Genomic DNA, 112,562 nt, shown 5'->3' with positions numbered 1-112,562 from the left:
CAAGACCTCGACGCGCACGTTCGCGACGCCCTGGCTGGTCGGGGCGATGCGCGTGAAGGCGCCGCGCGCGAGATCGATGCAGCGGCCGCCGGCGTACGGGCCGCGATCGTTGATCCGAACGTCGACGCTCGCGCCCGTGGCGGTGTTCGTGACGCGGACCTTCGTGTTGAAGGGGAGCGTCTTGTGCGCCGCGGTCAGGCCGTTGGGATCGAAGCGCTCGCCGTTCGCAGTCCGCGAGCCCGACGCGTAGTACGAAGCCTTGCATGTCTCGACGCGTCCCGTCGGCTTCGGCTCGGGCTCCGCCGGCACCTCGCTCTCCGGCACCGCCGTCGACGACTGGACGTAGTTGCCGTGGACCCAGCCCTCCTCGCCGTCGACACGCACGCGATAAAACCCGTTGTCGGGCGCGCTCTCGATCACGGTCACGAGCGTGCCGATCGGGAGCGTGCGGATGATCCGCGCGTCGGTCGAAGGTCCCTCACGGAAGTTGAGGCGCGCGGTCGTACGCAGCGTCGTTCCGACGGGGAGGCTCCCTTCTTCGTCTTCGGCCTGCGGCTCGCTCGCGCCGGCGTCGTCGGCAGCGGCCGGCGTCTCGCCGCCGGACTCGTCGACCACGCCGTCGCTCGTCGCCGCCGGATCGTCACCACAGGCGGAGACGAGCGGCACGAGCGCGAGGGCAAGCACGGCGGCGAGGCGGACGGACGACGAGCGGCTCACTGTACTTTGCGTAGCAGCTTCCGCCGCCGCAGCCCATCGTCCGCAGGCGGTCAGAACATGAAGCCGACGCGGAGGAGGTCGATGGTCGGCGTCGTCTTGTTGCCGAGGACGTTCGCCACCGTCGCGAGCGCCTTGTCCGCGCCCGTGTCGACGCCGTAGCTCGAGCCGGAGATCTGACGCTCGTAGCTCGGGCCGATCGGGATCTGCACGCCGGCGTCGATGCCCACCGTGATGCCGTTGTCCCACGTCTTGAGGTAGCCGACGCGCGGATTCACGAACCACGTGCTCGCGGCCGCACCTTCGGTGTAGGTGCCGAGCGCGCCGCGGTTGATCGTGAGCGTCGTCTTCGCCTCGAGCCACTGCTTGCCGCCGCGGACGCCGACGAAGAAGCCGCCCTTGAAAGGGAAGAGGCGGAGATCGGCCGCCACACCGCGGAACTTCACGTCGGTGCCCATGATCGTGGCGTCGGGCATGAAACTGTATTCTGCACCCACCCCGACAACCCGCTTGTACTTCGCGAACGCCTCGACCGCGAACGGACGCGGGAAGCCGACGCCCATCATGCCTCCGATGCGGAGCGTCTCGCTCTTCGGCGCGTCCGACGACGGCGCCGCAGAGGCGCGATCCTTCTGCGGCGCGAGCCCGAGCGACGGCACCTCGAACCCCGCCATCGCCGCGAACGCCGACGTCGCGGGCGCGGGTGCGGGTGCGGGTGCCTGCGCCGGCGCGACCGCCGATTCGACCGGCGACGCGACCTGCTCGAGCGTCGAACCAGACGTCACCGGAGCAGGCGCCACCGGAGGCTCGACCGGCGACGCAGCATCAGCCTGCTCGAGCGTCGGAGCCTCGACCGGAGCGGGCGGGCTATTCGACGCGGCGGCAGGGGCTTCGACGGGGGTGCTCGGGGTCTCGTCGGCGAGGGCGTGGGTCGTGAGGCAGAACGCGGTCGCGGCGGCCGCGAGGGAGAGCACCTGTCGCATCCCGAGAGAGAACGGACGGTTCGAGGGAGTCTTCATGGCAGCCACGGTTGCGTGGGTCGTGCCAGCCACCTCATCCATCACATCTCGCTGAAATCACATCAAAACATCGTACGCCCCGCGGAGGTGTATCGGCGATACGGCGATACACCAAAGGCCGGCCGTTCAACGCAGCGGCGTCAATGGTGCGACGGCGGAGATCAGCGCGAGCCGCCGGCGCACGGCAAGGTCGGCATCGAGCTAGACCCAGAGCTGTTCGTGCGACGGCGGCGATCAGCGCGAGCCGCCGGCGCGGGGGCGGGGAGCGGCGGCGCGGGGGGCCTCCGCCTTGGCGGGCTCGGGCTTCGGGGCGGGGGCGGGGAGCATGCTCGGCGACGGCATGCCTCCGAACGGGTCCTCCTCGATGAGGTCGTCCGTGTCGATCTCCAGCGCTTGCTCCTTCTCCTCGTCTTCGAGGCGCATCGCCTCGAGCACGAGCGCGCCGATCGACGCGCGCGCGGCCGGGAGCGCGCCGCTCTCCTTCGTCGCGAACGAGAAGCGGCCCGCGCGCCACGAGAGGACCTCGCGCAGCGTCTCGAGCGCCGGGCGCTGCTGGCCGCCGATCTCCGTGCTCGCGAAGAGGCCACCGTTCATCGTGATCGTCGCGCGCTTGCCGTTCTGCGCGGTGACCTCGATCTGGCCGCTCCGCCGCTCCATCTCGAACATCATGAGCATGCTCGCGAGCGGGAAGGCCGAGAGGTCGCCGCGGATCGCGGCCGCGGTCGACGGCGCCTGGCCCTCCGCTTCGCCGCCGCCGCCGCCGTGGCGCCGCGCCATCGCGAGGAGCGCGCCGACCTGCGCGATCACCTCGTCGTTCGAGATCGGACGGGAGAGGAAGACGTCCGCGCCGACGTTGAGCGTCTGGGTGCGGAGCGTCGGCTCCGTGAGCTCACCCACGAAGAGGATGGGCACCCGCGAGATGGGGCCCGACTCCGTGCGCACCCGGCGCGCGACCCACGCGCCGTCGATGTCCGGAAGCTCAGGCGCGAGGACGATGCAGTCCGGGATCGTCTCGCACGCCTTCCGGAAGCCCGGCATGGCTTCGGTGCACGAGTCGACGGTGTAGCCCTTCTCGCGTAAACCGCGCACGAGAAGTTGGCTGGTCCACTCGTCTCCGTCGATGACGAGGACGCGCCCAGAGATCACGAAAACGACATTAGCATGTGGGGCCTTCAGCCGCGAAAACCTGGACAAAAGTCCGGGGCGCTCGCTTCCGGCGCCGGCACGCTGTGCGTCCGTCCATGTAGCAGACCGAGAGGGCTCGCCGCGGGTGTCCCGGCGTCGTCCGGCCCGATCGATGCCAGACATGATTGTGGATGAGGAGGACCTCGCCGGCCTCGGTCGGGATCGGCAACGCCTTGTATTCTGCACCAAATGCGTCGAGCTTCTCGGCCGGGACCACCCCGCCGAGCGGCGTCGCGAGACCCGCGAGGTGGCTCCGCGGCGCGACCTCGACGCAGCCTCCCCCCTCCGGCGCGTCGTCGAGGCCGGTCCATATCTGCAGCGTTGGATCGCGGTCGAGGCCCCAGAACGAGCCGCCGTCCTGATGCCACGGGAGGTTCGAGCCGCCGCCCGCGTGCTTGTTCATGAGGAAGGCGCGGTAGAGCGAGACGTCCTGCCCGGGGTACACCCGTGCCGCAACGCGTCGAAACTCGTCGTTCCGGATCCACGCCCAGAACAGCGGATCGAGCTCGAGCTTCTCCACCTTCCGATACGCGAGGGACGGACCCTTCCAGCCCTTGCCGTACTCGAGGTCCTCGTAGCGGCCGCTCTCGGAGTCGTGCTGGAAGAAGAGGCCCGGATACGTGACCTCGCCGAGCATGATCGCGTCGGCGCGCGCGCGGAGCTGCGTGAGGCGCTCCCCGTCGACGAGCTTCCCGAGGCGCGCCCAACCATGCTCGCGGTAGTGCGCCACCGCGGCGTCGATCGCGTCGTCGGTGAGCGCGAGGGTCATCGAACGTAGTGCGCGTCGGTGCCCATCCAGGCGCGATGGAGCGCGTCGACGATGCCGCGCACCTCCGGCGAGAGCCCGCGCCGGCACGCCTGGAGGCCCTCGTCGAGCTGCTGCACCGAGCCGGGGCCGAGCAGGATCGAGTCGACGCCGGGCGCGCCCGCGAGCCACGCGTACGAGAGCTCGAGCACGCTCATGCCCTCCGCCTTCGCGACGTCGGCGAGCGCGTCGACGCGATCGAACATCGCGTCGGTGAAGTAGCGCCCTTGGTAGAGCTTGTTCTTGTCGAAGCGCGAGCCCTTCTGCGTGGAGCCGTCGCGAAGGTGCTTGCCCGCGAGGAGACCGCCCGCGAGCGGGTTGTACACCGTGGTGTGGACCTCGTACTTGCGCGCGAACGAGAACCACTCGACGTCGAGCTCGCGAATGAGGACGTTGTAGAGGTGCTGCGCGATCGCGGGCTTGGGGAGGCCCGCGCGCGCGGGCCGGATCATCTCGAGCACCTGCCACGCGGCGTAGTTCGAGATCCCCCACGCGAGGATCTTCTTCTTGTCGATCAGCTCAAGGACCGCGTCGAGCGTCTCCTCGATCGGCGTCGCGTGATCGGGGACGTGCAGGTAGTAGACGTCGACGTAGTCGGTCCCGAGCCGCTTCAAGCTCTCGTCGATCGCGGCGAAGAGCCGCTCGCGCGAGAGGCCCTCCGGCTTGCCGTCGACGCGGCCGAAGCCGCACTTCGTCGCGAGCACGACCTCCTCGCGCTTGCCGGCGAGCGCCTCGCCGACGATGCGCTCGGAGGCGCCGTCGACGTACGCGTTCGCGGTGTCGAAGTGACGGACGCCGAGCTCGAGCGCGCGCGCGATGATGCGCTTCGACTCCGCCTCGTCGGTGCGGCGTCCGAAGTTCATCGCGCCGAGACACGCCGGCGCGTTCTTCCCAGCCTCACGTCGCTTCGACACCTCTTCGAGCACCGTCTTCACGGCGCGGAACGGTAGCCATGGAGCCATGCCTAGTCACGCGTTACGATGGCGCCCGCTCATGACAGACGACAAGCTCGCCATCCTCGTCGGGGGTGGTCCCGCGCCCGGCATCAACAGCGTGATCGGCGCCGCGACGATCCGCGCCGTCCTCTCCGGCGTCGAGGTCCTCGGGATCATGGACGGCTACAAGTGGCTCATGGAAGGCGACACCTCGCGCGTGGTCCCGCTGTCGATCGCGGACACGAGCCGGATCCACTTCCGCGGCGGCTCGATGCTCGGCATCGCGCGCGCGAACCCGACCAAGAACCCGAAGAACATGCAGAACGCGCTCGACGCGCTCGATCGACTCGGCGTCGGCATGCTCGTCTCGATCGGCGGCGACGACACCTGCTTCAGCGCGTCCCAGCTCGCGAAGGCGTCGAAGGGCAAGCTCCGCGTCGTCCACGTCCCGAAGACGATCGACAACGACCTCGATCTGCCGCAGGACGTCTACACCTTCGGGTTCCAGACCGCGCGCCACATCGGCGCCGAGATCGTGAAGAACCTGATGGTCGACGCGAAGACGACCTCGCGCTGGTACTTCGTCATCGCGATGGGCCGGAAGGCGGGCCACCTCGCGCTCGGCATCGGCAAGGCCGCCGGCGCGACGCTCTCGCTCGTGCCGGAGGAGTTCACCCCCCACGCGGGAAAGAACGGGGTGCGGCTCTCCGAGGTCGTCGACACGCTGTGCGGCGCCATCATCAAGCGCATCTCGCACGGCCGCCCCGACGGCGTCGCGGTCCTCGCGGAGGGCCTCGTCGAGGTCATCGATCCGGCCGACCTCGAGGGCATGGAGGGAGTCGAGCGCGACGAGCACGGGCACATCCGCATCGCGGAGGTCGACTTCGGCAACATCGTGAAGCTCGCGGTGCAGAAGGAGCTCAAGAAGCTCGCGATCAAGACCACGATCGTGCCGAAGAACATCGGCTACGAGCTCCGCTGCGCGGACCCCATCCCATTCGATGCAGAATACACGCGTGACCTCGGCTACTGCGCCGCGCGCTACGTGATCGAAGGCGGCGACCGCGCCCTCATCAGCATGCAGCGCGGCCGCTTCGTGCCGGTGCCGTTCGATCAGATCATGGACCCGACCACGGGCCGCATGCGCGTCCGCATGGTCGACATCGAGTCCGACCGCTACAAGATCGCGCGGAGCTACATGCTGCGCCTGAAGGAGGCGGACTTCGCCGACACGGTGGAGCTCTCGCGCCTCGCGCAGGCGGCGAACATGAAGCCGGTGGACTTCACCGCGCGCTTCGGCCACCTCGGCGCGGCGGAGGTGCAGAAGCCGAGCCTCTCGCCGATGCGCGCGGCGCGCCCTACTTCTTGAACAGCTTGCCGAGGAAGCCGCCGATCTTCTCGGCCGGCGCGGCGGCGGGCGCGGCGCTGGGACGGCCGGGGCCGGACACGGCGCCTTTGTTCTGACCGCCGCGCATGTTGTGGAGGCGGACCTCGCGCATCGCGTCGAGGTTGCGCGGGTTGAGCTCCGCCGCCTTCTTGAAGTCCTTGAGCGCCTTGCTGAACTCCTCGGCGCGCTTGTAGAGCATGCCGCGGTAGAAGTAGGCGCGCTCGCAGTTCGGGTTCTTCTGGATGCAGCGATCGAGGATGATCGCCTTCTCGAGCGTCTTCTCGCGGCTGAGCCACTCCGGCTTCTGCGCGTCGAGCCACGCGAGCGTCGCGAGGTAGTCGACCTGCTCGTCGTCGAGCTGGACGCAGCGGCGCACGAGCTCGTGCGCCTGCGGATCGGTGGGGTTTCGCTTGAGGAGGAACTCGACCTTCTGGAACTCCTGCGCCGCCTCGAGGATCGCCTGGATCTTCTGCTGGTCCTCCGGCGTCGCGCCGCCCTCCTTGAGGAGCTTCAGGTAGTCCTGGCGCTTGCCAGGATCGCTCAGGGTCTGGTTCGCCTCGGTGAGGTGGGTGAAGACCTTGCTGCACGCGTCCTTCACGTCGATGAGCGCGGGCGGGAGACGATCGGGGTGCCACACCTTCGCGAGGCCGAAGAAGGCCTTCTGGATCTGCTCCGTCGACGCGTCGCGATCGACGCCGAGCATCTGGAAGTAGTCCTGCCCCGTGATCGTCGCCGCGCGGTCGAGGATCTTCTGCTTGAGCGATCGCTGCTCGGCGGTGAGGTTCTTGTCGTTCGCGGACGTGTCGGCGACGGGCTCCACGGCCGGCATCTCGACGCTCGGCACCTTTGCGGCGGCGGGGACCGCCGGGGCGGAGGCCGGCGCCGGCGCGGCGCTGGGCATCGCCGGCGGCGCGTTCGACTGCTGGATCGTCTGGACGATCATCGATCCGATGTCGAGCGGACCCGCCGGCACGGCCGGCGCGGAGATGACGGGGGCCGGCGCCGGGCTCATCGCCTGCGGGGGCGTGGGCGGCCTGAACGCGCCGCCGCCGCTGCTCGGTGGTGCTGCGCCGAACGCGCTCGCGCCGAACGCGCCGCTCGTCGGTGGCGCGCCGCTCGGTGGGGCGGCGCGATCGTCACGCGCCGACGGCGTCGCGACCTCTTCGACGACCATCGGCCCGCGGCCGGGCGCGGCCTGACGCTGGAGCTGGACGCGCGCGATCTGCTGCTGGGGCGGCGCCGCGGCGGCGGGGGCGGCGGCGGCGATCTGGCGCGCGCTGCCGGGCGCCGAAGGCGGCGGACCCGCGGGGGCCGGAGCGGGGGCGGCCTGAGCGGGCGCCATCGGCTGCGTCCCGTCGATCAGATCGACCTGCTTCATGATCATCAGGAAGTAGACGAGGGTCTGACCGAGGCGCGGGCCGAGCATGCCCGCGACGTCCACCGCGCGCGCGGGGCGGTGGCGCAGCATCTCGACCGCCTCGCGCTCTTGCGGCGTGAAGGCGAACCGCTCGATCTGCGCGGTCGGCGCGACGCGGAGGAGCGCGGCGCCGGCGCGGCGATACGTGGCGTCGACGTGCTCGAACGCAGGCTGCTCGCGGCAGCCGCGCCACAGGACGGGGAACGGATCGATCGGGGTCGGCGGGCCGCCGTACTGCTGGAGCAGATCGACGTTGTCGTAATAGGCGAACGTCGTGTCGGTCGAGAGGCCGAAGAGGTGCTCGACCTTGCGCTCGACCTGCGAGCGGAGGCCCGCGTCGAGGCGCGCCGCGTCGATCGCGTTCATCTGGAGGAGGACCTGGCCCTGGAGCCTCCCCTGCATCTGCGCGAGGGACGCCTGGAGGTGGGCCGGCGTGATCATCCCGAGCTCGAGGAGCACGTTCCCGAGGAAGTGCACCGGATCGCTCGTGCGGATCTTCGCGGGGCAGCCGCCCATCACGAGGATCGTCGCCATCGAGATCGCGCCGCGCGACAGCTCGAAGGTCCCCGTCAGCCTCCGTTCGAGGGCGTAGACCATCAGATGGGGGAACGGGGTCTTGACGAACGACCCCGTTGCCGTCGGTGCGGGCAGCGGACCTTGCATCGCGCTCGACCCCGAAGTCTACACGGCCTCTCCCAGGCGAATGCGAACTTTCCTGACGAATCCTCTCTACAATGGGACGACGTGGGGAGGCCGACACGAGTAACCGTGACCGTGCACGTGGCGGCGTCGCTGGACGGTCGCATTGCCATCGACCGCGCGCCGACATCGCTGAGCACGCCCGAAGGTCGGAGATCGGCCCACTCGGCCCGCGCGGAGCACGACGCGGTCCTCGTCGGGAGCGACACCGTGCGGATCGACGATCCGCGCCTCACGCTGCGGACCGCCGACGACGCGCCCGCGCCGACCCAGCCGCTCCGCGTCGTCCTCGCGTCGGCGCTCGAGGTCCCCGCGCGCGCGCGGCTCTTCGACGAGCGAGGGCCCGTGCTCGTGTTCGGCGCCGAAGGTCGGGCGTCGAGCGGCGCCGAGCAGGCGCTCCGCGCGCGCGGCGCCGAGGTCGCGCTCGTCCCCGCCGACGAGAGCGGCATGGTCGCGCTCGCGCCGGTCCTCGATCGCCTCGCCGCGCGCGGCGTGCGGCGGCTCCTCGTCGAAGGAGGCTCGCGCGTGCTCACGTCCTTCTTCCGCGCGCGCCTCGTCGACGTGCTCGAGGTCGAGCTCGCGATGTCGCTCCTCGGCGCGCCGGGCGTCCCGCTCGTCGGCGCGCTCGAACGACCGCCGCGCCTCACCGACGTCGAGGTCGTCCGCCTCGGCGCGAACGTCCTCGTCCGCGGGCGCGTGGTGAACGAATGAAGACGCGGGCGCTCTTCTTCGAAGGAGCAAGGGCGGTCACCGTGCGCGAGATCGAGCTCCCGGAGCCGGGCCCCGGCGAGGTGCGCGTGCGGGGCCTCGCGTCCGCGATCAGCCAGGGCACCGAGCTCCTCCTCTACCTCGACGAGGGGCCGGCCGTGTTCGATCCGTCGCTCGGCGCCGCGAGCTATCCGAGCCGCTACGGCTACGCGTGGATCGGCGAGCGCGAGGACACCGGCGCCCGCGTGTTCGGGCTCCTCCCGCACGGCGACGCGCACGTCGTCGCGCTCGATCGTCTTCGCGCGATGCGCGCGGACGTCCCCGCGACGCGCGCCGCGCTCGCGGCGAACCTCGAGACCGCGATCACGTGCGTGTGGGACGCGGAGCCGGTGCTCGGCGAGCGCGCGGTCGTGCTCGGCGGCGGCGTCGTCGGGGCGCTCACGGCGTGGCTCCTCGCGCGGAGCGGGGTCGACGTCGAGCTCGTGGAGCCTCGCGCGGGGCGGCGCGCGGCGGCGGCGGCGCTCGTGCGGGCGGTCGCGTCCAGATCGGACGCGGCGGACCTCGTCGTGGAGGCGACCGGCGATCCGGCGGCGCTCGACGCCGCGATCGCGATCGCGGCGCCCGAGGCGCGCGTCGTCGTGGCGTCGTTCTACGGACGGCGCCGCGCGGCGATCGACCTCGGCGACGCGTTCCATCGCCGCCGCCTGCGGCTCGTCGCGAGCCAGGTGTCTTCGATCCCGCCGCGGCTCCGCGCAGGCTGGACGTTCGACCGCCGCTTCGATCTCGTGTCCTCGCTCCTGGGCGATCCCGCGCTCGACGCGCTCGTCGCGCCGCCGGTTCGGTTCGGGACGGAGGAGGCGAGCGCGGTCTACGCGGAGCTCGCGGCGGGCGCGGACGACGCACCGCCGTGCCGCGTCTTCGAGTATTGAGGAGCGATGTTCACCGTCGGCGTCTCGGACCACGTGATGATCGCGCACAGCTTCGCGGACCCGACCTTCGGCCCGGCGCAGCGGCTCCACGGCGCGACGTACGCGGTCGAGGCGGAGGTCCACGCGCCCGCGCTGAACGAGCATCACGTCGTGATGGACATCGGCGCGCTCCGCACGATCCTCCGCGCGGTGCTCGCGTCGTTCGACTACACGAACCTCGACGATCATCCCGCGTTCCCGGGTCGAACGTCGACGACGGAGCGCGTGGCGGAGCACGTGGCGAGCGAGCTCGCGAAGGAGATCGGGAAGCTCCCCGCTGACGGCAAACCGGCCGGCGCCGCGCGCCTCCGCGTGCTCTTGCGCGAGTCGCCGGTCGCGTGGGCGAGCTTCGAGCGCGCGCTGTGACGCGCATCGCGTGGATCGTCTACGGCGGCCTCGACGCGCGCACCGGCGGGACGATCTACGACGCGATCGTCGCCCGTGGACTGGACTGCGTCGACGTCGTCGCGATCGCGCCGGGCGAGTCGATCGACGCGCTCGCGGCGCGCGTCGCGGGCGCGGACGTGCTCGTCGGCGACGAGCTCTGCTTCCGCGAGCTCGCGGTGGTCTTTCTTCAACGTCGGGGGCTTTGCCCCCGACACCCCCACCCCAGACACGGCCCTCGCGCTTCGCGCTCGGGGCGCTTCGCGCCCGCTTGCGCGGCCGCTTCTGGGGCCGGTTGTCAACGTCGGGGCTTTGCCCCGACACCCCACCCCAGACACGGCCCTCGCGCTTCGCGCTCGGGGCGCTTCGCGCCCGCTTGCGCGGCCGCTTCTGGGGCCGCTTGTCAACGTCGGGGCTTTGCCCCGACACCCCACCCCAGACACGGCCCTCGCGCTTCGCGCTCGGGGCGCTTCGCGCCCGCTTTCGCGGCCGCTTCTGGGGCCCTTTTTCTACGTTGGGGGTTCGCGCTGACGGGTCAACCCAGATATGGCCCTCGTGCGGGGCGCTCGGGGGGGTTCGCGTCCGCTTGCGCGGCCGCTTCTGGGGGCCCTTTTTCGCGGCTGGGGGGGCGCGCGCGAAACGGGGGGCGGCGGGTGTTGGTCGTGCATCATTTGTCGTGTTGGGAGGAGGAGCTGCCTGCGGTGGAGCGGGCGCGGGTGCGGGTGATCGAGCTCGCGGCGGTGCGGGCGGCGGATGTGGTGGTGACGACGAGCGTGACGACGGCGGAGCGACTGCGCGGCGAGGGCATCGAAGCGGCGATCGACGTGATCGTGCCCGGCAGCGATCGGCTCCCGCGGCTTCCGCGTGCGCCGGCCGAGCGGGTCACCTTCCTCTTCGTCGGCTCCGTCGTCCCGCGCAAGCGCGTGCTCGAGTTGGTGCATGCATTCTGCATGCTTCCTCCGGGCGCTGCGCTGCGTGTCGCCGGAAGCCGCGCGCGCGACGTGGAGTATGCGGCGGCCGTCACCGCAGCCGCGTCCGGCGACGTGACGTTCCTCGACGAGATCGACGACGCGACGCTCGCGCGCGAGCTCGCGTCTGCGCACGCGCTGGTGATGCCTTCCTCCCTCGAGGGCTACGGCATCGCCGCGACCGAGGCGATCGCGGCCGGCCTCCCCGTCGTCGCCGCGCGATCGCCCGGCCTGACCGAAGCGCTCGCGCCGTGCGCCGACGCGGTGCTCTTCGTGGCCAGCTCCGGCACCGACGACCTGACGAACGCGCTCGCCGGCGCGCTCGCGCAGCTCGCCTCCGATCCGCCCCTCCGCGCGCGGCTCGCGACGGCCGCCGCGTCCGCGCGGATGCCTCGCTGGTCGACGACGATCGCCGCCTTCCGCCGCCTGTGCGAGGGTTGACATGGACGGCGCTCACCCCGCTATCGTGTCCGCTCCGGGGATGAAACAGCACAATCAGGGGAGTAGCTCTATTCGTGTCGCCGCCGTCGCGCTCATCCTCGTGATGTCCGGGACCGCCGTCGTCGTGGCGTGCGGGGACGACGACTGCGAACGGACCGCGACGTGCGGGTCCGCGCCGGCGGGCCCCGACGGCTCGAGCGGCTCGAACGACTTGGATGGCTCGGACGACGTCACGAGCCCCGGCGACGCGACTCAGGATGCCCCCACCAAGCCGTTCCTCCGGATCCAGGCGCCGAGCGAGCGCACCTTCGTCATCCAGGGTGAAAAGACGGAGATCCCGGTGCAGATCGAGCGCGTCGGCGTCGCCGGCGAGGTGGTCCTTCGCTTCGACGGCGTCCCCGCGAAGACGACCATCGCGCCGGTCATCATCCCGGCCGATCGAACGAACGGGACGATCGTCGTCGACGTCACGGCCGACGCGCCGCAAGGCAAGGTCGACACGATCACGATCGGCGCCGGCGAGCTCGTGACCGAGCCCGTCCGCCTTCCCGTCTAGGTGCGTGGACCCTCCGGCTCGATCGACATGTCCTTCGGCGGCGGCGTCGTCAAGGGGGCGGTGAACGCCGCGTTCGACACCGCGATCGCGCAGCCGGACCGCAAGGTCCTCGCGGTGGCGACCGCGGCGGACGGCGCGTGCCGCCTCGCCCGCTTCGACGAGGACGGAACGCTCGAGCCGGCGTTCGGCGTGAACGGGATCGTCACCTTCGTCGACTGCACGGCCACGCCGCATCTCCTCGTCGACACTTCGGGCCGGATCCTCTTCCAGGGGACCTCGATCGTCCGGCTCCTGGCCGACGGCAAGCACGATCCGTCGTGGGCTGGAGACGCCGGCGTGCTCCCCAGCGCCGGCGGTGGAAGCGCCGACGGCCGCTTCGCCGAGATCGCAGCGGGACCGTCGAACACCTTCTTCGCGGCGTACACCTGCGCCAGCGCCGCGTGCACGCGCGAGATCCGGCTCTTGCGTCTGACGTCGGAGGGCACGCTCGACAGCACGTACAACGCGCCGAACGGCGTCCGCTCCATAGCGCAGAACCCAACCGGCGCGGCGTTCTCGATCGGATCCCGCCTCGTCGTCGCGCCCGACGGCAGGGTCGGGTACGCGTACCGCCGGGTCGGTGGAACCGATCAGCCGATCGCGATCGCCGTCGTCGCGCCCGACGGCACGTTGCATACGAACAGCGGCGACCTCAACGCAACGACGGGGCCGAGCTCGCTCGCGATGAACGACGGCGTCGACGGGGGCTTCATCCTCGGCTTCGATTCGACCCCGCTCGGCGTCGTCGAGCGCATCGACTCCGCGCTCGCCCGCGACCCGGCGTACGGGAGCGACGGCGGCTCGTCGGTGGCGTCGTTCCGCGGCAAAGTCACGACCGTCCACACGCGCGCCGACGGAACGGTCATCGCGGCGGGCGCGTCCGAGGACCGAAGCAGCGGCGTCGTCATGCGGCTCATGCCCAGCGGCGCGCGCGACGTGACGTTTGGGACCGGCGGCCTCCTTACGGTGGACATCGCCGCCGCCGACGAGGTCGCCACCGTGACGGGCTCCTTCGTTCAACGCGATGAGAGCGTCATCATCGTCGGCTCGCTCCGCCCCAGCGCCGGCGGGGACGCGAAGAGCTTCGTCGTTCGCCTCTGGCAGTGAGCAGTGAGCAGTGAGCTCCGCTCAACGAGCGACCGGCGCGAGCGCGTGGACGCGGGCGTGGAGGAGGGCGGTGCGGGCCTCGTGCGCGCCGCGCGCGGGAGGGACGTCGAGCGTGAGCGGCGCGCCGAAGTGGAGCGTGACCTCGACGTCGCGGAAGCCGGGCACCGTCGCCTGAATGAGAGGACCGATCGTGCTGATGCCGCGCGCCTCCGCCCAGCGCACGATCGCGAGGCGCTTCGCCCGCGGAGAGTGGACGCCCGCGACGAACGCCGGGATCACCGCCGCGCCCGCGCGCCCCGCGCGCTCCGCGAGGAGGCCGCTCCCCGGCGGCCACGACGCCGACGCCGCGGCGCGCTCGAAGCGCGCGTCCGGCTCGATCGCCCCCGCGCCGAGCTGCACGACGACGCCGCCGCGCGCGAAAGAGCGCACGGCGGCCTTCAGTCCGGCCGCGCCGCCGACGAACGCGAGGTGGGCGCGCAGGTTCGGGAGCGCGCGGAGGAACGGCCGCTCCTTCGCGAGGAAGACGACGTCGTCGCGCCCGAGCGCCGCCATCGTCGCGAGCGCGTCGTACGCGCCGGGGTGGTTCATCACGACGAGCGCCGCGCCGCGCGGCGGAGCGCCGAGCACCGTGACGCGCGCGCCCATCGCGTCGAGGAACGATCGCGCCGCCGCGGCGAGGCCGCGCGCGGCGATCGCGGCGTCGAACGCGCGCAAGCGCCGCGCGAGCCGCGCGCTCGCGGGGGCGGCGCCGAGGGCGATCGCGCGGCGGAGCCACCACGGCGCGTCGGTCGCCGCGAGCGCCGCGACGATCTCCTTCGTGGAGTGGCGCGCGATCTCCCCCGCCGGCACGTTTACTTCGCGGCGGGGACGGCGACGAGCTCGTCGATGTTCGGCTGGAGCGTGATCTCGATCCGGCGGTTCTTCTGGCGCGAAGCGTCGTCCGTGTTCGGGCTCACCGCGTCGAACTCGCCGTAGCCGGCGGCGGAGAGCACCTCCGCCCGCATCCCCTCCTTCACGAGGAGGTGGACGACCTCGACCGCGCGCGCGGTCGACAGCTCCCAGTTCGACGGGAAGCGCGGCGTCTTGATCGGCACGTTGTCGGTGTGGCCGGCGATCTGGAAGCGCCGATCGTTCAGCGTCTTGAGCACGCCCGCGATCTGCTTGAGCGCGCCGGCGCCGGCGGGCTTGATGTCCGTCTTCGCGGTGTCGAAGAGGACGTCGTTCGCGAGGCGGATCACCATCCGTCCGTCGCGGAGGACGATCTGGAGCTGCCCCGCGTCGATCATCTTCTGCAGCTTGAGCGCGAGATCGTGGAAGAGCGCCGCGCGCGCGTCGGCCGCGGCCTGCGCCTTCCGCAGCTCTTCGAGCCGCGCCTTCGCCTCGTTGAGCGCGCTCGAGAGGGTGCCCTTCTCCTGGAGGAGCTTGTCGGCGTTCTTCCCGAGACGCTCGAGCTCTTTGCGGAGCTGCGCGTTCTCGGCGGTGGAGGCGTCGAGCTGACGCTGGAGCGCCTGCGCGCCCTGCTTCTCGTCCGCGAGCTGCTTCTCCTGCGCGTCGAAGCGCGCCTGGAGCGCCTTCACGTCCGCGTCGAGCTGCGCGATCGCGGCGTCGCGCGCGGCGATCGTGCGCGCGGCCTCGGCCGCCTGCTTCTCGTGCGTCACGCGGGCCTGCTCCGCGCGGCTCAGCGCGTCGTCGTACTTCCCTTTCGGGACGCAGGCGCCGAGCGCAGCAAGGATCACGAAGAGGGACAGCGCGTTCGTGGTTCGCATGACCGCCCTCTCTACTACGAGACGTCGAGGTTGGTACATGGTGGTATCCTGAGGCCCGTGACCGTCGCGCGGAGCCAGCCATACGTGCCGCTCGAGGACTTCCTCGAGATGGAGCCCGAGCCGGGAACGTGGCGCGAGTGGTGCGCCGGGATCGTCTACTCGATGGGCGGCGGCGGCCCCGAGCACTCGCGTCTCGGCGCGCGGCTCGGCTCGCTGCTCATGCTCCGGCTCGGCGCGGACGTCTTCGGCTCGAACGCCGACATCTGGGTCGATGCGGCTCAGTTCTATGGCCAGGCCGACGCGAGCGTCGTCTGCGGGGCGCTTCGCACGTACACAGTGAAGCGGAGGAACAAGATCCTCGGTGAGGCGATCACGAACCCCGAGATCATCGTCGAGGTGCTCTCGCCTTCGACGGCGACGCGCGACCTGGGCGTGAAGTTCGAGGCCTACAAGCAGCTCACGTCGCTTCGAGAGTACGTCCTCGTCTCGCAAGACGAGCGCCGCATCGAGATCCGACGGCGCGACAAGCGCGGGTGGAGCATCGAGACCGCGGGCCCGGGCGAGACGATCGTCCTCCACGGTATCGAGCTCGCGGTCGACGAGATCTACGGCTGACCCTTCCGAATGCCCAGCGCCGCGCCGATCCCTCATCAGATCGCCCAGTACGAGATCGTGCGCCGGCTCGGATCCGGCGGGATGGCGGAGGTGTTCCTCGCGAAGAAGCGCGGCGCCGAGGGCACGTACAAGATCGTCGTCGTCAAGCGGATCCTCCCCGGATACACGACGTCGCGGCGCTTCCGCTCGATGTTCATCGACGAGGCGCAGCTCGCGACGCGGCTCAACCATCCCAACGTCGTCCAGGTCTACGAGTTCTCGAACGAGGGCGACGAAGGCCACATCCTCGCGATGGAGTACGTCGAGGGCTGCGACCTCGGCCACCTCATGAGCGCGGCGAAGCAGGCCGCGACGCGCCTCCCGCCGTGGGACGCGGCGTGGATCATCGCCGAGGCCGCGAAGGGCCTCCACTACGCGCACGAGAAGCGCGACGAGGGCGGGACCCCGCTCGAGATCGTCCACCGCGACGTCTCTCCCCAGAACGTCCTCCTCTCGTTCGAGGGCGTCGTGAAGATCGCCGACTTCGGCATCGCGAGCGCGCGGCTCGTCGACGACGAGGCCGGCGTGCTCAAGGGCAAGTTCGGGTACATGTCGCCCGAGCAGGCGCGCGCGGAGAAGGTCGATCGCCGGAGCGATCTCTACTCGCTCGGCGTGATCCTGTGGGAGTGCCTCGCGGGGCGCCCGCTCCACGGCGGGCTCGGCGGCGAGGCGCTGCTCGACATCGTGCGATCGGGGGAGGTCGAGGCGCCGAGCGTCTACCGCACCGACATCCCGCCCGAGCTCGAGACGATCGTGATGAAGCTCCTCGCGCCGAAGCCCGAGGACCGCTTCACGACCGGACGCGACGTCGCGGCCGCGATCATGCGCGCGATGCTCGTGCGGCAGGTCCTCGTCGACGCGTCCGCGCTCGAGCACACGATCGCCGAGCTCGTCCCGCGCCAGACGCGCCACTTCGACACGATCGAGAGCTTCGCCCCCGCGCCGCTCAACGAGCACCACACCCAGGCGGCCGCGCCGGCCGCGCTCTCGCAAGGCGACGGCGCGCGCGACTCGAACCGGCCCGGCAGCCGCTCGTCGCCGCCGAGCGGCGGCACGTCGAAGAGCTCGCCGCCGGGGCCGCTCTCGCGCAAGACCGAGGCGCGCGAGGTGCGCCACGTCGCGATCGTGACGCTGCGGCTCGTGCCCGGCGCCAACCGCGAGGTCCTCGACGAGACGGAGAAGCGCGCGCTCGGTCGCGCGCTCGAGCGGTCGCGCTCGATGCTCGGCGACATGGCCTACAAGCGCGGGATGCGCTGGGTCTGGTCCGGCGACTTCGAGGCGCGCGCGATCGCCGGCCTCGGCGCGAAGCCCGCGAAGGCCGCGTCCGACGCGGCGTGGCTCGCGGTCGAAACGCACGAGGCGCTCCAAGGCATCGCCGACGACCTCCCCTCCCCCGTCGGCGCGTCGCTCTCGATCGTCCGCGGCATCGCGTCGGGCACGCGCGATCCGGAGGGGAACCTCGTCCGCTACGTGCTGCACGATCCGGTGACGTACCTCGCCGACGTGCTCGCGCGCGCGACGCCGATCGACACGACCTGGGTCGCGGGCGGCGTCTACCGGCAGGTGCGCCGCGGCTTCCGCTGGCGCGACGCGCCGACCCTCGACCTTCACCGCGGCGACGCGGCGCCGGTGCAGAACCTGCCGCCGACGATGCGGATCTACATGCTCGAGCGCTCGCTCTCGCGCGAGGAGAAGGCGCAAGAGCAGGCCGCGGCGCAGAACGACCTCATCGGCCGCGACGCGGAGAAGGCCGAGCTCCACGCCGCGTACCACCACGCGGTGCGTAAGCGCTCGGTACCTCGAGCGCGTCAAGAACAGCGCGGCGTCGTCACCGCGCGCGCGGTCGTCGGCGAGCTCGGGATCGGCAAGACCGCGCTCGTCGCGACGTTCCTCGCGGAGCTGCCGCCGAACGCGCGGCTCGTGCGCACCGAGTGCTCCCCCGTCCGGATCGAGGTCCCCTACAGCACCGTCGCCGATCTCGTGCGCGACGCGGTCGGGGCGAGCGGCGACGAGTCGTTCGACGACATGGCGTACCTCATCGCGCGCGCGGGCGGCAACGCCGACGCCGACGCGTCGAACCCGATGATCACGCGCCTCGCCGAGATCGCGTCGAACCAGGAGCGCGCCGGCGGCGAGGACGAGGACGCGCACTACCGGAAGAAGCTCCTCTTGAGCGGCGTGCGCCACCTCGTCGGCGCGGTCGCACTGCAAGAGCCGCTCGTCATCGTCATCGAGGGCCTGCAGTGGGCCGACAAACCGTCGCTCGATCTCCTCGTCGAGCTGCTCAAGCAGGGCGATCCCGTCCCCGTCCTCGTCGTCCTCGTCACGCGCAACGACGAGCGCGTGCTCCACCTCCTCGAGGGAAAGGTCCGCATCGAGCTGCAGGGGCTCTCGAGCGAAGAGCAGATCCGCCTCGTCGAGGCGCGCCTCAACGTGAAGACGGGCGTGCGTCAGATCTGCGCGGAGCTGATGCCGCGCGTCGGCGGCAATCCGTTCTACCTCCTCGAGATGATCGACGCGCTGCTCGAGCGCGGCGTGCTCGAGATCAAGGACGACGCGCTCGTGCGCGAGGGCGTCGGCGATCTCGACGCGATGGGCCTGCCGTCGACGCTCGAGCAGCTCCTCGCCGACCGCATCGCGGAGCTCCCCGGCTCCGAGCGCGTCATCGTCGACTGGCTCGCGATCGCGGGCGGCCCGCTCGGGCTCGCCGATCTCGCGAAGCTCAACACGCGCTCGTCGCTCCGCGCGAGCGAGGACGCGATCATGCGGCTCTGCGCGCGCGGCCTCTGCGATCGCAAGGGCGACGTCCTCGACTTCCGCCACCCGCTCACGCGCGACGTCGCCTACGCGAACCTCGACTCCACCACCCGCGCGCGGATGCACCGCGCGCTCGGACAGCACCTCGCCGAGACGTCGCTCGCGCGCGGCGTGTCGGCCGCGATCGTCGCGCGCCACCTCGTGAAGGGCGAGGCGCCGGAGCGCGCGGCGGTGTTCTACCTCGAGGCCGCGAACGCCGCGCGGAACGCCTACCAGACCCAGCTCGCGATCCGTTACTACCTCCGCGCCGCGCAGTTCTTGCCCGAGAACGGGCTCCAGAAGCTCGGCGTCTACGAGGCGCTCGAGGGCACGTTCCGCATGCTCGGCCGCAAGGCGGACCGCGTCCGGCACCTCGACTCGCTGCGGCGCGCGGCGAAGGCGATCGGCCACCCGCGCGCGGCCGTGCTCGCGCTCCTGCGCACCGCGCGCTTCGACCTCGACGAGGGCCGCCTCGCGCACGGGCTCCCGGTCGCGAAGCAGGCGGCGAGCCTCGCCCACGGCGCCGGGATCCCGACCTTCGAGATCGAGGCGGAGCTCTTCGTGAGCGAGCTCTCGCGCGAGATCGGCGACGTGCAGGGCGCGCTCGCCGCGTCCGATCGCGCGCTCGCGGCGTGCAACCCGACCGTGAACCCCGGCGTCCCCGCGCGGACGCGCGCCGAGGTCCTGCGCACGCGCGGCGTCCTCCTCCGCCGCGTCGGTCGCGTGCGCGAGGCGGTCGACGCGTACGTCGAGGCGATCGCGGTGTTCCGCAAGGTGGGGGCGCGCCGGCAGGAGGCGCGCGCCAAGAACGCGCTCGCGTACGCGATGTTCGTGCAAGGCCGCTACGAAGACGCGATCGCGCTCGCGCTCGAGTCGATCCGGATCGACCTCTCGATCGGCGGCCGCTTCCAGCTCGCGAAGACGCTCACGAACATCGGCCACTCCTACGCCCGCCTCGGCGACATGCCGCGCGCGCTCGCGTACCTCAAGCGCGCGCGCGAGGCGCACGAGCGCTACGGCGATCAGGACGGCCGCGCCGACACGCTCCTCGTCTCGGCCGAGGTGCTGCTCGAGCTCGGCGACGTCGACGGCGCGGAGGCGTGGATCAAAGAGGCCGCCGCGCTCACGGAGTCGACCGGCAACGCGTACGACGTCACCCACGCCGCGGTGGTGGGCGCCGCGCTCGCGCGCTACCGCCGCGACGCGCCGATGGCGATCCACAACGCGCTCGTCGCGCGCCGCTCCGCGGAGCACCAGGCCCTCGTCGCGTACCACTTCTACGCGATGGCCTGCGAGGCGGCGGCGCGCGTCGACGCGGGCGAGGTCCACGCCGCGACGCTCCTCGCGACGACGGCGCTCGGCGCGGTCGAGGCGCTCCAGGGCTGCGAGTACGGCCTCGAGATCCGCGTCCTCTGCGCCGACGCGCTGAAGCGCGCGGCGTCTCCGCAGGCGCCGCAAGCGCGCCAGCGCGCGGTCGACTACGCGGCCGCGCTCGTCGGCACGATCCGCGACACGCGCCTCAAGCGCCGCTTCGCCGAGCGCCCGCTCGTCGCGACGCTCTTCGACGACACGCCGATGCCCGAGCGCGCGCGCGACGAATCGACCGCATCTCTTAGCAGCCGCAAGTAAAAGCCGGTTATCATCTCGACTGGCTCGGGGGCGCGCGAGACCCTCCCGATTTCCATGACTCAGCAGGCAACGACTCGGCCGAGCCGCCGCACAGCGATGATCCTCTCCGGAGGTGGTGCGCGCGGCGCCTACGAGGTCGGGGTCCTCTGGTACATCTTCGACGACCTCTCGCGCATCCGGCGCTCGCCGCCGCGGGTCGACATCCTCTGCGGGACGAGCGTCGGCGCGATCAACGCGTGTTACCTCGCGGCGCACCTCACCGATCCCGTCCTCGGCATGCGCCGCCTCGTGCACCTCTGGAGCGAGCTCCAGATCACGCGCGTGCTCGGGTTCGGTGTGCGGCAGTTCGCGGGGATCCCGCGCCTCCTCCTCGGCGGCGGCGAGGCGGGGACCGGGCTCTTCGACGTCACGCCGATGGCGGAGCTCGTGCAGCGCGAGATCAGCTGGCGCGCCCTCGCCCGCGCGCTCCGGCGGAAGCAGCTCCGCGCGCTCACCGTCTCCACGACCGAGGTCTCGAACGGCCGCACGGTGGTCTTCATGCAGACCGCGCCCGACGTCGACATCCCGAAGACGTCGCCGCCGCGCACGCTCTTCCGCGCCGACCACATCGGCCCGCACCACGCGCTCGCGAGCGCCGCGATCCCGCTCCTCTTCCCGCCGGTGAAGATCGACGACGAGCTCTACCTCGACGGCGGTCTCCGCCAGAACACGCCGATCTCGCCGGCGCTGCGCCTCGGCGCGACGCACATCTTCGCGATCGGCAGCTCGCGCGAGTTCAAGGGCGTCGGCGCGCACGAGGCGGGGCGGGACGTGAAGGCGCCCGGCGCGGCCTTCCTCCTCGGCAAGGTCCTCAACGCGTTCCTCCTCGATCACGTCGACGTCGACCTCGAGCTCCTCGAGCGCATGAACAACGTGCTCGAAGACGGGACCTACCAGTTCGGTCCCGGGTTCACGGAGGCGATGTCGCGCGAGGCCGAGAAGCGGAACCAGCCAGCCTATCGCAAGGTGGTCCCGTTCACGCTGCGCCCGAGCGAGGACATGGGCAAGCTCGCGAGCGAGCACGTCCGGAGCGGCAAGCTGATCGGCAACCCGTTCCTCACGCGGCGCCTCCTCAACGCGCTCGACATGGGCGTCGGCGACGAGGCGGACCTCGCGAGCTACCTCCTCTTCGACGGGCACTTCTGCCGCCAGCTCATCGAGATGGGCCGCGCCGACGCGCACGCGCGCCGCGACGAGATCCTCACCTTCTTCGAGGACGCCGGCGACGAGAGCGGCGGCATGCACGAGCCGGACGACTCCGGCATCTGGGACAAGCCGTCTCTTACCCTACCGATCGGTACGTAATGCGAATCCTCTTTGCGATCGCGCTCTTGGCCGCCTGCGAGAAGGACAAGCCGCCCGCGCCCGCGCCTGCTCCGGCGCCCTCCGCGGCGGCGTCGCTCGCGGTCGCCGCCGACGCCGGACCGGCGAAGCTCGAGAAGCTCGAGATGGAGGAGATCCGCGTCCAGCCCGACGTCGTGACGCAGGTGAAGCTGAAGTGGCTCGCGCCGAAGGGCACGGAGATCAACGACGAGGCGCCGTTCCGCGTGCGCTGGAACCGGAGCGACGGCCTCGCGGAGGCGCCGGCGGACGCGAAGACGACGGGCAGCGCGGTGAAGCAAGGGTACACGATGAAGGTGCAGCCGCTGCCGAAGACGCCGAACGCGACGCTCACCGGCGAGATCGACATCGTCGTGTGCGACGCGGTCAATCACTCGGTGTGTCTGCCCGTGCGCCGCCACCTCGACCTCGGCTTCATCATCGTGAAGGACGCGCCGAGCGAGGTCTCGCTCGAGGTCCCGCTCCCGAGCGCGAAGTGACCCCTCGGCGCCGGCGGCGGTCATGAGAGCCGGAGGGCGAGCGCCCTCCGCGACGACGTGCTCGTCTTGCGAAGGAGGTGCGCGACCTGGTTCGCGATCGTCCGGACCGATCGCCGGCGGATCCGCGCGATGTCGCGGTTCGAGAGGCCCTGCGCGAGCAAGGCGAGGACGTCGCGCTCCGCCGTCGTGAGCGCCATCCGTTCGAACCGCGCGCGCGGGTCCCGCGTGAGCATCGCCGCGAGGCGCACGAGCTCGATGCGCGTCGCGAGGCCCACCTTCGCGGCGGCGCTCGCCAGGCGCGAGGAGACGGTCGGCTCCGAGACGCCGAGCGAGTATCCGATGAGCTTCGAGGAGAGCCCCCGCGCCGCGAACGAGAGCGCGTCGAGCTCCCCGTGCGTGAGCGCGCGAAGCGGCTGCGTCGCCGGCGCGTTGTCGACGACGAGGTAGTGACGACGGGAGCCCTCACTCCGCGGCACGAGCGTCGCGCGCCCGTCCACGAGCGCGCTCCAGAGGTCGAGCGCCTCGGTGGTCCGCCGGCGGCTCCTCGTCCGCGCGCGCTCGATCCGAGCGACGTGCGCCGACATCGACGACGCCCGCGGCGCGTCGTCTCCGCGGTGGAGCAGCCGTCCGTCGGCGCCGATCACGGCCGTGACGACGTCGGGGCGGCGCCGGAGACGACAGCTCGTCTCGACGTGCAGCGCGAGCTGCGTGAGGAGCCGCCGCTCGCGCGCCGAGAGAGACAGCTCGCGGTCGAAGCCGGCGTAGAACACGAGCGCGAGGCCGGGGTCCGGGTGAACGCACAGGCCGAGACCGTCCACGCATCCCCAGCTCGCGCGGAGCGCCGCGGCTCGCTCGCGCGCTTCCCGCTGCATCCGCACCCCCACCTCGAGGTGGGTCGTGACGAGGGACGGCGGATAGAAATGCTCGCGGACGAAGGCCATGCCGAGCTGACGCGTCGCCGCGAGGACGTCACGCGAGATCGCGGGTGGTCCGAGCCCGAGCACGATCTCGGCGGACGAGCAGGACGCGTCGTGCGCCAGCATCGTCACCCCGAGGAGCTGCGCGTCGCGGAAGACGCGGGCTCCGACGTCGAGCAGGCGCCTGCCCCACGCCGTGTCGTCCTCCGCGGCGTCGTACGCGGCGTCCAGCACCTCCACCCAATCCGCCTTCGAACGAACCGTCCTCACCGCCACCCCCTGTCGTAAAGAGAGAATAACCGCTCGCCTCGTGAGCTCCTCTCTCATGACGCCGAACGAGTTGCTCAATTGACGCCGCCGCGGCAAAGAAATGACCAAAGCGACGACGGCGGGTCGCACGGTATGAAGACGAATCATGCGTATCGCACAGCGCGTGGCCGCTGCCGTCGGTGCCATCGGCATCCTCCTCGTGGCGTGCTCGTCCGGCTCTTCGGGCACGAGCGCGCCGGCCGCGAAGATCTACTGCGCGAAGTCCTCGCTCGGCTGCCGCTGCTCGACCGAGACGTTCTCGCTCGGACAGGACGAGTCGCCCGTCGACTCCTGCGGCGCGGGCGATTGGCAGTGCTGCTTCGATCTCGACGCCGCCGGCGAGTCGACGACGTGCGAGTGCTCGACGTACGTGTGCGCGCACATCGACAGCAGCGACGAGTGCAACTGCGATTTCGTCCCGGGCGCGTCGCAGCTCGAGAGCGCGGACGTCCGCCGGAGCAACTGCGTCAAGACGGAGAAGGACAGCCTGTGCTGCGAGTCGACGAGCCCGGTCACCGGCCACCCGTGCTCGTGCAACGGCCACTACGGCACGTGCGAAGGACGCCCGGGCTACGGCGAGCACACCGAGGTGAGCGCGTGCATGTCGTCCGCGCGCGTGAAGCGAGCGTGCTCGGAGAAGGGCCCGGCGTCGTCGTGCGCGGGGCTGAAGTGGAAGGCGCCTGCGTCGCCGTCGAGCAGCGGCGGCGGAGGCTCGTCGGGCAGCAGCAGCGAGTGCACCTCGGACAGCAGCTGCAGCTCGAAGTGCTCGTCGGACTGCTACAGCTGTCGCTCGGGAAGCTGCAAGTGCGGCCGCCGCGGCGTCTCGGGAGGGTGCCTCTACTGAAGTGACCCGTTGGGAACGCAGGACGAGTAGATTCACGCGGTGAGCGCGCGTGTCGTTGCGGTCTTGCTCGTCGGCACCTCGTTCGGCGTTGCGTGTGGAGCACCTTCGCCGCCGCCGGCAGCGGCGCCGGCGCCCGCGGCGGTGGAGCCTGTCGAGGTCGAAGCGGGCGCGCCGGCCCTCGCGTCCTCCACGCTCCCTGCGGTGAGCGCTCCGGACGCCGAGCCGCCACCGCCGCCGCCGCCGCGAACGGACCTGCCGCGATGCAGAGACGACGTCAGGAACGAGCCATGCTTCATCTTCGACGGCCCAGCACGACGGTGCTTCCTCCACGAGAGCGCGACGTCCGGCGATACGCCGATCGACTGCCCGCCCAACGCCGGCGCGACGCTGCCTCCGAACGCGTGCGGGCGCGCCGTCGACTGCGTGGGCGTCAGCGACGAAGGCTGCTGCGTCGGGTGCACCAATCCCTTCCGCACCCGCATCTCACCGGCCTGCGCGAAGGAGATCGAGGCGGCGAAGGACTGCAACGCCGTGAAGAAGGCGATGGAGAGGCCCGGCTGCCGCAAGTGATCATCGACCGCGCGAGGGGCCCGCTTCCAAGCGCGAGAGGAGCCGCTCCACGCGGAGCATGCCGTGCATGTCCGACGTGCGATGGGCGTGGTCCATCGCGGCGAAGAGGTGCGTCTGCTCGGCGTCGATCCGCTCCGGCTCGTTTTCCAGCAAATCCATGTAATACACGAATGTCCGCGCCGCGTCGGCGGTCGTGCGCTTCTGCAGCGCGTAGCGGACGACGGCGTGGAGCGCGAAGCGGCGCGGCATCGACTCCTGCACGAGGTGCCAGCGCTCGAGCGGCGCGATCGCGTCCTCGTCGCAGTCGGCGAGCGTCGCGAGCGAGCGCGCGTCGACGTGGTCGCCGAACGCGTGCGCGAGGACGGCGAGCACGCGCCGGCTCGCAGCAGGCAGCCGCTCCCACGCCCAGTCGACGAGGAGCGAGACCTCGGGCAGGTCGTCCTCGTGATCGATGACGCGCACGCGGCCGATGCCCTGCGCGTCGAGGAAGCGCGCGAGCGCGGCGACGCTCACCGCGCGCGAGCCGACGATCGCGTCGGCGATGTCGAGCGCGAGCGGGTTCCAGCGCAACGTGCGCGTGAGCGCGGCGACGCGAGGGAACGCGGTCTTGCCCGCGGTGACGAGCGGCGCGGTGACGGGGAAAATGAGGACGCCGGCGAGGAGGCAGCGGCGCGCGGTGACGAGGAACGTCGCCTTCGTCCCGGCGAGGGTGTCGAGCAGGCGCGCGGTCGCGGCGTCGTCCTCGTGGTTGTCGAGCACGACGAGCCGCTCTTCACGCGCGAGGAAGCGCCGGAGCGCGCCTTCGATCGCGCGGCGGTCGCGCGTCGTGCCCCAGCGCAGCGCGAGCATCTCGAGGAGCGTGCGGTAGTCCCACGCGCCGATGCGGAACCAGTCGCGCGGCATCGGGAGCCGGTACGCGAGCGCGGCGGCGAGCATGGACTTGCCGCTCCCGCCCGCGCCGACGAGCGCGAGGCGCGCGGGCTTCGTCTGCTCGATCGTGCGCGCGAGGACGGTGAGCTCGGTCGCGCGCCCTTTCAATCCGCGCGGACGCGGCGGGAAGAGGAGGGTAGCGGCGCTCAACGCGCTCGCAGGCAGAGCGCGTTGCCGTCGGCGTCCGCGAAGCGGCCGTCCTCGTCGAAGACGACGCCGCGGTTCTCGTAGATCGCGATCGCCTCCGCGAGCGGGACCTTCGGGTAGAAGGTGACGAGCGGCACCGGCGCTTCGCCGCGGGGAGATGGTGTTCCGTCTTCGGAGCGCGTCTTGGCCAGCGCGCCGTTCTGGAGCTCGACGAGGAAGCCGTCGCCGGCGTCGAGCGTCGCCGCGCCGTCGCGCTCGGCGACGAGCTTCATGCCGAGCGTCTCGACGTAGAAGCGGACGGCGACCTTCGCGTCACGCACGAACAGCGTGACCATGCCGCCGGCGATCATCTACGACGCCTGACCGTGACCGAGCTTCTTCTTCCCTTCCTGGAAGAGGATCTCGACCCGCGACGTGTCGGCGTCGACGACGACGCCTTTGCCGAACTTGGTGTGCAGCAAGAGCTGCCCCTTGGTGTACTTGTCCGCGAGGCGGTAGGGGACGAAGCTCTCGTCCTCCTTGCCTTCGACTTGCTCCTCCCAGCTCTTCTCGGGTTGGGTGGGTTTGGCCCAGAAGTCGGTCTCGATGTCCTTCTCGCGACCGCCCGTCCGCTGCTTGGCACGCTTCATCGACATGCGATTTGTCACCCTTCTAGCAGACGGCGCGCGGCGCTGCATCCTGTAGCATCGAGTCCATGGCCGTACTGCTCGTCATCGGCGGGATCCTGTTCCTCATCGGCGCCATCGTCACGGTGGTGAACATCAAGAACTTCCAGCGGCGCCAGCGCATCATCGCGACGCCGACGTCGCCGATCGCGCAGGCACCGGGCAACAACGTCGTCGAGATCAAGGGGCGTATCCAGCCGAGCGAGCAGGGGGTGCTCCAGACGCCGTTCAGCGGGCGCCACGCGGTATGGTGCCGGGTCACGGTGCAGGAGCTTCGGTCGTCCGGCCGAAATACCTACTGGCACACCATCCTCACGGAGATCGACCAGCGGCCGTTCATGGTCGACGACGGCTCCGGTCAGATGGCGCGCATCCTCCCGAACGGCGCGAACGTGATGCTCGACAAGCAGAACATCGCGTCGAGCGGCACGTTCAACGACGCCGCCCCCCACCTCGAGGGGTTCCTCCAGTCGCGCGGGCTGAAGAGCACGTCGTGGCTCGGCTTCAACAAGAGCATGCGCTACGAGGAGGAGGTCCTCTCGCCGAACGATCCGCTCTACGCGCTCGGTCCGTCACGCCGCGACGCGGGCCCGCCGGTGCACGACGGGTACCGCATGGTGCCGGGCAGCCAGCTCGTGATGTTCCACGGCATGGGCACGCACGGCGAGCTCATCCTCACGAACAAGACGGAGGAGCAGCTCACGAGCAAGCTCCTCACCGGCTTCATCGTCGGCGTGGTAATGGCCGGCCTCGGGATCCTCGGCGGCCTCGTCGGCGCCGTCGGCGCCGTGCTCGGGATGTAGCTCCTCGGGGTTCGCTTTCGCTCAGCGGCGGCGGCGGCGATCGAGCTCGGGCAGCACGCCTTTGCCCGCCTGGACCGTCTCCTCCGGGTTGAACGGCGGCTCCTGCCGCCGCGACGACGCGGGGCGGTCCGGGATCGTGGTCGGCATCTCGTCGAAGTAGGGGCCGCTCGTCTCGACGATCGGCGGCGGCGGCGGCTCGCGGTCGCGATCGCGCGGGCGGCTCGAACGCGCGGGGGCGGTCGGCGCGGTGGGCGCGGTGGGCGCGGACGGCGCGGTCGGCGCGGTGAGGTGCGTCTGCGGCTCGGTCCAGCGCGGGGTCGTGCGCGGGCGCGAAGGCGCGGGCGGCGGCGCGTGGCGCGGCTGATAGATCTCGGTGTTGTCCTCCTCGTCGACGACGATCGGGATGTCGATCGAGTCGCTGTGCGGGCGCGACGGCGCGGCGGGACGCGAGGGCGGCGGCTCGGGGACGCGCCGAGATCGGGGCGGCTCGAAGATCGGGCCCGTCTCGCGGCGGGACCGCGGCGCGCTCGCCTGGCCGCCGAGGACGGGCGCGCGACGGCGCTCTTCCGGGGTGGGCGGCGGCGGGAGGCGGCTCGCGCTCGGCTCCGCGGCCGGCACCGGCGAGAGGTCGCGCAGGAACGCCTTCGCCGACTCGTAGCGATCGGCGCGGCTCTTCGCCATCGCGCGCGCGATGATGATCTCGAGCTCGGGCGGGATGTTCGGCCGGTAGTCGCGCAGCGGGCGCGGTGAGTTGTTGATGATCGCGAGGAGGAGCGCGTTGTAGTTCGGCGCGAGGAAGGGCCGCTTGCCGGCGATCGCCTCGTAGAGGACGACGCCGCACGCGTAGACGTCGACGCGGCCGTCGAGGTTGCGCTCGCCGCGCGCTTGCTCGGGCGACATGTAATAGGGCGTGCCCATCACCATGCCGGTGCGCGTGAGGTCGAGCGCGTCCTCGCTCGTCTGGAACTCGGGCAGCATCTTCGAGACGCCGAAGTCGAGCAGCTTGATGATCGGCTGCGCCCCCACGCGCCGCGCGAGGAAGATGTTCTCGGGCTTGATGTCGCGATGGATGATGCCCTTCTCGTGCGCGGCGACGAGGCCGGAGAGCACCTGCGACATGATCTCGACGACGTCGCCGTACGGAAGCCCGCCTTCCTTGCCGATGCGATCGGCGAGGGTCTGCCCGCCGAGGCGCTCCATCACGAGGAAGGGGCTGCCGTCCTCGAGCTGGCCGAGGTCGTAGACCTCGCAGATGTTGGGGTGACCGATGCCGCCCGCCGCGCGCGCCTCCTGTTGGAAGCGCTTCACCGCGACGCGCTTCTTCGCCTGCGACGGGCTCAGCACCTTCACCGCGACCTGCCGGCTGAGGCCGAGGTGCTCGGCGTCGTAGACGGTGCCCATCCCGCCTTCGCCGAGGATGCCCTTGATCTGGTAGCGACCGTTGATCGTCTTGCCGATCAGCTCTTCTTGCTCGCGGGTGGGCTCGCGGCCGGGAGACGGGGCGTCGGCGACGCGGGGCTTCGACGCGGCGGGCGGGGGCACGACGGGAGGGGCGCCGGCGCGGGCGGAGGCGTCCCGCGACTCGCGCGCTTCACGCGGATCGGCGGTCTGCCGGCGCGGCTCGAGGCGGAGCCCGGTGTTCGGGCACAACCGCTCCGACGCTGCATGCGGCATGCGGCAGTGTGGGCACCGGTAAAAACGCTGACTCATGAACGACGCGGCCGTCTCACAGGGTATCGACAGACCCGCCTTCGCCGCAACGCTCTCCAACTGGCCCCTGGCCTGGCCCCGGCCGGCCCGGGCCATATGGTCACGCACGCCAACCACCGAGAACGACTCGAGCGCGACGTTGGCGCGCTCGCTGCAACCGGCGCACGCGTGAAGGACGCCGTGCTCTGGCTCGGGCTCGCGCTGTGTGGAGGGGCGCTCGGCCTGGTCGCGCCGCTCGAGACGGCGTGCGCGGCGCTCGCGATCGCGATCCTGCTGCGGCGACGGAGGTGGCTCGTCGCGCTCGCCGCCGTCGCGCTCGCGATCGGCTACGGCCGCGCGGCGCTCACGCTACGCCGCTTCGAAGCCGCGCGCGCCGACGTCGTCGCGGAGGGCGGCTGGCCGACGCGCTGCACCTTCGCAGGCCACGTCGCGCGCTCCCCCGCCCTCATCGGCGGCGGCTACCGCATCATCGTCGACGCCGACCGCCTCGACTGCCACGGCGAGAAGCGCCCCGCCGCCAGCGCCCCCGAGCGCCCCGCCCGCCGGCTCGCGCCTCACGACGCTGGCGCGACGGGAGACGGTGCCGAACTCCAGCTCGCGCCTCACGACGCCGCCGCGGCGGGCGACGGTGCCGGGCGACGCGATACGCGGCTTGCGCTTCATGTCGATGCGGACGCGATGGTCGTGCCTGGACGTGGCGATCGGGTCGAGGGGATCGCGTCGCTTGCGCCGCCGTATCGGTTCTGGAACGACGGGGTCGGCGATCCGCGGCCTGCGTCGGCGCGGCGGGGTGTGTTGCTCTCCGGCGGCGCGGAGGACCTCGTCGTCGCGACGCGAGGCTTCGGCGCCGGCGCGCTGGTCGATCGCGCCCGCGTGCGGCTTCGCGCACGCATCGTCGCGACGTTCCCCGCCGACACCGCGCCGATGGCGCGCGCGCTCGTGCTCGGGGAGGACGACCTCGCCGACGTCGACGCGCGCGCGTTTCGCCGGAGCGGGCTCGCGCATCTGCTCGCGGTGTCGGGGATGCACCTCGTGCTCGTCGTCATGGGGTTCGTCGCGTTGCTGCGCGCGGCGCTCTTGCGCGTGCCGGCGATCGCGGAGCGCGGCGACGTCATGCGCGTCGCCGCGGCGGTGGGGATCCCCTGCGCCTGGCTCTACGCCGACCTCGCCGGCGGCAGCGGCTCCGCCATCCGCGCCGCGTGGATGTGCACCGTCGTGCTCCTCGCGCGCGCGCTCGGCCGGCGCACCGAGCCATGGCGCGCGCTCGGCCTCTCCCTCGTCGCGATGAGCATCGCCGATCCCCTCGCCGCCTTCGACGTCTCGTTCGTCCTCTCCGCCCTCGCCACCGGAGGCCTCCTCGCCCTCGCACGCCCGATCGAAGCGTGTATTGCTCAACGTCGGGGGCTTTGCCCCCGACACCCCCACCCCAGACACGGCCCTCGCGCGGAGCGCGAGGGTCGCTTCGCGACCGCTTTCGCGGCCGCTTCTGGGGCCCGGCTTGGGGAGGGAACCGGGGATGGGGGCGCCAGGGGCGGCGACACATGGGGCGACACATGGGGCGGCGACGCACGGGGCGACACATGGGGCGGCGACGCACGGAGCGGCGACGCACGGAGCGGCGACGCACGGGGCGACACATGGGGCGGCGACGCACGGAGCGGCGACGCACGGGGCGACACATGGGGCGGCGATGCGTCGGAGCGTGGGGCGTGGGGGGCGCGCGTTCTTGGGCGCGTTCTTGGGATCGTCGCGAAGCCGTTGGCGGCGACGGTGGGGGCGACCGTTGCGTGTGCGCCGGTGCTTGCGACGATTGCGCCGGAGTTGGCGCTTGGGGGGCTCGTCGCGAACCTCGTCGCGGTGCCGATCGGGGAGGCCGCGGCGCTGCCGCTCTGCCTCCTCCATGCGCTGCTCGGTGGCTGGGCGGACGCGGAGCGTGGATGCGCGCTCGCGGCGTCCGGCGCGCTCGTGCTCGTCCGTCTCGTCGCGCATTGCTTCACGTGGGCCACGGTCCCGATCCCCGCCCCGACCGCAGCGCAGCTCGCGGTGTGCGCCGTCGCCGCCGCCGCCGCCGCGCTCGCCGCTCGCCCGCGGCGCTGGCTCGGCGCCGCCGCCGTCTCCCTCGTCGCGCTCGAGCTGCTCGTCCGCGCGCGCGGCGCGCCGATCGGCGTATTGCGTGCAACTTACATCGACGTGGGGCAGGGCGACGCCGCGCTCGTCGACCTGCCCGACGGCTCCGCGCTGCTCATCGACGGCGGCGGCTTGGTGGGGAGCCCGATCGACGTGGGCGAGCGCGCGGTCGGGGCGCTCCTCGAAGCGCGGCGGCGGCGACGGCTCGCGGCCGTGATCCTCTCCCATCCCCATCCCGACCACTTCCTCGGCCTCACCGCCGCCCTCGCGCACGCGACGCCGGAGACGTTCTGGGACACGGGGCAGGGCGAGGACGAAGGGACCGGCGGCGCGTACGCCGAGCTGCTCCGCGAGCTCCGCGCGCGCGGCGTGCCCGTGCTCGGACCACGCGCGCTCTGCGGCGTGCGGCGGCTCGGCGGAGCGGTCGTCGAGGTGCTCGCGCCGTGCCCGTCCCTGGCGCCGGACCGCGGCGCGAACGACAACTCGTTCGTCGTGCGCATCCGCTACGGCGAGCGGGCGCTGCTCTTCGCCGGCGACGCGGAGCACACGGAAGAAGAGGAGCTCGTCCGCGGCGGCGTCGATCTCCGCGCCGACGTGCTGAAGGTCGGGCATCACGGCTCGCGCACGTCGTCGACGCCCGCGTTCCTCGCCCGCGTCGCGCCGGAGGTCGCGATCGTGTCGTGCGGCGTGCGGAACCGCTTCGGCCACCCCCACGGAGAGGCCCTCACGAACCTCGACGCCGCGCGGATACGTGTATTACGCACGGACCAGGAAGGCTCCGTCGTCGTGACGACCGACGGGCGCTCGCTCGACGTGCGCGCTCAGTTCCGCTCGACGACGCCGATGAACGGGAGGTTGCGATAGCGCTCCGCGAAGTCGAGCCCGTAGCCGACGACGAACTTGTCTTCGATCGTGAAGCCCAGGTAGTCGATCTGGACCTGCACCCGCGCGCGCGCGGGCTTGTGGAGGAGCGCGCAGACCTTCACGCTCCGCGGCTGGCGCGTGCGGAACAGGTCCATCAGGTGCGCGATCGTGAGGCCCGTGTCGACGATGTCCTCGACGATGAGGACGTCCTCGTCCGCGATCGGCTTCGAGAGGTCCTGCGTGATCTGCACGACGCCGCTCGACTCCGTGCCCTCGCCGTAGGACCGGACGCCGAGGAAATCGATCCGCACGTTGTGCATGTCGATCGCGCGGCAGAGGTCGGCGGCGAAGAGGAAGCTGCCCTTCAGGACGACCACGAGGACGAGGCTCCGGTCCTTGTAGTCCTTCGTGATCGTCGCGCCGAGCTCCTTCACCCGCGCGGCGATCTCCTGGTCGGACAGCATCGTGACGATACGTTCGCTCATGCTGCTGCCCCTTTCGGACAGGTGCGCGCGGAAGTAAAGAGGCAGACGCCATGATCGCTGCGAACAACGCGAGCAAACGCCTCGCCTTCCTCGAGAAGACCACCGCCGAGGGGTCGACCGATCCGCTCGCCTGGTACGGCCTCGCGATGGAGTACCGCAAGCTCGAACGCTGGGACGAGGCGCTCCAGACGTTCACCCAGCTCCGCGCGATGAAGCCCGACTACGTCGCGATGTACCTGATGTGCGGGCAGATGCTGGAGGGCATCGCGCGCGCGGACGAGGCGCGATCGTGGCTCGAGGCCGGGATCGAAGAGGCGAAGAAGAAGGGCGACAGCCACGCGCTCGGCGAGCTAGAGGCGGCGCTCGACCTGCTCGAGTGAAGCCCGGGAGCGGAGCGCGCGGCTCAGTTGCAGTACTGCGTGCACTTCAGCGTGCGGCCCGGGGGCCCCGACATCACGAGCTTCGTCTTGAGGGACGTCAGACACTCGGCCGCCGGCCCCCCGCGCGAGGGAGTCGTGCCGGCGACGCCGTCGAGCGCCCCGCGTCCGTCGAACGTCAGCGTGAGCTGGAGCTGGTTCGCCGCGGAGCCGCTCGAGGGACACCGCGCCGCCTCGTCGAGGAGCGGCATGAGACCATTTTCGATCTGACGCTGGTCCGCTGCCGAGAGGTTGGTCGCTCCGCTGTCCGTGACCTGCATGCAGACGAGCGAGCACCGGACCGCATGCTCTCCGCCGCCACGCGAGCGCGGCGCGATAGGCGCCGCGGACGCGCTCGGAGCGACGGGCGCGGCCGGCGCGGGCAGCGGCGTGACCGATGCCGCCGGCGTGGCGGACGCCGCCGGCGTGACGGACGCGGGCGCGGACGCGGCAGGCGCGGTCTCCGCCGCGCTCCCGACGGTGACGGAGCACACCTTGGCGAAGTGGCCCAGCACGCCGACCTCGGAGCGGTCCACGACGGCCACGCGCTTCAGGCGCGTCTGCTGCGCTGCCTTGTACGCCGACCCGTCACCGAACGAGAAGGAGACCGGATAGAACAACGCGAAACCGGCCGCGCAGCTCTCCGCGCTCCGCGTCTCGGGCTCATCGAGCGCGTTCTCGGTGACGGACTGGCTCGACTTCGTCGTGTTGATGAGCGTCCCGTTCAGCGGAGCGCGGTATGGATAAAGCCGGCCACATCCGGACGCGACGAACGCGATGGCCGCCATCTTCGCCATCGTGAGAAGCCGGCGTTGAAGCGCGTGATCGGAGGATCTCATCGCGCGCCCTTACTCGCCGTGGACGACCGTGCAGTGGCTGCCGTAGATGCCGAGGATCCCCATCATGTCGCTGTCGACGAGGCCGATCTTCGTGATGCCGCCGTTCTTCGCGGCCGTCGCCGCGCTGGCGTCGCCGATCGCGATGATCCCGAGGATGGAGAACGCGCAGGCCTCGCCGCGCTTTCCGCCGACGGGATTCGACGTCGCCGACTGATGTCCCTCGACACCGGTGTAGATGAGCCCTTGCACCGGCGCCTGGGTGGGCATGGCGCAACCAACCAACAGCGCAAACAACGGCGCGACGATGAGACCCCGCATGGTGAATGCAGGTATCATGTTCCTATCGTCGCGAGCAAGGGACCCCCGTCTGCTAAAGGAAGGGGCCGTGCGCGCCCTCGCCCCGTCTGCACGATGGCCCACGCGAAGCGCCTGCGTCTTCGCGCTCGGCCTCGCGAGCTCCGCGAGCGTCGCGCGCGCGGCGGAGGGCGAGCCTCCCGCGCCGCTCCGCTTCGCTCATCATGCGCGTGAGACGCGCGTCAGCGCCGGGTTGACGGCTTCGCGGAGCAACGACACACGCGACGTCTCGCGAACCGGCCTCCAGCTCGGGTTGGTGTTCGGCGCGTTTCCGCAGCTCCGCTGGTGGCGCGCGGGTGGCGCGTCCGGCGCCATGCTGCGCGCGGACGACAAGAGCCTCCTGCTGACGCTGCCGTACGTGGAGCTGACCGGCGGGGTGAGGCTCTCGGTCCTCGAGGCGTATGCATTCGTCGGCGTCTCGTGGCTCACGGCCGGCGTCGCGCGCGCCCGGTTCGCGATCGGCGGCGCCGCGCCGCGAGCCGGCGTCGCGTGCGGTGTGCAGACGAGCGCCGTCGCCGTGCACGCCTTCGCGGCGACCGAGTATCACCCTTTCGTGCTCGGGTCGGACGACGTCCGCTCGCTCGTCTTCGGCCTGTCGGCGGCGCTGATCGAGCGCCCCAGCCTCAGACCACGCTCGAGGTGATCGCGTTGACGAGCTCCTCGAAGTCGACGGGCTTGTAGAGGTAGCGCGCGAACCCCGCCGCGAGCGCGCGGTCGCGATCGGACTTCGCGACGTAGGCCGAGAGCGCGATGACGGGCTTCGCCCCGCCGAGCGAAGCCGGCAGCGCGCGGATGCGCTTCAGCAACCCGAAGCCGTCCTCCTCCGGCATCGCGATGTCGGAGATGACGACGTCGGGCTTCACGTCCTCGAAGAGCTCGAGCGCGAGCGCGACCGAGTCCGCCGTATGGACGGCGGCGCCACGCTGCTCGAGAACAGCTTGCATCAGCTCTCGAGCATCAGGGTCGTCTTCGACGACGAGGATGACGAAACGTGCCAGTTCCATCGCGGAGTACCGCGTCGCTGGGACAGTGTTGCAGGATCCCCGCCACGAAGCCCATGGACTGTAACCCTTCTGTTTGTCACGACAAACAAGCTGAAGGGATGAACCTCGTTGCCGCACGAGGCAGAGTGCCCCGATGTTCACGAGCCGGCGTGGTGCGACAGCCAGCGCGCAGCGTCGCGCACCATTTCCGCGAGGCGGCTCCGGCTGATGTGTCGCGTCATGTCGACGAGCCGTTCACGCACGCTCCGCTTCGGGAAGGTCAAGAGATCGAGCGCCTTCACGCCGAGCCCGTCGGCGATCTGCTTCAGTGTGTGGATGTTCGGGCGAACGAGGCCACGCTCGATGTTGGAGAGGTGGCCCTTGGAGCCCGTGTTGCTCTCCGCCGCGAGCTGCTCGATCGTCATTCCTTCTTCGAGCCGAAGTTTCCTGATCCGCTCACCCACGGCGAGAGACAGGCTGTCGGGCGCTTCCCTTCGAGGCATGATGCTGAGTTACGGAGCAACGCCCACGCCACCATGAGCGCGCCGTAGCGTCCCGGAACCGCGCGCGCGGTGCGCCAAGCGTGTCTCACGGTTGCCCCGCCGTGACAGGTTGACCCAACGCCGGCGCGGAGCCTCAGTCGCGCTTGCGGAGCGCGGCGAGGCGGGCGCGGATGCGCGCTTCCTCGCCGTGCTCGGTCGGCTCGTAGAGCGGGCCCTCTCCCGCGAGCTCGTCAGGGAGGTACGTCTCGCCGGGGACGACGCCTTCGTCGTAGTCGTGCGCGTACTTGTAGCCGGCGCCGTAGCCCTCTTGTTTCATCAGCTTCGTCACCGCGTTCCGGAGCTTCCGCGGGACCGGCAGCGCGCCGTGCTGCTCGATCAACGCGCGCGCCCGCTGCCACGCGTTCTTCACCGCGTTCGATTTGGGCGTGCACGCGAGGTAGATCGCGGCGTGCGTCAGCGGGTACATGCCCTCCGGCATGCCCATCCGCCGGAACGCCTCGTCCGCCGCGGTCACGACCATGAGCGCGCGCGGATCGGCGTTGCCGACGTCCTCGCTCGCGAAGATGAGCATCCGCCGGAGCACGAAGAGCGGGTCGTCGCCGGCGTCGAGCATCCGCATCATCCAGTACACCGCGGCGTCGGGATCGGAGCCGCGCATCGACTTGATGAACGCGCTGACGACGTTGTAGTGCTCCTCGCCCGCCTTGTCGTAGAGGAGCGGCGCCTTCTCCTCCGAGGCGGCGAGCGTCTCCACCGTCAGCGCGGTCTCTCCACGCGCGGCCGCGAAGGCCGCCGCCGACTCGAGGACGGTGAGCGCACGCCGGGCGTCTCCGCGCGCGAGCCGCGCGATCGCGCGGAGCGTCTCGTCCGCGACCGCGAGCGTCTGCGCGCCGAGCCCGTTCTCCGCGTCGCCGAGCGCGCGCCGCAGGATCGCGACGAGGTCGTCCTCGCGCAGCGACTCCAACCGGAAGACCTTGCACCGCGACAGGAGCGCGGCGTTCACCGCGAAGGAGGGGTTCTCCGTCGTCGCGCCGATGAGCGTGATCGTGCCCGCCTCGACGTGGGGGAGGAACGCGTCCTGCTGCGCTTTGTTGAAGCGGTGGATCTCGTCGACGAAGACGATCGTGCGCTCGCCCTTGAAGTCGCGCCGCTCCTTCGCCGCGGCGACGATCTCGCGGAGCTCCGCGATGCTGCCGAGCACGGCCGAGAACATGACGAACACGGACCTCGTCCGCTCCGCGATCACGCGGCCGAGCGTCGTCTTCCCGACCCCGGGCGGCCCCCAGAGGACGAGCGACGGGACGCGGTCCTTCTCGATCGCGCTCGCGAGGAGCTTGCCCGCCCCGACCACGTGCGCCTGGCCGACGTAGTCGTCCATCCGCGCGGGCCGCATGCGCTCGGCGAGCGGGACCGCGCCGCTCGCCGCCGCCTCCCGGCGCGCCGCCGCCGCGAACAAAGTCGGTGATTGTACCGCGGAGGGCGTGCGCGGACGTGCCACGCGCGAGAACGTAGCCAATGCGCGGCAGCGCCGCGAGGGGATGGTATTCTGGAGCGCTTTGCGTTCGTGCGTCCTCATGCTCCTCGCGATCGGCTGCGGCGCCGGCGCCTCGACCAACGAGGCGATGGAGCCCGCGACACCGCTCGCTGCCGATCTGCCCGAGCTCGAGATCCGAGCGGAGGGCGTCGATCGCTTCATGACCTGCCCGCCGCCGGGTGAGCTCGGCCAGCACTGGATCCCGCCCATCCCCCCGTGGTCCCCCCCGCCCGTCCCGGCCGACGCGGGCACGCGCCCCGTCGATCCCGACGTCCTGGCGCGGACGAGGGACCGCACGATGACGGAGATCGCGGTCGAGGCGACGTACAAGGACTTCCGCAGCTGCTACCGGAAAGGCCTCATTCGCCACCCGACGCAGGACGGCCGCGTCGCGATCGTCCTGCGCATCGACGGCGCCGGCAACGTCGCGAAGGTGGAGTCGTACGGCGCGTGCGAGCTCGCGCCCGAGTCGCTCACCTGCATGGTCGACGTCGCGCGGCGCCTCCGCCTCCCGCCTCCCGCGACCGGCTCCGAGACGGTGACGGTCCCGGCGACCTTCACCTCGCGCGACGGCGTGCGCCGCACGGTGCCGACCGCGAACGACGCGTACACCGCCGACGCGTACGTCGTGCTCGACTCCGCGCGCGCGAAGCTCCACGCCTGCGACGAGAGCGCGCGGCGCGCGGGCCGCGCCGTGGAAGCGACGGGGACGTTCTCGATGGACGTCGCGGTGGACGGACGCGTGACGAAGGCGCACGTCGATCCATGGACGGGAGACCAGTCGCTCCTCCAGTGCGCCGCGCGCGTGCTCGAAGGTCTGAAGTTCCGTCCCGCGACCGGTCAGAACGCAGGGCAGACGACGAAAGTGATCGCGAGACTCAATTTCAACCCTCGTCAAGGAAGTCGTTGAATTAAGACGACTGGTCACTCTGCTCCCAGATGACTGTCGTCCGCACGCGATCGCCCAGCTTGTGATCTCGAGCGAGAGCGGGCAGAACCAAAGGGCATGGCGAGCCCGAGAGCCGTCGTAATTCCTTTCGGAGTCCCCGACGACGGTCGCGGTCTCGGGTTGGGTCTCGCCGCGCTCGTGCACTGCTTCGCGTCGATCGACGGCGAGAGCGTCGCGCTCGCGCAGCTCCTCGCGCGGAAGCGCCGCGACTCCCTCACCGACGACGACGGCGACGACCGCGACGACACGAAGAGCGAGACCGCGCCGGTCGAGGCCTTCGTCCCGCCGCACGCGTGGAAGGACCTCACCGGCTCCTCCGCCGCGCCGCCGGGCGTGAGCTTCGTCGTCACCGGCGCGTTCGAGCCGCCGATCGACGGACGCGGCCTCATCCAGCTCCTCGTGTTCGACACGAAGGACGGCAAGACGCGCGCGAAGGTCGAGGCGCCGGTCGACGGCGAGAGCGCGGGCAAGACGCTCGCGGCCGCGTTCGAAGAGGCGTTCGCGCAGCTCGGCGGCGAGCTCGGCACCGTGCGCGACATCGACGATCTCTCGTGGGAGGCGCTCGAGAGCGTGCTCCGCGCGGAGCGTTGCGCGCTCCACGATCCGCTCCGCGGCGGTCCGCACGATCGGCTCGCGGCGATGGTCCACCTCGGCCGCGCGATCGGCGACGCGCCCGACGGCCGCTTCCCCGCGACGCGCCTCGCCGCGCTCGCCCTCGACGTCGCGGTCGGCGGGCCGACCGACACGAAGCTCGCGCAGGCCGCGCGCCGCGCGCTCGACCGCGCGCGCGAAGACGCGCCGAAGAACGCCGACCTCGTCGAGGCGCTCGCGGCGTTGAGCCTCCGCCTCGGCGACGCGGAGGAGGCCGAGAGCTACGCCCGCGACGCGCTCGCGATCGCGCCGGGGCGCCCGCGCATCTACGCGCTCCTCAGCGAGGCGCGCCGTTCGCGCGGCGATCTCGAAGGCGCGCTCGCCGCGATCGAGGACGGCCTCCTCCACGGCGCGAACGATCCGCTCTTGAACACGGAGCGCGGCATCGTCCTCGCCGAGCGCGGCAACGTCGAGCCGGCCGAGCGCGCGTGGCGCATGGTCCTCGACGAGCGCCCGCTCTATCCGCCCGCGTACACGAACCTCGCCGGCAGCCTCACCGAGCGGAAGGACGTCGTCGCCGCGACCGGCCTCGTCGACGACGCGCTCCGTCACGTCGCGGGCGCGCACCCCGACGTGCTGCGCCGCGCGATCCAGGTCTCGCTCGCGGTCGAGCCCGACGGCATCGCGCGCGCGGCCCGCGTCGCGACGCTCGCGAAGGTGCTCGTCGATCGCGCGCCGAACGATCCGTGGGCGCGGCTCACGCTCGGCCGCGCGCTCGCGCTCGGCGGCGACAAGGCCGGCGCGGTGCAGCGGCTCGGCGAGGTCGAGGCGCTCGCGGAGAACACGTCGCTCTCGGCGGAGGCGCAGCGCGGTCGCCTCGCGCTCGAGGACCCGCAGGTCTCGCTCGAGATCGACGCCGTCCTCCGCGCGGCCTACGCGGCCGCGAGCGAGGACCTCGAGACGATCGCGGCCCGCGCGCGCGGCCTCGCGATGCGGAGCAACGCGTGGCACGCGTGGTTCGCGGTCGGCATCGCGGAGCGCCGCCGCGAGCGCTGGCGCCCCGCGCGCGACGCGTTCCTCGAGGCGCTCAAGGTCGCGCCGGGCTGCACGCCGGCGCACATGGAGATCGTCGCCGCGCACGTCGCGCTCGGCGAGGCGGACGCGGCGCTCGAGCACGCGCGGCGCGCCTGCGAGCTCGAGGGCGAGTCGGCGCGCACGCTCGCCGTCCTCGCGACCGCGCTCCTCGCCGCCGGCAAGCGCGACGAAGCCGCGACCGCGATCGACCGCGCCCTCGCGCTCGACGCGACCGACGAAGCCAACCGCGCCCTCGCCGAACGCATCCGCACCCGCGGCCCGCGCGAGAGCTCGCTCCCCCGCCTCCGCGACATCTTCACCCGCTTCCGCCGGAAGTAGCGCCCACCTCACCGCGCGCCGAAGATCGCGGTGCCCACCCGCACGATCGTCGCGCCGCACGCGATCGCGACCTCGAGGTCGTCGCTCATGCCCATCGAGAGCTCGGGCAGCCGCGCGGCGCCGCCGTGGCGATCGCGCAGCGCGACGAGGGCCTCGAAGGCGCGGCGCGCGGCGTCGAGGTCGTGCGGCGGCATCGTCATGAGGCCGCCGAGGACGAGGCTCGGCTCCGCCGCGATCGCGTCGAGGAGCGCGCCCGCGTCCGCCGGCGCGACGCCGTGCTTCTCCGCTTCGCCGCCGGTGTTCACCTCGACGAGGACGCGAAGCGGCGGCGCGCCGGGAGGGACGCGCTTCGCGAGGGCGTGCGCGAGCGCGGCGGAGTCCACCGCGTGCACGAGGTGCGCGACCGGCGCGACGAGCTTCGCCTTGTTCGACTGGAGGTGCCCGATGAAGTGCCACCGAACGTCGGGCAGCTCTTCGCAGAGCTCGGCCGCCTTCTCCGCCAGCTCCTGCGCGTAGTTCTCCCCGAAGTCGCGCTGCCCCGCCGCGTACGCTTCGCGGATCGCCGCCGCAGGTTTGGTCTTCGACACCGCGACGAGCCGCACGCTCGCCGGATCGCGCCCCACCGCCCGCGCGGCGCGCTCGATCCGCGCGCGGACGTCGGCGAGCTGGGACGCGATGCTCATGCGAGCTCGTTGTCGCACGCTGCCGAGCGCGGGGCTAGGCTGTCCGTATGCGATCGGCGGCGAAGCAGCTGATTGTGGACCCGACGTTCTACCCAGAGACGGACGACATGGGTGTGGGCGAGCTCCAGCAGCTGATGAGGGAAATGCTTCGCCCGATGCTCGCGCGGTTCCTCGCCGAGCGCGGGATCGTCGCGCACGTCGGATCGAACCAGTTCATCTACTGGCAGCAGTTTGCTCCCACGCGCTCGATCGCGCCCGATATCTACGTCCTGCCGGGCGTTCCGCAGTCGCGTGTCGAGAAGATCTGGAAGCTCTGGGAGGAGTCCGTGGTCCCGAGCTTCTGCCTCGAGATCGCCTCGAACGACTTCCATACGGACTACGTCGCGATCCCGAACGCCTGCGACGAGATCGGCGTGAGCGAGCTCATCGTCTACGACCCCGAGCCCGGCGGCGACGACGAACGCATCACGTGGCAGGTCTTCCGCCGCGGCTCGAAGCGCGCCCGCCTCGAGCAGGTCCTCCGGACCGACGCCGCGAGCGTTCGCTCGACCCAGCTCGGTTGCTGGTTGACGGTCGTGGGCAAGGGAGACGAGCGCCGACTCCGCGTCGCCCGCGACGCCGCGGGCAGGGACCTCTACCCGACCGCAGCGGAGGTGGCCGCTGCCGCGCGCGACGCGGAGAACGCCGCGCGCGATGCTCTCCGGCGCGAGACGGCCACGCGCGAGTCCCTCGAAGTCGAGGTGGAGCGACTGCGGGCCGAGCTCGCGGTCGCGCAGGGTCGGAAGCGCAAGCCGACACGGCGCTGAGGCGTCAGCGCGAGTGTCGCGCGCGCGGGCGGGCGTGGAAGACCATCACGTCGGAGCGCTGCGTGAGCGGGCCGTGGGTGAAGTCGCCGTGGAGGGCGGTGACGTCGAAGCCGTTGTAGTGGAGGAGCGCCTCCATCTCGCGGGGGAAGAACTGGCGATGCGCGAGGGGCGTCATGCGCTCTTCACCTCGCTTCGGCTCGAACACCATCGAGACGAAGAGGACCTGACGGACGCGGTCGTAGTCGAAGTGCTCGCGGTAGCGGACGTGGCCGAGCGTGGGGTGCTCGAACGGCGGGATGCGGTACGGCGCGGCCGGGTCGCGCGCGAGGTCCTCCGGCATCGGCATCGCGACGTCGAAGACGAGCTCGCCGCGCGGCGCGAGGTGCTCCCTCACGCGCGCGAGCCACTGCTCGACGTCGGCGCGATCGTAGAGATGGAGCGCGGTGTTGAACGGGCAGATGACGAGCGGGAAGCGACGGCCGAGCTTCACCTTCCGGAGGTCGCCGTGCTTCGCCGTCACGCGCCGCCGCACCGCGACGGGCTCGCGCCGGAGCCGCGCGCGCAGGTCCGCGAGCATCGGGCGCGACGCGTCGACGCCGACGACCTCCACCCCCGCCTGCGCGATCGGGATCGCGATGCGGCCGTTGCCGATGCCGTGCTCGAGCACCGCGCCGTGCTCCTCCGCGAGCGCGCGGTAGTACACGACGTCGTCACGACGACGCGCGTAGGCCTGCGCGTAGTACGCGGGATCCTCGAAGTGCGCCGCGGCGCCGGCTTCGAGCTCGCGGTCTCTCACTCTCTATTAATAGAGGCCGGACTTCGCCATCGTCTCGATCCAATCCTCGACCGCCGAGTTGCTCGTGCGATCGAAGTGGACCTTGCCCGCGGCGATCTCGCGGAGGGCGGTGACGGCGGCCTTGTTCTTGGAGTGAACGAGCGCGCCCGAGCCCTTCATGAGCTGGCGGGTCCGGCGGGCGGCCAGAATCACGAGCGCGAAACGGTTCTCTTCACGCTCCAGGCAATCTTCGACGGTGACGCGCGCCATGGTTCTTCTCCGGGGGAGGACGGAAACTAGTCGTCCCGGCCGAAGGTCGCAAGCTTTTCCAAAGCGGCTAACCTCCCGGAATGGCTCTGCTCATTCAGCTGGCCCGCCACGGCGAGACCGCGGACAACGCGCGGCGGGTCTTCCAGGGCCAGGGCGGCAGCGGCCTCAACCGCCTCGGACGCGCGCAGGCGCAGCGCCTCGCGGAGCGCCTCCGGCACGCGCCGCCGGAGGCGATCTACGCGAGCGACCTCGAGCGCGCGGCCGACACCGCGCGCTATGTCGCCGAGGCGTGCGGGATGACGGTCACGCTCGACGAGGACCTCCGCGAGGTCGACGTCGGCCTCTGGACCGGAAAGGGCTACGACGAGATCGCGCGCCTCTACCCCGAGGAGTGGGCGGCGTGGGAGCACGGCCTCGACGTGCGCCGCGGCGGCGGCGAGACCTACGCGGAGCTCGCGGCGCGGGTGGAGCGCGCGGTCTCGCGCATCGCCGCGCGGCACGCCGACGGCTCACGCGTCCTGCTCGTCTCGCACGGCGGCTCGATCAAGAGCTGGGTCGCGCGCCTCCTCGGCGTGAACGCCGAGGGCCTCCGCGCCCTCGCCGGCGTCGCGAACACGGGGCTCACGCTCGTGGAGCGCGACGGCCGCGGTCGCCACCGCCTCCACTCCTGGAACGACGTCGCCCACCTCGACGGCCTCGTCGCCGCCGAGCACTCCGATTGAGCGCGCCGGGCGCTCCGCTACGGATCCAGGACGAGGCGGCCGAACGCGCTCGGGACGTGGAAGTTCGGCTTCGGCGTGCGCGTCGGGCTCCACGCGAGGTACCTCCGCGGCGCCTTGCCTTCCATGCGGTAGAGCGCGAGCGGCAAGGTCGCGCCCGCCGAGAGCGCGCCCACGATCTCGGGCGCGCGCAGCGTCGCCTCGATCGTCGCCGTGCGGGCCGCCTCGTCGACCTTCGTCGTGATGGTGGGCTTGCTCGACCACGCGATCTGCTGCTCGACGGAGAGCTTCTTCCCGCGGTCGATCTCGAGATCGAAGAAGTGCCCGCGCGGTCCGAGCTCGATCTCGAAGTAGCGATCGAGGTTGGTCGCGTCCGGCCCGACGAAGAGCTCGACGCAGTCCTCCTCGTAGAGCTTCGTCCGCTCCGTCTCGATCGGGCGCGTCGTGTCCACGTCGAGGCCGGCGCCCTCGAGCTTCCATTGCGTGTAGAGCGCATCTTTGTTCCACGCGAACCGCACCTCCGTGCGGATGCCCGCCTCCGCGCCGGACCAGTCCGTCGTGAACGCGACCGGCGGCGCCGTCTTCCACGCCTCCTCCACCGCGCCGGTCACGTGGACGGCGTGCGCGACCGGACGCGGGCTCGGGTCGGAGTGCAGCTCGAAGCCGTTCATCGAGACGAAGTGGACGGGCCGCTTCTTGCCCGCGTCGAGCAGCGCCGCGCCGTCGCCCTCGATCTTCACCGCCTCGAGATCGACCTCGAACCGCTTCGCCGCGGCGGTGATGAGCGGCGACGTGCGGTGCCCGCCGAGCTTCGCGGCGAGGTCGGCGTTGTCCCAGAGGCCGAGGAGCTGCGCGCCGACGCGATCGACGAGGATCGGGTTCGTCCCGCCGATCGCGACGTTCTCGGCGGAGGGCCAGCGCTTGCCGAAGCCGTCGCCGCCCATCGCCGGCGCGCCCTCGGCGAGCACGACGTCGGGGGCCTCGATCTCGAGGACGTCGACCATCCGCTCGGCGAACACCTCGAGCGACGAGAGGTAGGCCTTCTGGCCTTCGACGCGATCGGTGGCGAGGAGCTGGAGCGCGGCGGAGATCTCCTTGTGCATCACCTTCTTCTGATGCATCGCCGGCCTGCCGTCGGAGGTCATGACCGTTCCTTGCATCCCCTTGATCGCGAGCGAGACGACGCCGAAGCGATGCGCCTTCACCTTCGGCGCGGAGATGAAGAGGCCGCCGCGGAGGTGCTCCGCGACGACGCGCGGGACGAGGAGGGTCGGGACGTTCGTGCCCTCCATGCCGCCGATCCGCATCGGCTCGGCGGGCTTGTCGCCCTGCTTGTCGAAGACGCCGTCGTCGTCGAGCGCGACGAGCGGCACCTTCTCCTCCTCCGCCATCTTCGCGTAGCCGGACACCTTCGCGAGCTTGTTCCAGTTGGCGTTCGTGCCGTCCCAACCCTCCGCGATCGTGATCTTCGTGTGACCGCGCTCCTTCAAGCAGCGGACGATCCCGCGCACGAACTCGGGATCGGTCGTGCGCCCGCGCACGCCGTCGTCGCCGTCGTGCGTGGCGGGGTCCTTGAACCAGTCGAAGCCGCCGAGGTTCGGCTTGATCAGGACCGGCGTCTCCTTCGGACGCGCGGGGACGACCTTCGCGCAGAGGCGCTGCCCGAGCTCGCGCGGCGCCCCTCCTTCGAGGAGGACCACCGCGCTCGTGTCCGCTTTGATCCGAGCGCGATGCGCCGCCCGCAGCGCCGCGCCGTCGACGACGTCGGCCGCGACCGCAGGCGCGCCCGCCTCCGCCGCGCTCTCCATCCCGCCCGGCGACGCGCTCGACACGACGTCGACGACGGCGGACGGAAGCGCGGGAGCGGCGTCGACGGGCGTCGCCTTGGGCCGCTCACGACAGCCGGCGACGGCGAGGGCGAGGAGGAGGAGCGAGTGGACGCCGTGACCACGACGAATCCGCAGCAAACGCATGCGCGTGGGGACTATACTGCCGGCACATTGGGGAGTCGCGTCGGACAGGTCCTCGCCTCCAAGTATCGCCTCGACGAGCTCTTGGGCAGCGGAGGGATGGGGCACGTCTACCGCGCGCTGAACGTCCGCGCGGGGCGCACCGTCGCGATCAAGATCCTGCGCACCGAGCACGCGACGAACACGCCGATCGTCGACCGCTTCCTCCGCGAGGCGCTCGCGGCGAACCTCGTGCGCCACCCGAACGTCGTCGACGTGCTCGACGTCGACAAGGACGAGGACGGCGCGCCGTTCATCGTGCAGGAGCTCCTCGACGGCGAGGACCTCGCGAAGTACGTCGACCGCCGCGGCGGCCGGCTCAACCTCGAAGAGATCGAGATGTACCTCGTGCCCGTGATCGACGCGGTCGCGGAGGCGCACGCGCGCGGGGTCGTGCATCGCGACATCAAGCCGGAGAACGTCTTCCTCGCCACGCAGGGGACGAAGAAGATCCCGAAGCTCCTCGACTTCGGGATCTCGAAGGTGCGCTTGCCCGACATCAAGGCGACCGAGGTCGGGGTGATGATGGGCACGCCCGCGTACATGGCGCCGGAGCAGGTGCAGGGCTCACGCGACGCCGACCCGCGCACCGACGTCTGGGCGCTCGGCATCATGCTGTTCGAGCTGCTCGCCGGCCGCTTGCCCTACGACGCGGTCGACGCGCCGGCGCTGTTCGTCGCGATCGCGACGAAGGACGCGGAGCGCCTGCGCGACGTCGATCCCACGATCGATCCCAACGTCGCGCGCGTCGTCGAGCGCTGTCTGCGGCGCGCGCCCGACCAGCGCTACCCGAGCGCGAGCGAGCTCGCGCGCGACATGCGCCACGTCCTCGCGGGCGTCGAGCCGGAGCCCACCCTCCGGCGCTCGATCCCGCCCGCGGCGCTCCGCGGAACGGCCCCCTTCGAGGTGCCCGACCTCGCGCTGCCGGTGAAGGCGACAGCCGAGCCGTTCGAGCTCAAACGCAAGGCCGCCGAGACGATCCGCGACGCGCCCGCGCATTACGAGGACACCGAGTACCAATCCCCGCGCCAGCACACGGCGCCGCTGCTTTCATCGTCAGGGGCTTCGCCCCCGACACCCCCACCCCGGGACACGGCCCTCGAGGACTCGGGGCGCTTCGCGCCCGCTGTGGCGGCCGCATCCCGGGGGCCCGGTTCGGCCTCGGCGGGGCCGGTGGTGGCGGCGGGCTCGGCTTCGGTGTCGGCGGCGTCGTCGAGCCGGATGGCAGTGGATCAGGTGCTTCCTGGTGTCATGTTGGCGGGGTCGTCGACGTCGACGCAGCGGCGCGGGCCCTATGCGCCGGCGCAGCCGCCGGTGCGCGAGTCGCAGGACATGTCGTTCGTCGTCGGGCTCGCGGTCGTCGGGCTCGTCGGGCTCGGCACGACCGCGGTGCTGAGCGGAGTCTTTCCTCAACCTGGCGGCTTCGCCGTCTTGCCGCTCGTGATGAAGCCCGTCCCGTCGCAGGCGAACCTCGTCGTCCAGGCCGCGCTCGCGATCGGCGGCCTGTTCGTCGCGGGGAAGATCGCCCGCGGCGGAATGAGGCGCTGGAGCGACGAGCTCCCCGGCGGCCGCGGCGGCGCGGTCTTCTTCGCCGTCCTCGCGGGCGCGTTCCTGTTCGCCGCGGTGCAGCTCGGCCGCGCCGCCTGGTAGTCGCCCGCGATCACAGCGATCACCGCAAGGCGGCGATCAGCGCGCTGCAGTCCGAGTCGCTCGAGTTCTGAGCGCAATACGGCAGGAGGCACTCCGTCAACGTGCGCTCGGGGCCGTTGCAGCTCGCCTGGCACGCCGACGGGCGGCTGTTCAAGCAGCTCTGGTAGGCGTTCCGCTGCGCCGTGCAGTTCGCCTTCGGGCCCGCGCTGTCGAGGGCGGAGCAGAACGCGCCGCAGTCGCCTTTGATCGACGTGCAGCTCCCGGCCTGCGCCTCGGAGCAGAGCGTCGTGCAGCTCGCGTTTCGGTCGTTGCCCGCGGTGGCGGCGTCGTCGTCGTCACCGCAGGCGAGCCAAAAGGCGGCGACGAGAATGCAGGAAAAGACGCGTTTCGGCGTGGTCATCGCGCGAGCATACCGTACGCCGATCGATCAGCGCACCCTCGCGATCCGCGTCGCGTGACCGCAGGCACACGCACGCGCGCCGGATGCTCGAGGCGTCACGCGCCGTACATGATGTAGAGGTACATCACGCTCATCGAAGCGCCGGCCCACAGCGCGAACGCGAGCAGCGTCGTGAGACCGGTGCGAACGAACCCGGTCCACCCCTCGAGCTGGAAGAACTGCCGGTAGGCGATCGTGACGTAGACGAGCTGGAACGCGATCCGCGTGAGGTTGAACGCGAGCGGGTTCGGGAACACGTGCGCGAACGGCGTGAGGACGAGCGCCTCCACCGCGTGCACGAAGCCGACGAAGAAGATCTGAGCGGTCAGCATCTCCGCGAAGCGCACGTTGCGACGGCGGAAGAAGAGCCAGAAGACCGTCGTGAAGATGGGGAGCGCCGCGAACGTGACGACGTTCTGGTAGCGCTCGATGAGCAGGTTCAAGCGATCCTGGCGCACGAAGATCGCGCGGAGCGCCGGGTCGGCGTCGCTCGGCAACAGGTGCGCCTGCGCCGTGTACGGGTGGACGAGCGCATTCATCGTGATGCACACGCCGAGGACGAGGACGAGGAACGCGAACGGGTTGAAGTAGCGCTTCCGCTTGCCCTCGAGCGCGTACTCGCGCGCGACCACGCCGGGGCGAAGCGCGAGCGCCTTCATGAGCGAGAGCACGCTCTTGTCGGCGTGGACGAGCGCGTGAAAGGCGTCGGGGACGATGTCGTGGAGCGCGAGCCGGCCGACGGCGGCTCTCTGGCCGCAGCCGGCGCAGAACCTGAAGTCCTCCTCCACCGGGCGATCGCAGTTGGGGCACGCGCTCCCGCGCACCACGACCGTGCGATCGAGCTCCGTCTGCTCGACGACCCGAAACTGAAAGCGAAGCGGTAAGCGATGGGTGTTCATGCCCGGCGCGTGTTCTTACGAGCCCAGCAGGATTTGTCGCCTGAAATTGGCCCGCGTAGAGGTGCGGCGCCGGGAACGGCCGAGCTCAGGCGGCCCAAGCTTTTCCGGGCTCGCGCGTATATGCTCGAAGGGTGCGCGGACATCGTCGTCTCTTCGCTCTGATCGGGCTCTCGCTCGCGCTCGTCGCGCCGGTCGCGCACGGCCAGGACTTCGATCCGCGCGGCCGCCACAAGCCGAAGCCGGGACCCGCCAAGCCCGGCCCCGGCAAACCCGGCCCCGCGAAGCCGGGGCCCGCGAAGCCCGGCCCCACCAACCCGGACGTCGGGCAGTCGCAGACCGTCCTCATCGAGCGCTACACGAAGATCGTCCTCTCGCAGCCCGGCTCGCCGTTCCCGCTCCAGCGCCTCGCGCAGCTCTATCGCGACAAGGACGGCAACCTCAACAACCTCGTGAAGGACCTCGAGACGAGGGCGGCGCAGGCCGGCGCCGAGCAGTACGCGGCGACGGTGTCGCTCGCCGGCGTCTACAAGATCGACGGGCGCGCCGACGACGCGGTGAAGACGTACGAGAAGGCGATCGGCCTCAAGAACACCGATCCCGTCGCGCTCCTCGCCTTCGCGCGCCTCTTGCAAGACCGCGGCGACGTCGCCGCCGCGCGCAAGCGCTACGAAGAGGCGCTCGCGCTGCAGACGGTGCCCGCCGACAAGGAGCAGACCGTCCGCACGCTGATGACGCTCGCGCTCGACGCGAAGGACTGGGCGGCGGCGAAGGGCTTCCACGCGCAGCTCGTGAAGATGCAGCCGACGAGCCTCTTCGTGAAAGGTGAGCTCGCGCGCGAGCTGTACCAGCGCGCGGAGTACGACCGCTCGGAGGCGGAGTTCAAGGAGCTCGTCGCCGCCTCGCAGGGCGACAACCGCGCGCTCGCGCCGGCGCTGAAGGACCTCGGCAAGGCGCAGGCGAAGGCGCACAAGAACCAGGAGGCGCTCGCCACCCTGAAGAAGGCGCTCCAGAGCGCGGGCCAGGAAGCGGCCGTGCGCGCCGAGATCTACGAGACGATCAGCGAGATCTACCGCGCCGATCAGCAGCTCCCGATCCTCATCAAGCAACTCGAGGACGAGCACCCGACCGACTTCCAGCGCCTCGCGCTCCTCGGCGCGCTCTACGAGGAGACCGGCGACAGCGCGAAGGCGCTCCAGACCTACGCGAAGGCGCTCGCGGTGAACCCGCGCCAGATCGATCTCCGCCTCAAGATGATCCGCGTCCTGCAATCGCAGGGCGAGCTCGACAAGGCGATCACTGAGTACGAGGCGCTCATCCGCGCCGCCCCGAACAACCCGCAGTTCGTGTTCGATCAGTGCGAGGCGCTCATGCAGCGCGGCGATCGCACGCGCGCGATGAAGCTCCTCGTCGAGCTCGAGGCGCGCGGCCAGAACGACGAGGAGGTGCTCTCGCGCCTCGCCGACTTCTACGGCCGCATCGGCGAGAACGAGCGCTCGCTCAAGGTGCTCACCCGAATCGTAGGCATCAACACGAACGACCCCGGCCACCTCGTCGACCTCGGCGATCGCTACTTCCAGGACGGCAACCAGCAGCTCGCGGTCCAGACCTGGAAGCGCATCCTCACCACGATCACGCCGCGCGCGCGCGCGCTCTCCGCGCTCGGTGAGGTCTACATGGAGCACGACATGCTCGCCGACGCGCTCCAGTCGTTCCGCGAGGCGACGCAGCTCGAGCCGAGCAACGTCGGCTACAAGAAGCAGCTCGCCTCCGCGCTCGAGCGCTCCAAGAGCTACAAGGAGGCGCGCGTGCTCTGGCAGGAGCTCGCGGAGAAGGCGAAGGCGACGAACGACAAGCTGCTCGCGCGCGAGTCGCGATCGCGCATCGTCACGCTCTGGGGCTTCGAGCACGTCCTCGACAGCCAGATCGCCCCGCTCAAGGCGAAGTTCGAGGGCAAGCCGCCCGACGTCGAGGCGGGGCGCATGCTCGCCGAGGTGCAGCTCCATCTCCGCACCCACCTCGCCGAGAGCGAGCAGACCTTGCGCCGCGTGATCGAGCTCGCGCCCGGCGACACCGAGAGCTACCTCGCGCTCGAGCGCGTCCTCGTCCAGGAGAACAAGATCGCGGACGCGATCGTGGTGCTCGAGAAGCTCATCGCCGTCGACCCGAAGAGCGCGCGCCAGCTCTACCAGCGCATGGCCGACTACGCGATCAGCCTCTACCGCGACGAGGACGCGATCAAGTACGCCGCGCGCGCGGTGGAGCTGAACCCCGACGACGCCGAGGGCCACCACAAGCTCGGGATGCGCTACCGCCAGCGCGGCGACATCGAGCACGCGATCCTCGAGTTCCGCGCCGCGATCGCGAAGAACGACCGCCTCTTCCCGGTATACCTTGAATTGGCCGATCTGCTGCTTTCCAAGGGTCAGACGGATGAAGCGGATCGCCTCTTTCGCCGCGTCCTCCGCGGCGCGCCCGACGAGGAGCTGGTCTCGCGCGCGGCGCGGCTCTCGATGCAGATCAACCTCGGCAAGGGCACGCTCGAGTCGCTCGAGCAGGAGCTCTTGCCGCTCGCGATCGGCAACCCGCAGAAGAAGATCTACCGGCGGCTCCTCGTCGAGATCTACGGCAACCTCACCTTCGCGCTCGTCCAGCGCGTGCGGCACGGCAGCGGCAAGGACGCGGAGGACGCGAAGGCGGCGCTCGCGCGCATCGGCGGCCGCGCGGTGAAGCCGCTCCTCGACGCGCTCGCCGACGGCGACGCGGGCCAGCAGCGCATCGCGATCGACGTCCTCGGCTACGTACAGAACAAGAACGCGTCGACCGCGCTCTTCACGTTCGCGACCGGCCAGGGCGAAGGTCCGCTCCGCACCCGCGCGATGCTCGCGTGCGGCGCGCTCAAGGACCCGGCCCTCCTCCCGAAATACGAGGGCCTCCTCTTCCCGCGCGAGGGCGGCGGCGACGCGATGGCGTCGGACACGGTCGCGCGCGCGGCGTCCTGGGCCGTCGCCCGCCTCGGCGACCGGCGCGCGATCCCGCTCCTGAAGCGCGTCGCGCAGAAGGGCTCCCCCGACATGCGCGCGTTCGCGGTGCTCGGCCTCGGCGCGCTGAAGGACAAGCCGTCGGTGCCGATCGTCGCGCAGACCGCGAAGTCGCTCGAGGCCGGAGGAGCGGCGCGCGCGGCGGCGGCCTACGCGCTCGGCGAGATGGACGCGACGAGCGAGGTGACGTCCCTCGTCACGATCGCGGAGGACTCCGATCCGCTCCCGCGCCAGATGGCGCTCCTCGCGATCGGGCGGATGAGCGCGCGCGCCGGCAAGGCCGAAGCGCTCGGCGGCAAGGCGAGCCTCCACGCGATGACGGACGCCGTGTTCGCGGGCGAAGGAGAGAGCGCGCGGGCGCGGCGCTCGTCCGACTCGCTGCGCCAGGCCGCGACCGCGGCGCTCGTGATGGTCGCGACGAAGACGGCGGGCGACGGCCTCTCCGCCGGCGTCCCCGCTCCCGACGACGACGTGGAGGCGGAGACGACGCTCGATCAGCTCGTCCCCAAGAACCTCCCCGCGAAGGACCGCGCCGCCGCGCTCGTCGCGTTCTCGGAGTCGCTCGAGCGCTCCGCGACCGGCGCGCTCGCGACCTCGACCGAGCGCGCGCGCGCCGTGCTCGACGCGATGGGCACGCGCGAGGGCACGCTCGAGCCGTTCCTCTTCGCCGCGGAGGACACGCCCGACCTCGCCGCCGCGCGCGCGAAGGTGAAGGCGATCAGCGCCGCGATCGAGCCGAGCGTGGTCGCGCTCTCCCGCCACCCCGACCCCAGCGTGCGGATGAAGGCGATCGTGCTCCTCGCGCGATCGAAGTCGGAGGCCGCGAGCTCCGCCATCGCGCGCGCTGTCACGGACTCGAGCGACGCGGTGCAACGCGTCGCGCTCTCGTCGATCGGCACGAGTGCGGAGCGGCGGCCGGACACCGCCGCCGTCGCCGCCGCCTCGAAGGTCATGCGCTCGCACGAGAGCTGGGCGATGCGCGTCCTCGCCGCGCAGGCGCTCGGACGCCTCGGCGGCGCGGAGGCGACGAAGGCGCTGAAGGAGGCGGCGACGAAGGAGCCCTACGCGCTCGTCCGCGAGGCTGCCCTCGTCGCGCTCTCGAGCTACGACAAGAACGAAGCCGCGGCCCTCGCCACGCAGATGGCGACCCACGACGCGGAGCCCCGCGTCCGCGAGACCGCCACCCGCATCCGCAGCCGCTGATGCGGTCCGCCACGCCGGAACATGTGGATAAATAAGGCATAGCTGGAGCGTCTCGTCGGGGTCTCCGGGTGCAGATTCCGGGCGGATCGGGCTCGCCCCAGGCGGAAGGTCTGCTAAGAAACTGGCCCCCGATGGCGGCGCTCGCGAAGTTCGGCTACGTCGATCTCGATCTCGAGGTCGATCATGAGGCTCGCACCCTCGTGCCTCCGTCCATGCCGGGCGAGGAGCCGCGCGAGAGCGATCGTCCGACGATGATGCCGGCGTCCGGCTTCGGCGATCGGCCCGACTCGTACGCGCCCTCGGAGTCGGGCGTGTCACCGAAGGACGATCGCGTCGGCGCGATGCGCGAGCTCTACGAACGCGGCGACATCGAGGCGGCGCTCGCGCTCGGGGCGTCGCTCGCGTCGCTCTTCGAACCGGAGAACGGCGAAGAGATCGTGCGCGAGGAGCGCATCGGCGTGGAAGACGACGAGGAGGAGTTCTCTCCGTTCGCCGGCCTCCGCGAGCTCCAGGCGCCGCTCTCCGCCGCCCTCGCGGCCGATGAAGAAGACGCCGAGACCTGACCGCGCGCCCGATCTCGCGCCTGGTCTCGCGCCCGATCTCACGATCGTGGTCGCGACGCTCGCCGCGAGCGCGCTCCTCCTCGGCGCGTGCCGCGACGTCTCGAAGTTCTCGACGCACGACGGCCGCTTCGAGGGTCGCGTCGTCGCGGGCAACCTCGTCCGCGCGGGCATCGGCGACGACACGCGCATGTGCGTCACGCTCGACACCGAGCGCCTCCAGGACACGCCCGGCACGGTGACGACGTCGGACGGGCGTTTCCGCGCCGCTCCGCTGCGGCCGATCCCGCAGCTCTGGCACGATCCGCTCTCCACGCTCACGTTCGGCGACGGGCGCATCCAGAACCTCCTCTACGCCGCGTCGCCCACGCCGCTCGACGGCGGCCAGCCCGAGGACTCGCAGGACGTGTTCGTGATCCTCTCGCTCATGCAGTCGAAGCAGATCGAGGCGCGGCTCCTCCGCGGCGCGCCGCAGACGGACGCGGGTGTGTCGCCGCCCGGCGTCGCGACGCCGATGTTCGCCGTCTTCCAGCTGCAAGAAGAGCCCGGGCCGTGCTCGTTCTAGGGATCGAGTCGTCGTGCGACGAGACCGGCGTGGCGATCGTCGACGAGACCGGCCGGGTCCTCGCCGACGTCGTGCAGAGCCAGGTCGATCTCCACGCGCCGTACGGCGGCGTCATCCCCGAGCTCGCGTCGCGCGATCACCTGAAGAACCTCGGCCCCGTCCTCCACGACGCGCTCGCGAAGGCGGGCGTCGGGCTCGATCGCATCGACGGGCTCGCGGTGACGAACCGCCCCGGCCTCGTCGGCGCGCTCCTCGTCGGCGTGCAAGCGGCGAAGGGCCTCGCGTGGGCGACCGGCATCCCGCTCGTCGGCGTCGATCACCTCGTCGGTCACCTCGGCGCGGTGTTCTTGAGGCGGGGCGCCGAGAGCGACGGCGCCGGCGCGAGCGCGGAGGAGCCGCCCGCGTTCCCGTTCGTCGCGCTCCTCGCGTCGGGCGGGCACACCGCGATCTACCGCGTCGACGGGCCGCTCGCGAAGGACGTGCGCGAGCTCGGCGCGACGCGCGACGACGCCGCGGGCGAGGCCTTCGACAAGGTCGCGAAGCTCCTCGGCCTCGGCTATCCGGGCGGGCCGGTCATCGATCGCCTCGCGAAGAAGGGGAACGCGAGCGCGGTCCCGCTCTCGCTCCCGATGGGCCACACGCGGACGCTCGAGATGAGCTTCTCCGGGATCAAGACGCAGGTCGCGGCGATCGTGCGCGAGAAGCCGCCCCGCTCGGAGCAGGAGCTCGCGGACCTCTGCGCGTCGTTCCAGAGCGCGGTGACGTCCGTGCTCGCGAAGAAGCTCCTCGCCGCCGCGCGCGCGGAGCGCCTGCGGCCCGAGAGCCCCGACGTGCGCACGGTCGTCATCGGCGGTGGGGTCGCGGCGAACAGCGAGCTCCGCGCGCGCGTCGCGGCGCTCGCGGCGGAGCACGGCATGCGCGCGGTGCTGCCGGAGCTCGCGAGCTGCACCGACAACGCGGCGATGATCGCGTGGGCGGGGATCGCGCGCCTCCGCGCCGGCGAGCGCGACGGCCTCGACCTCGTCGCGACGAGCCAAACCGCGCTGCCGCGGACGACGCGGAAGGGTCGCGGCGCGCGCTAGGTCCCGCTAGGTCAGCGGCACGCCATCATGAAGCCAGCGACGAAGGCGACGCCCCAGAGGGGGAGCAGAAGCTTGAGAAGCTGGTCGCGGTCCATGGCGGCGCCCTCTGGTAGAGCAAGTCCCGCGCCGCGGCCAACTTTTTCGCTCCTCGCCATTTTCCGCGGGAATTCAGAGGTGATCGTGTCCGATCGACGACAGTCGTTCGGCCGAACATGATCGAAATGTCAGGCCTGATCGGAGCGCGCAGGCTGGGCGCCTGCCTCCTCGCGTTCGAGGACGAGGATCGGGATCTCGGCCGGGCAGCCGAGGCGGAACCCGAACCAGTGGCCGAAGCCGGAGGTGGTGTAGAGGCGGCTCGTCCGCCCTCGCTTCCCGGGCTTCGCGTAGGCGCCCCACCAGCCGACCGTCGCGTCGAGGAGCTCGAAGAAGCTCTTCCCGAGGAACCCGAGCTGCCCGCCGTGCGTGTGACCTGCGAGCGTGAGGTCGAAGCCCTCCTCCGCCGCGGGCCCATGCCCCTCGGGGCGATGCGACAGGAGGAGCCGGAAGTCGGCGTGGGCCGGCGCGCCCTTCGCCGCGGCGCGGACGGTGGGGCGAAGCCGCGACGCGAGGTCGCCGCGCATGTGCACCGGATCGTCGGCGCCGCCGACGTACAGCGTCGCGCGGCCGACGCGCACGCTGCGGCCGCTGCCGACGAGGAGCGGCACGTCGCTCTGCTCGTAGGCCGGCCGAGACTCGGTGATATGGTGATATTCATGGTTTCCTAGGCAGGCGTAGGCGCCGTAGCGCGCGTTCGCCTCCGTCACCATGCGGAGCGCGGCGGGGATGAGCGAAGGGTCGTCGGCGAGATCGCCGGTGAGCACGATGAGGTCGGGGCGCGCGGTGATCATCGCGTCCGCGAGCGCGCGCCGGAGCTCGACGAGGCCGCGGCCCGCGCCGAGGTGGACGTCGCTGAGCTGGAGGATGCGGAGGCCCTCGAGATCGGGATGCAGGCCCGCGAAGCGGAGCGGGATGTGGCGCACGATCGGCGCCGCCTCGGCGGACGCGAAGCCGCTCGCGCTCGTCGCGGCGGTGAGGGCGGGCAGCGCGAACAGCGCACGACGCGAGAGCGCGTTCGGCGGAGCGCCGCGCCGCGCGACGAGGCGATCGGCCGCCGCGACGACGGGCATCGTCAGCGACGCGGGGAAGAACGTGAGCACGCCGACGTACGCGACGCCGGCCCCGACCCACACGATCGACTCGAGGCCCGCCGCGCGACCGCCGACCCACACGAGCACGCCCGCGACGAGCGCCCCGAGGAGCCCGAGCGCGAGCCGCCGCGCACGCGTCGACCGCCACCACGCCGGCTGCACGACGCGCATCGCGAAGAAGAGCGGCACAGCGAGCACCACGATGACCAGCAGCGTGAGCGACGCAGGAAAGAAGGTGGGCATCCTCGCTCAGACCAGCCGCTTCGCCGGCTCCGGAAACCCAGGCCCCACCGCCGACACGCTCACGGCCGAGGCAGACAGCGACGCCGCGCGCTCAGGCACCGCGACCGACGGCGACGCCGCGCGCGCCGGCGGCGTCGCGCGTTCCGAAGCGAGCTGAATCTCTTGGACCAAGAGGGCGTCGGCGCGTTCGAGGGTGGCGGCGCGGCGGAGCTTCTTCGCGGCGGCGACGAGGGCGGCGACGACCGCGACGAACGCGAGCGCGACGCCGATCACGGTGCCGCGCTCGCGTGCGCGTGAGCCGATGCGGCCTTCGAGGCCGCCGGCGGCGTGGACGTCGGCGCCGCGCACGTACACCGCGGTGCGGCTCACGATCGGCGGCGCGTTCGTCAGGCGGCGCGCCTCCTCGCGCGCGTCGTGGCCGATGCCGCGCGCGGCGAGGAAGCCGACGTGCGGCTCGAGCGTGCCGCCGCGCATCGCGTCGAGACGGAGGTCCTCCTTCGCGTGAGCGTCGATGATCTGAACGGTGATGCCCGCCGCGATCGGCGCGCCGAGCGGGACGGTCCGGCCCGGACCGAGGGCGGCGGGTTGCATGAAAGATACACGTATCGTGCGCCCTTCGAGCGCGAGCGGCTCGACGCAGAGCGCGGTGACGCGATCGTCCTCCGTGATCGCGGTGACGCCGGGCGTCGCGCGGAGGAGCTCGCCGGGAGGGAGCGGCACCGCGAGCGGGATGCGGCCTCCCTGGAAGTCGGCGACGGCGTCCACGTTCACGACGTAACGCGCGTCCCAGGCGATCCCTTCCTCCGTTCGGTGCGCGGTCGCGATCGCGCCGGCGAGCGGCACCTCGAGCTGGCAGGCGGCGGCGAGGAGGAGGGCGCTCATTGGACGATGTGATCGATCCCGCCGCTGAGCGGCGTGTGCTCGGGGAAGATCGGTGCCGCGATCGCGGCGAGCTGCACGAGCGTGAGGAGCTGCATGCCGAGCGTGACGAGGACCGGGAGCAGCGTCGCCGCCTTCGAGGCGCCCTCCGGCACGCGCTTGATCGTGCCGCGGACGAACATGATCGTCCCCGTCGCGAGCGCGAGGACGGCGGAGCCGAGGCCCAGCATCGGGCCGCCCCACGCGCTCGAGTGGTAGTAGAGCGCGACGATCGGCGCGAGCACCGCGAGGACGAGCGTGCCGCCGAAGACACCGCCGGAGAAGCCGAGCGCGAGGTCGCTCCCGCGCACCGGCGCGCCGCTGAGGCGCCACGCGAGGAGGCCCGCCGGCGCGGCGAACGCCGACGAGAGCAGGATCACCATCGGGACCTTGTAGAGGTTCGCGATCGCGATCCCCGCGGTCGCGCTGCCGGCGGCGGCGCCCCACGCGCCCGCGAACACGCACGCGGCGAGGAACGCGAGGACGACGAGCTGGAGACGGCGCGCCGGGCCGGCGTCTTCTCTCGGGATCGGACGGCCGCACGCGATGTCGAGGAGGGTGACGAGCGTTGTCATGCGCTCATCGTGACCGGCCGAGATGGATGGGCTTCGCGCGCGGCGTGAAACGTGGATGAAAGGCGCGCTCGCCGTTCGCGCGGCTTCGCGGGTAGGGCGACGCGCTCGCTATTCGCGTGGCTTCGCGGGCAGGGCGACGCGGAACGTCGCGCCCTCCGAGCGCGCCTCGACCGAGCCGCCGTGCGCCTCCGCGATCGCCTTCACGAGCGCGAGGCCGAGGCCGGTGCCGCGCCCTTGCTTGCGCGCGCTGAAGAAGCGGTCGAACACGCGCGGCAGATCGGCGGGCGGGATGCCGGGACCGGAGTCGGAGACCTCGAGGATCACGCTCGGGCCCGCGCCGTCCGCGCGCGCGTCCTCGCGCTCCACGCGCACGCGCACGCGCACCTCGCCGTCCTTGCCCGCGAACGAGGCCGCGTTGTCGACGAGGTTCCGCACGAGCGAGTCGAGGCGCGTCGCGACGCCGACCACGATCGCGTCCTCGACCACCTCGACCTCGTAGCGCGCGTCCTCGCGCGCGGAGGTGATCCCCTTCGCGAGCGCGCCGAGGTCGACGTCGCCGCGGTCCTCGTTCGGCATCCCCGCCTCGGCGCGCGCGAGCTCGAGGAACTGCGAGACGAGCGCGTCGAGCTGCGCGCTCGAGTCGGCGAGGATCTTCGCGATGCGGGCGGCGCGCTGGGCGTCGGCCCCGCCGCTCGCCGCGAGCGACTCCGCCGCGGAGCGGATCGCGGCGACGGGGTTCTTGAACTCGTGGACGAGGTCGGCGGCGAAGGCCTCGTTCGCGCGCCGCCTCTCGTCGAGCGCGCCGAGGAGGTCGTTGAACGCGACGGCGAGGTCGCGCACCTCCTCGCCGCCGCGAAGGTCGATGTCCGCACGCGGGTTCGCCGCGCGCGCCTTCTCGAGGACGCGATCGCGCAGCCACTCGATCGGGCGCGCCATCCGCCGCCCCATCCACCACGCGAAGAGCAACGTGAACGGCAACATCATGATCGACAGCCGCGCGAGGTGATAGCGAAGGTCGTAGAGCGCGCGCACCGCCCGGCGCGACGACTCCTGCGCGTAGACGACGTGCGGCTCGCCGCCGATCGTCGCCGCCTCCGCGGCGTGACACAAAAGGAGCTTCCCCGCGGGCGACGTCCGGCACCCGGTCCGGATGTTCGCCTCCACCGTCGGCACGCTGAGCACGCTCGCGCGATGGGCGGTCCCCTCCGGCAGCGGCGGCGGCGCGGGCGGCTCTGCCTCCGCCCACCCCGTGACCGCGACCACCTCCTCGCGCTTCACGACGGGGCCGAGCGTCTCGTCGAGCTCGCGGAGGGTGGGCGCGCCGTCGGGTCCGAAGAAGAGCGTGCCGACCTGGTGAACGACGTCGGTGCCGCGGTCGGCGTCGGCGTCGACGACGACGGTGCCGTCCTTCTTCACCACGCGGATGCGCGTGCCCCACCGCGCTGCGACGGCGGTGACCGCCTCGCTCACGCCCGGCGCGTCCGGATCGGAGCCGAGGACGGCGATCGTCTCGTCGACCGCCATCCGCGTCTCCCACTGGAGCTTCCCGCCGATGTCGCGCTCCATCAGGCTCCACCCGATCACGATCGCCTGCGGGAGCACGAGCATCGCGAGCGCGATGAGCAGCGCGTTCGTGCGGAGCGAAGCGGGCCGGAGCCGCGTGGGGAGGCGCGGAGCTCCGTCCACTCAGTCCTTCCAGCGGTACCCGGCGCCGATGACGGTCTCGATCCGATCGAACGACGCGTCCACCACCTCGAGCTTGCGCCGCAGGCGCCGCACGTACGTGTCGATGATGCGCTCCGCGACGACGGAGTCATCGCCGCGCACGAGCTCGAGGAGGCGGTCGCGGCTGAGGACGGTGCCCGCGCGCGTCGCGAGCGCCTCGAGGAGGCGGAACTCGGTCACGGTGACGACGATCGGCGTCCGCGCGTAGAACACCTCGAGCCGGCCGGGGTAGAGCTCCAGCGCGCCCTTCGCGATCGGCCGCTCGCTCTGGGCGGAGGAGCGGAGCGCCTCGCGGCGCAGGAGCGACGCGACGCGCGCGAGGAGCACGCGCGTCGAGAACGGCTTCGCGACGTAGTCGTCGGCGCCGAGCTCGAAGCCGAGCGTCTCGTCGATCTCGTCGTCGCGCGACGTCAGGAGCACGAACGGGACGCCGTCCCCGCTCGCGCGGAGCTTCCGGCACAGCGAGAAGCCGTCGAGCCCCGGCATGTTCACGTCGCTCACGACCGCGTCGGGCCGATCGGCGAGCACGCGGTCCATGCCGCGCGTGCCGTCCGTCGCGGTCAACACCTCGTGCCCTGCGTCCTCGAACGCGAGCGACAGAGCGTCGAGGAGCGATGCGTCGTCGTCGATGAGCAAGATGCGCGGCACGGGCTCTCCGGAAGATACGGCCGCGCTCGCGCCCGCGCCGGTGAAACGCGTGTGAAAGTCAGAATGCTCCCGAGCCTCGGCGGCTCCGGGTGGGTAGCGCCGTTCGCAGCGTGCGCCGGAACAGCCGGAGCTCGGCGCGGGCGTGCCACATCGGACTCCGCCACGGGCGCGTCGCGTTCCGCTCGAAGAGGCGGTGCGAGAGCTGAGCGATCGCGTGGTCCGCGAGCGGCGCGGCGACGAAGAGGAGCGGCTGCCGGAGCAAGACCCCGGCCGTCGCGAGCCCGAGGAACGAGGCCGTCGCGACCGCGTGCCCGATGCGCGTCGCGCGCCGCGAGTGCATCTCCTCGTACCGAGGCCAGAACTCCTCGAAGGTGGAGACGGCGTAGGGATCGGTGCTCACGCCGCCTCCGCGAGCGCGCGCTCGACCGCGTGGACGGCGTCGGCGTTGCCGGTGCCGAGGCGCACGTCGTGGGCGGCGGGGAAGCGATCGAGGTGATCGACGAAGGAGCGGACGACCTCCTCGTCGATCCGCCGCGCGCGCATCCCGAGCCCGAGCGCGGCGAGGTAGGCGGCGTTGAGCTCCTGCTCGCCTTGGTGGCGGAGCGGCACCGAGAGCACGGGCTTGCCGAGGTAGAGCGCCTCCGCGATCGTGGTGAAGCCGCCGTTCGCGATCACGCCGCGCGCGCTCGCGAGGTCGGCGACGAAGCGCGCCTCGTCGAACGCGCGGAGCTCGACGTTGCGGACGCGACCGACCGCGCCGGCGCCGTACACGACGAAGGGGACGTGCGCGTTCGCGAGGAGCGCGGGGACGAGGCGCCGATCGCCGTTCGCGCTCTGATAGACGACGACGTGCTCACCGCGCGTGGGCCGCGCTGCGGCGACCTCGGGACGGACGACGGGCCCGACCAGCGTCGTCTTCGCGCTCCGCGGCGGCGGGAAGAAGAACGACGTCACGACGAAGTGCGCGCAGCGCGGGGTCTTCACGCGGACGAACGCGCGCGCGGCGCGGAAGTCGGGCGAGAGCCGCTCCGCGATCGCGCGCGGGTGGCGACAGCGATCGAGCACGTGTTGGTGATCGAACGACACGATCGGGAGGCCCCACGTGCGGCCCACCGCGTACGCGAACGAGTCGAAGTCGGTGACGACCGCGTCGGGCCGGAGGTCGCGGACCTCACCCAGCGCGGCGCGCACGTTGCGCCGCAGCGCGTGCGGAGCCGCCCGAGCCACCGTCGCGACGCTGCGCGCCCGCAGCACCGCGCCGTCGCGGTACGCGAGCGCGAGCCCGTCGATCGCGATCGTCTCGATCCCGTGCCCGCGCAAGATCGGCACCGCCCGGCTCGACGTCGCGACGCACACGCGATGCCCGCGCGCCTCGAGCCCGCGCACGAGCGCCCGCGCCCGCATCGTGTGCCCCAACCCTTCGCCCATCACGCCGTAGAGGATCTTCATCCCCTCCACTCTGCGCGACCACCTTGAAGCGGCGCGGTACCCGGCGTGAAACGGAGATGAAATCGCCTCCCTCGCGCGCGGGCGTCAGGGCTGCGCGAGCTGGTTGTACTTTGCCTGCATCAGGGCGCCGAGCTCGAGGCCGGTGCCGGTGAGGAAGGTGTAGTCGGCGGGGAAGTTCTCGCGGTGGCGCGCGCGCGAGCCGTCCGGGAACGCGCCCTCGCCTTCGAGGATCGTCGTCGTCGTGTGGCGCGTGCCGGCGTGCTGGTGGCAGCCGATGCAGTTCGTCTTCGCGTTGTGGACGCCGTCCTCGAGGTACGGGTTCGAGCACCACGTGCGGGGGCCGAACTTGCGCGTCGCGTCGATCGCGGCGGCGAGGGTGTCGTCGGAGAAGGAGCTCTTGCGCGGCTGCGTGCCGTCGTCCTCTTCGTCGAAGTCGACCGTCGCGCACATCTTGTAGCTCGCGAACGGGCCGGTGAAGTCCTCGCTCGGGCGGTCGGCGCCGAAGTCGGCGTCCGGCCGATCGGACCAGAAGAGCGAGACCCACGCCCAGTCGCGGAGCTCCTTCGACATGATGTGGAGCGCGGCGAGGCGCATGCGCGCGCCAGAGGGGAGCGTCATCGTGTAGATGGCGTCGGCGGCGGGCGCGACCGTGCGCGGGGCGGTCCCCCACTCGCCGGCGGTGAGCTTCTCCTCGAGCGTCGTCGCGTCGGTGTCCCACGCGTCGAGCGGGAGCGACTCCGGGACCCAGCGCGCCTTCACGACGACCGCGCCGGGCGGCATCTCCTCGCCGACGCACGGCGCGAAGTTCGTGTCGCTCGGCGGCGGCGCGTCGGCGGCGGGGACGTTCCCGATGCAGCCGAGGACGCTGTCGTAGTGGGCATAAAGATGCCCCACGAGCTCGGGGCTCATGAGCACGCGCTCGGGGCCGCCGAGCGCGGCGTCGCCGTTCGCGTCGAGGTGCGCGCGGCGATCGGCGAGGCGCTCCGGCGTGCCGTCGGGCATCGTCATCGCGCGCTCCGCCTCCCACGCGAACGCCTCGTCGATCTGCTCGGCGGTGGGTCGCTTCTTCGCGAGGAGGTCCTCCTTCGCGGTCCGCCGCAGGATGCGGTCGAACATCGGGAGGAACTCCTCCTTCGCGTACCAGGTCTGGAAGCGCGGGATCGTGCGCGTGCCGCCGTCGACCTTCACCGGCTCGAGGACGCGCTTCGCGATCTGCCACGCCGCCGCGCGACGCTCGCTCTGCGAGGAGCGGAGCGCGGGGAGGCGATCGCGGAGCTCGAGGTCGGCGGGATAAGGGGCGCCGCGTCCGACGAGGAGGCGGTCGGTCGGGTTCATCTCTTGCTCCGCCGTGCCGGCGCTCTCGTTCGAGAGGCTCGTGCACGCGCCGAGGCCGACGGCCCCGGCCAGCGCGAGAAGAAGACCGACCGAGCGGATCAAGCGCCCTCGGTCCTCACTCCGCCGAGAGGCGGAGGGCCACGTCGCTCGCGACGAGCGACTCCTTGCCGGTGTTGTCCTTCACGAGGAAGTAGAGCCAGCCGTCCGCGCGCCAGTGCGGGAAGAGCGCCTTCTGGCCGGCGCGGAGCTTCGTGAGCTGCACCTGACGGCCGGTCTTGAGGTCGTGGACGAAGATGTTCGCGGTGCCGATCGGGAGGCCGGCCGGGTTCGCGTTCGGGTCGACGTACTGGTGCACCGCGATGAAGCGCTCGTCGAACGAGAGCTGGGGCTTGCCGCCCTGGAGGCAGATCGTGCCGAGGACCTTCGTCTCGACCCGCACGCTCGGGAGCGCGCTCGCGCCCGCGTCGCCGGTCGGCGCGCCGAAGCGCGGGGTGACGCTGCGAATGCGGAAGCCGGCCCGGCCCGCCTTCTGGCCGAAGCGCGTGATGAGGAGCGTGTTCGTCGGCGACATCTGCTGGTCGCCTTCCTGCGGGATCTTCACCTGGACGTTCTGGCCCGGCACGTACTTCGTGCCGTCGTTGAACATCGGCGTGAGCGTCGTCGTCGCGTTCGCGCCGAAGGAGGCGCCGAGCGGGCCCGAGCTCGAGCCCGAGTCGTTCGTGTGCGCGCCCGTGGCCATGAAGTAGAGCGACCCGTCCACCGACGCGCCGATCGACTGGTAGACCGTGTCGATGATCCTCGTGCAGGACGGCTCGTTGAACGTGATCCTCTGACCCGACGCGAAGGCGTCGTGGATGACGCTCGAGCGACACACGCGAATGCCGCCGCCGCCCGCGCCGGCGTACGTGAAGCCGTCGTTGTTCGGGAAGAAGCCCGGATCGTAGGGCGCCTGCACCGAGACGTACGCCGCGGTCGCGGGCGCGTCGAGGTCGATGATCTTCGACGGCGAGCCGCCGACCGCGGCGAAGCGGCCGTCGGGCGAGCTGCGAACCCAGAAGCTCGTGCGGAACTCGAGCTTGCGGAGCTCGCGGAGCGTCTGCGTCGTGCCCTCGACGCCCATCTGTTGCGTGAGGTCGGGGAGCGACGTCAGGCAGTCGACCGGGTTCTCGGCCGCGCCGCAGAGGGCCATCGGCGTGCTCGCGGCGGCGAGGCGCGCGCCCCAACCCTCCGTCTTCATCCGCTCGATGTGCGCCTGGAGCTCGGGCGTCGTGCTCGGCACGCACTCGGCTTCGCCCGGCGGCGCCATGACCTCGTTGATCTTCGGGAGGCCGCGGTCGGCCCACTTCGCGACGAGCGCGTACTCGTCGGCGGTGAAGCCGGGGCGGTTGAACGCGGGCATGCCGGCGGCGGTCTTGAACTCCTTGAAGCGGAGCTCCCACTCGTCCTCGGGGTACGCGGCCTTGAAGAGCGCCTCGAACTCCGCGAGGTGCGCCCCGCCCGAGTAGAGACCGAGCTTCTCGGCGGTGAACCACGACGTCGCGTCGGTCTTGTCCTGACGGAGGCAGTCGATGCGCTCGAGCGCGGTGAGCGGGAGCGCCGGAGCGAGGCACTCGTCCTTCACGGCTTTGTAAGCGGCGCCCCAGCGGAGGATGTCCTCCTTGCCCGCGGTGTGGCACGTCGAGCACTTCGAGCCTTCCGCGCTCAGGAGCTGCGAGGCCTTCGACGCGAGCTCGAGATCGGACAGCTCCGGCGAGACGCGGACCTCGGAGGCCGAGTCGGCGCCCTCGTCGTTCGCGGTGCAACCAACTGCGGCGATCGCGGCGAATGCCGGCGCAGCGAAGAGAACGAGCCCAAGACCAACGCGCATGGAGCCTCCGGAGGCGACGAAATGGGGGCCGAGTGACCGACCCTTGGCGAGGTGGTGGGCGTAGCGCATTGTGCGCACTGGTCAAACATGATCCGACATGTGGCCGTTGCGTTTCGAAACGCATCGCCTCTAGCAATTTCCATGGGTTAGCGCTGGGGGCGAGTCCAACCCCACGCATCCACTGCGCAAATTGCGCAAGCTTCTTCAGAATTTCGACCTGGCTGTCAGCCCGCGACCGCGTGGGAGCGGACGGCGCCGGGCGACGGAAGCCGCGCGCGGGCGAAGGCGTGACAGAGCGCGGCGGGCGAGCCGTAGCCGACCGCGCGCGCGACGGCCCCGCCGGCGACTCGATGTGCCGCGCGCGCGGCTGCGGCAAGTGCTCGTTCGGCGCGTGCCTGATGTTCTGACGTTCGGCGCGCCGTCTCAGCTCAGCGAACGGCGCCGGCGGCGCGGAGCGCGGCGATCTCGTCGTCGGCGAGGCCGCCGTCGCGCAGCACGTCGTCGGTGTGCTCGCCGGAGCGCGGGGGCGCGGTGTGCGTCCGGTCGGGCGCGGTGAGCGGCGTGCGCATCTGCGCGATCGGACCCCACGGCGAGGCGAGGTCGAAGAACATCTTCCGCGCGGCGAGGTGCGGATCCTTCATCGCCTCCTCCGGCGAGAGGATCGGCTCGAGGCAGCAGTCGCGTTCACTTGCAAACTGCACCCACTCGGCCTGCGTCTTCGCCGCGAACACGGCGGCGAGCTGCTCCTTGAGCGCGGCCTGGTGCTCGCCCGGCATCAGATCGCTCATGTCGACCTCGCGCCCGATGCCGGCGCAGAACTGCAGCCAGAACTTCGGCTCGAGCGACGCGAGCGCCATCGCGCGCCCGTCCTTCGTCGCGTACGTCTGGTACGGCGCGATCCCGCCCGTGAGCGCCTCGTTCCCGCGCTGCGGCGGCTGCTGTCCGAAGAGGAGGCCGAAGCCCGCGATCGCGAACGGCATCGCCGTCTCGATCATCGCGACGTCGACGACACGGCCCGCGTTCGTGCGCGTGCGCTCGAGCAGCGCGCCGAGGACGCCGACGACGGCGTAGAGCGCGCCCGAGATGTCGGCGAGCTGGAAGCCCGGGAGCGCGGGCGGGCGATCGGCGGGGCCCTGCTGGCCGAGGACGCCGGCGCGCGAGACGTAGTTCAGGTCGTGCCCCGCGCGCTGCGCGAGCGGGCCGGTCTGGCCGTAGCCGCTGATCGCGCAGACGACGAGGCGCGGGTTCGCCTCGAGGAGGGCGGCGTGCGAGAGGCCCAGGCGATCGAGCACGCCGGGGCGGAACGTCTCGAGCACGACGTCGTAGCTCTTCACGAGGCGGAGGAACGCGGCCTTCGCCTCGGGCTTCTTCAGGTCGATCACCGCGCTCCGCTTGTTGCGGTTCAGCGCGAGGAAGATGCTCGACGTCGCCTCGGTGCCCTCGCCGCCGGTGACGTGCGGCGGCATCACGCGGAGGTAGTCACCGCCCGCCATGTCCTCGATCTTGTCGACCTCTGCGCCGAGGTCCGCGAGGACCAGCGTGGCGTACGGCCCGGGGAGGAGCCGCGACAGATCGAGGACACGAATACCGGCGAGCGGCGTCACCGCGTCAGCTCACTTGTAGCCGAAGAGCTTCTGCAGCTTCATCGCGAGCATCTGGTTGCCCGCGACCTTCAGCTTGCCCGCGAAGAACAGCTGCATGCCGTTCGCCTGCGGGTTCTCGATCAGCTTCTGGAAGTCCTCCGCCGCGATCGTGATCGTGCAGTCGGCCGCCGCGTCCGTGCCCGGCTTGCAGCTCGGGCCCGACGACGTGACGTCGATCGTCCACTCACCCTCGCCGGTCACGTTCATCTGGTACTTCGCGCCGATCGTCTTCGCGTCCTCCGCGTTCTTCTCGAGCGCAGCGGGAAGTTCCTCGTTGAACAGCTTCTTGATATCGACCGCCATCGGCGTCTCCTTCGAGATGAGTGGGACCAAACTGAATGACGGTTCAGCGAGTATCAAGCGTGCCCCACACCGTCAAGGGACGCCGCGCCGCACGGCGGTCCTCCGGTGCTGGACGCGCGGCCCGCGCGGTGGTTTCGTCCCGCGCGATGCGGCGCGGTCTGGTCTTCCTCGTCCTCACGTCGGCGGTCCTTGCCGCCGTCGTCGCGTGCAGCGAGTCGTCGCCGAGCGCCGGGCCCGGCGGCACGAGCGCGGTCCCGCGCTTGCCCGACGGCGCGGCGATCCTGCCCGACGGCGCGCCGAACGAGAGCGTCGCGTGCCCGCTCGCCCGCGCCGCGGCCTCGTGCAAGGTGCCCGCGGACCTCACCGGCGTGCAGCTCGGCTCCGCGTGGGCCACCACCGACGAGGACTGCAAGACGACGCTCTACATCGCGAAGATCGCGGACGAGGTCACGTACACGCTCGCGCGTTACACCGCGACGTCGATCGTGCCGACGTGCGAGCTCGTCCGCGACGAGGCGTTCACCGCCGGCGAGCCGGGCGACTACCTCGCCGCGGACGACGACGGGAACGTCTACACGTCGTCGCCGACCGGCGTCGTGTCGCGCATCGCGCCGCTGCCCGCGGTGCCGTGCGAGAGCGACCTCGACACCGCCGCGAGCGATCTGCGGCCGACCGCGATCACGATGCTGCGCGACGGAACGCGCGGCTACGTCGCGTTCGCGAAGCTCGTCGACGGCGCCCCGGTCGAACGACGGATCGCGAAGCTCGAGCCGACGCCGGCGGGCTGCAAGGTGACCGCGATCGCGCTCGGCCAGCCGGCGAAGGGCAGCATCGACGGGCTCGCGATCGACACGAAGGGCCGCCTGCACGTCGTCGATCACGGCGAAAAGGACAAAAACGAAGACCGCGTCGCGATCTACCTCCCGACCGGCGAGTACGTGACGGAGTACCGGACCGGCGGCGGAGGCAAGCCCCTCGTCGCGGTGAAGGGGATCACGCCGTGCCGCGGCGGCCTCTGCGTCGAGGACGACGGCATCGCGGTCGCGGTCGACGAGAACGGCGCCTACCGCGCGGAGGCGCCGTGGATGCCGACGGAGGCGACGAGCGCGCACGTGTTCACCGGCACGGTGCGGGGGCCCTTCTTCTCGGTGTCGGGCGCGAGCGGCGGCGAGAAGATCCTCGTCGACCTGCTCGCCGAGCACGAATAGACAGAGAGCATGGGTCTCCTCGACGACAAGGTCGTGATCATCACCGGCGCGGGCAACGGCATCGGCCGGTCGCACGCGCTCGCCTTCGCGGCGGAGGGCGCGAGCGTCGTCGTGAACGACGTCGGCACCGCGCGCGACGGCGCCGGCGACGCCTCGGAGGCCGCCGCCGACGCGGTGGTGAAGGAGATCGAGTCCGCCGGCGGGCGCGCGGTCGCGAGCTACGAGTCGGTCGCGACCGCGGGCGGCGCGCAGGCGATCGTCGCGCTCGGGGTCGAGACGTTCGGCAAGGTCGACGTCCTCGTGAACAACGCGGGCATCCTCCGCGACAAGACGTTCCTCAAGATGGACGAGGAGATGTGGGACGCGGTCATCGCGGTCCACCTCAAGGGCACGTTCCTCTGCTCGCAGGCCTTCGCCGCGCACGCGGTGAAGCGGGGGGGCGGAGGGCGGATCGTGAACACGACGAGCGTGAGCGGCATGCTCGGCAACTTCGGGCAGGCGAACTACGCCGCGGCGAAGGCGGGCATCTACGGGCTCACGCGCACGATCGCGATCGAGCTCCAGAAGCATCGCATCACCGTGAACGCCCTCGCGCCGATCGCGAAGACGCGGATGACGGAGGACCTCCCCACGTTCCAGAACGTCGACACGATGACGCCGGAGCACATCACGCCGGCGGCGCTCTTCCTCGCGAGCGATCTCTGCGGCGACAAGACGGGTCACGTCCTCGCCGTCGCCGGCGCGCGCATGTACGCTTTCAAGGTTGTCGAGTCGGCGGGGAAGTTCAAGGACGGCGCGAGCACGGTGTGGACCGCCCAGGAGATCGCCGACAACTGGGCGTCGATCATGAAGGTGTGATGAGCGAGACGCAGTCGCAGGTCATCCCCGCGGTCGGGATGCCGCCGGAGGAGCAGAAGGCGATCCTCGAGCTCTACGATCGGCTCGAGCGCATCGATCACTACGCGCTCCTCGGGGTCGCGGCGACGGACGACATCAAGACGATCAAGCGCGCGTACTTCCAGAAGGCGAAGGAGCACCACCCCGATCGCTGGTTCCGAAAGGACGTCGGCGCGCTGAAGCCGAAGATCGACGCGATCTTCGCGGCGCTCGCGAAGGCGGAGGCGACGCTCGGCAACGCGACGGAGCGCGCGGCGTACGACGCGTACTTGAGCGCGCGCCTCAAGACGCGCATGCATCGCCGCCAGGCGAGCGCGCTCGAAGCGGCGAAGGAGTGGAAGCAGGCGGCGGAGATCTGGGGCCGCGTCGTCGAACAGCTCCCGACCGACGCGTACGTGCAACATCGCTACGCGTACACGCTCCTCCGCGCCGGCATCGAGCACCCCCTCGCGATCGCGGCAGCGCAGCGCGCGATCGAGCTCGACTCGACGCGCGCCGACTACCGCATCACCGCCGCGAGCCTCCACCTCGCCGAAGGCCACGACCGCACCGCCCTCGCCCAACTCGCCCTCGCCTGCGAGCTCGCGCCGGATCGCCCCGACCTCGCCGGCCTCCACGCCGCCCTCACCGAACGCGTCGCGCGCCTGCGCGAATGAGCGGGCCAAGCTGCGCCGGCGGGCGCGAGGTCGTCGCGGATCACGGCGCGCCGCGGGCTGAGCTACCGAAGGAAGAGAGTGTCGAACCACGCGAGGAACGCGGCCGCTGGGTCGGGCAGTACCTCGAGATTCCGCACCAGGTGACCGTACCCGCCCGCCGCGGTCGCGTCGCGCCACACGCTGCGAACTTTCAGCGCGGCCTTCGGCAGGTCCCGTTCTCTGAACTCAGCCCCGTGGCTCTCGCGCGCGGTGCGCGATACGTCGTGAGCAAACTCGTACGTCGGTGACGGTGAGAGCACGGCGGCGACGAAGGTCTCCAGCGTCCCGTGGGTCACGTTGTCTGGCCACATCCAGATGCCATAACGTCCGTCCACGACGGCGCCCTCCGACGCTGGCGCCGGAGCGCTGAGACCGAGCGCTTTCAAGCGTCCTTGAACGGATGGCCACTTGTCGTTGTCCGGGAGGTCCCGGTCGAGCACGAGACCGACGCGTACGTCGGGTCTCCCCTTGGTCTCGTTGACGTAGTCGTCGAACGCCTTCAGCGCCCAAGCGTCTCCCGCGTCCGGAAGTGTCCTCACGAGTCTCGAGTCCGCGATCTTGAGACCGCGCATCTTCGCGACCAGCGCGTTGATGAACGCTCCGTCGTCCGGACCTTCGACGAAGAGTGCGTCGAGCTTGGTCAAGCCCCGCGTCATCAGCGGGGCTCCAGCGCGAGATCCGCGTACTCGCCGATGCGGCGAGCTGAAAAGCGAACGCTCTCTTGGCGACCTGCTTCGAGTCGGTGAACGCTGACGTCTTCGGCGAGGACGGGCGCGGACCGATGCACCTCGCCCAGACCTTCGAGGCAGTCCTTCGAATGCGTGGTCGCGAAGACCTGCACGTCGAGCGCACGCGCGGTCTCGATGAGGAAGCGCCAGAGCCGTGGCATCACCGACCAGTGCAGTCCAATCTCGATCTCGTCGAGCAGGAGGAAGCCGCCTTCCGCGAGCGCAAGATTGAGCGCCAGCGTGAGGATACGAGAGACGCCTTCGCCCAATGTGCCCAGCGGGACGGGAGTCGTCGCACCGCGAAGGAGGACCTTCGCATTGGCCATACCTCCGCTCTCGGAGATCGCGATGCGCTCGACGCGCGGATCGACCATCCGGAGCGCCTCGACGATACGCTCCTCGCGCGGCGTGAGGACGACGCCCGACCAGAGCCGCGCGAGCTCGCGCGGGAAGAGGCGGTCCGTGGTACCGAAGACGACCGGAGGCTTGAGTCGCAAGCCGTGGCCGACGAACTTCGCGGGATCACCAGCTCCAAGGGTGCCGTCCGCCGAGATGGGCAGCGGTGGCATCATTCCGTTGGATAGGCGTCCTCCGGTACGCTCCATTTCGAGCAGCAGCCCCCCCGGAACGAAGGGCGCTCCGAGCTCCGTCGGCACCTTCCTCAGGACCCGACGAAGCTCCCAACGGCGATCGCCCTCCGCGCGTAGAGTGAACGCGGCCCCGTCTTCGAGACGATGACCGTGGAACCAGTGCGCGACGTCTATCTCGACGACCCGCTCGCCCGCTCGCTCGCGTCGCTGATACTCGCCACGCTCGTACGACGCACGGTACAGGACGTAGGGGCTCTCCTCCGAGAGGGTGGCCTCAATGGCTTCGAGCAGCGCGCTCTTCCCCGAGTTGTTGGCGCCGACGATGAGGTTGACGCGCGTCAGGCCCTCGACGCGAAGCTGATCGAAGCAGCGGAAGCCTTCTACCTGGACCACGCGAACCGCCGGCATCGAGCGGATCTTACCTGGCTGGGGGCTGGGTTGTGGACGCGGGGATGGAGGAGAGGCTGGGGAGCGGGCGTGAGGCGGAGCGAAAGGCTGATCCTCGCGACGCCGCATACCGAAGGCGTTGCGGCGGGCTGGAGTGTCGTGCGCGCCTAAAATAAGAAAGCGAAATCATGGTGTTGGGGTTTGGGGGCCGGGGAGCGGGACGCGGGGCTTCGCGGGTCTTGCGGTCGGGGCGTGGCAGCGCAATGAAGGGGCAGCATGACTCTCCGCTTCGAAGGCACGTTCACCGCGCTCGTCACTCCGTTCAAGGACGACCAGTCGATCGACTGGGATGCGTTCGACAAGCTCGTCGATGGGCAGATCCAGGCGGGGATCACCGGCATCGTGCCGTGTGGCACCACCGGCGAGAGCCCCGCGCTCGATCACGAAGAGCAGCTCGAGCTGATCAAGCGATGCGTGAAGCTCGCGAAGGGCAAGTGCATCGTCCTCGCCGGGACCGGCACGAACTCGACGAAGAGCACGATCGCGAACAGCCAGGCCGCGGCGAAGGCCGGCGCCGACGCGGTGATGGTCGTCACGCCGTACTACAACAAGCCGACGCAGGAAGGGCTCTACCAGCACTTCGTCGCGACCGCGGCGTCGATGGAGCTGCCGCTCGTCGTCTACAACATCCCCGGGCGCAGCGTGATCGACCTCACGACCGACACGCTCGCGCGCATCTGCGACACGGCGAAGAACGTCGTCGCGGTGAAGGAGGCGACCGGGAACGTCCTCCGCGCGCAGGAGAACGTGCGCCGCCTCGGGTCGCGCATCAACGTGCTCTCGGGCGACGACACGCTCACCCTCCCGATGATCGCCGTCGGCGCGAAGGGGGTCATCAGCGTCACCTCGAACGTGCTCCCCGCCGAGGTCGTGCGCGCGACCAAGCTCGCGCTCGAGGGCCGCATGGAAGAGGCGCGGCGCGAGCACCTCGCCCTCTGCAACGTCCACGAGGCGATGTTCATCGAGGCGAACCCGGCTTGCCCGAAGGCCGCCCTCGCGCACATGGGCAAGATGAAGGACGTCGTCCGCGGGCCGCTCGCGCGGTGCAGCGACGCGGCGCGCGCGAAGGTCGTCGCCGTGCTCCAGGCCTACGAGTCGCGGAGCAAGGGCGGCTGACGCGTGGCGACCGAACGCATCGCCGTCCTCGGCGCGAACGGGAAGATGGGGCGCGCGGTGGTGCGGCTCGCCCACGCGGCCAAGCTCGAGGTCGTCGCCGCGATCGGCGCGGGGGACGACGTCGGCAAGGACGCCGGCGAGCTCGCGGGCGTCGGCGCGATCGGCGTGAAGGTCACCGCCGACCTCGACGCCCTCGCGTCCTCGAAGGCGCAGGCGCTCGTCGACTTCTCGACGCCCGCGGTCGTCGCGCGCGCGGCCGAGGTCTGCGCCGCGAACGGGATCGCGATCGCGAGCGGCACGACCGGGCTCGACGACGCCGGCAACCGCGCGCTCGACGCCGCGGCGGCGAAGGTGCCGGTGCTGTGGGAGCCGAACATGAGCGTCGGCGTCTTCGTGCTCTCGGACCTCGTGAAGAAGGCGATCGCCGCGCTCGGCCCCGACTTCGACATCGAGATCGTGGAGGCGCATCACCGCCTCAAGGTCGACGCCCCGAGCGGCACCGCGCTCCGCCTCGCCGAGGTCGCGAAGGCCGCGCGCGACGAGTCGGCGAAGGACCGCGAGAAGTCACGCTTCGTGACGGGACGCGAAGGCAAGCCCGGCGCGCGCGTGGCGAGCGAGATCGGCGTCCTCGCGATGCGCGGCGGCGACGTCATCGGCGATCACCAGGTGCACCTCCTCGGCGACGGGGAGCGCATCGAGCTCACGCACCGCGCTTCGAGCCGCGACCTCTTCGCCCGCGGCGCCCTCCGCGCGGGGCGCTGGCTGATCGGCAAGCCGGCCGGGCGCTATCGCCTCGGCGACGTGCTGGCGTAGCGAGAGCGGCACTCAGAACGCGTCGGCGCCCCCTCTCGCGGGGCCCGGGGCGCCGGAGCGCGCCCCCTCTCGCGGGGCCCGGGGCCGCGGAGCGCCCCCCTCTCGCGGGGCCCGGGGCGCCGGAGCGCGCCCCCTCTCGCGGGGCCCGGGGCGCCGGAGCGCGCCCCGCGCGCGGAGAGGCCCCGGCGGGAGAGCTCGAGAGGGCAGAGCCCTCTCGAACAAGACAGATCTCAGAACGCGCCGGAGAGCGAGAGGCCGCCGCCGCCGAGGCCGAACGTCGGGGTCGCGCGCACGTTCTTGAGCGGCTTGTTCGACGCCGCCGCCTTCGCGTCGCCGCCGAAGAACAGGAAGTAGGCGCCCGCGCCGAGGAGCACCGCGCCGAGGCCGCCCGTCACCCACGCGACGGTGGAGAAGGTCTTCGAGTCGGAGTCGAGCTGGCAGACCTGGCTCTCGTTGCCGCGGCTCCCGCAGAACGACTTGATGTCCTGCCCCTCCGGGATCAGGTGACGCAAGCTCTCGCCCTCGTCCTGCGCGCTCTTGTACTTGAACGCGAAGACGACGGAGATGACCGCCGCGCCGACGCCGAGCGCGGCGAGGCTCCCGCCGATCACGGTGTGGGTCGGGAAGGGCTTCTCCCCTTTCGCCGGCTCGCCCGGCGTGACGGCGCTGCCCTCGAGCGCGAGATCGACGACCTGCTCCTTGCCGGCGGTGACCTGGACGTTGCGCTTCTGCGTGGCGGCGCCGCCCGCGGTCGCGACCTCGACCGAGTGCGTGCCGGGCGCGAGCTCGATCCGCGCGCTGCCGTTCGTGAGCGGGACGCGCTTGTCGCCGTCGACGACGACCTCGCCGTTCTCGTTGCCCATCTTCACGACGATCGTGCCGACCGCGCTGCCGCCGAGGCGCTCGAGGATCGTCTGCGCGCGCGCGCGGAGCGTGTCGTCGTTGCCGTCCTTCAGGTTCTCCGAGTACGTCTCGCGGACGACGGTGTCGGGCTTGCTCTTCTGATAGAGGTGCACCTCGGCGGTGACCTCGCCCTTCTGCGGGCCCTTCGTGACGTAGCCGAAGATGAAGCGCTCCGTCTTCAGGTGCTCGGAGATGCGCTGCTCGCAGTCGGCGGGGATCGGCTTGGTCGGGCAGCGCAGCGCGGCGGTGAGCATGCCGAGCGACTGCGTCGTGTCGGTCAGCGACCAGCCCTGCGAGTTGCGGATGCGCGACTTCAGCGCGTTCGTGAGCGCGTCGGCTTGCTCCTCCGCGTCGTCGGAGTCGAGCGCGAGGACGGCGACCGACACCGTGTGGGCCGTCGACTGGTCCGCGCGCGCGACGCGCGGCGAGACGACGACGGCGAAGAGACCGAGCGCCACGAGCGCGACCCATCGACGAAACATCCGCCCAGAGTATCTTGGTTTCGCGACCGCGATCAAAACCGTAGGCTCGGACCTACATGCGCATCACGGGTGGTGTCCTCCGATCGCGCGCGCTCGTCGCGCCTCGCGGCCAAGAGACCCGCCCGACGTCGGATCGCGTGCGGGAGGCGCTGTTCTCGATGCTCGTGTCGGACGGGGTCTTCGACGTCGAGCCGGGCCCGCGCGTCCTCGACCTCTACGCCGGCTCCGGCGCGCTCGCGTTCGAAGCGCTCTCGCGCGGCGCGCGCGAGGCCGTCCTCGTCGAGTCGGCGCGACCGGCGGCCCTCGCGATCCGCGACAACGCCGCTGCGCTCGATCTCGTCGCGCAGGTCACCGTCCTGACCAGACCGTGCGAGCGCGCGATCGACGAGGTGCGCGGCCCGTTCGATCTCGTGCTGGTCGATCCACCGTACGCCGGCGTGCGCGCGAAGGGATTCTCCGATCTCCTCGCGCGTGCGGCGAAGCACCTCGTCCCCGGCGGCGTCCTCGTCCTCGAGCACGACGCGAAAGACGAGCCCGCTCCGCCGGAGGGCCTCTCCCTCGATCGCCGCCGCCGCCACGGCGACACCGTTCTCTCGTTGTTCCGCCGAACGTAAATCATCCGTATACTTCGCGTCCTTCGGTTCCCATGGCTTCCAAGGCTCCCCCCCCTTCGTCTCCGGCTGGCGTCCCGAGCGGCAACGGCAAGTACATCGGCATCGCTGTCGTGCTCGTCGCGATCATCGGCGGCGTGAGCGTCTGGAAGCTCACCCAGAAGCCGCCGGAGCCGGTGACGACGATCATCGACGCGGGGCCGCCCGCACCTTCGGTCACGTACACGGGGCGCAACCCGGAGGACGACATCGGGCTGCCGCCGCCGGTGGTCGACGCGGGACCGGCGAAGGTCACGAACAGCAGCGGCGGCGCGCAGCACGGCGCGAGCCAGTGCGACGTGAAGCAGTGCAACGGCAAGTCGACCTCGGAGCTCGAGACCGCGCTGAACTTCCGCGTGCGCCAGGCGCACCGCTGCTACGACAACGCGCTCGGGCAGGACCCGACCCTGCGCGGCAAGATCGTCGTCGCGGTGCGCGTCGGCGCGAACGGCACGACGTGCCCGAGCGGCGTCTCGATCGCGAGCAACGAGATGGGCTCGTCGACGGTCGCGCAGTGCGTCGCGGGGTACTTCCGCGGCGCGAGCTTCTCCGCGCCGCAGGGCGGCTGCGTCGACATCAACATCCCGATCAACTTCGTCCCGCGCCAGTGACCATGCGCGCGCGCGTCATCGCCGGTCTCGCTCTCGCGCTCGTCGCGCTCTCCGTCGCGACCGCGTGCGTCGACGGCGTGACGCCGGACTGCTCGACCGCGTCGGTGTGCGCGCCGATCGAAGGTGAGCCGCCGAGCCTGCCGGACGCGAACGCGCCCGAGGCGTCGACGCAGGAGGACGCCGGCGGAGTCGACGCAGACGCCGACGGCGGATGAAGAGCGGCGTCGCCGCGATCGCGGCGCTCCTCGTGCTCGTGCTCGCGTGCGGTGAGTCGCGACGCCCGATCGGCGACGAATGCATCCGCGACGAGGACTGCCTCTCCGACGTCTGCGCGGCGCGCGTGTGCGCGCCGGCGCCGGGGCTCGTGAGCGGCGCGAGCAACCCGCCGCCGCCGGAGGAGCCGCGCATCCCCACCGACGGCGGCGCGACCGGCATCGCGGACGCCGAGAGCGACTCATGACCGGCGTCCTCGTGCGCGTCGCTTACGACGGGACGGCCTTCTCGGGCTGGGCCGCGCAGCGCGGGCGGCGCACGGTGGAGGACGTCCTCAAGGACGCGATCGCGACGGTCGATCCGAAGGCGAGCGGGCCGCGCGGCACGAGCCGCACCGACGCCGGCGTGCACGCCGAGAGCCAGATGGCGGCGTTCGACGCGGAGCTCGCGCTGCCGCCGCGCGGCTGGGTGCTGACGTTGAACAAGGTGCTGCCGGACGACCTCGCGGTGCGATCGGCGCGCATCGTGCCGGCGGGGTTCACGCCGCGGTTCGCGAGCAAACGGAAGCGCTACCGGTACGATCTCCTCCTCGACAAAGTGAAAGATCCGCTCCTCTGCAACAGGACCTGGCGGATCGGCTACGACATGGACATGGCCCGGATGGAGCGCGAGGCGAGATCGATCGTGGGGACCCACGACTTCGGCGCGTTCCGCTCCGCCGGCGATCAGCGCACCGACACGACGCGCACGATCCACAGCGTCGAGATCGCGCGGTCGACGGAGGATACGCGGCGGTGGAGCGTCGCGATCGAAGGGACCGCGTTCATGTACAACATGGTGCGGATCCTCGTCGGCACGCTCGTCGACGTCGCGCGCGACCACCTCCCGGAGGGCACCGTCGCGCGCGCGCTCGAAGGCAAGGACCGCCAGCTCGCCGGCGCGACCGCGCCGGCGTGGGGGCTCACGCTCGCGCGCGTCGATCTCGATCTCCCCCCCGACGCCGGTGAGCCATGGCCGCCGTGACCAACGCGCGCTCGGCGGTGGTGCGCGCCGCGAACGCGGACGAGGGGCCCGCGGTCGCGAGCCTCTGGCGCGAGCTCTGGGACGTGCACGAGGGCTGGGGCGGCTACGCGGGGACGCGCGACCCGCGCGTCTATGAGCAGCTCGCGGTGCGCCTCGCCGACGACGCGCGCGTGCGCAGCGGGCAGCCGGTGCTCGGGCGCCACGTGCACCTCGTCGCGCAGACGGAGCTCGGCATCGTCGGGCAGGTGGAGGGCTGGTTCGAGCGTCACGGCATCGACGAGACGACGCCGTTCACGTGCGAGGTCCGCTCCCTCATCGTCTCGGCGCGGACGCGCTCGCGCGGCGTGGGGCGCGCGCTCCTCGACGCGCTCGCGCAGATCGCGCGTCACATGAGCCGCGGCACGCCGGTCGTGATGGCGGCGGAGGTCCTCGAGCCGAACCCGGCGCACTCGTTCTACGCGAAGGTCGGCTACGCGCCGGTCGCGTGGACGGCGCGCGTGACGACGGACGGCGCGGACGATCACGTCGCGACGCACGCGGGCGGCTTCTGGGCGCGCCTCGCGACCGCGGACGACGCGCTCCCGATCGCGCTCCTCGATCCCGCGCTCGCGAGCCGCCGGCGGCAGCAGGGGGACGTGCGCTTCGATCGACCACGCGCCGTCGACGCGACCTTCGTCGGCGCGCTCGCCGCGCACCTCGCGCGTCCGGTCGGGACCTTGGATCAGTGCGAGCTCGTCGTCGTGGACGAGCGCAACGTCGTCCGCGGCAGCGCGAGCCTCACCGTGACGTCGCTCGATCCGCCGTTCCTCCCCGCGCGCCGCGGCCTCCTCGGCCGCTTCGCGGTCGACCCCGCGCTCGACCCGCGCCCGCTCGTCCTCCCGCTCGTCCGCCTCGGCCGCCGCCTCGCCCGCGAACGCGGCGCCGCGACGCTGGAGCTCACCGATCTCGATCCTCCCCAGAGCCCCCTCCACACCGGCGCCCTCGCCGCCGGCGCGCGGCCCTGGTCCCGCATCGTCGAGCGCTTCGCGTGAGAACGAATTCCGGCGTGATACGTTCTAGCGGTCATGTTGCGCCGTTTCTTCGTTCCGACCTTCGCGCTGCTCACCTTGACCGCTCCGGCGTTCGCGCAGGAGAAGAAGAAGGCGGACAAACCGCCCACACCGCAGGCCGCGGTCGCGGCGAAGGCGGAGGCGCAGAAGCTCTCCGACGGGTTCGTCTCCGTCGCCGAGAAGGTGAGCCCCGCGGTGGTGCAGATCGAGGTCACGGTCCACGAGGAGAACGAGGGGCTCCGCTTCTTCGGGCGCAAGGAGGACACGCCGATCGCGCGCGGCACGGGCTCGGGCGTCGTCTTCACGCCCGAGGGCGCGATCCTCACGAACAACCACGTCATCGATCACGCCCTGACGATCAATGTCCGCCTCCGCGACGGGCGCCTCCTCTCCGCGAAGCTCCTCGGCCGCGATCCCGCGACCGATCTCGCGGTGGTCAAGGTCGACGCGATGGGCCTCACCGCCGCGAAGTTCGCGGACTCCGACGCCGCGCGCGTCGGCGAGTGGGTCGTCGCGATCGGCTCGCCGTTCGGGCTCGGCTACACGGTGACGACCGGCGTGCTCTCGGCGAAGGGCCGCGGCGGCCTCGGCATGAACCAGATCGAGGACTACCTGCAGACCGACGCGAGCATCAACCCCGGCAACTCCGGCGGTCCGCTCTGCGACCTGAACGGCAACGTCCTCGGCATCAACACGATGGTCGTCGGCCGCGGCGCGGGCATCGGCTTCGCGGTCCCCTCCAGCCTCGCGAAGCGGGTGGCGGAGCAGATCTTGAAGACGGGCAAGGTCGAGCGCGCGTGGATCGGGGTCGGCATCCAGGACCTCACGCCGGAGCTCGCGTCGGCGCTGAAGCTCCCCGACGCGCGCGCGGGGGTGCTCGTGAACTCGGTGAACGACGGCGGCCCCGCCGCGAAGGCGAACATCAAGCCGGGCGACGTCATCGCGGCGGTGGGGGGCAAGAAGGTGACGGACGGGCGCGAGCTCGTGCGCGAGCTGATCAACCACGAGATCGGCCAGACGGTGTCGCTCGAGATCGTGCGCGACGGCAAGCACTACGGCTCGAGCACGACGCTCGCGGCGCGCCAGGAGGCGGCCGTGCCGCCGCTGCCGGTGCAGTCGCAGGGCGTGCCGCAGTCGGGCCTCGGCCTGAGCGTCCGCGACCTGACCGCGGCGCAGGCGCAGCAGCTCGGCGTCGGCGTGCGGCCGGTGCCGGTGGTGACGAGCGTGACGCCGGGCTCCTCGGCCGATCGCGCGGGCCTCAAGCCGGGCGACGTGATCATCGAAGCCGACGGCACCGCGGACCCGAACGCCTCGCAGCTCGCGGCCGCCGCGAAGGACGGCCAGCTCCTCCTCCGCGTCCGCCGCCGCGACCAGAGCTTCTACGCCGCGATGAAGAAATGAACCTCGTCGACGAGCTGTTCGCTGTCTGCCGCGCGCTCCGCGAAGCAGGCGTCGAATACGCCGTCTGCGGAGGTGTCGCGGTGGCGCTCCACGGGTGGGTCCGCGCGACGGTCGACATCGACGTCCTCGTGCGCGCGGACGCGATCGCGCTCGCGCTCGCGGCAGTGGCGCCCATCGGCTTCACCTTCGTCGCGAAACCGGGCTCGTCCTGCACCGGCGAAGGGCACGACGTTCGGCGCGTGACGAAGATCGACGGCGCGGAGCACCTCTCGCCGGCGGCGTGCTTCGCGTCGTGAGCCGTGAGTCGCTCCTCCGGATGAAGCGAATCGCCGGACGGCTGCAAGACGTCGCGGACATCGACAACCTCGAGGCCAATGAAGGCTGATCTCTCCGTCGAGGTCGTGAATCAGCGCGTGCACGCGCTCCGCGAGCTCGCGGAGCTCGAGCGATACGAACGGCGACTGCGCGAGCTCCGCGCGCTCTACGACCTCGCGCGCTTCATGGAGCGCGCGGGCACCGAAGCGGGGCTGCGACGGCCGCCGCGGAAGTGACACTGCGGCTGCGACGACCACGAGCGCGGTCGGCTTCACGTGGTGACGCCGAGCGCGTCCTTTAGGGTGTCGAGCTCGATCGGCTGCACGTGCGCCGCGCCCCAGCCGGTGACGATCGGGAGCTTCACCTTCGATCGCGCGCGCTTCTTGTCGCTCAGCACGTAGGGCCACGCCGCCGTCACGTCGGCGTGCGTGCACGTCGTCGGGAGGCCGAAGCGGGTCAGGAGGGCCGCGGCGCGCTCCGACGTGCCGGGCGGCGTGAGGCCGAGGCGCTCCGTCGCCTGGAGCTCGAGGACGGTGCCGATCGCGACCGCCTCCCCGTGGATCCAGCGCTTGTACGCGCCGTGCGACTCGAGCGCGTGGCCCACCGTGTGGCCGAGGTTCAGGAGCGCGCGCACGCCCGTCTCGTGCTCGTCCTCGCGGACGACGCGCATCTTTGCGCAGACCGCGGCGCGCACGACGTCGCGCAGCACCGTGCTGTCGCCGAGCGCGATCGCGTGGCCCTTCGTCTCGAGCAGATCGAGGAGCGGCGGATCGCGGACGAGCGCGATCTTCACTACCTCCGCGAGCCCGGCCGAGCGATGGCGATCCGACAGCGTGACGAGGTGCTCGAGATCGAGGAGCACGCGCGTCGGCTGGAAGAACGCGCCGAGGAGGTTCTTGCCCGCCGCGTGATCGAAGCCGGTCTTGCCGCCGACCGAGGAGTCGACCATCGCCAGCAGGCTGGTTGCAATCTGCACACATCGCACGCCCCGCAGGAGCGTGGAGGCGGCGAAGCCGGCGAGGTCGCCGACGACGCCGCCGCCGAACGCGAGGACGACCGCGCGTCGATCGACCCCCGCCCCGAGCGCCGCGTCCCAGATCTTCGAGACCGCCGCGAGCGTCTTGTGCTCCTCGCCCGGGGTGAGGACGACCTTCGTGCAGGGCACGTCGAGGGTGGCGAGCGCGGAGTCGAGCCAGGGGCCGCGCGCGGCGATGACGTTCTCGTCCGTGACGACGACGACGCTCGACGGCGCGAGCGCGCGCAGCGTCTCGGTCAACATCGCCGGCGCGCTGTTGCCGAGCTCCACCGCGTAGGAGCGCGCGCCGAGCGGCACCGCGATCGCGTCGTGCGTCGCGATGCGGACGACCTCCGCCGCGATGTCGGTCGGCGTCCGCCCGTCGGTCGCGATCGTGCCGTGGCACTCGCCGTAGACCTCGGCGCGGAGCGCGAGCATGTCGCGCACGCGATCGATCTTCGAACGCGCGCCGAGGGCGGGGCGCTCCGACACCGACGTGACGCGCTCCGCGATCGTCTCCGCGCTCGCGGTGAGCGTGACGACGGTGGCGGCCTCGAGCGCGGCGTGGCGGATCCGCGGCACGGTCACCGCGCCGCCGCCGAAGGAGAGCACGCGCGGGATCCCGTCGTCGAGGAGCGGGAGGATGAAGTCGACCTCGCGGTCGCGGAACTTCGCCTCCCCCTCCTCCGCGAAGACCTCGCCGACGGGCTTGCCCGCCGCCTTCGCGATCAGGTCGTCGGTGTCGATGAACGGCAGCCCGAGGTCCTGCGCGACGAGCTGGCCGACGGTGCTCTTGCCCGTCGCCATGAACCCGCTCAAGACGACGGAGCGCATCCTCAATACTCCGCCAGCTGCGCGCGGTAGCCGTCGACGTTGCGCTTCAGCTCGCGCATCGAGTCGGCGCCGAACTTCTCGAGGAGCGCGTCGCAGAGCGTGATCGCGACCATCGCCTCGCCGACGATCGACGCGGCGGCGACGGCGCAGATGTCGCTCCGCTCGTGCGCGGCGTCGAAGGCCTCCTTCGAAACGACGTCGACGCTCGGGAGCGCCTTCTTGAGCGTCGCGATCGGCTTCATCGCCGCGCGCACGACGACCGGCTCGCCGTTCGTGATCCCACCTTCGAGGCCGCCGGCGCGGTTCGTGGGGCGCCGCCACTTCTTCTTCGCGTCCGCGTCGTACTCGATCGCGTCGTGCACCTGCGAGCCGCGCGTCTTCGCCGCCTGCCAGCCGTCGCCGATCTCGACCGCCTTGATCGCCTGGATCGAGCAGAGCGCCTGCGCGAGACGGCCGTCGAGCTTCCGGTCCCACTGCGTGTGCGAGCCGAGGCCCGGCATCACGCCCACCGCGACGACCTCGAAGACGCCGCCGAGCGTGTCGCCCGCGTGCGCGGCGGCGTGGATCGCCTCCTTCATCCGCTGCTCGGCGTCGGGATCGAGGCAGGCGAGGTCGCTCTTCCGCGCGATCGTCTTCATCTCCTCGAAGTCGTGCGCGAAGCGCTGCGCCTCCACGTCGCCGATCGAGACGACGTGGGCGAGGACCTCGATCCCCACCTCCTCGAGGACGCGCCGGCAGACCGCGCCGACCGCGGTGCGGGACGCCGTCTCGCGCGCGCTCGCGCGCTCGAGGATGTCGCGGAGGTCGTGGCGATCGTATTTGAGGCCGCCGGAGAGGTCGGCGTGACCGGGGCGCGGGCGCGTGAGCGGCTCCGGCGTCTCCGCCATCGGCGCCGGCGCCATGCGATCGAGCCAGCTCTGATGGTCCTTGTTCACGACCGTCATCGCGATCGGCGAGCCGAGCGTCTCGCCCCCGCGGACGCCGCCGGTGAACTCGACGCGGTCGGTCTCGATCTTCATCCGCCCGCCGCGCCCGTACCCGCGCTGGCGGCGCGCGAGGTGCACGTCGACGTGCTCGGCGAGGAGGGAGAGGCCCGCCGGAATGCCTTCGACGACCGACACGAGCTTCGGCCCGTGCGACTCGCCCGTGGTGATCCACCGCAATCGTGACATGCTCTTTCGTACTGTGCCCCCGATCCCGGTCAGCGAGAAGGACTTCGCCCTGCGGTTCGAAGTCCACGCGCGGCCGGGGGCGAAGCGGAGCGCGTTCAAGGGGATCCGCGGCGATGCGGTCGAGGTCGCCATCGGCGCGCCGCCGGTGGACGGCGCGGCGAACGAGGAGCTCGTCCGCTTCCTCGCGCGGGAGCTCGGGGTGCCCAGGAAGAACGTGGAAATCGTCCGTGGCCAGACGTCGAAGACCAAGCTCGTGAGCGTGACCGGGCTCGATCGTGAGACCCTCCACGCTCGGCTAACGGTGGTATCTTCCTCCGGCAAATGAGCGGCGCCCTCGACTTTTACAAGTACGAAGGGCTCGGCAACGACTTCGTCGTGATCGAGGCCGCGCGCGACGACGCCGTCACGGTCGACCTCGCGCGGCGCCTCTGCGACCGCCGTCTCGGCGTCGGCGCGGACGGCGTCCTGCTCGTGCTCCCCGGCGCCGCGGGGACCGACGGCCGCATGCGCGTCATCAACGCGGACGGATCGATCCCGGAGATGTGCGGCAACGGGCTTCGCTGCGTCGCGCTCCACGTCGCGCGGACGCGGAACCTCGCCGAGGGCGCGCTCCGCTTCGACACCGACGCGGGCGAGAAGCGCTGCGACGTCGCGGGCAACGTCGTCACGATCGACATGGGTCCGGTGCGCCACGTCGGGGACGTCGAGCTCGAAGGCTTCGCGTGGTCGCTCGGCGACGCCGGCAACCCGCACGCGATCACGATCCAGCCCGCGGACCGAAGCACGATCGAGCGGGTCGGCCCGCGCGTCGAGAAGCACGCCCACTTCCCGAACGGCACGAACGTCGAGTTCGCGGTCGTGAAGGCGCCGGACGAGATCGACCTCGTCGTGTGGGAGCGCGGGGTCGGCATCACCCAGGCCTGCGGGACCGGCGCGTGCGCCACCGTCGCGGTCGCGATCGCGAAGGGCTGGGTGCCGGCCGGGGGCGAGGTCCGCGTGAACCTCCTCGGCGGGCCGCTCTCGATCCGCATGACGAGCGAGGGTCACGCGATCATGCGCGGGCCGGCGAGCTTCGTCTTCCGCGGGAGCGTGCCGGCGTGAGCCAGTCGGCGCGCACAGGTCCCCTCCGCGTCCTCGTCGTCCTCGAAGACGAGGACGTGAAGCGGGCGATCGAGCACGTCGTGAGCGAAGAGGGCGACCTCTTCATCCAGGCGTCGTCGATCGAGGACGCGGTCCAGGCCGCGTCGATCGACCGCGTCGACGTCGCGTTCGTCGAGCTGCGCGCCCTCGGCGGCGCCGCGCTCGCGCTCTGCCATCACATCCCGAGCCTTTGCCCCGGCGCGGCGCTCCACGCGATCGTCCACCCGCCGGAGATCGATCGCGGCACCGAGGCGCTCTCGCTCGGCGCGAACGGCGTCATCGTCGCGCCGCCGACGGGGGAGGCGATCGCGCGCGTCCTCTCCGACGTGAAGCTCGAGGCGGTGCGCAAGAAGGAGGTCACCTCGCTCGAGGCGAAGCTCGCGCGCGAGCGGAAGCGCCTCGAGACCTATGACCGCCTCGTCCGCTTCGCCCGCGGCGCCGCGCCCTCCGACGCGGTCCGCGCGATCGTCGACGGCGTCTCGCAGCTCACCGCCGCGCAGGGCGTCGCGCTCTACGCGACCTTCGGCCACGACGACAGCGAGCGCGTCCTCCTCGCCGCGCTCGGCACCGCGCTCGATCTGCCGTCGACGTGCGCGCCGGCCGATCTCTCGCGCCTCGTCAGCGCGCGGGCCGCCCGCGTCGTCCCGCTCATCGCGTCGCAAGGGGCGATCGGCATGCTCGTCCTCGATCGCGCGCCGCCGTCGATCGAGCCCGAGATCGCGCAGCTCGCCGACCTCGCCGCGGCGATGCTCTCGATCGTCGACCGCCCCGAGGGCCCCGTCGACGAGGGGACGCGCGTCTTCCCGCCGAAGCACTTCCGCGGCGTCGCCGATCGTCTCCTCACCCTCGCCGCGCGCCACGATCGCCGCTGCAGCGTGCTCGCGATCGCGCTCCCGGGCGACAAGTCGAGCCGGCGCGAAGAGGCGACGCGCGAGATCGTCGACATCATCCGCACGACCGACGCGCTGTGCGGGCTCGAGGACGGCGACCTCCTCCTCTTCCTCCCCGAGACCACCGGCATCGGCGCGCAGTCGTGCCGCCGCCGCATCCTCGCGCGGCTCCAGGGCGATCGGCGCGCCCGCCCGCGCGGCAACCCGAGCAGCAGCCGCACCGACTCGTCGCGCAGCGGCATGAGCGTGGCGATCGGCGTCGCGACGTATCCGCACGACGGGACGACGCTGCGCCGCCTCATCAAGTCGGCGCGCGCGCGCGCGAGCGACGACGCGCGCTCGAGCGTGCACGCGCTCGGGCTCGACGGCCTCCCGCTCGCGGAGGTGGTCGACGCGCTCTTGTCGCGTCCGATGGTCGACGCCGGCCCGCGCTCCTCGTACCCGCTCAACGTCGCGTGCACCGCGCTCTTCTCGCTCGCGGCGCGCGCGTGCAAGGAGGCGCAGCGCGGCGGCGAGCTCCACGTCACGACGACGCTGCAGCCGGGCCTCGGCGTCGCGGCCGCGGCGCGGCAGGCGACGATCCCGAAGGTGCACGACGTCCGCGCCGAGGCGGGCTGCTCCGACATCGAGGCGATCGTGATCGAGGCCGAGCACGGCGCGTGGGTGTGCTGTGGGCGCATCGTCGGCGAGCGCTTCCAGGGCGTGCACGCGGCGGACCCGCTCCTCGCGGACGTCATCGAGAAGCGGCTCGCCGCGGCGGGAGCGAACCATGCGGGGTGACGATGACTGCTAGCCGCGTCTTGCTCGTCGATCACGACGTCGACGCGCTCGCGGAGCTCGCCGGGGTCCTGCGCGAGCGCGGGGTCAAGGTGTCGCTCGCGAACGGCTCGCAGATGGCGTGCGAGCGCGCGAAGACCGGCGCCTACGACGTCGTCATCGCCGCGCGCGACGTCGCGGAGCCGGCCGACGGCAACATCGGCGTGATCGACGCGCTCTCGGTGGAGCTCTCGCGCGTGCCGCCGCTCATCGTGCTCGTCGGCTCGGCCGACGAGACGAACGGCAACGGGACCCGCATCGTGCGTCGCGACATCGAGCGCATCGTCGAGCGGATCGGCGCGCTCACGAGCGAGACGAGCGCGGCAAGCGGGACGTCGGAGCGTCCGCGCTACGCGAGCCTCGCGCCGTCGGCGCACTCGCTCGAGCATGGTCCGCTCGCCGATCTCCTCGTCGTCCTCGCGACGGAGAAGCGATCGGGCACCCTCACCGTGACGACGTCGAAGGGCTCGGGCGAGGTGCGCCTCGTCGAGGGCGACGTCGCGGACGCGGTCTACGTCCGGCTCGAGGGCCTGAAGGCGGTGACGCGCATGATCTCGGAGCACGAGGGCACCGCGACCTTCGTCCCGGGCGCGCCCGCGATCATGCGCCGGATCACGGTGCCGACGCGCGCGCTCGTCGAAGAAGCGCGCGGCCTCGCGGAGCGCGCGAAGGAGCTGCGCGCGCAGGCCGGCACGCTCGCGACGAACACGCTCATCGCGTCCGACGGCGCGGCCAACGACGAGGGGACCGCGGTCGAGCAGAACGTCATGGCGCGGCTCCGCGTTCCGGCGACGCTCGACGAGCTCCTCGACGAGCTGCCGCACGCCGACGCGACCGTCCTCGAGTCGGCGCTCGCGCTCGACGCGCGCGGGCGCATCAAGCAGATCGGGATCGAGTCCTCGCGCGTGCAGCTCTGCGGCGCCGACCAGCTCCACCTCGTCCGCGCCTCCGCCGCGCGCGCGAAGGCGGCGGGGTTCGCGGGCGCGGCGCGCCTCGTCTTCGCCGCGACCGCTTCGCGTCTCGCGGTGCTCGGGCACACCGTGCTCTCGCTCGCCGACGCGCTGCCGCCGTCCGATCCCGCGCCGCCGGTCCCGGTCCCGCACTCGCTCTCCACCATTCGTCTCGGGGACGGCGTGGAGCTCGACGTCGTCGCGCTGCCGCTCGTCCCCGCGTACGCGCCGCTCTGGCCGATGGCGCTCGCGGGCGCGGCGATCGCGGTGCGCCTCGACGAGGGCGCCGCGCAGCCGCTCAACGAGGCGTGCAGCTCGGTGTCGGTGCCGATCCTCGACGCGGCGGCGGTGTTCGGTCCGGTCGACGAGTCGAGCCCCGTTCAGGTCGCGAGCTTGATTCGCACCGCCCTCGAAGCCGACGCCGGAGCGTGAGACTTTGATCCATCTGCGCTACGCTGGGGCATGCACCTTTGCGCAAGCTGGGGTGAGATCGATCCAGGCCAACTCGTGAAACTGATGGCGGATGGTCGCGTGAGAGTGAAACCCACCGTCACTGCAATCCAGCGGTACGACGGTTGCACCATGGGGGCGTCATGAGCGGGCACGGTCGGGATCCATCGCGCCAGACGGTGTTGGCCGATCGCTACGTCCTCCGGGGCGAGCTTGGTCGCGGCGGCTGCGCGGTGGTCTACGAGGCGCACGACCTCCGGCTCGGCCGCCTCGTCGCGCTCAAGATGGTGAAGAGCTCGGCGCGCGATCAGCAAGCGAACGCACGGCTCGCGCGCGAGGCCCGCGCGGGCGCGGCGATTCATCATCCCAACGTCTGCGGTCTCTCCGACGCGGGGTACCTCCCGGACGGTCGGCCCTACCTCGTGATGGAGCGGCTCCAGGGCGAGACGCTCACGTCATGTCTTCGCCGCACGGGCAACCTGTCGGCGGAGCACGCGGTCGACATCGCGCTCCAGCTCCTCTCCGCGCTCGACGCGGCGCACGCGATCGGCATCGTCCATCGCGACGTGAAGCCGGACAACGTGTTCCTCGTCCCGCGCCACGGCTGCACGCCGCTCGTGAAGCTCCTCGACTTCGGGATGTGCCGCCGCGCCGCGACCGCGGTGGCGAAGGACGACGCGACGCTGACGCGCGCGGGTCAGGTCGTGGGCACGCCCGAGTACATGTCGCCGGAGCAGGTCTCCGGCAAGCGCACGTTCGACGGCCGCATCGATCTCTACGCCGTCGGCGTCATCTTGTACGAGGCGCTCTCGGGCCAGCGCGCGTTCCCGGGCAAGGACGCGCGCGAGGTGGTCGTCTCGGTCCTCGTGAAGTCGCTGCCGCCGCTCAAGCACCTCCGTCCGGACATCCCGAGCGTCATCGAGCGCATCGTCTCGCGCGCGATCGAGAAGGACGCGAACCAGCGCTACGGGACCGCGCACGAGTTCCAGGCCGACCTCCACGAGGCGAAGCGCCAGATGGCGGAGCGCCGCCGCGCGATGATGCAGACCGGCCCGCGGCAGCGCGTCGAGCCGCCGCCGCCCCCGCAGCGCGCGCCCTATCGCCCCTCCGCCGAGAGCGACGAGTGGGACAACCAGCCGACGCTGCAGGTCCAGCGCCTCTCACGCTCCGCGCGCACGGCGTAGCGCGGCTACGGGACCTTCTTGGACAGCGCGGCGACGTCGGCCGCGCTGAGCGCGCGGTTGTAGATCCGCACTTCGTCGATCGCGCCGCGGAAGTAGCCCTGATTGTCGCCGCGGCAGCCGATGCGAAGCGACGCGCCGTTGTCGGGTTTGACGGCGCTGAACGGTGAGCTGTCGACGGCGGCGCCGTTGACGTAGAGGGTGACGGCTCCGTTCGTCCCGTTCCCTGCGCTCGCGTACACCGCGACGACGTGCGTCCAGACGCCGGTGCTCTGCTGTCCGGCGCTCTCGAGGAAGAGGAGGCCGCGCGTGGTGTCGGAGAGCTTCGTGCTCCAGGTGTTTCCGGGATCGGTGCCGAGCCGCCACCCGGCGCTGTCGGGGAACACGGTCCGTCCGACGAGGTAATAGGAGATCGTCGACGTCCCGAACGCATCCGCGCGCCCCCACGCCGAGACGGTGAAGGAGGTCCCTTCGAGCAGCAGATCGGCCGGTTTGCCGAGGTCGATGCACCCCGCCGACGCCGTCGTCGCGAACGCGCCGCCGAACATGCCGTTCGTCCACATCTGGCCATGCGAGCTGATGACGGTGCCATCGTTCCCGCGGCCGGAGCAGTCACGCACGACGGTCCCGGCCCCATCGTTGAGCGGATAGTAGCCAACGAGGTTCGCCTCACTCACGACACACGACGCCGGCCCCCCGCTCGAGGAGGAGGAGGACGAGGAGCTCGACGACGACGAGGAGCTTGACGACGACGAGGAGCTCGACGACGACGAGGAGCTCGACGACGACGACGACGACGACGTGCTCGAGGATGCCGACGACGAAGACGATGCTCCTGATGACGAAGACGATGATCCCGACGACGCGGACGTTCCCGAGCTCGTGGACGACGAGGCCGCCGCCGTAAACGGATCCGCCTCGTCCTCCGTCAGGTCCGATGCCCCCGTCAGCGCGTTGCACCCCGCGGCGGCGCCGACGGCCACCAGCGCAAAACACGCCCTCCGCCACTCCGCATCGAATCCCCGCATCTTCAAAGCTGAACCACGGATCGACGCCCCCGTCCAGATCGACCGCTCCCCCCGACGCCGTGCCGAATCTCGAATGCGCCACCCAGATCGGCCGCGACCTCGGGCGCAGTGCCGAATCTCGGATGGCCATCCAGATCGGCCGCGACCTCGGGCGCAGTGCCGAATCTCGGATGGCGCCACCAAGCCGTTTACGACTGGCGCTCCTCACACGCCGACGACCGACGACCGTGGGCACCGGAAGCCGGACTCGCGCGGTGAGTCGTCCATTTGCACAACGTTGGTTGTGCATCGCCGCGACTCGAGCGAGCTGGCGCGACTCGAGCCGGCTGGCGCGACACGCCACGCGGCAGCTCGTTCAATTTGCACAACGTCGGTTGTGCATCGGCGCGGCTTGGGCAGGGCGGAGGGCGACGCGGTGGCGGGCGCGGGCGCGGGCGCTTACCAGCGCTGGGAGGGGATCATCACGTCGGTCACGGCCTCGCTTTCGAGGCGGGGGGACTCGCTGGCGTTGGCTTCGGGGGCCGGTTGCGCGTCGAGGTCGACGCGGCTCGGGGGAGCGGCGTCGATGCTGATGGGGGTGCCTGTCGTTGCGGCGAATTGTCGGCGGCGGATGGCGCTTGCGAGCAAGAACGTCACACCGCTCGCTAGCAGGGCCGTCGCCAAACCTGCGAGAAAACCCGATTCGTACTTGGTGAGGTTGCGCATGACCTCACACGAAGGCCAGATACGTGCCTCGCGTGGTTGCGCATGACCTCACACGAAGGCCAGATGCGTGCCTCGCGCGCGTGGTGGCTCAGCTCAACCTTCGACCGTGGTGCCGATCGGCTTGCCGATGACCACGTCGCGGATGTTGCCCGGCGTCGTGAGCTTGAAGACGCGGATCGGCATGTTGTTGTCGCGGCAGAGCGTGGCGGCCGTCGAGTCCATCACGCCGATGCGGTCGTTGATGAACTTCCCGAACGAGACACGATCGTACATCCGCGCGTCTTCGTGCTTCATCGGGTCCTTGTCGTAGATGCCGTCGACCTTCGTCGCCTTGAAGAGCGCCTGCGCACCGCACTCCATCGCGCGGAGCGCGGCGGCGGTGTCGGTCGAGAAGTACGGGTTGCCCGTGCCGGCGGCGAAGATGACGAAGCGGCCCTTCTCCATGTGGCGGATCGCGCGGCGGCGGATGTACGGCTCCGCGATCTGGCGGATCTCGATCGCCGTCTGCACGCGCGTGGGAACGCCCGCCTGCTCGAGCGCGTCCTGCAACGCGAGCGCGTTGATGACCGTCGCGAGCATGCCCATGTAGTCGCTCTGCGCGCGGTCCATGCCGGCGCTCGCGCCCTTGAGGCCGCGGAAGATGTTGCCGCCGCCGACGACGATGCCGACCTGGACGCCGAGGCGCCACACCTCGTGCAGCTCCTGCGCCGTCGCCTTCAGCACCTCCGGCTGGATGCCGAAGCCACCCGTGCTGCCGCACAGCGCTTCGCCGCTCAGCTTGAGGATGATGCGCTTGTAGTGGAGCCTCGAGTCCCGCGGCGGCGGGGCGATCGTGTCGAGGCGAGGACCGGACTGGGGGCCGTAGCGATCGCTCATCGAGCGATGGACTTACCCGCCCCCGTGCCCAGGAGCAACGCCCGTGTCAGAAGATGGATTTGATCGTGCTCCAGATCGACTTGTACGGAGCCGTCACCGCGTTCGCGACCTTCGAGATGGTCGACTGCTCCTCCACCGTGATCGCAGCGCCGGACGCCTGGAACTCGGCCTTGGCCGTCTCCGCCGCGGCCGCGTCGATCTCCGGTGCGGCGCTGTCGTCCGAGAGGAGCGAGCGATGGATGATCTCCATCTCGATCCGGAAGCCGGGGATGTGCTGCAGCGTCTGCGGGCCCGCGATGCCGTCGACGTCGAGGCCGTTCGCCTCCTGGACCTTCTTCACCGCCGCCTCCGTCGCCGGGCCGAAGACGCCGTCGGCGGCGAGGCCGAGGCCCTCCTGCAGCTTCTTCACCTGCTGCCCCTTGAGCGGCTTGTGCAAGAGGACGAGCTCGGGGAGCTCCATCGCCGTGAACGTGTCCGGACCGGCGATGCCGTCGGGCGAGAGCCCGTTGTCCTTCTGGTACTGGATCAGCGCGCCGTACGTCGCCTGACCGAAGATGCCGTCCGCCGTCACGCCGAGCTTCTCCTGAAGGATCCGCACCGGCTCACCCGCCATTCCACGTCGAAGAAGTGCCATGGCGCGGATGCTCGCCCAGCCCTCGCACGCGCGCAAGACGCAGCGCCGTGCTACCGTCTCGTCCCGTCATGCGGCCCGGGCTGCTGCTCTTCGTCTTCGGTCTCCTCGTCGTCTTTGCAGGTTGCAAGTCGTGCGACGGCTCGAGCGCATCGGACGCCGGATCCTCGCCGACGTCCCTCCTCACCGACAAACAAGCGGCGCAGGTGCTCGCGCGCGTCGGCGACAAGACGATCACGCTCGGCGACTACACCGCCGCGCTCGAGCACATGGACCAGTTCGATCGCCTCCGCTACCAGTCGCCCGAGCGGCGCAAAGAGCTCCTCGACGAGATGATCACGGTGGAGCTCCTCGCGCAGGAGGCGACCGAGAAGGGCTACGACAAGGACCCGCTCGCGCAGCAGGAGCTCCGCGCGGTGCTGCGCGACGCGATGCTGGCCGAGGCGCGCAAGGGCGCCCCGACGCCGGCGGACGTGCCCGAGTCCGAGGTCCGCGCCTGGTACGAAGCACATCGTGCAGAATACAAAGATCCCGAGCGCCGGCGCGTGTCCGCGATCGTGCTCGGCTCCGAGGCGACGGCGAAGGAGGCCCTCGCCGCCGCGCAGAAGGCCGCGACCGCGACGGAGTGGGGCGAGCTCGTCCGCTCGAAGTCGATCGATCCGCAGGCGCGCGCGAACGTGCCGCACGACCTCGCCGGCGACATGGGGATCGCCTCGCCGCCGGACGATCCGCGCGGCGACAACCCGCGCATCCCGCAGGAGGTCCGCGCCGCCGCCTTCGCGATCGACGCGCTCGGCGGCGTCCACGACAAGGTCGTCGCCGCGGGCGGCAAGTTCTACGTCGTCCGGCTCACGCAGAAGATCGCCCCGCACGAGCGCGGCTACGAAGAGGCGGAGCGCACCATCCGCGTGAAGCTCGCGCAGGACAAGCTGCGCGAGCGGGAAGACAAGCTGATCGTGGAGCTGAAGAAGGACGTGAAGGTGGAGGTCGACGAAGCCGCGCTCGCGACCATACGCGTCGACCTCGCGAGCGCGAAGGACGCGGGCGCCGTGCCCGACGCGTCCTCGACGACGGGCGCCACGCCGGGCGCACCTTCGTCCTCGACGACGGGCGCCACGACGGGCGGTATTCCGGACGCGTCTTCGACGACGGGACGCGATTGACCCTCGTCGCGCTCTCCCGGAAAGACGACTGGCACGCGCAGCTCCGTGACTCGATCCGCAGCGCCGACGAGCTCGCGCGCGTCCTCGACCTGACGCCGGGCGAGCTCGAGGGCGCCCGGCGCGCGGAGAGCCAAGGGCTCCCCGTCGCGATCACGCCGTATTACCTCGCGCTCTGCGATCGTCACGATCCACGCTGTCCGATCCGCCTCCAGTGCGTGCCGCAGGCGCTCGAGTCGGTGGAGGTCGCCGGCGACATGGTCGATCCGCTCGGCGAGGTCGCGCACGAGGTCGCGCCCCACCTCGTACAGCGGTACCCCGATCGCGTCCTCCTCCTCGCGACCGATCGCTGCGCCGTGTACTGCCGCTTCTGCACGCGCTCCCGCATCGTCGGCGACGGCGGCGGACCCGCCCCGCTCGAGCGCCTCGAGCCCGCGTTCGCGTACGTCGCGGCGCACACCGAGGTGCGCGACGTCATCGTGAGCGGCGGCGACCCCCTCGCGATGGCGACCGATCGCCTCGAGCGGCTCGTCGCGCGCGTCCGCGCGATCCCGAACGTCGAGACGATCCGCCTCGCGACGCGCGTGCCGGTCACGCTGCCGATGCGCGTCACGAACGAGCTCGTGTCCGCGCTCCGCCCCCACCACCCGATCTGGGTGATGACCCACTTCAACCACCCGAAGGAGCTCACGCCGGAGGCGATCGCGGCGTGCACCCGCCTCGCCGACGCGGGCTTCCCGGTGATGAACCAGAGCGTCCTCCTCGCCGGCGTCAACGACGACGCCGCCGTCCTCGAGGCCCTGTTCCGCGGCCTCGTCCGCGCGCGCGTGCGCCCGTACTACCTCCTCCAAGCCGACCCGGTCCGCGGCACCGGCCATCTCCGCACGCCCCTCGATCGAGGGATCGCGATCATGGCCGCGCTGCAGGGCCGTCTGACCGGCATCGCGCTCCCGAAGCTGATTTGCGACACCCCCGGCGGCCGAGGAAAAGTCCCGATCGGCCCAGACTACGTCGTCGCGCGCGCCCCCGGACGCACCCTCCTCCGCACCTTCCGCGGCGAGGAAATCGCATACCTCGATCCCCCCACCTCATAAGCAACCAAACACGAACCCCCGAGGCCCCGGGGGAGGTTGTCGAAACGAACGCGACAAAGGGGCCCCAGAAGCGGCCGCGAAAGCGGTCGCGAAGCGACCCGAGCGCGCTCCGCGCGAGGGCCGTGTCTGGGGTGGGGGTGTCGGGGGCGAAGCCCCTGACGATGAGACCCGGACTGTTGTAGTCTGCGGCGCGATGCGTCTCCTTCGTCGTGTCGCTCCGCTCGTCGTCGCAGCGTCCGTCCTCGCCGCGGCGACGAATGCGTATGCCCAGGCTCCTTCGCCAGCCGACACGCCCGCGCCGGCACCCGCGCCCGCGCCGACGCCTGCGCCCGCGTCCACGTCGGCGCCGGTGAAGATCTCCACCTCCGATCTCAAGGGCTCGATCTACATCGACGGCGCGCTCGTCGGTGAGGGCACCTTCACCGGAGAGCTCGGGAGCGGCACCCACGAGCTGAAGATCGTACGCGAGGGCTACGACACGTACACGGAGCAGCTCGTCATCGACAAAGACCCCGTCAACAAGACGCTGACGCTCGCGCTGTCGAGCAACGTCCAGACGCAGGAGGTCGAAGAGGTCGAGTGGCTCGAAGGCCTCTACGGCGGCTTCACGCTCCTCGGCGCGTTCACGCCGGGCGGCACCGGCAGCTCGCTCGAGACGCAGTGCGAACGCAAGGGCGAGATCCCCACCCTCCTCTCGTGCAGCACGCCGGACGGCCTCGCCGGCGGCGTCGGCGGCTTCTTCGGCTACCACTGGGACCCCGTCGGCATGGAGCTGTTCCTCGAGGGCTCCTACGACGCGCGGACGATCAAGAATGAGTGGGCGGCCGCGTCGACGATCGGCGCGATCAGCGGCGATCCCGCGCGGACCGAGGAGTTCACCGTCCGCCGCGCCGGCGGCGTGCTCGCCGCGCGCGTGCGCGTCACGAAGCAGTGGCGGAAGATCCGCGTCACGATCCCCTTCGGCGTCGGCCTCTCCTACCGCTTCATGTCGCTCGTGCGCGAGGCGCGCGCCACCGTGACCGGCGCGACGGATCGCTACGGCGCGGACACGGTCTCCTATCTCAGCCCCGCCATCATCATCGAGCCGTCCGTCGGCTACCGCCTCACGAAGGGCATCTCCGTCACGCTCGGCTTCCGCTTCCTCCTCGAGGCCCCCGGCACCGCGCTCGACGAGGACAACCCCATCACCCCCCGCGGCGGCATTCACCGCCTGGGCTTCGAAGGTCTCTCGACCCCAGCCTACGAGCTCGCGTCGAACGCACAGTTCTTCATCGGCCCGACCCTCGGCATGATGTTCGGGCCTTAGTCACTCAACGTCGGGGGCTTCGCCCCCGACACCCCCACCCCAGACACGGCCCTCGCGCTTCGCGCTCGGGGCGCTGCGCGCCCGCTTGCGCGGCCGCTTCTGGGGCCCCGGCGGGATGCGCGTTTGCGCGTGTTCTTGCTACTTCGTGAAGCAGGCCTTGGGGGTTACGTGCATGGGGACTGGGAGGCCGGGTTGGGTGTAGGTGGCGGCGAAGCCGGTGCCGAAGGAGAGGGCTTGGCGGTACTTCGTGCAGTCGTCGCCGCAGACGACGACGCGGCGGTCGTTGCCTCCGCCCTCGAAGCCCCAGCCCTGGATGCCCGCGGCGCCGTCGGCCGTGCACGCGGCGTTGAAGTTGATGCTGCTCTGCGCGCCGGTGAGGGGGTCGGCGAAGTTCAGGCGATCCTCGTTCGTGATCGTCTGCCCGTCCGGGACGTCGTAGACGCACGAGGCGAGGCGGTTGATCACCTCGTTGAACGCCTCGAACTTCTTCTGCACGTTGGTGCCGGGGATCGGCGTATAGGCGGTGAGCCCGTTGACGAGCGGCGCGCCCTTGCCCGCGAGGACGATCGCCGACTTGTCGCTCGTCGTCTCGTCGCCCGTGATCTGGATGGCGTACGTGTAGACCGGCTTCGTCTCGCCCGGCGTGTTCCACTGCGCCTCGGCGAGCTGCGACGGCGTCTTGTCGTCGCCGCAGGTGCTCGTGTCGAGCCTGTTCTTGCCGATGACGAGCACCGCGCGGCGCGACACGTCGAGGCCGCGCAAGAACGCATAGGCGGACTCGAGCTCACCCTCGATCGAGGCCGGCGACGCGCCGAGCGAGGTGCCGTTCTCGCGGATCTTGGCGGTGACGAAGTCCCTCGCGGCGGAGAGGTTGAGCTCCGGGGGCGTGGGACGCTCCGCCGGACGCAGCCCGCAGGCGGGCACCGCGCCTCCGGGCGCGAAGAAGAGGCCGATCTGCGTGCGCTCGAAGGCAGGGTTTTGCACCGCGGTCGCGACGTCGTCGAGCGCGTCGCGCTGCTCCGGCTTCTCCTCGAAGAAGGACGCGTGGTCCTGCGTCTTGTCGATGACGACCGCGAGCGCGGCGCTGACGGTGTCGAGCTTGAACACCTTGCAGACGCCGACGTCGGTGACGTCGCCCGCGTCGTTCGCGCCCATCAGCCGGAGCGCGTCGTCATGGCAGATCGGCTGCGTCGCCGTCTTCGGCACGCAGGTGCCGCCCGCGCGGATGCTCGAGATGCGATGGGACGTGGCGACGCCTTGCGCGTCGACGCCGCGCCACATCTCGCAGAGCCCCGGCGCGAGCTTGAAGATCTGCGGCTTCGTCGGATCGGGGATCGTGAAGCCCTCGTCCGGATCGAGATCGAGGTACTCCTTCGTGTGACCGCCGTCGTACGTGATCTCCACGTTCACGCCGGTCCACGGCGGCGAATTCGGCGGGAGCAGGTCGCACCGCCCCGCGTCCGTCGTCCCGCACTTCCTCCTCTTCGCCTCCTCGGTCCCCGGCGGGTTGCACTCGTCGTCCGTCGTGCAGGCGGTACGAATGAGGTTCGGGTTCGGGACCGGCGCGTCCTTCGACTCCGCGACCGCGAACGTGCAGTCCTGCGGGTTCACCGTGACGGCCGGCACCGCCGCGCCCATGCAGAGGCCGAGGTTGAAGCAATCGCCGCCCCTGCCGTCGCCGAGGTCCTCGCTGTACGGGGGCAAGAGCGCAGCCTGCTCGGCGGTGAGCTCGCCCGGCACGCACGTGCCGCCCCTGCACGTCAGGTTGTCGGGGCACTGCTTGTCGTAGCAGGAGTACTTGAGCGGCATCGGCAAGAAGAGGATCCGCTCGGGGACGTACGGCTGCGTGCTGCGGCGAAGGATGCGGACGCTGTTCGCGTTGACCTGCGCGGCGGAGCTGCAGTCTGCAAAGACCGGGTTCGCCGACTCGGGCGAGTAGTCGTCGGTGAGGCCGACGATCGAGAACGTGACCGGGCCCGAGCGCGAGATCGCGTCCTCCGTCGAGGGGAGGTTGCCGAGCGTGCGCGGCAGGAGGACCTTCCCGTTGTGGACGCGGTAGCTCTGGCAGAAGCTCTGGATGCCGCCCGTCGACAGCGTGATGCGGACCGCCTTGAGATCGCGCGGCACCTGCACCTGCGTCGAGACGCCGGTGACGTACTCGGTCGCCTTCTTCTGCTCGCAGCCTGCGCTTGCGATGATGGCTCCAAGGAACGCACCGACGACCGACCCGTGACGAATGAAGGAACGCATGCTCAATCTCCAGCGGGATTTGAACGTGACATTTAAGGGCGCGCGAAGCGAGTCGGCCGAATGGTTGACGCGACCGCGATGTCGCGGCGCACATCGGCTCCTCAGAACTGGAAGCCCGGGAAACCGCCGCCGGGACGGCTGTTCGTCCGGACAGTGAACGGGTCGAGCGTTCCGTTGATCGGCTTCTGATCGGGCGGCGTGGCGAGGAGCACGATCCCGACGATGAGCGCACCTCCGACGACGATCGTACCGATGAGCCAGGGCACGAAGCTCGTGTTGCGGTCCTCGTTGAGCGAGGCGCTCAGGGACCGCTCGCCGCCGCGGGGGACGTCGGCCTCGTAGCTCCACGTGTAATATCCAGGCTTTTTGACGGTGACCTGGTGCACGCGCGCGTCGACCGGACCCTCCCACCGCGTCGCGCCGACCTGCTTGCCGTCGATCTCGATCGTCGCGCCCGGCGGCTTGGTGACGACGACGAGCTTGCCCTTCGCCTGCTCCGGCGCGAGCGTCATCGTGAGGTTGATCGGGGGCCCCTCCTTCACGACGAGGGGCTGAACACCCGTGACGTAGCCGGGCGCCTCGACCGAGATCTGGTGCGGCGTCTCCGAGACGCGGACCGGCCCCGAGTACGGCGTCTGGCCGACCTCCTGGTTGTCGACCTTCACCGTCGCGCGCGGCGGGCCGATGACGTTGACGTTCACGATCGTGGTGCGCTCGAGCGCCTGCATCTTGATCGTGAAGGTGTCCTGCCGGCCGCCGGCGACCTCCTTCGTCTCCGTCGCCTCCGCGAAACCGGGCTTCACCGCGCGGACCTTGATCGGACCGCCCGACGTGTCGATCGGACCGGGGAGCTTCGCGTTGTCGATCTTGTCGTCGTTGACGTAGATCTCCGCGTCCTTCTGATCGATGTCGATCGTGATGTGGGCGATGAACTTCTCGAGGCCCGCCGCGAACTGCTGCGCGTCCGCGATCTCGTCGGCGGGGAGCTTGCTCTTCTCCGCGAGCTGGCTCTGGATCGTGGCCCACGCGCGGTGGTACTGGGCGATGTTCTTCTCGCAGACCGCGACGTTGAAGAGCACGCGCGGGTTCTTCGACATGTCGTAGGCGGCGGCGAAGCTCGTGCGCGCCTGCGCCCACTTGCCGTTGTTGACGAGCGCGATGCCGGCGTCCCAGTGACCGCGCGCCTCGAGCGGCAGCTGCTCGCGAATCGTTTGTTTCTTCGCCTGCGCCCAGGCGGCGGTCGGGTACGTCGCGACGACGGTGGGCACCGTCAGCGCGATCGCGAGCGGAAGCGCGAGATGACGAAGGTAGGTCGAGCGCATGATCGCGGCCTCAGGCTAAATCAAACCCGAGCCTCGGTGCGCCGTTTCTTATTGCTTGATGCCCGTGTTGTTGAGGGTCTTGTCCTGCTGCGTGGTGGGGCGCATGACGGGGGCGGGGCCCGGAGCCGGCGCCGGACCCGGCGCGGTCGTCGGCGCGCTCGCGATCATGGGCGCGGACGTCGAGGGGGTCGCGGAGACCTCGACCGACGGCGTCGCGCTCGGGGTGACGACCGGCGGCGCGGACGCAGTCTCGACCGCGGTCGGCGCCGACACGGTGGGTTGCGTCCCGGTCGTGGTCCCGTTGCTCGAGCCGCCCTTCTGCATGAGGACCACGACGCCGGCTCCGATGACGAGCGCGGCCACGGCCGGGATCGCGTAGATGATCGGCGAGCGCTTCTCGGGCGCCGGCGGCGGCTCGGTGTTGTCGACGGAGGCGCCGAGATCGGTCGAGACGCCGGGCTTCGCGACGCGCGCGTCGAACTGCGTCTTCCCGAGCGCGACCGAGCTCGGCGTCTCGGGCTTGACGTCGAGCACCGCCGTCTTCTTCTGAGCCGGGGTCTCCGGCTTCGGCGCGTTCTCGATGATCTCGGTGACGGGCGCGCCCTTCTGCACGTCCGTCGTCGGGCGGTTCGCCATCACGTCCGTGCTCTGGCCGCGGGCGAGCTGAGAGAACGCGGCCATCGACGTCGGGAGGCCGTTGTCGCCGGGGATGATCGACTCCTTGCTCGGCGCCTTGAAGCCGCGCATCCGCTCGACGAGGGTCGCGCTCTTCGCGTTCGCGAACGGGAGGAGGGCCTCCGCGAGCTCGAGCGCGGTCGCGTGGCGCTGGTCGACCTCGCGCGCGAGCGCCTTGTGCACCACCGCCGCGAGCTCCTCCGGCAGGTCGGGGCGCGTCTCGCGGATCGGCGGCGGATCGGCGGTGAAGAGCTGGAAGAGGATCTCGGTGAACTCGCCGCTCTCGGAGAAGAAGGGCGTGCGCCCGCACAGGAGCTCGTAGAGGATGACGCCGACGGAGTAGATGTCCGAGCGGTGATCGACGTCGCGCGGGCTCCGCGCCTGCTCCGGCGACATGTAGAGCGGCGTGCCGAGCGCCGAGTTCGTCTGCGTGAGCGACGACTGGCCCGGCTGCACGACCTTGCTGATCCCGAAGTCGAGGATCTTCACGAAGTCGGCTTCGCCGTCGTGGGTCACGACGAAGCAGTTCGACGGCTTCATGTCGCGGTGGATGATGTTGATCGCGTGCGCGGCCTGGAGCCCGCGGAGGATCTGAATCGTGAAGTGCACCGCGCGCTCGACGGGGAGACCCGACGGCCCGTCGCGCGCGAGGAGGTCGGCGAGGTCGAGGCCGTAGAGGCACTCCATGACGAGGAACGGCGTGCCGTTCTCGGTGGAGCCGACGTCGGTGACGGGCAGGACGTGGTCGCTCTTGATCGCGTTGCTGGCGCGGCCTTCGTTGAGGAAGCGCTCCACCGCGCCGGGGAAGGACATGAACTGCGGGTTCATGAACTTCAGCGCGACGGGACCGCCGAGGACGAGGTGCGTCGCGCGCGCGACCGCGCCCATGCCGCCTTCGCCGAGCAGCTTCTCGATCCGGAAGCGGTCGTTGACGGTCTCGCCGGGTCCGGGATAGGGGTTCGGAGCTTCCGCCATCGGGCTGGAGCAGAGAATAAGTGCGCCGCGACCACGATGCCAGCGCGTGCATGTGCTCCGCGCTCTTCTTCGAGCTCTTCCCCGAGCGAGATCGGTTGAGCGCCGGCGCGTCTCGGGCGAGATTGGGCCGGTCATGAGCCTTCTCCGCCGTTCCGTCTTCGTGATCGCCGCCGCGCTGACGGTGGCCGAGGCCGTGGTCGCGTGCAGCAGCGACGATCCCGCGGCGAGCTCTGCCGATGCGGGCCCGGTCACGCCGGACACGGGGGTCGTCTCGCCGCCGGGTCCGGTGAAGACGCCGACCGAAGGCGCGGCGTCGGTGGGCCCCGCCGGCGGCGACGTGATGACGGGCAAGGGCACCGGCGTCGAGATCCCCTCCGGCGCGCTGTCGAACAACGTGCAGATCACGGTGAAGGAGTCTCCGGGGGCGCCGCCGCCCGCGCAGGCGACGCCGGTCGGCACGCCGCACGTCTTCGGCCCGTCGGGCCTCGAGTTCAACAAGGCGGTCACGGTCGTGCTCGAGCTCGATCCGGCGAAGCTCCCCGCGGGGAAGACCGCCGCCGACGTCGTCGTGCTCACCGCGCCCGACGGCACGACGAGCTACGAGCGCCTCCCCACCACCGTGCGCGACGCGACGCACGTCGCCGCGGAGACGACGCACTTCAGCGTGTTCGTCCCCGCCGTCCCGACGGACGACGCGGCCGACGACGGCGGACCCGGACCCGACCCGCAGGACGGCGGCGGCCTCGACGGCGGCACGACGCAGGACGGCGGCTCGTGCCAGCCGCTCACGTGCGCGAGCTACGCGGCGAGCGGCGACGCGTGCGGCGTTCGCCCCGACGGCTGCGGCGACATGATCACGTGCACGGAGACGTGCGGCGACGACGGCGGCACCGCGTCCGACGCCGCGAGCCACGGCGACGACGGCGGTCACGACGGCGGCCACGACGCGGGGGACCCCTTCGCGCATTGCCCCGAGGGCGCGGTGCACGAGACGGAGCCGAACGACGAGAGCCCGAACGAGGCGCCGGGCACCGGGTTCGATTTCTGCGGGACGCTCGGGGTCGGAGACGTGGATATCGTCCAATTCGTGCTGGACCCCGACGCCACGATGATGGTGATCACGTGGTCGAGCACGCCCCCCAGCGGCTTCGGCGTGATGGGGACGGCGGACGGCGAGCCGTTCACGTTCGCCGGTGGCTCGATCCCGTTCCACGCCGGCAAGACGTACACCTTGCGCCCCACCGCGCCGGGCGCCGCCAGCTACAACATCAAGGTGCGCATCACGGTCCCGTGACGCCTCTCGGCTTCTCGCGCCGGACGGGTTATGTAGCGGCGCGAGATGTCCGAAGACCCGAAGGCTCCCGTCCCCACTCGTCCGCCGGCCGCTCACCTCGCGCGTCTCGATGAAATGAACGCGAAGGCGCTGCTCGGCGGCGGCGCGGATCGCATCAAGAAGCAGCACGAAGGCGGGAAGCTCACGGCGCGGGAGCGCATCGATCTCCTCCTCGATCCCGGCTCCTTCGTCGAGCTCGATCGCTTCGTCACCCATCGCTGCACCGACTTCGGGATGGAGCAGCAGAAGTTCCTCGGCGACGGCGTCGTCACCGGCTGGGGCCTCGTCGACGGCCGCAAGACGTTCGTGTTCGCGCAGGACTTCACCGTGTTCGGCGGCTCGCTGTCGGGCGCCTACGCGCAGAAGATCTGCAAGGTGATGGACCTCGCGATGAAGGTCGGCGCGCCCGTCGTCGGCCTCAACGACTCGGGCGGCGCGCGGATCCAGGAGGGCGTCGAGTCGCTCGCGGGCTACGCCGACATCTTCCTCCGCAACACGCTCGCGTCCGGCGTCGTCCCGCAGATCTCCTGCATCATGGGCCCCTGCGCCGGCGGCGCGGTGTACTCGCCCGCGATCACGGACTTCATCCTGATGGTCGAGGGCACGAGCTACATGTTCATCACCGGCCCCGACGTCATCAAGGCGGTGACGCACGAGGAGGTGACGAAGGAGGACCTCGGCGGCGCGCTCACGCACGCGAGCAAGAGCGGCGTCTGCCACCTCACCGCCCCCGACGATCGCACGAGCATCGCGCAGACGCGCGAGCTCCTCTCGTTCCTGCCCGCGAACAACCGCGAGGATCCGCCCTTCACTCCGACGCAGGATCCGCCGCTCCGCGAGGTCCCCCAGCTCGACGCGATGATCCCGCTCGAGTCGAACAAGCCCTACGACGTGAAGGACGTGATCCGCGCCGTCGTCGACGACGGGAACCTCTTCGAGATCATGGAGCAGTTCGCGGCGAACATCGTCGTCGGCTTCGCGCGCATCGGCGGCCGCGCGGTCGGCGTCGTCGCGAACCAGCCCGCGGTCCTCGCCGGCGTGCTCGACATCGACGCGAGCCAGAAGGCGGCGCGCTTCGTCCGCTTCTGCGACTGCTTCAACATCCCGCTCGTCACGTTCGTGGACGTGCCGGGCTTCCTGCCGGGGACGGACCAGGAGTACGGCGGCATCATCAAGCACGGCGCGAAGCTCCTCTTCGCGTTCGCGGAGGCCACCGTGCCGAAGGTCACCGTCATCCTGCGCAAGGCCTACGGCGGCGCGTACGACGTCATGGCCTCGAAGCACATCCGCGCCGACGTGAACCTGGCGTTCCCGACCGCGGAGATCGCGGTGATGGGCCCCGACGGCGCGGTCAACATCGTCTACCGGAGCGAGATCGCGAAGGCGGAGGACCCGGTGAAGACGCGCGCCGCGTTCATCGCCGACTACCGCGAGAAGTTCGCGAACCCGTACAAGGCGGCGGAGCTCGGCTTCATCGACGAGGTCATCTACCCGCGCACGCTCCGCGCCCGCCTCCACAAGAGCCTCGAGATGCTGAAGGACAAGAAGGACACGAACCCGCCCAAGAAGCACACGAACCTCCCGCTCTGACGCTCGTGCGACGGGTCGAGAATTTGGCCCCGCTCCGCGTTCCTCCGTATGGGAAGGATGTCCCGGAGGAAATCCATGAGCAATGCACACGATCGCCGCGCGCCTGGTACGTCTCGCATCCCGTTCGATGCGATGGTCGAGCTGGCGGGAGCGCTTGGACCGTCGTTCGAAGCGCAGGCGGTCAACCTGTCCGAAGAGGGGATGTCGTTCCGCACCGCGTACCTGCCCGACGTCGGGCAGCCGGTGATGTGTCGGTTCGACACCGGGCACGGCATGACCGTCACCGCCGCCGGCGAGGTCGTGTGGAAGGAGGACATGGGCGAGGGTGGCGAGTTCGGCATTCGCTTCACCAACCTCGACGGCGCGAGCACCGTCGCGCTCCAGCGCATCCTCGGGATGGCGGAGGACGGCGAGGGCCAGATGCCGCCGAACGAGCCCGGGCGCAAGGTGCGGCTCCACATCGAAGGCCTCGCGTCGCCGATGCGCGCGCGGATCAAGGACCAGATGAAGGGCGGCGTCACCGCGTACACCGAGCTCGGGTTCCTGCGCATGGATCGCCCGCTCGAGCTCGAGGACGCGGCGTCCGGGAACCGGCGGCCCGCGCTCATCGAGAAGGTCGAGGTCGCGATGGACGGGAGCTCGAAGGTCCCGCAGCTCGTCGTCGGTCTCCGCTACGACGACGAAGAGGGCCGCCACGCGAGCATGTCGTCGCTCGCAGCGATGGAGGTGCCCATCGACGCGACGCCGCACGACGACGCGCCCGCGATGGAGCACTCCGCCGACGGCGGGCACGAGGCGCTCGAAGAACACGACCACGTCGTGGAGGGCGACGAGGGCGAGCCCGCCCAAGCGCGCGCGGCCGCGACGGAAGAAGAGGAAGACGACGCGCCGAACAAGCTCAAGGCGGCGATGGCGAAGGTCACGCCCGCGATCGTGAGCTGGGCGACGCGCGCGAAGACGGCGGCGGCGCTGCTCGCCGCGAAGGCGCGGCGCGGCCAGTCGACCGGCGAGGACGTCGAGATCCCGGTTCGTCGCACGACCGCGCCCGCGCCCGGCGGCGGTCTCCACGCAGAGGGCCGCAAGGTCGTGCGCGGCGGGCTCGGCAGCATCCACGAGGAGCGCTTCGAGGACGGCGACGACGCGAAGCCCAAGCCCAAGCTCGACAAGAAGAAGAAGGCCGTGATCGCGGGGACGATCGGGCTCGCCGGCGTCCTCGTGTTCTTCGCGATGAAGAAGCCGGCGTCGCCCACGCCGCTCGCGAGCGCGCCGCCCGCCGAGACGGCGGAGGTCGCGGCCGCGCCGCCGGCGCCGGAGCCCCCGCCCGCCGCCGTCGCGGTGACGCCGCCGCTGGATCCGCTCACCGCCGCGGCCGCGGCGCCGAGGACGGGCAAGCCCGGCAAGCCCACGCCGTTCACGAACGGGCCGGTCGGCTCGCGCCCGAACATCATCAAGATCAAGATGGACGGCCCGATCGAGGCGATCCAGGGAGCGACGCAGCCGTCGGGCTTCACGATCGTGACGCCGAACCGCAAGAGCATCGACCCCGCCGCCGCGCTCGCGGACAAGGACCCGCGTCTCGCCGGCCTCAACGTCTCGAACGAGGAGAGCGGCGCCGAGCTCACCGTCACCTTCAAGGACGGCGTCCCGAACTACGTCGTCCGCGCAAAAGGCGACACGCTCGAGCTCGTATTCGCCGGCCCCAGCGGCCGCTCCGAACGCAGCCAGGCCCGCGAGACCCCCAAAAAGAAGACGCCCCGCACCAAGAAGCGCTAGCCACCGCGGGTTCGGCCCCGGCGCTCGCCCCGCCGCGCCCCCTCCGCTCCGCGGGCTCCGCGGGGGGAGGCAGCGAAGCGCACCCGCCCGTCTGCGGCGGAGGTAGCGCGCCCCCACCCGTCCCCGCTGTCCCCGCTGCGAGGGTCCGGAGGCGGCGCATGACAAGACCCCCGGCGCGTGCTCGAGAGGGCAGCGCCCTTCCGGGTTTCCCCTCTGCGGGGGCCCGCTCTCCGGCTCTCCGGGGGCGGCGAAACGCGCCGGCCCCTCCCCTCTCCGGGGGTCCGGGGGCGTCGGAGCGCGCACCGCGCGCGGAGAAACCCCCGGCGGGTGAGCTCGAGAGGGCAGAGCCCTCTCGAACAAGACAGAAACCCCCGCCGAGTAAGCTCGAAAGGGCAGAGCCCTCTCGAACAAGACAGAAACCCCCGCCGAGTAAGCTCGAAAGGGCAGCGCCCCTGGCTTTCCCCCTCTCCGGGGGTCCGGGGGCGTCGGAGCGCGCCCCGCGCGCGGAGAAACCCCCGGCGGGTGAGCTCGAGAGGGCAGAGCCCTCTCGAACAAGACAGAAACCCCCGGCGGGTGAGCTCGAGAGGGCAGAGCCCTCTCGAACAAGACAGAAACCCCCGGCGGGTGAGCTCGAGAGGGCAGAGCCCTCTCGAACAAGACAAGCCTACGCGGCCTGCTTCACCACGACCTGCTGTGCCGGCATCGGGGCGGGGAACTCGGCGAGGTGCTCCTTCAGCGCGTCGTTCGTGTCGAAGTAGACCTGCCAGTAGTGGTCGGTGTGGCAGTACGGGCGGACGGCGAGGACCGGGCCGACGAGGTTGAACTCCAGGATCGTGACGTCGGGCTTCGGCTCCTTGATGACGTTCGGGATCTCCGCGAGCTTCGCCTGGAGCTTGGCGATGACCGCCCTCACGTCCGCGGCGCCGGAGAGCTGCGCCTTGAGCTCGACGCGGCGGAACGAGTTCGTGCTGTAGTTCACGATCGTGTCGCTCAGGATCTTGTTGTTGCCGATCACGGTGTGGAGGTTGTCGGGCGTGTCGACGACCGTCGCGAAGAGGCCGATCTCCTTCACCGTGCCGGTGACGCCGCCGATGGTGACGAAGTCGCCGGTCTTGAACGGACGGAGCACGACGAGGAACACGCCCGCCGCGAAGTGCGCGAGGAGGCCCGACCACGCCATGCCGATCGCGACGCCCGCGGCGGCGAAGAGCGCGGCGAACGTCGTCGTCTGAACGCCGAAGTAGCCGAGGATCCCGACGACGAGGACGATGTTCAGCGTGACCGTGACGATCGACCCCGCGTAGCGAAGCAGGGTGGGATCGAGCTTCTGCTTCTGCAGCGCCGAGTGCACCATCCGGACGGCGACGCCGATGAGCCAGCGGCCGAAGATCCAGAAGACGAACGCGCCCACGATCTTGAGCGCGAGCGTCGAGAGGATCGGAAGCAGCGGCGTGACGATTTGTTGAATGTCCATGTGCGGCGAGATACCACGCCGCCGCGCGGTGGGGTGCGCTATCGCCGCAGCACGTTACGCGTGGACAAACGCGGTCAGTGCGTCGCGTTCGGCGACGGCTCCGGCTCCGTCGACGGAGCGGCGGGGCCGACGATCTTCTTGCCGCCGACGCCGAGCGGCACCGTGTAGACCGTGCCCGGGTTGCCCGTGACGTAGAGCGTCTTCTCGTCGAAGCCCGGGCCGCTGCCGAAGTTCGCGGCGGCGACGTTCTTCGGGAACGTCGCGAGGAACTCGGGCTGCGCGGTCGCGTTGCCCTCGGCGTCGAGGCGCACGCGGAAGAGGCGCGAGCGCCCGTTGTCGACGACGAGGATGTTGCCGCACTGGTCGAGCAGCATGCCGTCCACCGCCGCGCCCTGGATCGTGGCGACGGCCGTGGGCGCCGTGCCCGCCGGCGCGTCCACCGCGATGCGGTTGATCTTGCCCTTCTGGTACTCGTTGTAGAAGAGGATGCCCTTCTCCTCGTCGACGACGATGCCGTCCGCGCCCTGCGCCGTCGCCGCACCCTGGGCGTAGACCTTGCGCGTGCCGTCCGGCGCGATGCGCGAGACGCGACCGCCGAATTCAGCGAGGAAGACGTTATCATCGTGATCGACGTAAAGCCCGTTCGGGCTCGCGAGGTCGGTGAGGTAGTCGCTCGCGGTGCCGTCCGGCGCGATGCTGACGATCTTCTTCGCGCCCGGAGAGGCGACGAGGAGGTCGCCGCCCTTGCGGTAGCGGACGCCCCACGTCTGACCCGCGACCGTGCCGATGCGGCGCGCCGTCTGCGTGACCGGGTTCAGCGCGGCGAAGTCGTTGCCGCGCTTGGCGACGATGTTGCCGAGGCCGTCGAACGTGAAGTCCTCCGAGCCGCTGAAGAGCGTGCCGAGCTCGCCCGGCGTGAACGGGCCCGAGGCGAGGTTCGCGCACGGATCGGCCGGCTCCGGCGGGGGCAGGCCCGGACGGACCGCCGCTTCGTCGCTGCCGGACTGTTCGTCGCTCGCCCCGACGCAGGCGACGGCAGTGACGGAGAGCAGAGCGGCGGCGGTGACGAGGGCGAGCTTCATGGAGTCGTCGCCTTAGCACCCACATTGGAGCCGGCCACCCGATTCCCGAATTTCAGGACCTCCGGGCGTCTAAGTGCTTGAAATAATGTGGTCTTAGATCTTCCGCAGCTCTTCGACGAACTCCCAGTCCGCGATGAGGCCCTTGCGAAGGAGGATCGAGAGGAGGGCGGCGACGATCGGCTCCCAGCGGACCTGATCGCCGAGGATCTCCGAGGCGTCGGCGCCGTGCGCGGTCGCGCGGAGCGCGCTCACGATGTCGCGCGCGGTCAGCGCTTCGGACACGCCTTCCTGCTTCTTCTTCGCGGGCAGCGTGATCGTCGTGCCGTCGAGGAGCGTGAGCGCCACCATCTTCGGCGGTCGCCGGCGCGCCGGCTCCGACTCTTCCGCGCGCGGGATCACGCGGCGCGGGAGCGGGATCTCCGGCTCGCTCTTCGGCGCGGGCTTGGGGCTCGGCGGCGGCGACGGCGCGGCCTGGGCCGTCGCGGGCTGCGGGCTCTGCGGCGGATCGGGGATCGTCGGCGCGGGCGGCGAGATCGGCGCGACGTCGGCCGCGGGCGGCTGCGCCGGCTTCTTCGCGGGCGGCGCGGGCGGCGGCTGCGGTCGCGGCTCGCGCACGGTCGCGGCGGGCGGCGCGGGCACCTCGATCGGCGCCTGGGCAGGCGGAACGGCCTCGCCGTAGTAGACGCGGATCGCGTTCCGGATGTCGGAGGCCGACGCGATCATCGGCTTCGCGGGGAGGTTCGCGAGGCGCGAGACCTCCTGCAGCGCGGCCTCGTTCGTCGGATCGTCCATCGCGACGTACAGCGTCTCGCCGAGACCCCGCACGTGGCGGACGAAGATCGGGATGAGGCAGTACATCTCCGCGAGCTCGCGCGAGACGCGGTTCAGGAGCTGGCGCGAAAAATCGATGTGATAAAGCGACACCCACGGCACGCTCAGCTGGAGGCTCAGCGTCTGCGTGAGCTGTGCCTCGGTGACCCAGCCCTTCTCGAGCAGCACCTGCCCGAGCTTCTTGCCCGTCTCGCGCGGCGCGGCGAGCACCTCCGCGAGCTGCTCCGTCGTGATGACCTTGCTCTCGACGAGCAGCTCACCAAGGAGGACACGCCGAGTGGACACCACACCGTCGCTGCTCGGATCACCGACCACGATGCCAAGCGTAGCCGTCGCCCCATACCCCGGGCCAAATACCTGTGATAGGTTCGATCGCCCCGGGGTCATGCGGAAGTGTCCTCAGTGCCAGAGCGAGTGCGAAGAGCAGCACAAGTTCTGCCCGACGTGCGGCTTCCCGGTCGCGAAGGTCGCGGTGCAGTCCGACGATCCGCTCGTGGGGCGCACCCTCCCGGGGGGGTACGTCATCCTCGATCTCGTCGGCATCGGCGGCATGGGGCGCGTCTACCGCGCGGAGCAGACCAACCTCGGCCGCACCGTCGCGGTGAAGATCATCCACCCGCACCTCGTCGGCGAGGAGAACGCGGCCGCGCGCTTCATCACCGAGGCCCGCGCCGCCTCGCGCCTCAACCACCCGAACTCCGTCGCCGTCATCGACTTCGGCAAGACCGAGGACGGGCAACTCTATCTCGTGATGGAGTTCCTCCGCGGCAAGGACCTCGCGCGCGTCGCGTACGAGGAGGGGCCGCTCTCCTTCCGCCGCATCGTCTCCATCTTGCGGCAGACGCTCGCGGCGCTCTCCGAAGCGCACCACCTCGGCATCATCCATCGCGACCTGAAGCCCGAGAACGTCATCCTCGAGCAGACGCGCACCGGTCAGGACTTCGTCAAGGTCGTGGACTTCGGCCTCGCGAAGATCCGCATCGACGCGGTGCAACCCAACATCACGAGCCCCGGCATCGTGTGCGGGACGCCCGAGTACATGAGCCCGGAGCAGGGCCGCGGCGATCCGCTCGACGCGCGCTCCGACCTCTACGCCGTCGGCGTCATCTTCTATCAGCTCCTCACCGGCCGCCTCCCGTTCGAGGCCGAGAGCCCGACCCAGGTCGTGCTCATGCACATCACCGAGCAGCCGCAGGACCCGCGCAAGGTCATCCCCGAGCGCAGCATCCCGTCGCTCATCGCCGACGTGTGCTTGATGGCGCTCGCGAAGGACCCGAACCACCGCTTCGCGAACGCGGACGAGTTCGCCGACGCGCTCTCCGACGCGCTCTCGCAGGTCGAGTCCGCGGTCCCGAAGCCGTTCCCGGCCGCGACGGTGAAGTGCCCCGCATGCGGCGCGGAGAACCCCGCCGGCAAGAAGTTCTGCGGCGAGTGCGGCTCCGGCCTCACGAACGGCGGCAACGGTCCTCCATCGGTGCGGAGCGACGCGCCGGCGCCGGTCGCGGCCGCGACGATGGCGCCGCCGAACGGCGAAGAGCCGGAGCCGGAGAAGGTCGAGGTCGAGCCGGGCACGGGCCAGCGCCCCGTCCTCGTCGACACCACGCGCGCGCAGTTCCCGCTCGAGTTCGTCGGCCGCGACGAGGACCTCTTGTGGCTCGACGATCGCCTCAACGACGCGAAGAGCTCGCTCATCGGCGCGCGCATCGTCGGCGACGTCGGCATGGGCAAGACGCGCCTCCTCGGCGAGTTCCTCGCGAAGGTGAAGGACACCACCCAGAACATCGTGGTCGAGGTCCGCCCCGATCCGTCGTGGGCCGAGGTCGGCTACTACGCGGTTCGCCGCGCGATCACCGAGCTCGCGAACCTGCCGAAGGACGGCGGGCAGACCGCGCAGTGGTCCGCCGCCGGCGCCGAAGCGCGCCGCGGCCTCGCCGACATCTTCGAGCACGGCGGGCGCGGCGAGCTCTCGAGCGACGAGCTCCGCTACGCCGTCGCGGAGGCGCTGCGCTGGGCCATCGTTCGGGCGAGCGAACGCGCGGAGGGCAAGAAGGTCGTCGTCGCGGTCGACGACCTGCACGCGATCGACGGCGCGAGCCGCACCGCGTTCGCGGACGCGGTCGGTGAGCCGCCGCTCGTGCCGTCGCTCCTCGTCGTGTCGTATCCGCCGGGCCACGATCCGGGCTGGCCCGCGAGCACCGCGTCAGCGCGCGTCCTCATGGGGCTCGCGCCGGGCCTCGTCTCGAAGCTGCTCCAGGGCACGAACAAGCCCTCCTCTTCGATCGGCGGTCGCGGCGTCGCTCCGCTCTACGTCGATCAGCTGATGCGCTTCTCGCGCGAGCAAGGCGGCCGCGCGCCGACGCGCCTCGCGGACCTCATCGCGCTGCGGGTGGAGCGCCTCCCGCCCGACGCGCGTCGCGTCCTCCAGGCGATCGCGGTCTTCGGCGACAACGCCGACGACGAGACGGTGGCGCAGCTCGTCCCCGAGGGCACGAACCTCCGCGAGGCGATGACGAGCCTCGAGGGCGCGGGCATGATCGAGACGGTCGGCGGCCGCGCGTCGGTGCACTGCACCGCGCACCCGCTCATCCGCGACGTCGTCCTCGCGACGATCCCGGCCGCGGTCCGGCGCGGCCTCCACGCGAAGTGCGCCGACATCGGCGAGGGCTCCGACATGCCGCTCGAGGCGCGCGCGCTCCACGAGTACAACGCGCAGCGGCCCTTCCAGGCGCTGCTCCTCCTCGAGAAGGTCGCGACGCGCGCGGCGAACCGCGGCGACCTCGGCGGCTCGATCAGCTCGCTCCGGCGCGGCCTCGACCTCGCGCGGCGCGAGCTGTTCCGCGGCGAGCTCGACGATCCGATGCGCGCGGTGCTCATCTTCGCGCGCAAGCTCGGCGAGTCGCTCACCGCGGCGGGGCAGTTCACCGACGCGGAGGGCGTCCTCCGCGAGGCGCTCGACATGGCGGGCCCGAGCGGCAGCGATCGCGCGCGCGTCCTCGGCGCGCTCGCGCAGGTCGCCGCGATTCGCGACCGCAACGACGAGGCCCACCGCTACCTCCTCGAAGCGCTGGAGCTCGCCTTCGCGAGCGGCGCGCACGAGCTCCTCCACTCGCTCGAAGACCTGAAGAAGTCGATCGCGATCTGACGTCGCGACCAGGGCTGGGTGGGGCTCGACACGCCAGACGCCGGTTTCGACGAGAGATCCGCGGCTCGCTCGATGGAACGAGTCTTGTTCGTGGGAGGGCGTGCGTCCTCTCCTCTCCGGTCCCGTTGCGCAGAACGTCGCTCGTCTCGCCGCGCTCGTCGCCGCCGTCGCCGTCGCCGGGTGCGCGGTCGACGCGACGACGGAGGAGCGCGAAGAGATCGCGGTCGACGAAGCCGCCCTCGACGTCGGCGTCACGCGCGCCGTGACCTACGGGCCGAAGGAGGACGTCCACGTCCTCGACGTCTACACGCCGGCCGGCGGCGCCGCGACGAAGCGGCCGCTCTTCGTGTGGATCCACGGCGGCGCCTTCGCGTCCGGGAGCCGGCGCGATCCGCACCTCGTTCGGCTCGCGCGGCACACGGCGTCGCTCGGCTTCGTGAGCGTCTCGATCGACTACACGCTCGCGAACGTCGGCTTCGACGAGACGCGCCCGTTCCCGTATCCCGGCGCCGCCGTCGCGGCGGCCCGTGACGACGCGCGCGCCGCGATCGCGTTCATGCGCCGGCGCGCGGACGAGCTCGGGATCGATCCGAACGACGTCGCGATCGGAGGCGCGTCGGCGGGAGCGATCACGGCGATGGCGGTGGCGTACGGGCCGGCGGCGGCGAACCGAGACAAGGGGATCCGCGCGGTCGTCGATCTGTGGGGCGCGTTCCAGAGCGCGACGATGCTCGAGCCCGGCGACGCGCCGCTCCTCGTCCTCCACGGGACCGCGGATCAGCACTGGATGCCGTTCGCGCAGGCGAAGAAGCTCCGCGACAGCGCCCGCGCCGCGAACGTGCCGTGCACGTTCATCCCGCTCCCGGGGAAGAACCACGGACCGTGGGAGGGGCTGGACGAGTATCTCTTGCACATTTCCCGCTTTTTCTCTCAACGTCGGGGGCTCCGCCCCCGACACCCCCGCCCCAGACACGGCCCGGCGAAGACGCCGGGGCGCTTCGCGCCCGCTTGCGCGGCCGCTTCTGGGGCCCCTTTTGGACCCAACCACGGATACGCCCTCATCCCGGACGTGGCGCTTGGGCCGGTGGGGGCTAGCGGGTGTGGCGGTTCTCGAGGGGGGGCTCGGCGGCGGGCTCTTCGTCGACG

105 protein-coding genes (1 of these 105 running past the window's edge) are annotated in these 112,562 nt (G+C 71.3%); 53 read left to right on the top strand and 52 right to left on the bottom strand.

The window, feature by feature from the left end:
* The 5 genes from KF837_13850 to KF837_13830 form a co-directional block, all read right to left on the bottom strand.
* Positions 1 to 717, bottom strand: the 5' portion of a protein-coding gene (locus KF837_13850; protein ID MBX3228399.1) for a septal ring lytic transglycosylase RlpA family protein. The gene continues 6 nt to the left of window position 1, outside the view; only the first 717 of its 723 coding nucleotides appear in the window; its start codon is at positions 715 to 717; its stop codon lies beyond the left edge, outside the window.
* Positions 718 to 767: 50 nt separating this feature from the next.
* On the bottom strand, positions 768 to 1,733 hold the full coding sequence (locus tag KF837_13845) for a hypothetical protein (GenBank protein ID MBX3228398.1): 966 nt from the start codon (positions 1,731 to 1,733) through the stop codon (positions 768 to 770).
* A 234-nt stretch (positions 1,734 to 1,967) separates the two neighbouring features.
* Positions 1,968 to 2,879 carry a response regulator gene (locus KF837_13840; protein ID MBX3228397.1) on the bottom strand — a complete coding sequence of 304 codons (912 nt, stop codon included), beginning with the start codon at positions 2,877 to 2,879 and terminating at the stop codon, positions 1,968 to 1,970.
* 10 nt (positions 2,880 to 2,889) lie between these two features.
* On the bottom strand, positions 2,890 to 3,687 hold the full coding sequence (locus KF837_13835; protein MBX3228396.1) for a phytanoyl-CoA dioxygenase family protein: 798 nt from the start codon (positions 3,685 to 3,687) through the stop codon (positions 2,890 to 2,892).
* Entirely contained in the window at positions 3,684 to 4,685 is a 1,002-nt protein-coding gene (locus tag KF837_13830; protein ID MBX3228395.1) for an aldo/keto reductase, read from the bottom strand. Before KF837_13830 ends, KF837_13835 begins: the two co-directional genes overlap by 4 nt.
* Between KF837_13830 and KF837_13825 the strand changes: the two genes are divergently transcribed.
* On the top strand, positions 4,684 to 6,027 hold the full coding sequence (locus KF837_13825; protein ID MBX3228394.1) for a 6-phosphofructokinase: 1,344 nt from the start codon (positions 4,684 to 4,686) through the stop codon (positions 6,025 to 6,027). The two genes, KF837_13830 and KF837_13825, sit on opposite strands and share 2 nt — an antisense overlap.
* Here the strand turns inward: KF837_13825 and KF837_13820 are convergent.
* Entirely contained in the window at positions 6,017 to 8,059 is a 2,043-nt protein-coding gene (locus KF837_13820) for a DnaJ domain-containing protein (GenBank protein ID MBX3228393.1), read from the bottom strand. The two genes, KF837_13825 and KF837_13820, sit on opposite strands and share 11 nt — an antisense overlap.
* A 3-nt stretch (positions 8,060 to 8,062) precedes the next feature.
* Here KF837_13820 and KF837_13815 point away from each other — a divergent pair, with 3 nt between their 5' ends.
* The 6 genes from KF837_13815 to KF837_13790 all read left to right on the top strand — a co-directional run bounded on the left by KF837_13815 (position 8,063) and on the right by KF837_13790 (position 13,332).
* Positions 8,063 to 8,872 (top strand): RibD family protein, encoded by an 810-nt coding sequence (locus KF837_13815; GenBank protein ID MBX3228392.1) that lies wholly within the window; start codon positions 8,063 to 8,065, stop codon positions 8,870 to 8,872.
* The gene (locus tag KF837_13810; protein ID MBX3228391.1) at positions 8,869 to 9,798 is read left to right on the top strand and encodes a hypothetical protein; all 930 of its coding nucleotides are present in this window, start codon (positions 8,869 to 8,871) and stop codon (positions 9,796 to 9,798) included. Before KF837_13815 ends, KF837_13810 begins: the two co-directional genes overlap by 4 nt.
* A 6-nt stretch (positions 9,799 to 9,804) precedes the next feature.
* The gene (locus KF837_13805) at positions 9,805 to 10,203 is read left to right on the top strand and encodes a 6-carboxytetrahydropterin synthase (protein MBX3228390.1); all 399 of its coding nucleotides are present in this window, start codon (positions 9,805 to 9,807) and stop codon (positions 10,201 to 10,203) included.
* Between the two features lie 719 nt (positions 10,204 to 10,922).
* Positions 10,923 to 11,630 carry a glycosyltransferase family 4 protein gene (locus KF837_13800; protein ID MBX3228389.1) on the top strand — a complete coding sequence of 236 codons (708 nt, stop codon included), beginning with the start codon at positions 10,923 to 10,925 and terminating at the stop codon, positions 11,628 to 11,630.
* Between the two features lie 40 nt (positions 11,631 to 11,670).
* Positions 11,671 to 12,186, top strand: a complete 516-nt coding sequence (locus KF837_13795) for a hypothetical protein (GenBank protein ID MBX3228388.1) — start codon at positions 11,671 to 11,673, stop codon at positions 12,184 to 12,186.
* Positions 12,187 to 13,332, top strand: coding sequence for a hypothetical protein (locus KF837_13790; GenBank protein MBX3228387.1), 1,146 nt, complete (start codon positions 12,187 to 12,189; stop codon positions 13,330 to 13,332). It begins immediately after the preceding gene.
* Between the two features lie 21 nt (positions 13,333 to 13,353).
* On the opposite strand, the gene KF837_13785 is transcribed toward KF837_13790, so the two are convergent.
* Both KF837_13785 and KF837_13780 read right to left on the bottom strand, forming a co-directional pair.
* The gene (locus tag KF837_13785) at positions 13,354 to 14,181 is read right to left on the bottom strand and encodes a hypothetical protein (protein MBX3228386.1); all 828 of its coding nucleotides are present in this window, start codon (positions 14,179 to 14,181) and stop codon (positions 13,354 to 13,356) included.
* A 2-nt stretch (positions 14,182 to 14,183) separates the two neighbouring features.
* Positions 14,184 to 15,098, bottom strand: coding sequence for an OmpA family protein (locus tag KF837_13780; protein ID MBX3228385.1), 915 nt, complete (start codon positions 15,096 to 15,098; stop codon positions 14,184 to 14,186).
* Between the two features lie 57 nt (positions 15,099 to 15,155).
* Here KF837_13780 and KF837_13775 point away from each other — a divergent pair, with 57 nt between their 5' ends.
* Genes KF837_13775 through KF837_13760 form a run of 4 tightly spaced genes read left to right on the top strand, consistent with a single transcriptional unit; the run spans position 15,156 to position 22,036 of the window.
* Positions 15,156 to 15,713, top strand: a complete 558-nt coding sequence (locus KF837_13775) for a Uma2 family endonuclease (protein ID MBX3228384.1) — start codon at positions 15,156 to 15,158, stop codon at positions 15,711 to 15,713.
* Between the two features lie 9 nt (positions 15,714 to 15,722).
* Positions 15,723 to 20,177, top strand: coding sequence for a protein kinase (locus KF837_13770; GenBank protein ID MBX3228383.1), 4,455 nt, complete (start codon positions 15,723 to 15,725; stop codon positions 20,175 to 20,177).
* A 54-nt stretch (positions 20,178 to 20,231) separates the two neighbouring features.
* Positions 20,232 to 21,521, top strand: a complete 1,290-nt coding sequence (locus tag KF837_13765) for a patatin-like phospholipase family protein (GenBank protein ID MBX3228382.1) — start codon at positions 20,232 to 20,234, stop codon at positions 21,519 to 21,521.
* On the top strand, positions 21,521 to 22,036 hold the full coding sequence (locus tag KF837_13760; protein ID MBX3228381.1) for a hypothetical protein: 516 nt from the start codon (positions 21,521 to 21,523) through the stop codon (positions 22,034 to 22,036). The genes KF837_13765 and KF837_13760 overlap by 1 nt, the downstream gene beginning before the upstream one ends.
* A gap of 20 nt (positions 22,037 to 22,056) precedes the next feature.
* Here the strand turns inward: KF837_13760 and KF837_13755 are convergent, their stop codons facing one another.
* Positions 22,057 to 23,223: a helix-turn-helix transcriptional regulator gene (locus KF837_13755; protein MBX3228380.1), complete on the bottom strand. Its 1,167-nt coding sequence runs from the start codon at positions 23,221 to 23,223 to the stop codon at positions 22,057 to 22,059.
* A 145-nt stretch (positions 23,224 to 23,368) separates the two neighbouring features.
* On the opposite strand from KF837_13755, the gene KF837_13750 reads away from it, so the two are divergent.
* Entirely contained in the window at positions 23,369 to 24,106 is a 738-nt protein-coding gene (locus tag KF837_13750; protein MBX3228379.1) for a hypothetical protein, read from the top strand.
* A gap of 39 nt (positions 24,107 to 24,145) precedes the next feature.
* Entirely contained in the window at positions 24,146 to 24,676 is a 531-nt protein-coding gene (locus KF837_13745; protein MBX3228378.1) for a hypothetical protein, read from the top strand.
* Here the strand turns inward: KF837_13745 and KF837_13740 are convergent, their stop codons facing one another.
* The 3 genes from KF837_13740 to KF837_13730 are packed head-to-tail and all read right to left on the bottom strand — an operon-like array spanning position 24,677 to position 26,382.
* Complete coding sequence (locus KF837_13740; protein MBX3228377.1) at positions 24,677 to 25,756, bottom strand: ATP-binding protein; 1,080 nt, start codon at positions 25,754 to 25,756, stop codon at positions 24,677 to 24,679.
* Positions 25,753 to 26,088 (bottom strand): VOC family protein, encoded by a 336-nt coding sequence (locus KF837_13735; protein MBX3228376.1) that lies wholly within the window; start codon positions 26,086 to 26,088, stop codon positions 25,753 to 25,755. The genes KF837_13740 and KF837_13735 overlap by 4 nt, the downstream gene beginning before the upstream one ends.
* A 15-nt stretch (positions 26,089 to 26,103) precedes the next feature.
* Positions 26,104 to 26,382: a hypothetical protein gene (locus KF837_13730; GenBank protein ID MBX3228375.1), complete on the bottom strand. Its 279-nt coding sequence runs from the start codon at positions 26,380 to 26,382 to the stop codon at positions 26,104 to 26,106.
* Between the two features lie 65 nt (positions 26,383 to 26,447).
* On the opposite strand from KF837_13730, the gene KF837_13725 reads away from it, so the two are divergent.
* Entirely contained in the window at positions 26,448 to 27,221 is a 774-nt protein-coding gene (locus KF837_13725) for a hypothetical protein (GenBank protein ID MBX3228374.1), read from the top strand.
* 21 nt (positions 27,222 to 27,242) lie between these two features.
* On the opposite strand, the gene KF837_13720 is transcribed toward KF837_13725, so the two are convergent.
* Positions 27,243 to 28,895, bottom strand: a complete 1,653-nt coding sequence (locus KF837_13720; GenBank protein ID MBX3228373.1) for a serine/threonine protein kinase — start codon at positions 28,893 to 28,895, stop codon at positions 27,243 to 27,245.
* A 204-nt stretch (positions 28,896 to 29,099) separates the two neighbouring features.
* Here KF837_13720 and KF837_13715 point away from each other — a divergent pair, with 204 nt between their 5' ends.
* Positions 29,100 to 31,922: a ComEC/Rec2 family competence protein gene (locus tag KF837_13715; protein MBX3228372.1), complete on the top strand. Its 2,823-nt coding sequence runs from the start codon at positions 29,100 to 29,102 to the stop codon at positions 31,920 to 31,922.
* Here the strand turns inward: KF837_13715 and hpt are convergent.
* Entirely contained in the window at positions 31,880 to 32,407 is a 528-nt protein-coding gene (gene hpt, locus KF837_13710) for a hypoxanthine phosphoribosyltransferase (protein MBX3228371.1), read from the bottom strand. The genes KF837_13715 and hpt overlap by 43 nt on opposite strands.
* 50 nt (positions 32,408 to 32,457) lie before the next feature.
* Between hpt and KF837_13705 the strand changes: the two genes are divergently transcribed.
* Positions 32,458 to 32,787, top strand: a complete 330-nt coding sequence (locus KF837_13705; protein MBX3228370.1) for a tetratricopeptide repeat protein — start codon at positions 32,458 to 32,460, stop codon at positions 32,785 to 32,787.
* Positions 32,788 to 32,810: 23 nt separating this feature from the next.
* Here the strand turns inward: KF837_13705 and KF837_13700 are convergent, their stop codons facing one another.
* On the bottom strand, positions 32,811 to 33,662 hold the full coding sequence (locus KF837_13700) for a hypothetical protein (GenBank protein ID MBX3228369.1): 852 nt from the start codon (positions 33,660 to 33,662) through the stop codon (positions 32,811 to 32,813).
* A 9-nt stretch (positions 33,663 to 33,671) separates the two neighbouring features.
* The gene (locus KF837_13695) at positions 33,672 to 33,929 is read right to left on the bottom strand and encodes a TRL-like family protein (protein ID MBX3228368.1); all 258 of its coding nucleotides are present in this window, start codon (positions 33,927 to 33,929) and stop codon (positions 33,672 to 33,674) included.
* 118 nt (positions 33,930 to 34,047) lie between these two features.
* Here KF837_13695 and KF837_13690 point away from each other — a divergent pair, with 118 nt between their 5' ends.
* Entirely contained in the window at positions 34,048 to 34,659 is a 612-nt protein-coding gene (locus KF837_13690) for a hypothetical protein (protein MBX3228367.1), read from the top strand.
* Here KF837_13690 and KF837_13685 read toward each other — a convergent pair.
* The 3 genes from KF837_13685 to KF837_13675 all read right to left on the bottom strand — a co-directional run bounded on the left by KF837_13685 (position 34,640) and on the right by KF837_13675 (position 36,895).
* Positions 34,640 to 34,960, bottom strand: a complete 321-nt coding sequence (locus tag KF837_13685) for a response regulator (protein ID MBX3228366.1) — start codon at positions 34,958 to 34,960, stop codon at positions 34,640 to 34,642. The genes KF837_13690 and KF837_13685 overlap by 20 nt on opposite strands.
* A gap of 197 nt (positions 34,961 to 35,157) precedes the next feature.
* Positions 35,158 to 35,424 (bottom strand): helix-turn-helix transcriptional regulator, encoded by a 267-nt coding sequence (locus KF837_13680; GenBank protein MBX3228365.1) that lies wholly within the window; start codon positions 35,422 to 35,424, stop codon positions 35,158 to 35,160.
* A gap of 211 nt (positions 35,425 to 35,635) precedes the next feature.
* The gene (locus tag KF837_13675; protein MBX3228364.1) at positions 35,636 to 36,895 is read right to left on the bottom strand and encodes a replication-associated recombination protein A; all 1,260 of its coding nucleotides are present in this window, start codon (positions 36,893 to 36,895) and stop codon (positions 35,636 to 35,638) included.
* Between the two features lie 163 nt (positions 36,896 to 37,058).
* Between KF837_13675 and KF837_13670 the strand changes: the two genes are divergently transcribed.
* Both KF837_13670 and KF837_13665 read left to right on the top strand, forming a co-directional pair.
* The gene (locus KF837_13670) at positions 37,059 to 37,946 is read left to right on the top strand and encodes an AgmX/PglI C-terminal domain-containing protein (protein ID MBX3228363.1); all 888 of its coding nucleotides are present in this window, start codon (positions 37,059 to 37,061) and stop codon (positions 37,944 to 37,946) included.
* Positions 37,947 to 38,105: 159 nt separating this feature from the next.
* On the top strand, positions 38,106 to 39,989 hold the full coding sequence (locus tag KF837_13665) for a tetratricopeptide repeat protein (GenBank protein MBX3228362.1): 1,884 nt from the start codon (positions 38,106 to 38,108) through the stop codon (positions 39,987 to 39,989).
* An 8-nt stretch (positions 39,990 to 39,997) separates the two neighbouring features.
* Here KF837_13665 and KF837_13660 read toward each other — a convergent pair whose 3' ends face one another.
* The gene (locus KF837_13660) at positions 39,998 to 40,672 is read right to left on the bottom strand and encodes a YggS family pyridoxal phosphate-dependent enzyme (protein ID MBX3228361.1); all 675 of its coding nucleotides are present in this window, start codon (positions 40,670 to 40,672) and stop codon (positions 39,998 to 40,000) included.
* A 47-nt stretch (positions 40,673 to 40,719) separates the two neighbouring features.
* Here KF837_13660 and KF837_13655 point away from each other — a divergent pair, with 47 nt between their 5' ends.
* A complete protein-coding gene (locus KF837_13655) occupies positions 40,720 to 41,478 on the top strand; it encodes a Uma2 family endonuclease (GenBank protein ID MBX3228360.1) in 759 nt (252 codons plus the stop codon).
* A 4-nt stretch (positions 41,479 to 41,482) separates the two neighbouring features.
* Here the strand turns inward: KF837_13655 and KF837_13650 are convergent, their stop codons facing one another.
* Complete coding sequence (locus KF837_13650) at positions 41,483 to 42,274, bottom strand: class I SAM-dependent methyltransferase (GenBank protein ID MBX3228359.1); 792 nt, start codon at positions 42,272 to 42,274, stop codon at positions 41,483 to 41,485.
* A gap of 6 nt (positions 42,275 to 42,280) precedes the next feature.
* Positions 42,281 to 42,523, bottom strand: a complete 243-nt coding sequence (rpoZ, locus tag KF837_13645; GenBank protein ID MBX3228358.1) for a DNA-directed RNA polymerase subunit omega — start codon at positions 42,521 to 42,523, stop codon at positions 42,281 to 42,283.
* An 80-nt stretch (positions 42,524 to 42,603) separates the two neighbouring features.
* Here rpoZ and KF837_13640 point away from each other — a divergent pair, with 80 nt between their 5' ends.
* Positions 42,604 to 43,245: a histidine phosphatase family protein gene (locus KF837_13640; protein ID MBX3228357.1), complete on the top strand. Its 642-nt coding sequence runs from the start codon at positions 42,604 to 42,606 to the stop codon at positions 43,243 to 43,245.
* 17 nt (positions 43,246 to 43,262) lie between these two features.
* Here the strand turns inward: KF837_13640 and KF837_13635 are convergent, their stop codons facing one another.
* Positions 43,263 to 45,215 carry a DUF362 domain-containing protein gene (locus KF837_13635; GenBank protein MBX3228356.1) on the bottom strand — a complete coding sequence of 651 codons (1,953 nt, stop codon included), beginning with the start codon at positions 45,213 to 45,215 and terminating at the stop codon, positions 43,263 to 43,265.
* 27 nt (positions 45,216 to 45,242) lie between these two features.
* Between KF837_13635 and KF837_13630 the strand changes: the two genes are divergently transcribed.
* Positions 45,243 to 46,901: a protein kinase gene (locus KF837_13630; GenBank protein ID MBX3228355.1), complete on the top strand. Its 1,659-nt coding sequence runs from the start codon at positions 45,243 to 45,245 to the stop codon at positions 46,899 to 46,901.
* Between the two features lie 19 nt (positions 46,902 to 46,920).
* Here KF837_13630 and KF837_13625 read toward each other — a convergent pair whose 3' ends face one another.
* Positions 46,921 to 47,301 (bottom strand): hypothetical protein, encoded by a 381-nt coding sequence (locus tag KF837_13625; GenBank protein MBX3228354.1) that lies wholly within the window; start codon positions 47,299 to 47,301, stop codon positions 46,921 to 46,923.
* 95 nt (positions 47,302 to 47,396) lie between these two features.
* On the bottom strand, positions 47,397 to 48,239 hold the full coding sequence (locus KF837_13620) for a DUF3667 domain-containing protein (GenBank protein MBX3228353.1): 843 nt from the start codon (positions 48,237 to 48,239) through the stop codon (positions 47,397 to 47,399).
* A 131-nt stretch (positions 48,240 to 48,370) separates the two neighbouring features.
* Here KF837_13620 and KF837_13615 point away from each other — a divergent pair, with 131 nt between their 5' ends.
* From KF837_13615 to tsaD, 4 genes are all read left to right on the top strand, one after another.
* Entirely contained in the window at positions 48,371 to 52,480 is a 4,110-nt protein-coding gene (locus tag KF837_13615; protein ID MBX3228352.1) for a HEAT repeat domain-containing protein, read from the top strand.
* A gap of 131 nt (positions 52,481 to 52,611) precedes the next feature.
* Positions 52,612 to 53,043, top strand: a complete 432-nt coding sequence (locus tag KF837_13610) for a hypothetical protein (protein MBX3228351.1) — start codon at positions 52,612 to 52,614, stop codon at positions 53,041 to 53,043.
* On the top strand, positions 53,021 to 53,605 hold the full coding sequence (locus KF837_13605) for a hypothetical protein (GenBank protein ID MBX3228350.1): 585 nt from the start codon (positions 53,021 to 53,023) through the stop codon (positions 53,603 to 53,605). The genes KF837_13610 and KF837_13605 overlap by 23 nt, the downstream gene beginning before the upstream one ends.
* Complete coding sequence (gene tsaD, locus KF837_13600) at positions 53,593 to 54,687, top strand: tRNA (adenosine(37)-N6)-threonylcarbamoyltransferase complex transferase subunit TsaD (protein MBX3228349.1); 1,095 nt, start codon at positions 53,593 to 53,595, stop codon at positions 54,685 to 54,687. The genes KF837_13605 and tsaD overlap by 13 nt, the downstream gene beginning before the upstream one ends.
* A gap of 224 nt (positions 54,688 to 54,911) precedes the next feature.
* Here the strand turns inward: tsaD and KF837_13595 are convergent, their stop codons facing one another.
* The 11 genes from KF837_13595 to KF837_13545 all read right to left on the bottom strand — a co-directional run bounded on the left by KF837_13595 (position 54,912) and on the right by KF837_13545 (position 66,580).
* Entirely contained in the window at positions 54,912 to 56,117 is a 1,206-nt protein-coding gene (locus KF837_13595; GenBank protein ID MBX3228348.1) for a metallophosphoesterase, read from the bottom strand.
* A 6-nt stretch (positions 56,118 to 56,123) separates the two neighbouring features.
* Positions 56,124 to 56,999 carry a hypothetical protein gene (locus KF837_13590; GenBank protein MBX3228347.1) on the bottom strand — a complete coding sequence of 292 codons (876 nt, stop codon included), beginning with the start codon at positions 56,997 to 56,999 and terminating at the stop codon, positions 56,124 to 56,126.
* The gene (locus KF837_13585; GenBank protein ID MBX3228346.1) at positions 56,996 to 57,610 is read right to left on the bottom strand and encodes a hypothetical protein; all 615 of its coding nucleotides are present in this window, start codon (positions 57,608 to 57,610) and stop codon (positions 56,996 to 56,998) included. The genes KF837_13590 and KF837_13585 overlap by 4 nt, the downstream gene beginning before the upstream one ends.
* Before the next feature lie 108 nt (positions 57,611 to 57,718).
* Positions 57,719 to 59,296 (bottom strand): HAMP domain-containing histidine kinase, encoded by a 1,578-nt coding sequence (locus KF837_13580; protein MBX3228345.1) that lies wholly within the window; start codon positions 59,294 to 59,296, stop codon positions 57,719 to 57,721.
* A complete protein-coding gene (locus tag KF837_13575) occupies positions 59,297 to 59,983 on the bottom strand; it encodes a response regulator transcription factor (protein MBX3228344.1) in 687 nt (228 codons plus the stop codon).
* A gap of 58 nt (positions 59,984 to 60,041) precedes the next feature.
* Positions 60,042 to 60,383 (bottom strand): DUF962 domain-containing protein, encoded by a 342-nt coding sequence (locus KF837_13570; protein ID MBX3228343.1) that lies wholly within the window; start codon positions 60,381 to 60,383, stop codon positions 60,042 to 60,044.
* The gene (locus tag KF837_13565) at positions 60,380 to 61,432 is read right to left on the bottom strand and encodes a glycosyltransferase (GenBank protein ID MBX3228342.1); all 1,053 of its coding nucleotides are present in this window, start codon (positions 61,430 to 61,432) and stop codon (positions 60,380 to 60,382) included. The genes KF837_13570 and KF837_13565 overlap by 4 nt, the downstream gene beginning before the upstream one ends.
* An 84-nt stretch (positions 61,433 to 61,516) precedes the next feature.
* Positions 61,517 to 62,869, bottom strand: coding sequence for a hypothetical protein (locus KF837_13560; GenBank protein ID MBX3228341.1), 1,353 nt, complete (start codon positions 62,867 to 62,869; stop codon positions 61,517 to 61,519).
* Positions 62,870 to 62,882: 13 nt separating this feature from the next.
* The gene (locus tag KF837_13555) at positions 62,883 to 64,634 is read right to left on the bottom strand and encodes a hypothetical protein (GenBank protein MBX3228340.1); all 1,752 of its coding nucleotides are present in this window, start codon (positions 64,632 to 64,634) and stop codon (positions 62,883 to 62,885) included.
* A 428-nt stretch (positions 64,635 to 65,062) separates the two neighbouring features.
* Positions 65,063 to 66,238, bottom strand: coding sequence for a CoA transferase (locus tag KF837_13550; GenBank protein MBX3228339.1), 1,176 nt, complete (start codon positions 66,236 to 66,238; stop codon positions 65,063 to 65,065).
* A gap of 9 nt (positions 66,239 to 66,247) precedes the next feature.
* Positions 66,248 to 66,580: an SCP2 sterol-binding domain-containing protein gene (locus tag KF837_13545; GenBank protein ID MBX3228338.1), complete on the bottom strand. Its 333-nt coding sequence runs from the start codon at positions 66,578 to 66,580 to the stop codon at positions 66,248 to 66,250.
* A 146-nt stretch (positions 66,581 to 66,726) separates the two neighbouring features.
* Between KF837_13545 and KF837_13540 the strand changes: the two genes are divergently transcribed.
* From KF837_13540 to KF837_13530, 3 genes are read left to right on the top strand one after another with little or no spacing between them, the layout of a single operon-like run.
* Positions 66,727 to 67,788, top strand: a complete 1,062-nt coding sequence (locus KF837_13540; GenBank protein ID MBX3228337.1) for a hypothetical protein — start codon at positions 66,727 to 66,729, stop codon at positions 67,786 to 67,788.
* 9 nt (positions 67,789 to 67,797) lie between these two features.
* Complete coding sequence (locus KF837_13535; protein MBX3228336.1) at positions 67,798 to 68,646, top strand: SDR family NAD(P)-dependent oxidoreductase; 849 nt, start codon at positions 67,798 to 67,800, stop codon at positions 68,644 to 68,646.
* A complete protein-coding gene (locus KF837_13530) occupies positions 68,646 to 69,341 on the top strand; it encodes a DnaJ domain-containing protein (GenBank protein ID MBX3228335.1) in 696 nt (231 codons plus the stop codon). Before KF837_13535 ends, KF837_13530 begins: the two co-directional genes overlap by 1 nt.
* A 62-nt stretch (positions 69,342 to 69,403) precedes the next feature.
* Here KF837_13530 and KF837_13525 read toward each other — a convergent pair whose 3' ends face one another.
* Together KF837_13525 and KF837_13520 are read right to left on the bottom strand one after the other, a co-directional pair.
* On the bottom strand, positions 69,404 to 70,024 hold the full coding sequence (locus KF837_13525) for a hypothetical protein (protein MBX3228334.1): 621 nt from the start codon (positions 70,022 to 70,024) through the stop codon (positions 69,404 to 69,406).
* Positions 70,025 to 70,035: 11 nt separating this feature from the next.
* The gene (locus tag KF837_13520; GenBank protein ID MBX3228333.1) at positions 70,036 to 71,106 is read right to left on the bottom strand and encodes an AAA family ATPase; all 1,071 of its coding nucleotides are present in this window, start codon (positions 71,104 to 71,106) and stop codon (positions 70,036 to 70,038) included.
* Positions 71,107 to 71,361: 255 nt separating this feature from the next.
* Between KF837_13520 and dapA the strand changes: the two genes are divergently transcribed.
* Positions 71,362 to 72,261 carry a 4-hydroxy-tetrahydrodipicolinate synthase gene (gene dapA, locus KF837_13515; GenBank protein ID MBX3228332.1) on the top strand — a complete coding sequence of 300 codons (900 nt, stop codon included), beginning with the start codon at positions 71,362 to 71,364 and terminating at the stop codon, positions 72,259 to 72,261.
* Between the two features lie 45 nt (positions 72,262 to 72,306).
* Positions 72,307 to 73,074, top strand: a complete 768-nt coding sequence (gene dapB, locus KF837_13510; GenBank protein ID MBX3228331.1) for a 4-hydroxy-tetrahydrodipicolinate reductase — start codon at positions 72,307 to 72,309, stop codon at positions 73,072 to 73,074.
* A gap of 230 nt (positions 73,075 to 73,304) precedes the next feature.
* Here dapB and KF837_13505 read toward each other — a convergent pair whose 3' ends face one another.
* Complete coding sequence (locus KF837_13505; protein ID MBX3228330.1) at positions 73,305 to 74,459, bottom strand: carboxypeptidase regulatory-like domain-containing protein; 1,155 nt, start codon at positions 74,457 to 74,459, stop codon at positions 73,305 to 73,307.
* 56 nt (positions 74,460 to 74,515) lie between these two features.
* Here KF837_13505 and rsmD point away from each other — a divergent pair, with 56 nt between their 5' ends.
* From rsmD to KF837_13460, 9 genes are all read left to right on the top strand, one after another.
* Positions 74,516 to 75,073, top strand: a complete 558-nt coding sequence (rsmD, locus tag KF837_13500; GenBank protein MBX3228329.1) for a 16S rRNA (guanine(966)-N(2))-methyltransferase RsmD — start codon at positions 74,516 to 74,518, stop codon at positions 75,071 to 75,073.
* A gap of 32 nt (positions 75,074 to 75,105) precedes the next feature.
* Positions 75,106 to 75,720 (top strand): AgmX/PglI C-terminal domain-containing protein, encoded by a 615-nt coding sequence (locus KF837_13495; protein ID MBX3228328.1) that lies wholly within the window; start codon positions 75,106 to 75,108, stop codon positions 75,718 to 75,720.
* A 2-nt stretch (positions 75,721 to 75,722) separates the two neighbouring features.
* Positions 75,723 to 75,935 carry a hypothetical protein gene (locus KF837_13490; protein MBX3228327.1) on the top strand — a complete coding sequence of 71 codons (213 nt, stop codon included), beginning with the start codon at positions 75,723 to 75,725 and terminating at the stop codon, positions 75,933 to 75,935.
* Positions 75,932 to 76,180 carry a hypothetical protein gene (locus tag KF837_13485; protein ID MBX3228326.1) on the top strand — a complete coding sequence of 83 codons (249 nt, stop codon included), beginning with the start codon at positions 75,932 to 75,934 and terminating at the stop codon, positions 76,178 to 76,180. Before KF837_13490 ends, KF837_13485 begins: the two co-directional genes overlap by 4 nt.
* A complete protein-coding gene (truA, locus tag KF837_13480) occupies positions 76,177 to 76,956 on the top strand; it encodes a tRNA pseudouridine(38-40) synthase TruA (GenBank protein MBX3228325.1) in 780 nt (259 codons plus the stop codon). Before KF837_13485 ends, truA begins: the two co-directional genes overlap by 4 nt.
* A complete protein-coding gene (locus tag KF837_13475) occupies positions 76,944 to 77,987 on the top strand; it encodes a GNAT family N-acetyltransferase (protein ID MBX3228324.1) in 1,044 nt (347 codons plus the stop codon). Before truA ends, KF837_13475 begins: the two co-directional genes overlap by 13 nt.
* Positions 77,988 to 78,020: 33 nt before the next feature.
* Complete coding sequence (locus KF837_13470; protein MBX3228323.1) at positions 78,021 to 79,406, top strand: trypsin-like peptidase domain-containing protein; 1,386 nt, start codon at positions 78,021 to 78,023, stop codon at positions 79,404 to 79,406.
* Positions 79,403 to 79,702 (top strand): hypothetical protein, encoded by a 300-nt coding sequence (locus tag KF837_13465; GenBank protein MBX3228322.1) that lies wholly within the window; start codon positions 79,403 to 79,405, stop codon positions 79,700 to 79,702. Before KF837_13470 ends, KF837_13465 begins: the two co-directional genes overlap by 4 nt.
* 78 nt (positions 79,703 to 79,780) lie before the next feature.
* Complete coding sequence (locus tag KF837_13460; protein MBX3228321.1) at positions 79,781 to 79,957, top strand: hypothetical protein; 177 nt, start codon at positions 79,781 to 79,783, stop codon at positions 79,955 to 79,957.
* Between the two features lie 35 nt (positions 79,958 to 79,992).
* Here the strand turns inward: KF837_13460 and aroB are convergent, their stop codons facing one another.
* Entirely contained in the window at positions 79,993 to 81,570 is a 1,578-nt protein-coding gene (aroB, locus tag KF837_13455; GenBank protein MBX3228320.1) for a 3-dehydroquinate synthase, read from the bottom strand.
* 2 nt (positions 81,571 to 81,572) lie between these two features.
* A complete protein-coding gene (gene aroC / locus KF837_13450) occupies positions 81,573 to 82,742 on the bottom strand; it encodes a chorismate synthase (protein ID MBX3228319.1) in 1,170 nt (389 codons plus the stop codon).
* Here aroC and KF837_13445 point away from each other — a divergent pair.
* From KF837_13445 to KF837_13425, 5 genes are all read left to right on the top strand, one after another.
* Complete coding sequence (locus KF837_13445; protein MBX3228318.1) at positions 82,741 to 83,067, top strand: YggU family protein; 327 nt, start codon at positions 82,741 to 82,743, stop codon at positions 83,065 to 83,067. The genes aroC and KF837_13445 overlap by 2 nt on opposite strands.
* Positions 83,064 to 83,843 carry a diaminopimelate epimerase gene (gene dapF / locus KF837_13440; protein MBX3228317.1) on the top strand — a complete coding sequence of 260 codons (780 nt, stop codon included), beginning with the start codon at positions 83,064 to 83,066 and terminating at the stop codon, positions 83,841 to 83,843. Before KF837_13445 ends, dapF begins: the two co-directional genes overlap by 4 nt.
* Positions 83,840 to 85,552, top strand: a complete 1,713-nt coding sequence (locus KF837_13435; GenBank protein ID MBX3228316.1) for a hypothetical protein — start codon at positions 83,840 to 83,842, stop codon at positions 85,550 to 85,552. The genes dapF and KF837_13435 overlap by 4 nt, the downstream gene beginning before the upstream one ends.
* Positions 85,553 to 85,554: 2 nt before the next feature.
* On the top strand, positions 85,555 to 86,970 hold the full coding sequence (locus tag KF837_13430) for a DUF4388 domain-containing protein (GenBank protein ID MBX3228315.1): 1,416 nt from the start codon (positions 85,555 to 85,557) through the stop codon (positions 86,968 to 86,970).
* 161 nt (positions 86,971 to 87,131) lie between these two features.
* Positions 87,132 to 88,172 (top strand): serine/threonine protein kinase, encoded by a 1,041-nt coding sequence (locus tag KF837_13425; GenBank protein MBX3228314.1) that lies wholly within the window; start codon positions 87,132 to 87,134, stop codon positions 88,170 to 88,172.
* A 5-nt stretch (positions 88,173 to 88,177) separates the two neighbouring features.
* On the opposite strand, the gene KF837_13420 is transcribed toward KF837_13425, so the two are convergent.
* The 5 genes from KF837_13420 to KF837_13400 all read right to left on the bottom strand — a co-directional run bounded on the left by KF837_13420 (position 88,178) and on the right by KF837_13400 (position 91,412).
* Entirely contained in the window at positions 88,178 to 88,846 is a 669-nt protein-coding gene (locus tag KF837_13420; GenBank protein MBX3228313.1) for a LamG domain-containing protein, read from the bottom strand.
* Positions 88,839 to 89,129: a hypothetical protein gene (locus tag KF837_13415; GenBank protein ID MBX3228312.1), complete on the bottom strand. Its 291-nt coding sequence runs from the start codon at positions 89,127 to 89,129 to the stop codon at positions 88,839 to 88,841. The genes KF837_13420 and KF837_13415 overlap by 8 nt, the downstream gene beginning before the upstream one ends.
* Before the next feature lie 506 nt (positions 89,130 to 89,635).
* Positions 89,636 to 89,902 carry a hypothetical protein gene (locus KF837_13410; protein MBX3228311.1) on the bottom strand — a complete coding sequence of 89 codons (267 nt, stop codon included), beginning with the start codon at positions 89,900 to 89,902 and terminating at the stop codon, positions 89,636 to 89,638.
* Positions 89,903 to 89,995: 93 nt separating this feature from the next.
* The gene (pyrH, locus tag KF837_13405; GenBank protein MBX3228310.1) at positions 89,996 to 90,778 is read right to left on the bottom strand and encodes a UMP kinase; all 783 of its coding nucleotides are present in this window, start codon (positions 90,776 to 90,778) and stop codon (positions 89,996 to 89,998) included.
* A 46-nt stretch (positions 90,779 to 90,824) separates the two neighbouring features.
* Entirely contained in the window at positions 90,825 to 91,412 is a 588-nt protein-coding gene (locus KF837_13400; protein MBX3228309.1) for a peptidoglycan-binding protein, read from the bottom strand.
* Between the two features lie 68 nt (positions 91,413 to 91,480).
* Here KF837_13400 and KF837_13395 point away from each other — a divergent pair, with 68 nt between their 5' ends.
* The 3 genes from KF837_13395 (at position 91,481) to KF837_13385 (ending at position 94,969) form a co-directional block, all read left to right on the top strand.
* Positions 91,481 to 92,572 (top strand): peptidyl-prolyl cis-trans isomerase, encoded by a 1,092-nt coding sequence (locus KF837_13395; GenBank protein MBX3228308.1) that lies wholly within the window; start codon positions 91,481 to 91,483, stop codon positions 92,570 to 92,572.
* The gene (locus KF837_13390) at positions 92,569 to 93,663 is read left to right on the top strand and encodes a KamA family radical SAM protein (GenBank protein MBX3228307.1); all 1,095 of its coding nucleotides are present in this window, start codon (positions 92,569 to 92,571) and stop codon (positions 93,661 to 93,663) included. The genes KF837_13395 and KF837_13390 overlap by 4 nt, the downstream gene beginning before the upstream one ends.
* A 193-nt stretch (positions 93,664 to 93,856) precedes the next feature.
* A complete protein-coding gene (locus tag KF837_13385; GenBank protein MBX3228306.1) occupies positions 93,857 to 94,969 on the top strand; it encodes a PEGA domain-containing protein in 1,113 nt (370 codons plus the stop codon).
* A gap of 138 nt (positions 94,970 to 95,107) precedes the next feature.
* On the opposite strand, the gene KF837_13380 is transcribed toward KF837_13385, so the two are convergent.
* The 3 genes from KF837_13380 to KF837_13370 all read right to left on the bottom strand — a co-directional run bounded on the left by KF837_13380 (position 95,108) and on the right by KF837_13370 (position 100,191).
* The gene (locus KF837_13380; protein MBX3228305.1) at positions 95,108 to 97,219 is read right to left on the bottom strand and encodes a hypothetical protein; all 2,112 of its coding nucleotides are present in this window, start codon (positions 97,217 to 97,219) and stop codon (positions 95,108 to 95,110) included.
* A gap of 101 nt (positions 97,220 to 97,320) precedes the next feature.
* Entirely contained in the window at positions 97,321 to 98,541 is a 1,221-nt protein-coding gene (locus KF837_13375; GenBank protein ID MBX3228304.1) for a PEGA domain-containing protein, read from the bottom strand.
* Between the two features lie 48 nt (positions 98,542 to 98,589).
* Complete coding sequence (locus KF837_13370; protein MBX3228303.1) at positions 98,590 to 100,191, bottom strand: protein kinase; 1,602 nt, start codon at positions 100,189 to 100,191, stop codon at positions 98,590 to 98,592.
* Between the two features lie 133 nt (positions 100,192 to 100,324).
* On the opposite strand from KF837_13370, the gene KF837_13365 reads away from it, so the two are divergent.
* The 3 genes from KF837_13365 (at position 100,325) to KF837_13355 (ending at position 104,887) form a co-directional block, all read left to right on the top strand.
* Entirely contained in the window at positions 100,325 to 101,485 is a 1,161-nt protein-coding gene (locus tag KF837_13365; GenBank protein MBX3228302.1) for a hypothetical protein, read from the top strand.
* 45 nt (positions 101,486 to 101,530) lie between these two features.
* A complete protein-coding gene (locus KF837_13360) occupies positions 101,531 to 103,114 on the top strand; it encodes an acyl-CoA carboxylase subunit beta (GenBank protein MBX3228301.1) in 1,584 nt (527 codons plus the stop codon).
* Positions 103,115 to 103,189: 75 nt separating this feature from the next.
* A complete protein-coding gene (locus KF837_13355; GenBank protein MBX3228300.1) occupies positions 103,190 to 104,887 on the top strand; it encodes a PilZ domain-containing protein in 1,698 nt (565 codons plus the stop codon).
* Between the two features lie 664 nt (positions 104,888 to 105,551).
* Here KF837_13355 and KF837_13350 read toward each other — a convergent pair.
* The 3 genes from KF837_13350 to KF837_13340 all read right to left on the bottom strand — a co-directional run bounded on the left by KF837_13350 (position 105,552) and on the right by KF837_13340 (position 108,661).
* Positions 105,552 to 106,361 (bottom strand): mechanosensitive ion channel family protein, encoded by an 810-nt coding sequence (locus tag KF837_13350; GenBank protein MBX3228299.1) that lies wholly within the window; start codon positions 106,359 to 106,361, stop codon positions 105,552 to 105,554.
* A gap of 74 nt (positions 106,362 to 106,435) precedes the next feature.
* Complete coding sequence (locus KF837_13345; protein MBX3228298.1) at positions 106,436 to 107,443, bottom strand: gluconolactonase; 1,008 nt, start codon at positions 107,441 to 107,443, stop codon at positions 106,436 to 106,438.
* A 93-nt stretch (positions 107,444 to 107,536) separates the two neighbouring features.
* Positions 107,537 to 108,661 carry a hypothetical protein gene (locus KF837_13340; GenBank protein ID MBX3228297.1) on the bottom strand — a complete coding sequence of 375 codons (1,125 nt, stop codon included), beginning with the start codon at positions 108,659 to 108,661 and terminating at the stop codon, positions 107,537 to 107,539.
* On the opposite strand from KF837_13340, the gene KF837_13335 reads away from it, so the two are divergent.
* Together KF837_13335 and KF837_13330 are read left to right on the top strand one after the other, a co-directional pair.
* Entirely contained in the window at positions 108,660 to 111,416 is a 2,757-nt protein-coding gene (locus tag KF837_13335) for a protein kinase (GenBank protein MBX3228296.1), read from the top strand. The genes KF837_13340 and KF837_13335 overlap by 2 nt on opposite strands.
* Positions 111,417 to 111,516: 100 nt before the next feature.
* The coding region (locus KF837_13330; protein ID MBX3228295.1) for an alpha/beta hydrolase at positions 111,517 to 112,562 on the top strand (1,046 nt) is incomplete at its 3' end.

Source organism: Labilithrix sp. (genome assembly GCA_019637155.1).
Taxonomy (GTDB): domain Bacteria; phylum Myxococcota_A; class Polyangia; order Polyangiales; family Polyangiaceae; genus Labilithrix.
Note: the sequence above shows the minus strand (reverse complement) of the source record. Positions and strands in the feature narration are given on the sequence as shown.

What these genes read in the sequence shown, in the direction of transcription:
- KF837_13780 (MBX3228385.1), bottom strand. Translation starts at nt 15,098, where the DNA reads ATGCGAACCACGAACGCGCTGTCCCTCTTCGTGATCCTTGCTGCGCTC.
- KF837_13475 (MBX3228324.1), top strand. Translation starts at nt 76,944, where the DNA reads ATGGCCGCCGTGACCAACGCGCGCTCGGCGGTGGTGCGCGCCGCGAAC.
- KF837_13700 (MBX3228369.1), bottom strand. Translation starts at nt 33,662, where the DNA reads ATGAGATCCTCCGATCACGCGCTTCAACGCCGGCTTCTCACGATGGCG.
- KF837_13750 (MBX3228379.1), top strand. Translation starts at nt 23,369, where the DNA reads ATGCGTATCGCACAGCGCGTGGCCGCTGCCGTCGGTGCCATCGGCATC.
- KF837_13675 (MBX3228364.1), bottom strand. Translation starts at nt 36,895, where the DNA reads ATGCGGCCCGCGCGGATGGACGACTACGTCGGCCAGGCGCACGTGGTC.
- KF837_13430 (MBX3228315.1), top strand. Translation starts at nt 85,555, where the DNA reads ATGACTGCTAGCCGCGTCTTGCTCGTCGATCACGACGTCGACGCGCTC.
- KF837_13825 (MBX3228394.1), top strand. Translation starts at nt 4,684, where the DNA reads ATGCCTAGTCACGCGTTACGATGGCGCCCGCTCATGACAGACGACAAG.
- KF837_13545 (MBX3228338.1), bottom strand. Translation starts at nt 66,580, where the DNA reads ATGGCGGTCGATATCAAGAAGCTGTTCAACGAGGAACTTCCCGCTGCG.
- KF837_13605 (MBX3228350.1), top strand. Translation starts at nt 53,021, where the DNA reads ATGAAGAAGACGCCGAGACCTGACCGCGCGCCCGATCTCGCGCCTGGT.
- KF837_13620 (MBX3228353.1), bottom strand. Translation starts at nt 48,239, where the DNA reads ATGAACACCCATCGCTTACCGCTTCGCTTTCAGTTTCGGGTCGTCGAG.
- rsmD (MBX3228329.1), top strand. Translation starts at nt 74,516, where the DNA reads ATGCGCATCACGGGTGGTGTCCTCCGATCGCGCGCGCTCGTCGCGCCT.
- KF837_13795 (MBX3228388.1), top strand. Translation starts at nt 11,671, where the DNA reads ATGAAACAGCACAATCAGGGGAGTAGCTCTATTCGTGTCGCCGCCGTC.
- KF837_13385 (MBX3228306.1), top strand. Translation starts at nt 93,857, where the DNA reads ATGCGTCTCCTTCGTCGTGTCGCTCCGCTCGTCGTCGCAGCGTCCGTC.
- KF837_13565 (MBX3228342.1), bottom strand. Translation starts at nt 61,432, where the DNA reads ATGAAGATCCTCTACGGCGTGATGGGCGAAGGGTTGGGGCACACGATG.
- KF837_13760 (MBX3228381.1), top strand. Translation starts at nt 21,521, where the DNA reads ATGCGAATCCTCTTTGCGATCGCGCTCTTGGCCGCCTGCGAGAAGGAC.
- KF837_13470 (MBX3228323.1), top strand. Translation starts at nt 78,021, where the DNA reads ATGTTGCGCCGTTTCTTCGTTCCGACCTTCGCGCTGCTCACCTTGACC.
- KF837_13400 (MBX3228309.1), bottom strand. Translation starts at nt 91,412, where the DNA reads ATGGCACTTCTTCGACGTGGAATGGCGGGTGAGCCGGTGCGGATCCTT.
- KF837_13835 (MBX3228396.1), bottom strand. Translation starts at nt 3,687, where the DNA reads ATGACCCTCGCGCTCACCGACGACGCGATCGACGCCGCGGTGGCGCAC.
- KF837_13410 (MBX3228311.1), bottom strand. Translation starts at nt 89,902, where the DNA reads ATGCGCAACCTCACCAAGTACGAATCGGGTTTTCTCGCAGGTTTGGCG.
- KF837_13705 (MBX3228370.1), top strand. Translation starts at nt 32,458, where the DNA reads ATGATCGCTGCGAACAACGCGAGCAAACGCCTCGCCTTCCTCGAGAAG.
- KF837_13490 (MBX3228327.1), top strand. Translation starts at nt 75,723, where the DNA reads ATGCGCGCGCGCGTCATCGCCGGTCTCGCTCTCGCGCTCGTCGCGCTC.
- KF837_13520 (MBX3228333.1), bottom strand. Translation starts at nt 71,106, where the DNA reads ATGCCGGCGGTTCGCGTGGTCCAGGTAGAAGGCTTCCGCTGCTTCGAT.
- rpoZ (MBX3228358.1), bottom strand. Translation starts at nt 42,523, where the DNA reads ATGGCGCGCGTCACCGTCGAAGATTGCCTGGAGCGTGAAGAGAACCGT.
- KF837_13365 (MBX3228302.1), top strand. Translation starts at nt 100,325, where the DNA reads ATGAGCCTTCTCCGCCGTTCCGTCTTCGTGATCGCCGCCGCGCTGACG.
- hpt (MBX3228371.1), bottom strand. Translation starts at nt 32,407, where the DNA reads ATGAGCGAACGTATCGTCACGATGCTGTCCGACCAGGAGATCGCCGCG.
- aroB (MBX3228320.1), bottom strand. Translation starts at nt 81,570, where the DNA reads ATGCGCTCCGTCGTCTTGAGCGGGTTCATGGCGACGGGCAAGAGCACC.
- KF837_13540 (MBX3228337.1), top strand. Translation starts at nt 66,727, where the DNA reads ATGCGGCGCGGTCTGGTCTTCCTCGTCCTCACGTCGGCGGTCCTTGCC.
- KF837_13555 (MBX3228340.1), bottom strand. Translation starts at nt 64,634, where the DNA reads ATGCGCGTTGGTCTTGGGCTCGTTCTCTTCGCTGCGCCGGCATTCGCC.
- KF837_13485 (MBX3228326.1), top strand. Translation starts at nt 75,932, where the DNA reads ATGAAGAGCGGCGTCGCCGCGATCGCGGCGCTCCTCGTGCTCGTGCTC.
- truA (MBX3228325.1), top strand. Translation starts at nt 76,177, where the DNA reads ATGACCGGCGTCCTCGTGCGCGTCGCTTACGACGGGACGGCCTTCTCG.
- pyrH (MBX3228310.1), bottom strand. Translation starts at nt 90,778, where the DNA reads ATGAGCGATCGCTACGGCCCCCAGTCCGGTCCTCGCCTCGACACGATC.
- KF837_13495 (MBX3228328.1), top strand. Translation starts at nt 75,106, where the DNA reads ATGGCTTCCAAGGCTCCCCCCCCTTCGTCTCCGGCTGGCGTCCCGAGC.
- KF837_13820 (MBX3228393.1), bottom strand. Translation starts at nt 8,059, where the DNA reads ATGGTCTACGCCCTCGAACGGAGGCTGACGGGGACCTTCGAGCTGTCG.
- KF837_13695 (MBX3228368.1), bottom strand. Translation starts at nt 33,929, where the DNA reads ATGCCCACCCAGGCGCCGGTGCAAGGGCTCATCTACACCGGTGTCGAG.
- dapF (MBX3228317.1), top strand. Translation starts at nt 83,064, where the DNA reads ATGAGCGGCGCCCTCGACTTTTACAAGTACGAAGGGCTCGGCAACGAC.
- KF837_13335 (MBX3228296.1), top strand. Translation starts at nt 108,660, where the DNA reads ATGCGGAAGTGTCCTCAGTGCCAGAGCGAGTGCGAAGAGCAGCACAAG.
- KF837_13815 (MBX3228392.1), top strand. Translation starts at nt 8,063, where the DNA reads ATGGGGGAACGGGGTCTTGACGAACGACCCCGTTGCCGTCGGTGCGGG.
- KF837_13585 (MBX3228346.1), bottom strand. Translation starts at nt 57,610, where the DNA reads ATGACAACGCTCGTCACCCTCCTCGACATCGCGTGCGGCCGTCCGATC.
- KF837_13845 (MBX3228398.1), bottom strand. Translation starts at nt 1,733, where the DNA reads ATGAAGACTCCCTCGAACCGTCCGTTCTCTCTCGGGATGCGACAGGTG.
- aroC (MBX3228319.1), bottom strand. Translation starts at nt 82,742, where the DNA reads ATGTCACGATTGCGGTGGATCACCACGGGCGAGTCGCACGGGCCGAAG.
- KF837_13830 (MBX3228395.1), bottom strand. Translation starts at nt 4,685, where the DNA reads ATGGCTCCATGGCTACCGTTCCGCGCCGTGAAGACGGTGCTCGAAGAG.
- KF837_13535 (MBX3228336.1), top strand. Translation starts at nt 67,798, where the DNA reads ATGGGTCTCCTCGACGACAAGGTCGTGATCATCACCGGCGCGGGCAAC.
- KF837_13460 (MBX3228321.1), top strand. Translation starts at nt 79,781, where the DNA reads ATGAAGGCTGATCTCTCCGTCGAGGTCGTGAATCAGCGCGTGCACGCG.
- KF837_13590 (MBX3228347.1), bottom strand. Translation starts at nt 56,999, where the DNA reads ATGAGCGCCCTCCTCCTCGCCGCCGCCTGCCAGCTCGAGGTGCCGCTC.
- KF837_13395 (MBX3228308.1), top strand. Translation starts at nt 91,481, where the DNA reads ATGCGGCCCGGGCTGCTGCTCTTCGTCTTCGGTCTCCTCGTCGTCTTT.
- KF837_13380 (MBX3228305.1), bottom strand. Translation starts at nt 97,219, where the DNA reads ATGCGTTCCTTCATTCGTCACGGGTCGGTCGTCGGTGCGTTCCTTGGA.
- KF837_13340 (MBX3228297.1), bottom strand. Translation starts at nt 108,661, where the DNA reads ATGACCCCGGGGCGATCGAACCTATCACAGGTATTTGGCCCGGGGTAT.
- KF837_13355 (MBX3228300.1), top strand. Translation starts at nt 103,190, where the DNA reads ATGAGCAATGCACACGATCGCCGCGCGCCTGGTACGTCTCGCATCCCG.
- KF837_13655 (MBX3228360.1), top strand. Translation starts at nt 40,720, where the DNA reads ATGCGATCGGCGGCGAAGCAGCTGATTGTGGACCCGACGTTCTACCCA.
- KF837_13345 (MBX3228298.1), bottom strand. Translation starts at nt 107,443, where the DNA reads ATGAAGCTCGCCCTCGTCACCGCCGCCGCTCTGCTCTCCGTCACTGCC.
- KF837_13370 (MBX3228303.1), bottom strand. Translation starts at nt 100,191, where the DNA reads ATGGCGGAAGCTCCGAACCCCTATCCCGGACCCGGCGAGACCGTCAAC.
- KF837_13425 (MBX3228314.1), top strand. Translation starts at nt 87,132, where the DNA reads ATGAGCGGGCACGGTCGGGATCCATCGCGCCAGACGGTGTTGGCCGAT.
- KF837_13530 (MBX3228335.1), top strand. Translation starts at nt 68,646, where the DNA reads ATGAGCGAGACGCAGTCGCAGGTCATCCCCGCGGTCGGGATGCCGCCG.
- KF837_13610 (MBX3228351.1), top strand. Translation starts at nt 52,612, where the DNA reads ATGGCGGCGCTCGCGAAGTTCGGCTACGTCGATCTCGATCTCGAGGTC.
- KF837_13805 (MBX3228390.1), top strand. Translation starts at nt 9,805, where the DNA reads ATGTTCACCGTCGGCGTCTCGGACCACGTGATGATCGCGCACAGCTTC.
- KF837_13680 (MBX3228365.1), bottom strand. Translation starts at nt 35,424, where the DNA reads ATGACGATCGAGCAGCTCGCGGCGGAGAGCAACACGGGCTCCAAGGGC.
- KF837_13350 (MBX3228299.1), bottom strand. Translation starts at nt 106,361, where the DNA reads ATGGACATTCAACAAATCGTCACGCCGCTGCTTCCGATCCTCTCGACG.
- KF837_13810 (MBX3228391.1), top strand. Translation starts at nt 8,869, where the DNA reads ATGAAGACGCGGGCGCTCTTCTTCGAAGGAGCAAGGGCGGTCACCGTG.
- KF837_13640 (MBX3228357.1), top strand. Translation starts at nt 42,604, where the DNA reads ATGGCTCTGCTCATTCAGCTGGCCCGCCACGGCGAGACCGCGGACAAC.
- KF837_13445 (MBX3228318.1), top strand. Translation starts at nt 82,741, where the DNA reads ATGCTCTTTCGTACTGTGCCCCCGATCCCGGTCAGCGAGAAGGACTTC.
- KF837_13730 (MBX3228375.1), bottom strand. Translation starts at nt 26,382, where the DNA reads ATGAAGCGTGCCAAGCAGCGGACGGGCGGTCGCGAGAAGGACATCGAG.
- KF837_13465 (MBX3228322.1), top strand. Translation starts at nt 79,403, where the DNA reads ATGAACCTCGTCGACGAGCTGTTCGCTGTCTGCCGCGCGCTCCGCGAA.
- KF837_13595 (MBX3228348.1), bottom strand. Translation starts at nt 56,117, where the DNA reads ATGCCCACCTTCTTTCCTGCGTCGCTCACGCTGCTGGTCATCGTGGTG.
- KF837_13635 (MBX3228356.1), bottom strand. Translation starts at nt 45,215, where the DNA reads ATGCGTTTGCTGCGGATTCGTCGTGGTCACGGCGTCCACTCGCTCCTC.
- KF837_13770 (MBX3228383.1), top strand. Translation starts at nt 15,723, where the DNA reads ATGCCCAGCGCCGCGCCGATCCCTCATCAGATCGCCCAGTACGAGATC.
- dapA (MBX3228332.1), top strand. Translation starts at nt 71,362, where the DNA reads ATGACTCTCCGCTTCGAAGGCACGTTCACCGCGCTCGTCACTCCGTTC.
- KF837_13685 (MBX3228366.1), bottom strand. Translation starts at nt 34,960, where the DNA reads ATGCAAGCTGTTCTCGAGCAGCGTGGCGCCGCCGTCCATACGGCGGAC.
- KF837_13660 (MBX3228361.1), bottom strand. Translation starts at nt 40,672, where the DNA reads ATGAGCATCGCGTCCCAGCTCGCCGACGTCCGCGCGCGGATCGAGCGC.
- KF837_13375 (MBX3228304.1), bottom strand. Translation starts at nt 98,541, where the DNA reads ATGCGCTCGACCTACCTTCGTCATCTCGCGCTTCCGCTCGCGATCGCG.
- KF837_13505 (MBX3228330.1), bottom strand. Translation starts at nt 74,459, where the DNA reads ATGTTTCGTCGATGGGTCGCGCTCGTGGCGCTCGGTCTCTTCGCCGTC.
- KF837_13735 (MBX3228376.1), bottom strand. Translation starts at nt 26,088, where the DNA reads ATGGTCACGCTGTTCGTGCGTGACGCGAAGGTCGCCGTCCGCTTCTAC.
- KF837_13625 (MBX3228354.1), bottom strand. Translation starts at nt 47,301, where the DNA reads ATGACCACGCCGAAACGCGTCTTTTCCTGCATTCTCGTCGCCGCCTTT.
- KF837_13360 (MBX3228301.1), top strand. Translation starts at nt 101,531, where the DNA reads ATGTCCGAAGACCCGAAGGCTCCCGTCCCCACTCGTCCGCCGGCCGCT.
- KF837_13720 (MBX3228373.1), bottom strand. Translation starts at nt 28,895, where the DNA reads ATGCCGCATGCAGCGTCGGAGCGGTTGTGCCCGAACACCGGGCTCCGC.
- KF837_13725 (MBX3228374.1), top strand. Translation starts at nt 26,448, where the DNA reads ATGGCCGTACTGCTCGTCATCGGCGGGATCCTGTTCCTCATCGGCGCC.
- KF837_13765 (MBX3228382.1), top strand. Translation starts at nt 20,232, where the DNA reads ATGACTCAGCAGGCAACGACTCGGCCGAGCCGCCGCACAGCGATGATC.
- dapB (MBX3228331.1), top strand. Translation starts at nt 72,307, where the DNA reads ATGGGGCGCGCGGTGGTGCGGCTCGCCCACGCGGCCAAGCTCGAGGTC.